Genomic DNA, 95,000 nt, shown 5'->3' with positions numbered 1-95,000 from the left:
TGAACGACCCCGGCCGGACTGTCCGTTCGCGGGGGGACCCTACCCTGGGTGCCCACCGCTCAGTCTGTTCCTAGTGCGGCACTAGACGAGGCCGAGCGCGGGTTCGAAGGCCAGTTCGGCCGCGCCGATCAGCTTGACGTCCGCGCCCATCGTGGAGGCCAGGATGCGGGTGCCGCCGATGGCCCGGCTGACCAGGCTGCGCCTGCTGACCTCGGCGCCGACCCTGGCCACCAGCGGCGCGGGCAGCACGGTGAACAGGTCGCCCAGCACCACCAGTTCCGGGCTGAACGCGTTCACGATGTTGACCAGCCCCAGGATGAGCCACTCGGTGAATTCGCCGAGGCGGTCCGCCACCCGCTCGGGTCGCGCCGACAACGCGCGCAGCTCGGCGACCACGGCACCGCGCGGGGACCCCTCGGGCAGGTCCAGCGCCCGGCACAGCGCGACCTCGCCGACCTCGGTCTCCCAGCAGCCGCGGCTGCCGCAGTAGCAGGCCCGGCCCGCCGGGTTGATCACCATGTGGCCGAGTTCGCCCACATAGCCCGCGGTGCCGCGCAGGGCGGCCCCGTCGGAGATGACGCCGCCGCCGACGCCGATGTCGGCCGAGACGTACACGGCGTCGAGCGAGCCGCGGGCGGCGCCGCGCAGGTGTTCGGCGAGGGCGGCGATCTCGGCGTCGTTGCCGACCCGGATCGGCACGCCGAGGACGCCGCCGAGCCGGTCGCCCAGCGGGATGTCGCGCCATTGCAGGTTGGGTGCCTCGTGCACGAAGCCGTCCGAGCGGCGCACGACGCCGGGCACCGAGATGCCCGCGCCGACCATCCGCACGTCCAACTCCTCGGCGAGGACCCGGGTGGACTCGATGACGTGGGTGATCACCTCGTCGGGCTGGCGGGCCTTGCCGCGCAGGTTCCAACTGTTGCGGCCGAGCATCTCCCCGCCGAGGCCGACGAGCGCGATCGCGACCTGCTCGACCCGGATGTCGACGGCCAGCACCACCGCGGCGTGCGGCTGGGGCAGCACCAGCAGCGACGGCCGACCGGCGCCGGTCCGCATCCGCGGCACCCGCTCCTCCACGACGCCGGACTCGGCCAGGCCGTCGACCAGGGCCTTGATGGTGCTGCGGTTGAGCCCGAGCTCGGTGGCCAGCGACGCCCGCGTACACGGGCCGTCGACGTGCAGTCTGCGCAGCAGGGCGGTGCGGTTGTGCCTGCGCACCTCGTCGGGGCGCGCGCCCGCCGTCGGTGTGCTGGTCACTGGCTCGCCTCTCCGATCGACCCCGGCCTAGTGCGCCACCGCCGCGCGCCTGCGGGAGAGGGCGTCCACGGTCGCCGCGAGCAACAGTACGAGTCCGGTGACGATGTTGACCACCGCGGCGGGCTGCTTGAGCAGGCCCAACCCGTTCTCGACGACGGCGAGCACGAGCCCGCCGACCACCGCGTGGAACACCTTGCCGCGGCCCCCGAACAGGGAGGTGCCGCCGATGACGGCCGCGCCCACGGCGAACAGCAGGGTATTGAGCCCACCCGCCTGCGGGTCGACCGATCCCACCTTCGAGGAGTACACGATGGCGCCCAGCGCGGCCACCGACGAGCAGACCACGAAGACGCTGGCCCGGATCTTGCTCACGTTGATGCCCGCGCGCCGGGCCGCCTCCGCGTTGCCGCCGACGGCGTAGATGTGGCGGCCGTAGCGGGTGCGGTTGAGCACGTAGGTGCCGACGACCAGCAGCACCAGCACGATCGGCACCACGTAGGGCACGCCCTGGATGACGACGAAGTCGTTGGGCGAGCGGTTGAGCGTGAGCGCGAAGGTCGCGAGCGCGGCGAGCACCGCGACTGCGACGACCTTGGCCAGCACGATCGGCGTCGGCGCGGTGACCAGGCCGCGGCCGAGCCGGGTGAAGTGCTCGCCGAGCACCACAGCCGCGTAGCCGCCCGCGCCCACCGCGAACAGCACCCAGCTTCCCGCGACCGACAGGTTGCCGTTGGCGACGGAGAACAGCACCGGCTGGGTGCCGATGCCGAAGACGCCGCCCTGGCCGATGAACTGCAGGATGACGCCCTGCCAGGTGATGAACAGCGCCAGCGTCACCACGAACGACGGCATGCCGATCTTGGACACCAGGAATCCGGTGATCACGCCGATGGCGGTGCCGACGCACAGCGCGAGCAGCATCTCCACCCACGGGTTGGGCGCCGCGCCGGACATCGCGATCGCCACGGCGACCAGCGAGAGCGCCGCGCCCGCCCAGATCCGCATCAGCAGCGCGAGCACGGCAGCGACCACCAGGCCGCCGACGAAGACAGAGAACACCGTCGAGCCCATGCCGCCGAGCAGGTTGCCCGAGCGGACGTAGTGCATGGCCATCACCGCGGCGCAGACGCCGGACGCGGTACCCGCGGACAGGTCGATCTCGCCGAGCAGCAGGACGAACACCAGGCCCATCGCGATGATCATCTTGCCTGCGCCCTGGGCGACCAGGTTGGCGGTGTTGTCCAGGGTCAGGAAGCTGTCCGACAGCGCCCAGAACACCAGGACGAGCGCGGTGAGCCCGAGCACGGCGGGCAGCGAGCCGAGGTCGCCGCCGCGCAGCCGCCCGACGTAGCCGCGGACGGCCTCGCCGGTGGACTGGGTGGTGGTGTCGATGCCGAAGTCGGAGATGGCGCCGCCGGTGTCGCTCCTGGGCGGGGCGGGCGCCGGAATGTCAGTCATGGATTCCTCGATCAGACGGTGGCGGTCTCGGGACGGGCGAGACCGAGGTCTCCAGAACGGCCCGCGGTGATCAGCTCGACGACCTGGCCGTGCGTGACGTCGCGGGTGGCGACCTCGGCGACCATCCGGCCGAGGTAGAGCGTGGCGATGCGATCGGCTACCTCGAACACGTCGGCCATGTTGTGGCTGATCAGCACCACCCCAAGGCCCTGCTCGGCGAGCCTGCGGACCAGGTCGAGCACCTGGCGGGTCTGCGCGACGCCGAGGGCGGCTGTCGGCTCGTCCAAGAGCACGACCTTGCTCTCCCACAGCACCGCCTTGGCGATGGCCACGGTCTGGCGCTGGCCGCCGGACAGCGACGACACGGGGGTGCGCACCGACCGGACCGTGCGCACCGACAGCGAGGCGAGCGTGTCGCGGGCGGCCTTCTCCATGCCCGCCTCGTCCAGCAGCCACTGGCTGCCGCGCTCGCGGCCGAGGAACATGTTCTGCACGATGTCGAGGTTGTCGGCCAGCGCGAGGTCCTGGTAGACGACCTCGATGCCGAGCTGGGCGGCGTCTCGGGGCCCGCTGACAGACACCGGGCGGCCGTCGAAGCGCACCTGGCCGGAGTCGGTCGGGTGGATGCCCGCGACACACTTGACCAGGGTGGACTTGCCCGCGCCGTTGTCGCCGACGAGCGCGGTGACCTCGCCAGCGCGGACGGTGAAGTCCACGTCGTGCAGCACGTGCACCGGTCCGAAGCTCTTGTTGAGCCCGGTGATCTCCAGAATGGGGTCGCTCATGACGCCCCCTCGCGGACGCACTGTGACATTGATTCGCTCGCAAGCTCGCTCATGGGGCGCGGTCTCCTCGCCGGGAGGAAGCCGTCCCCGGTGCGGCGCGACACCGGGGACGGACAGGGGTGGGACGGATCAGCCGATGCCGAGTTGCGCGCACACGGCGGCCAGCTCCCCGCCGCAGATCTCGGTCGCCTTGACGTAACCCTCGGCCACGACCGTCTTGACCTCGTTCTTCGTGGTCAGCTTCGGCTCCAGCAGCAGCGACTTGACCTTGCGGTTGCCCTTGGGGTCGTCGCTGGACTGCCCGGCGATCTTGTCGGCGGCGGCCGTGTCGCCCTTGGCCAGCGCGGCTGCCAGCTTGGCGGCGCCCTCGGCCTCGGCCTTGATCGGCTTGAACACGGTCATGTACTGGTCGCCGCGCAGCACGGCCATCAGGCCGTCCGGGGTGGCGTCCTGGCCGGTCACCGGAACCTTGCCGTTGAGGCCGTTCTTGCGCAGCACGGTGATGACCGCGCCCGCGAGGCCGTCGTTGGCGGCCACGACGCCGTCGACCTTGCCGCCGTTGCCGGTCAGGATCTGCTCGAAGGTGACGCCGCCCTTCTGGTTGTCCCAGCCGTCGATCGGCTGGCTCTGCACCAGCTTGAGCGCGCCGGAGGCGTAGAGCGGCTTGAGGACGTTCTGCTGGCCGTTGTAGAAGAGCGTCGCGTTGTTGTCCGTCGGCGCGCCCTCGATCTCGATCACCTGCGCGCCCTGCTTGCCCTTGAGCGCGTCGGCCAGTCCCTGGCCCTGCAGCTCGCCGACCTTCACGTTGTCGAAGGACACGTAGTACTCGGAGCTGCCGCCGAGGTTGAGCCGGTCGTAGTCGATGGTGGGGATGCCGCGGGCCTTGGCCTTCGCCGCGACCGCGCTGCCGACCTCGCTGTTGATCGCGGCGATGACCAGTACCTTGACGCCCTGGCTGATCATGCCGTCGGCGAGGGTGCTGAACTTCTGCACGTCGCCCTGCGCGTTCTGGATGTCCGCGTCGAGGCCCTCGGCCCGCATGGCGGCTTCGAGCATGGGTTTGTCGAAGCCCTCCCAGCGCGCGGAGGTGGCGGTCTCCGGGAGGATGACGCCGACCTTGACCCCGCCCGCGCTGGGTGCCTGGCTCTGCCCCGAGCCGCCTGCCGCCGGTGTCTCCTGGTTGGCCCCGCAGGCCGTCAGGGCGAGGGAGAACCCCACACCCGCGGCGAGGATGGCCAGAGTCTTGCTGCGCATCAGTCGTCCCTTTCGATGCTGCGGGGACGCCGCCTGGGCCCGGGCGACGACCGGTGGGGAAATGTTGTGGTGCACAACATATGCCTCGACAGGGGGTGACGCAAACCATACTGATTCGATTCAGTGGGCCGAGCCGGACACGGTTTGGCAACGGCGGCGACATCTGAGGGCAATCAGGATGCGGTCGACGGTCACTTGCCCACGACTCCACGGGGACGTACGCTATTCTGTACGTAAGGAGGTGTCGGGTGAAGACGATGAGCTACTCCGAGTCTCGCGCCAAGTACGCCGAGACCCTGGACTCCGTGGTCAACGACCGAGAAGAAGTGGTGATCACCCGCGCCGGGCACGAACCGGTCGTCATGGTGTCGCTGGACGACTACCAGTCGCTCAAGGAGACCGCCTACCTGTTGCGCAGCCCGGAGAACGCGCGCCGCCTGATCACCTCGATCGAGCGCCTGGAGTCCGGCGGCGGCACCCAGCACGACCTCGCCGAGTGAAGCTGGTCTGGGACGAGTTCGCCTGGGATGACTACGTCTGGTGGCAGACCGAGGACCGGAAGATCCTCAAGCGCGTCAACGACCTGATCAAGGACATCGGGCGCAACGGAAACGCGGGCATCGGCAAGCCAGAGCCGCTCAAGCACGGCTTCCAGGGCTACTGGTCCCGCCGCATCACCGACGAACACCGGTTGGTCTACAAGGTCGCCGGAGACGAGATCCGCATCGCCGCCTGTCGCTACCACTACGGGAAGTAGTCGGCGGCACGCCACTCACCAGGAGCGGAGGGTGGCAGGGTCTCCTGACGTCGGCGAAACGGCCGGTACCGGTCAGGCGCGTCGCGCCGTCCACATCCGCAGAACCGCGGCGATCTTCTCGATGTCGTCCTCATCGCCCGCGGCGACCGAAAGCACGAACTCGGTGGCTTGCTCCACATCCGGGGCGAAATCAGCGCCGTTGAGCGCGAGGAACGTGCGGCAGGCGACCCGCCAGCCGGTCGAGGATCTCCGCGTCCCTGGCCACCACGTCGCGGGCGATGGCCATGACCGACTTGTGCCGCATAGCCGCCAGGCGTTCCTGAACGGCCTCGACCACGAAGCCGTTGATGGACGCCCCTTCGGCCGCCGCACGCAGCTCAGCGTCGAACTCGTCCGGGAACCGCAAGGTCATCGTCGCCACAGCACCATGCTACCGCCCAATGGTGGCATCGCGCGGTTGCACGTAGCCGCGCCTACCAGGAGCGGAGGGTGGCTATCCGCTCTTCCAACTGCTCCACCGTCGCCATCGCGGTCGGTGGCCCGCCGCAGGTCTTGCGGAGTTCGCCGTGAATCAGGCCGTGCGGCTTACCCGTGCGGTGGTGAGCCATCCCGACCAGCGCGTTCAGCTCCTTACGCAAGGTCGCCAGGCGTTCCTGGACACTCTGGGGGCGGCTCGCCTTGGGCTCGTCCGGCTTGCGGTCGGCCGCCCGGCGCGACCGCTCGTCGAGTTGGGATTCCTGCCGTTGGCGAAGCAGTGCGCGGACCTGGTCGGGCTCCAGCAGACCCGGCAGGCCGAGGTACTCCTGCTCCTCCGCCGACCCGGCGAACGCCGCCGTGCCGAACGACGAACCGTCGAAGATCACCTGATCGAGTTCGGCGGAGGCGCTCAGTGAGGTGAACGCCTTCTCCTCGTCGCCGAGTTCGTCCTTGGTCCGGTTGGCGTCGGCCAGGAGGTCGTCCTCCCAGCCCTCCTTCTCCCGGTGCGGCTTGCCGAGCACGTGGTCGCGTTCGGCTTCGAGCTGGCTGGCGAGGTCGAGCAGCACCGGCACCGACGGCAAGAACACGCTCGCGGTCTCCCCCGGCCGCCGGGCACGCACATAGCGGCCGATGGCCTGGGCGAAGAACAGCGGCGTCGACGCGCTGGTGGCGTAGACGCCGACGGCGAGCCGCGGGACATCGACGCCCTCGCTGACCATGCGGACCGCGACCAGCCACCGGGAGTCCGACTCGGCGAACTCGGCGATCCGGCTGGACGCCTTCGGGTCGTCGGAGAGCACCAGCGCGGGCGGCTCGCCGGTGATGGTGTGCAGGATCGTGGCGTACGCCTTCGCCGAGACGTGGTCCGACGCGATGACCAGGCCGCCCGCGTCCGGGACACCGTCGCGGACCTGGGTCAGCCGCACGTCGGCGGCACCCAGCACCGACGGCACCCACTCCCCCGTCGGGTCCAGTGCGGTGCGCCAGGCGCGGGCTGTCTGCTCGGCGGTGAGCGGCTCGCCGAGGCGGGCGGTGAACTCCTCGCCCGCGCTCGTGCGCCAGCTCGCCTCGCCCGAGTAGGCCAGGAAGATCACCGGCCGGACGACGCCGTCGCGCAGGGCGTCGGCGTAGCCGTAGGTGTGGTCGGCCTTGCTGCGCAGGTAGCCCGCGCCGTCCGGCTCGTAGTCGATGAACGGGATGGGCGAGTCGTCGCTGCGGAAGGGGGTGCCGGTGAGGCCGAGGCGGCGGGTGGCCGGGGTGAACGCCTCGCGGACGGCCTCGCCCCAGCTCTTGGCGTCGCCGCCGTGGTGGATCTCGTCGAGCACGACCAGGGTCTTGCGCTGCTCGGTGCGCACCCGGTGCAGCGTCGGGTGTGCGGCGACCTGCGCGTAGGTGACCGCGACGCCGACATAGTCGCGGGAGGTGGCGCCCATCGAGTTGGTGAAGTTCGGGTCGATCGGGATGCCCGCCGCGTTCGCGGACGCGGCCCACTGGTATTTGAGATGCTCGGTCGGGGCGACGATCGTCAGCCGCTCGACCGTGCGGTCGGCCAGCAGTTCGGCCGCGACCCGCAGGCCGAACACCGTCTTGCCCGCGCCCGGGGTGGCGACGGCGAGGAAGTCCTTCGGCCGCCGGGTGAGGTACTTGGTCAGCGCCCGGCGCTGCCAGTCGCGCAGGGGTCGCGCCGCCGGGGTGCCGCGCGCCTGCGAGTCCGGTTCCACCTCGGCCCGGGTCACGGGATGCCCCAGCTCCTTCCACGCACGTCGACAGGTCCTGGACAGACGAACGCCCTCAGCGGCACCCGGCGGGCGGTCGGTGTCCGCCGGTCGTGCCCCGGTGAGGGCGTCGTTGAGAATACCCGCCGCGCGGACAAGACCGCCGTGTGACGCGGCACTCGGGCAGCGCCTGGTCACGCGACACGCGGGTAACGATCAGCGAGCGGTCGCGCCGAACAGGCCCGGATGGACCATGCTTGTCACCGCGATGACCGCGCAGCCTGGACCCCAGCCCGCCGAGGTCGCCCCTCCCGCAGCGCACGACCAGCGCCGGGGGCCGTGGCGGCTTGTCAAGCGCACCCTGTCCAAGGCGTGGGAGGGCAACCTGTTCTCCGAGGCGGCCGAGGCGGCGTTCTGGCAGGTGCTCTCGCTGCCGCCGCTGCTGCTGGGCCTGCTGGGCAGCCTGGGCTTCGTGGCCGAGTGGTTCGGCAAGGACGTCATCGACGCGGTGCAGGCCGACCTGATCGACATCTCCCGCACGGCGTTCAGCGAGAACGTGGTGACGCAGATCATCCAGCCCACGGTGTCCGACATCCTCACCGTGGGGCGCGGCGAGATCGTGTCCGTCGGCTTCCTGATCTCGCTGTGGGCGGGGTCCTCGGCGATGTCGTCGTTCGTCGACGCGATCACGGTGGCGCACGACCAGTACGGCGTGCGCAACGAGGTGTGGCAGCGGATCTTCGCCCTGCTGCTCTACGTGGCGAGCCTGGTGCTGCTGGTTGTCGGCCTACCGGTGTTGGCGCTGGGCCCGGACCTGCTGCCGAACCTGTTCCCGGTGTCCTGGCGGGCGACGGTCACCTCCTGGGTGGACGTCACCTACTACCCGATCATCGGCCTGCTGATCGTGCTGGCGCTGGCGACGCTCTACAAGCTCGCCCTGCCGCGCAAGCTGCCGTGGCACCGCGGGCTGCCGGGTGCGATCCTGGCGATGGCGTTCTTCCTGCTCTCCAGCATCGCCCTCCGGCTCTACATCGGGTGGATAACCACCACCGGCTACACCTACGGCGCGCTGGCCACGCCGATCGCGTTCCTGCTGTTCGCCTTCTTCATCGGCCTGGCCGTGGTCATCGGCGCCTACTTCAACGCCGCCATCCAGGACATGTGGCCTGCCAGGATGACCAGTCGCGAGCGCAGGCGGTGGCGGCGGCTGGAGATGGAGCGGGCCGCGGAGAAGATCCGCTCGGGCGAGCGCGAGCGCGCCTGGGACGCGGAGCGACCCGCGGTGTCCGAGGACGCGGTGCCCGAGACGCCTGAATTGCGTGAATCATCCTCACGGATGACCCGGTTTCGGCCCGGGGGCTGAGTCCGGCGGTGGCGCGCTGTGTCAGGCTGATCACCGCTCGCTCACCGGTGTAGGTGTCGCCCCGGCGACCGTTCTTCGAGGGGAATCCCATGTCTGTGCTGGCTCGGCTGAGCCTGGCCAACCGTGGCCTGATCGGGCTGCTCAGCCTGCTGATCATCGGCTTCGGCGCGTTCACGCTGCCATCGCTCAAGCAACAACTCTTCCCCTCGATCCAGGTGCCCGCGGCCGTGGTGATCGCGCCGTACCCGGGTGCCTCGCCCGAGGCCGTGGACAGCCAGGTGGCCGCGCCGATCGAGTCGAGTCTGCGGGGGATCGCGGGCGTCGAGACGATCACCACGAGGTCCGCGGAGAGTTCGGCGACCATCCAGGTCCAGTTCGCCTTCGGGACCGACATCGACGCCGCGGTCGGCCAGATGCAGCAGGCGGTCAACCGGCTGCGCCCGCAGTTGCCCCAAGGTGTCGACCCCACGGTCGTGCAGGGCAGCACCGACGACATCCCGGTCGTGCTGCTGGCCGCGGCGGCGGGCGGCGACGAGGCGGCCGCGGCCGCTCGGCTGCGCACCGAGGCGGTGCCCGGCCTGGAGGAGATCCCCGGTGTGCGCGCGGCGACGGTCACCGGCACGCGCGCGGAGACCGTCATCGTGACCGTCGACTACGCCAAGCTGGCCGCCGCCCGGGTCGACCCGGCGGCGTTGACCGGCGCGCTGACGGCGGCGGGCAGGCCGGTGCCCGCGGGTGGGGTGAGCGAGGGCGACCAGGCGCTCACCGTCCAGGTCGGCGGCCCGCTGGGCTCGATGGACGACCTGCGGAACCTGGTGCTGCCCGCGGCGGGCGCGGTGGTGCGACTGGCCGACGTGGCCACGGTCGAGCCCGGTCTCGCCGCGCCGACCGCCATCACCCGCACCAACGGCGAGCCGACGCTGGGCATCTCGGTGACCATGACCACCGACGGCAACGCGGTGGATATCTCCAAGGCGGTCCGGGGCAAGCTCGACGAGCTGAGCCGGGCCGCCGACAGCAAGCTGACCGTGGTCTACGACCAGGGCCCCGAGGTGGAGCGCGCGATCGGCGGGCTGACCACCGAGGGCCTGCTCGGCCTCGCGTTCGCCGTCGCGGTGATCCTGCTGTTCCTGCTGTCGGTGCGCTCGACGCTGGTCACCGCGGTGTCCATTCCGCTGTCGGTGCTGGTGGCGCTGATCGCGCTGTGGTCGGGCGACCTGTCGCTGAACCTGCTCACCCTGGGCGGGCTGACCATCGCCGTCGGCCGGGTCGTCGACGACGCGATCGTGGTGCTGGAGAACATCAAGCGACATCTCGGCTACGGCGAGGAGAAACAGCGCGCGGTGCTCGACGGCACCCGCGAGGTGGCGGGCGCGGTGACGGCGTCGACGCTGACCACGGTGGCGGTGTTCCTGCCGATCGCGTTCGTCGGCGGCATCGCGGGCGAGCTGTTCGGGCCGTTCTCGATCACGGTGACCGTGGCGCTGCTGGCCTCGCTGCTGGTGTCGCTGACGATCGTGCCGGTGCTCGCGTTCTGGCTGCTCAAGCCGCCGGTCGTGCCGACCGACCCGGCCGAGGCCGAGGCGGCGCGGCTGGCGGTGCTGGAGAAGGAGCGGCGCAGCCCGCTGCAGCGGGCCTACGTGCCGGTGCTGGGGTTCGCCACGCGCAGGCGCTGGGTCACCGTGCTCATCGCGCTGCTGATCTTCGGCGGCACCATCGGCCTGGCGAGCAGGCTGGAGACCAACTTCCTCGACGACTCCGGTGGCACCACCCTGCAACTGAGCCAGGAATTGGCGCCGGGCGCCAGCCTGGAGACGCGCGACGAGGCGGCGGCGAAGCTGGAGGCCGTGCTGGCCGACACCCGCGAGATCACGATCTACCAGGTCACCGTCGGCAACGACGACACCTTCGCCGGACTGGGCCGGTCCACCAACGGCGTCACCTCGATCAACGCTTCCGTGCTGGTGGGCACCGACCTGAAGGCGCTGGAGACGAGACTGGCCGAGCGGATCGCGGCGATCCCGGGCACGGGCGTGGTGAAGTTCGGCGCCGAGGCCGCCGGGTTCGCCTCCGACACCGTCGAGGTCGTCGTCACCGCGCCGGACGCCGACGCCCTGCGCGTCGCCGCCGACACCGTGCGGCAGGCCGTGGCGGGCACGCCGGGGCTCACCGAGGTCACCAACGACCTGGCCGAGAGCTCGCCCCGGGTGCAGGTGTCGGTCGACCAGCAGGCGGCCGCCGCCCGCGGGCTGAGCACGCAGACCGTGGGCCAGCTCGCCACCCAGGCGCTGCGCGGCCTCACCGTCGCCACCCTGCCGATCGACGGCACCCAGCGCGAGATCGTGCTGCGCACCGGGACCGCGCCGCGGGATGTGGCGGCGCTGCGGGCACTGCCGCTGCCGAGTCCGGCGGGCCCGGTCACCCTCGGCGAGGTCGCCCAGGTGTCCACTGTGGACGGCCCGGTGCAGGTGCGGCGCACCTCGGGCGACCGCAGCGCCACCGTCTCGGCCAAGGCCACCGGGTCCGACCTGGGCAAGGTGACCGCGGATCTCACCCAGCGGCTCGACGGGGTGCGGCTCGCGGGCGGCTCGGACTACGAGATCGGCGGCGTGAGCGCCGACCAGGCCGAGACCTTCGGCGACCTCGGGCTGGCCATGCTGGCGGCCATCGCGATCGTGTTCCTGATCATGGTGGGCGCGTTCCGCAGCCTGATCCAGCCGCTGATCCTGCTGGTGTCCATCCCGTTCGCGGCGACCGGCGCGATCGGGCTGCTGCTGGTCACCGGGACGCCGCTGGGCCTGCCCGCGCTGATCGGCATGCTGATGCTCGTCGGCATCGTGGTCACCAACGCCATCGTGCTCATCGACCTGGTCAACCAGTACCGGGCGAGCGGGATGAGCGTGCGGGACGCGGTGATCGAGGGCGGCCGCAGGCGGCTGCGGCCGATCCTGATGACCGCCGCGGCGACGATCTTCGCGCTGCTGCCGATGGCGCTCGGGCTGACCGGCGAGGGCGGGTTCATCGGCCAGCCGCTGGCGCTGGTGGTCATCGGCGGGCTGGTGAGCTCCACCCTGCTGACGCTGGTCCTGGTGCCCACGCTCTACACGATGGTGGAGAACCGCAAGGAGAAACGCCGCGCCAAGCGGGCGGCCAAGCACGCCCCGGCGGACCCGGTCCGGGAGCCCGAACCCAGCAACGCCTGAGGTGTGGCGGTGGCCACCTCCCGTCCGGCAGGTGGCCACCGGCTCAGTCGTTCATGGACTCGAAGACCTTCTTGCAGTCGGGACAGACCGGCGAGCCGGGCTTGGGCGACTTGGTCACCGGGAACACCTCGCCGCACAGGGCGACGACCATGTTGCCCATGACCGCGCTCTCGGCGATCTTGTTCTTGCGGACGTAGTGGAACATCTTGGGTGTGTCGTCGGTCGTGGTGTCTGCGCCCTCGGGCCTGGTGTCGACCTCGGGCAGCGTCTGGGTCGGTGCGCTCACCACACCATGATGCAACATCGGGCGGAAATCATGTCGCGGAGCCGTCCCGGCCGGCAGGATGCCCGCATGTTCCAGAAGGTGTTGGCAAGCCTCGGCTCGGGCGGCGCGAAGGTCGACGCCCGGCTCCTCGACCGCACGATCCGTCCGGGCGGCACATTGCACGGCGAGGTCCTGCTCACCGGCGGCCAGGTCGACCAGGAGGTCGAGTCGCTCGGGGTGCGGCTGCTCGCCCGCGTCCAGTCCGACGGCGACCGGCCGGAGACCGCGGACCTGCCGTTCCAGAGCGTGCACCTGGCCGGGCGGGAGCTGGTCCGCGCGGGCGCGCAGATCACGGTGCCGTTCGAGGTGCAGATGCCGTGGGAGACCCCGATCACCTCGGTGCTCGGCAAGTACCTCACCGGCATGGCCGTGGGCCTGCAGACGACGCTGAGCCTCGCGGGCACGGTGGTCGACCCGCAGGACGTGGACGCGGTGGCGATCGAGCCGACGCCCGCGCAGCACCGCATCCTCGACGCGATGAGCAGGCTCGGCTTCCAGTTCCGCGCGGCGGCCCTGGAGCGCAACCGGCTCGACGGCGTCGACCAGCAGCTCCCGTTCTTCCAGGAGATCACCTTCACCACGGCGCCCGCGTTCGCGCGCGCGTTCAGCGAGGTCTCGGTGACCTTCCTGGCCCGGCCGCACGACGTCCAGGTGGTGCTCGACGTGGTCAAGAAGGTCCGCGTCGCCAAGGGCGGCGGGCTCGGCGGGCGCGGCCAGTCGATGCTCGGCTCGTTCGTGGTGGAGTACGCCGCGATGGGCCGGACGAACTGGGAGCAGCAGATCGAGGGCTGGCTGCGCCAGGTGGCGGGCCCACGCGGCATCTTCGACTGATCCGGGCCCGGTGGGAGTTCGCGCCTTGATCGCGCGGATACTGCCCTGTCGTGACTGGAAACCCCACTGACCACCTGGTTCTGGCCGACGAGGTCGCCGAGGCGCTGGCGGCGGGCCGCGGCGTGGTCGCCCTGGAGAGCACGCTGCTCGCGCACGGACTGCCCGCGGGCCGCAACCACGAGGTCGGACTGCGGCTGGAGCGGATCGTCCGCGCGGCGGGCGCGGTGCCCGCGACGATCGCGGTGCTCGGCGGGAAGGCCCGGATCGGGCTGACCGCGGCCGAACTGGAGCAGGTGTGCGCGGTGGGCACCGATCTGCTCAAGCTGTCCCGCCGCGACCTCGGCCCGGCGCTGGCCCTGCGGCGCGACGGCGCGACCACCGTGGCGAGCACCGCCGCGCTCGCCCACCAGGCGGGCATCGGCGTGTTCGCGACCGGCGGCCTCGGCGGGGTGCACCTGACCCTGCCGCGCGGCGCCGCGGCCTGGGACGTGTCGGCGGACCTCGACGTGCTGTCGCACACCCCGGTCACCGTGGTGTGCTCCGGGGTGAAGTCGGTGCTCGACATCGCCGCGACCGTCGAGGTGCTGGAGACCCGGTCGGTGCCCGTCCTGGGCTACCGCACCGACTCGTTCCCCTCGTTCTACCTGCGGGTGTCGGCGTTCCCCGTGCCGTGGCGGGTGGACACGCCCGCAGAGGCCGCGGCCGTCATCGCCGCGCACCGGGCGCACGTGCCGGGCGGGGCGGGCGTGCTGCTGGCCAACCCGATCCCGGCCGAGCACGAACTCGACCGCGAGCTGCACGACCGGCTGCTGCTGGAGGGCATGGACCTGTTGCGGGAGCGGAACATCCGCGGCAAGGACGTCACCCCGGCGCTGCTGGAGCACTTCCACGCCGGCAGCGACGGCGCGAGTCTCACCGCCAACACCGAACTGGTGGCCGACAACGCGCGCGTCGCCGCGGAGGTGGCCGTGGAGCTGGCTCAGGCGTCGCGGCGGTAGAGCCGGGCGACGACGTCCTCGATCTCGGGCTCCTGCACGGACAGGTCGCGCAGCGGCACCGCGCGGGCGAGCGCGGCGACGACCTCCCCCGCGGCCGCGCCGTGCAGGGCGAGGGTGACCCGGCGGCCGTCCGCCTCGACGGCGGTGACGGCCGCGCCCGGCAGCACCAGGCCGTCGGGCCAGGGCGCGTCCAGGTCGGCGACGACCGAGCGGCGCGAACCGTAGCGGGCGTGCAGTTCGTCCAGCGTGCCGTCGTGCACGACGCGGCCGTGGTCGATCACCACGAGCCTGCGGCAGAGCTTCTCGATGTCGGCCAGGTCGTGCGTGGTGAGCACGACCGTGGTGTCGCCGCGGGTGTCGAGTTCGACCAGGAACGACCGCACAGCCTGCTTGCTGAGCACGTCGAGGCCGATCGTCGGCTCGTCCAGGAACAGCACCTCCGGTCCGTGCAGCAGCGCGGCGGTCAGCTCGCCGCGCATGCGCTGGCCCAGCGAGAGTTGCCGGACCGGCGTGTCGCGGAACTCGTCCAGGCCGAGCAGGTGGGTGCAGCGGGCGAGCCGGGCGGCGTGGTCGGCGGCGGGCACCCGGTAGATGTGGCGCAGCAGCTCGAAGGACTCTGCCAGCGGCAGATCCCACCAGAGCTGCGAGCGCTGCCCGAACACGACGCCGATGCGCAGCGCGAGCGCCGTGCGCCGGGCCACCGGCTCCAGCCCGCACACCCGCACCTCGCCGCCGCTGGGCGTGAGCACGCCGGTCAGCATCTTGAGCGTGGTGGACTTCCCGGCGCCGTTCGGCCCGATGTAGCCGAGCAGTTCGCCGCGCTCGACGGTGAGGTCCACACCGTCCACAGCGGACACCACGTGCCGCTCCCTGCGGAGCCTGCCGACCTTGCGGCTGACCGTGAAGTCCTTGCGCAGCCCCGATGCTGAGATGATCATGACCCCGTGCTCCGGTAGTGGCGGACTCCGGTCCGCCAGAACAGCGCGGCGATCCCGGCGGCGATCAGGGCGGTGAGCGGCGAGCACCAGCGCAGCCAGTCCGGCACGCCCAGCGGGTCGGACCGGCCCAGCAGCGCGAGCGCCGGAAGGTAGGCCACGAAACCGAAGCCGAGCGCGAGGGCGAACAGGTCGCGGAACCAGTCGCCGTACATCGTGACCGGGTAGGACGTGAAATCGCGTCCGCCGTAGGTGAAGGCGTTGGACACCTCGCCCGACTCGACCCACCAGAACGCGACCGTGCCGCCCGCGACGAACAGGCTGCCGAAGAACACCGCGCCCGCGACCGGAGCGAGCACGGCGAGCACGACTCTCGCGATGTCCCAGTCGATGTCGGCGACCGCCAACGCCACCACGTAGAGCGCGATCCCCTGCACCGCCCGACCGATCCGGCGCGGCGCGAAGTTCACCGCGAGGAGCTGGCCCAGCGCCGAGAGCGGACGCAGCAGCAGCGAGTCGAACAGGCCGCTGCGCACGTACTCGCGCAGCCGGTCGGCGTTGCCGACGGCCAGATCGCCCAGCGCGAACGCGGCGGCCGACAGCGCGGCGATCAGCAGCACCTCGGTGCCGCCGAACCCGCCGAGGCCGCCGGTGACCGAGAACAGCACGAACACCGTGGCGATGTCGAGCGCGGTGGTCAGCGAACTCCCCAGCAGGTCGATGGCGAACGACATCCGGTACTGGGTCTGGCTGCGCACCTGGGCACGCACCACGGCGCGGTAGATCGCCGCTTTACCCACCCTGCACCACCAGTTTCCGCACCGCGCGCGTCTGCACGCGCCTGCACACGAACAGCAGCACGACCGTCCACGCCGCCTGGCTCGCGAGCAGCAGCAGGCCGTGGCCGGTGCCACCGCGCTCGACCACGATGTCCAGCGGCGCCTGCAGCAGCGCCGGGAACGGGGTGGCGACCCAGAGCGCCGTGCTCAGCCAGTCGGGCAGGATCGCGAGCGGGAAGTAGAGCCCGCTGCACGCGCCGGAGGCGAACACCCAGACGATCGTCACGCCGCGGATGTCGAGCAGCCAGAACGCGCTGAGCCCGATCAGGTAGCGGCAGGCGAACCCGACGAGGACGGCCAGCACGATCGACAGCGCGAACAGCGGATAGGTCACCAGGTGCTTCGGCACGTAGAGGCCGAACGCGAGCGCGCCGACCACCAGCGGCACGACAAATCTGGTGAGCAGAGCGAACCCGGCGCGGCCGACGTCGGTCCACAGGTAGGTCCACAGTGGATCGATCGGGCGCAGCAGGTCGGCCACCACATCGCCGGAGCGCACCCGCTCGGCGAGGTCGAGCATGGTCCAGCTATTGACCACGGCGAGCATTCCCTGGCCCAGCCAGACATAGCTGACCAACTGCGCCACGTCGTACCCGGCGACCGTGCTGCCCGCCGCGGCGGCCACGGCCAGCAGGATGTAGCAGCGCAGGAAGCCGAACACGACGTTGGTGAACGCGCCCGCGACGGTGGCCTGCCGGTAGGTGGCGTAGCGCCGGAAGCCCGCGACGGTCAGGGCCCACAGGGCGCGCGGCACGGCGGGCCTCCTCGGCTGCGGTGGGAAGCGGCCGCGGACACGGCGGCCGGACACGGTTTCTACCCTATGCGCGGCGGGTGCGCGACCCGTTTCGCGGCGAGAGGAGCCCGATGACGACTCGGCCGACCGTGGTGGTCGTCGGCGACGCCGGGCTCGACATCGTCGCCCGGCATGTCGGCCCGATCGCGCACGGCAGCGACTCCCGGGCGAAGGTCACGCTGAGCGTGGGCGGCGCGGGCGCGAACACCGCGGCCTGGCTCGCCAACCGGGGCGTGGACGCGGTGCTGGTCGCCCGAGTCGGCGACGACGCGGCCGGGGCGCAGGTGCGCGCCGAGTTGACCGCGGCCGGGGTGCGCTGTGCGTTCACCGTCGACCCAGGCGCGGCTACCTGTTGCGTGGTGGTGCTGGTGGACGAAACGGGGCAGCGCAGCATGTTGCCCGACCGGGGCGCCAACGCCCACCTGCGCGGCACCGACGCCGACCCCGGCCTGCTGGCAGGCGCGCGGCACCTGCACCTGTCCGGCTACGTGTTGCTCGACGAGTCGTCGCGGCAGGCCGGGATCGACGTGCTGGCCGCAGCGCGCGCCGCCGGGCTCACCACGTCGGTCGACCCGCAGGCGGCGGCGCTGATCCGCGACCCGGCCGCGTTCCTCGACGCCGTGCGCGGGGTGGACCTGCTGCTGCCCAACGCCGACGAACTGCGCGCGCTGACCGGGAACGCGCGCGACCTGCTGGACGTGGTGGGTGCGGTGGCCGTCACCGACGGGCCCGGCGAGGCGTCCTGGGTGGATCGGGACGGGACGGTGTCGGTGGCCGCGCCGAGGGCCGACTGCGCCGACTCGACCGGCGCCGGGGACGCGTTCGACGCGGGCCTGCTCACCGCATGGCTCTCCGGCGCGACACCGCGCGAGGCGCTGCTCGCCGGGGTGGCCACCGGGACCGAGGCCGTGCGCCGGGTCGGCGCCCAGCCGCCGCGTCAGCCGTCGATCACCTGACGGTCGGTCGGCTCGATCGCCTTGGCGTCCGGCCGGAACCGGTTGACCTTCTCCGCCTTGCGCGGCGCCCGGTCGTTGGCGATGAGCACCGCCATCCACGGCAGCGGGACCGACAGCGCGACGAACCCGAGCGCCAGCCACCACGTCTCGTGGAACAGGCCCGCGAGGAGCAGGCACGGCAGCCGCAAGCCCATCATGATCATGTACTTGCGCTTGCGCGCGGCGAACTGCACTTCGTACGACGGCTCGGCCTCGGTGATCAGTACCGGGGTGTCGTCCCGCTCGGCGCCCTTCACGACACCACCTCCTCGACCATCCTCCCCCGCCGGGACGCAATTGCGCCATCCGGGTGGAGGTTGGTTTCGAATCCGGCGGCCGGCGGTAGAAAGGGAGTTATGACGGTCGACTGGGTCGGGGCCTGCCGGGACTGGCGAGGCAGCCACGCGTCGACCGAGGCCACCCTGGTGCGCCATCTCGACACCCCCCGCCGCATCCTCGACGCGGCGGGCGGCACCGGCCGCGAAGCCGTGCGGCTCGCCCTGCGCGGGCACGAGGTCACCGTGCTCGACCCAGCAGGCGCGATGCTGACCACCGCCATGGACCACGCCGACGCCGCCGGGGTGGCCGACCGGGTACACGTCGTGCAGGCGATGGCCGAGGATGCCCCGGACCTGTTCGGCACCCACGACTTCGACGTCGTGCTCTGCCACAACCTGTTGCAGTACGCGCAAGACCGGGTCGCCATGCTGCGCGCCCTGGTGGCACCGCTGCGGCCGGGCGGCCTGCTGTCGGTCCTGAGCCCCACCCCGGCCTCGGGCGACCCGTTCGCGTGCGCGGCGGACGAGGTGGTCGCCGACCTGGCCGCCGTGGGCGCGAACGTCCTGGCCCGCTACGACCTGCCCCGCGAGAGCGACCAGCCAGCCGCCCTGGTCCACCTCATCGCCCGCCACTGACACAGCCTGTGGACAGCCGTTTGCTGCCCTGACCGAACCCGCGACCCTTCACGAACATACGAAGGGGGACGGCGTGCCGCTCAAGGTGCGACAGATCATCAAACTCATCGAAGCGGATGGTTGGCGACACACTTCGACCTGTGGAAGCCATCGACAATTCACGCATTCGACCAAGCCTGGACGAGTCACCGTGGCAGGTGCTCCGAGCAAGGACTTGCCGATCGGAATCGAGCGCAGCATCCTGAGGCAAGCGGGTATCACCAGGAGGACTCCGTGAGCAGCTACGTGATCATCATCGAGCGCGCAGAAGACGGTGGCTTCGGGGCCTGGTGTCCGGATCTTCCTGGATGCGTCGCCCTGGCGGACAGCTACGACGAGACAGTGGTCGAGATGCAGAAGGCCATCGCATTCCACCTCCGCGGGATGCGAGCCAACGGGGAGCCCGTCCCGCCGCCGTCGGCCATCGGTGCGACCACGGTCGACGCGGCCTGAGCAACCGCTTCCAGTTGATCTTGGTGAGCTGATCCGACCCACCGCCGCGGCGCGTGCGAGCATTCCCGGGTGCCGCCCCGCCTCAGCGCCGACTTCTGCGACCGCCTCCGCGACTCCCTGCACGCCGCCGAGTACGACGCCGACGCGGTGGTGGCCCTCCTGGGCGAGCAGGCGCACGCCGCCCTCGGGCGGGGGGAACCCGAGCCCGCGCGCCGGGCGACGCGGGCGGGTGCGCCGCTGGACACGCTGGTGCGCCTGTTCCTCGTCGGCGACGCGCAGCCGCGGGCCAAGGTGGCCCAGACGCTCGGCGACGTCGACGCGGCCGTGGCGGCGGGGCTGCTGCGCGCCGACGGCGACCAGGTTCGCGCGGGTCTCGACCTGCGCCCCTACAGCGACGGCCAGGGCTGCTGGTGGGTGTTCGCCGACCTCGACGCGGAGCAGCTCGGTGGGCCGGTCGGGGCCGATCACGTGCTCGGCATCGGACCCGCGTCGCTGAGTCTGACTCGGGCGACGACGCGCAGGCCGGTCGGGTCGCTGCTCGACCTCGGCACCGGCTGCGGCGTGCAGGCCCTGCACGCGAGCAGGCACGCCGAGCGGGTCACCGCGACCGACCTGTCCGCCCGCGCCCTCGCGCTGGCGACCGCGACGTTCCGGCTCAACGGGCTCACCGTCGAGACCGCGCGCGGGCCGTGGTTCGAGCCGGTCGCGGGACGGCGGTTCGACCAGGTGGTGTGCAATCCGCCGTTCGTGGTGGGGCCGCCGCGGGTCGACTACGTCTACCGCGACTCGGGTCTCGCGGGCGACGGCGCCAGCGCGCACGTCGTGCGCGGGCTGCCCGGCGTGCTCGCCGAGGGCGGCGTCGGCCACCTGCTCGCGTCGTGGCTGCACCGCCGCGGCGAGGACTGGGCCGACCGGGTGACCCAGTGGCTGCCCGACGAGGGCGTCGACGCGTGGTTCGTCCAGCGCGACGTCGCCGAGCCCGCGCTCTACGTCGGCACCTGGCTGCGCGACGCGGGTATCGACCCGCGCTCGGCCGAGGGCGCCGCGAAGACGTCCGCCTGGCTCGACTGGTTCGCCGACAACGACGTCGTGGGCATCGGGTTCGGGTTCGTCACCCTGCGCGCCACCGACTGCGACACCGAGGTCGCCTGCGAAGACCTCCGGCACGCCTACGACGACCCGCTGGGCCCCGAGGCGGGCGCCTGGCTCGACCGGGTCGCCTGGCTGCGCGCCAACTCCGACCCGAAGCGGCTGCTGTCGGCGACCCTGGTCGTGCCGCCGAGCGTGGTGCTGGAGCAGGTGTCCGAACCGGGCGCGGAGGGCTGGTCCGAGCTGGTCCGCAGGCTGCACCGGACCGACGGCCCTGGCTGGCAGCAGGAGACCGACGAGCTGGTCACCGCGCTGCTCGGCGGCTGCCGCGGCCACGTGTCGCTGGCCGGACTGCTCACCCTGCTCGGCATCGCGACCGACCTGTCCGCCGAGGAGTTGGTCACTGCCGCGCTGCCTGTGGTGGTCGACCTGATCCAGCACGGGATGCTGCTGCCGGTGGAGCTGGCGTGAGGGCGGTCGTGGCGCGGGTCACCAGCGCCTCGGTGACCGTCGATGGCGAGATCGTCGGCCGGATCGATGAGCCGGGTCTGCTGGTACTGCTCGGCGTGCACATCGACGACACACCGGACAAAGCCGCCACGATGGCCCGCAAACTGCACGAACTCCGCATCCTGCGCGACGAGCAGTCGTGCGCAGGCACAGATGCGCCACTGTTGATAGTGAGTCAATTCACACTGTACGGCGAGACCCGCAAGGGCAGGCGCCCGTCCTGGACCACGGCCGCGCGGCCCGAGGACGCCGAACCGCTCATCGACGCCACCGTGGCCGAACTCCGCGCCCGCGGCGCCCGGGTGGAAACCGGCCGCTTCCGCGCGATGATGGCCGTCGAGAGCGTCAACGACGGCCCGTTCACCGTGCTTGTCGAGATCTGACCGGTTCAGGCCAGCACACCGTCTCCCGTGGACGGTCCCCACCCTCGAAAGTATGACCCGGCCGCCCCCCTCCGGGCTGATGCGCCGCGACCGCGCGCGGTGCGAACGTTGGCGTCGCGACACCGCCGACTTCTCAGGGAAACCTCAGGTAAACCTGAACAACCAGTCGTTCGGCAACGACGTCATCTAGATGGGAAGCCGGGAACGAATCCGGTCCCGATCGCGTTTTGCAGAGCAGAACCACCGCGACAGGGGGAGGGAGCACCATGACGGTCCCGCAACAGCGCGAGCCCGAGGTGACCTACGAAGCCGACCTCGACGCCCAAGGCCCCGCGGCCGATCTGGTCCGCGTGTACCTCAACGGGATCGGACGCACGGCATTGCTGACCGCGGCGCAGGAGGTGGAGCTGGCCAAGCGCATCGAGGCGGGGGTCTTCGCGCAGCACATGCTCGACACCGCGCCCGACCTGTCGCACGCCCGCCGCGCCGAACTGCGCGCGCTGGTCGCCGACGGCCACGTCGCCAAGAACCACCTGCTGGAGGCGAACCTGCGCCTCGTCGTGTCGCTCGCCAAGCGCTACACCGGGCGCGGCATGCCGCTGCTGGACCTGATCCAGGAGGGCAACCTCGGTCTCATCCGCGCGGTGGAGAAGTTCGACTACACCAAGGGTTTCAAGTTCTCGACGTACGCGACGTGGTGGATCCGGCAGGCCATCACCCGTGGCATGGCCGACCAGGGCCGCACCATCCGGCTGCCCGTCCACCTGGTGGAACAGGTGAACAAGCTCGCCCGGATCAAGCGGGACCTGCACCAGCAGCTCGGCCGCGAGGCCACCAAGGACGAGCTGGCCAGGGAAGCCGGGCTCACCACCGCCAAGGTCTCCGACCTGCTGGACCACGCCCGTGACCCGGTAAGCCTCGACATGCCCGTCGGCTCGGACGAGGACGCCCCCCTCGGTGACTTCATTCAGGACGGCGAAGCCACCGACGCCGAGAGCGCCGTGATCTCCGGCCTCCTCCAAGACGACATGCGTCGCGTCCTCGCCACCCTGGACGACCGTGAGCAGTTGGTCATCCGCCTCCGCTACGGCCTCGACGACGGCCAGCCACGCACCCTCGACCAGATCGGCAAGCGCTTCGGCCTGTCCCGCGAACGCGTCCGCCAGATCGAACGCGAGGTCATGTCCAAGCTCCGCCAAGGCGAACGCGCCGAAAAGCTCCGCGCCTACGCAAGCTAACCCCCTGGACGACGGCGGGGAAAGAAAGTGACCACAGCGAGCAACCTCACCGCGCCCACTCACGTCACCTAGATAGCAGCGTTGACATGTGACCGCAGTCACGGCACCGTCAACCTCACAATCTACGCGGCCCGGAACCCAGCTCCCTTGACGTTCCGAGTCGCCCGCGACGGGAGGCCGGGACGGCCGGGGGCCGCCCCGGCCTTCCGGCATAGCCCCGCATGTTCGCGGAGGGCGCTCACCCGGTTGCCTCCAGGGTTTCACCCTGGGGGCCCGAGCCCGAGGTGTTGCGAGAGGCTCGCTGTCAAGGGTCGGCGGAACGCCGATCGCGCAGCGACGGCCGCCCTTTACAGCGAGACGCGACACCATAAAATCCGCCCCGCCCCCACCGATCCACGCGCGCCACCTCCCACGCCACCGATCGATGCGCGCCACCACACACACCACCGGTCTTTGACGCCCCAGCACGGCCAGCCGATCATGTGCGTAACCCCACACGCCGCCCCGCCCCACCGATGGGTGAGCGCAACCGGAGTACGTTTCCCGGAAAGACGCGTGCAAGGGAGCCTCGCCAATCGTGACCGCCACCACGAATTTCACCTACACCGATGTCCTGCCGCTAGCCCCAGACCACACCACCGAATACCGGCTCGTGAGCCCAGCAGGCGTGCGCGTCATCGAGGCCGCCGGTCGAAAGTTCCTCCAGGTCGACCCGGCAGCCCTGACCCTCCTGGCCAAAGAAGCAATCCAGGACATCCAGCACCTCCTGCGCCCCTCCCACCTCGCCCAGCTCCGCGCGATCGTCGACGACCCCGAGGCCAGCGCCAACGACCGGTTCGTCGCCATGGACCTGCTCCGCAACGCGTGCATCTCGGCGGGCGGCGTGCTGCCGATGTGCCAGGACACCGGCACCGCGATCGTGATGGGTAAGCGCAGCGAGAACGTGCTCACCGGCGGCACCGACGAGCAGGCGCTTGCGCGGGGCATCTACGAGGCGTACCAGGAGCTGAACCTGCGTTATTCGCAGATGGCGCCGGTGACGTTCTGGGACGAGCAGAACACCGGCACCAACCTGCCCGCGCAGATCGACATCCACACCAAGCCGGGCACGGACCCGAGCTACGAGTTCCTGTTCATGGCCAAGGGCGGCGGCTCGGCCAACAAGACTTTCCTATACCAGGAGACCAAAGCCGTGTTGAACCCGACGCGGCTGGCGAAGTTCCTCGACGAGAAGCTGCGCAGTCTTGGCACGGCCGCGTGTCCGCCGTACCACCTGGCGATCGTCGTCGGCGGGCTGTCCGCGGAGCAGAACCTCAAGGTGGCCAAGCTCGCGTCCGCGCGCTACCTGGACACCCTGCCGACCGAGGGTTCCGCGCTGGGCAACGCTTTCCGCGATGTCGACCTGGAGCTGCAGGTGCTGGACATGACCCGGCAGTTCGGCATCGGCGCGCAGTTCGGCGGCAAGTACTTCTGCCACGACGTCCGCGTCATCCGGCTTCCCCGGCACGGCGCGTCCTGCCCGGTGGGGCTCGCCGTGTCGTGTTCGGCCGACCGGCAGGCCAAGGCGAAGATCACCCCGGACGGCGTGTTCATCGAGCAGTTGGAGCGCGACCCGGCGCACTTTCTGCCCGACGTGCGCGGCGACGAACTGTCCGACGAGGTCGTGCGGATCGATCTCACCCGCCCGATGGCCGAGATCCGCGCCACGCTGTCCGCGCTGCCGGTGAAGACGCGGCTCTCACTGACCGGCCCGCTGGTGGTGGCGCGCGACATCGCGCACGCCAAGATCAAGGAACTGCTCGACGCGGGCGAGCCGATGCCGGACTACCTCAAGGATCACCCGGTGTACTACGCGGGCCCGGCGAAGACCCCCGAGGGCTACGCGTCCGGCTCGTTCGGCCCGACCACGGCGGGCCGGATGGACTCCTACGTCGAGCAGTTCCAGGCCGCAGGCGGCTCGATGGTCATGCTGGCCAAGGGAAACCGCTCCCGACAGGTCACCGACGCGTGCCAGGCGCACGGCGGGTTCTACCTCGGCTCGATCGGCGGCCCGGCTGCCCGGCTCGCGCAGGACTGCATCAAGCGGGTCGACGTCCTGGAGTACGCGGAACTCGGGATGGAGGCGGTGTGGAAGATCGAGGTCGAGGACTTCCCCGCGTTCATCGTGGTGGACGACAAGGGAAACGACTTCTTCGCGGGCACCTCGCAGCCGACGCTGCAGATCTCGTTCCGCCGCTGAGTCCATAATGGACAGACCCGTGTCTTGACGGCGCGGGGTGCTGTCGTGTTCCATCGGTGGCGTCGCGTGTCGCGGGCGACTCGCCCGAGCATGGAGGCACTGGAACCACCGGGATTTCCCATGACAGTCCGACTTGACCACACCGCCGTGTTCGCCGAAGACCGGCACACCGCGGCACAATTCCTCACCGAACTGTTCGACCTGCCCGCGCCCGTCCCCGCAGGCCCGTTCCTGGCCGTGCCGCTCGGCAACGGCGTGACGCTGGACTACATCCAGGCGGACGGCCCGGTTTCCTCGCAGCACTACGCGTTTCTGGTCACCGAGGCCGAGTTCGACGCGATCATGGCCCGGATCGAGCGGCTCCGGCTGGACTACTGGGCCGACCCGCACCAGCGGCAGCCCGGCGAGATCAACACCAATTTCGGCGGCCGCGGCGTCTACTTCGCCGATCCCAGCGGGCATTGGCTCGAAGTGATCACCCGCACCTACGGCTGACCCGGCGGCGGGCGGCGTCCCCATGGGAGCCGCCCGCGCGCGTCAGGGGCCTTCGACAATCACCACAGTGCGCTTGCCCAGTGGTTCGCCCAGCGGCACCGAGATCGGCCGCGGCGTCAGCACCGTGGCGCAGATCTGGCCCTCGGGCCCGCCCTGCGTCTGCGCCATCGGACTCAGCGCGACGCGCACAGCCGACGCGGTGGCCTCGACAACGCGGCCCTCGACGCCCGCACAGCTATCCATGGCGACGGCGATCAACTCCAGCACGGTGCCGTCCGCCGACACCCACACCCGGCGATCGGTGTAGGTCGCGGGCAGCCCCTTGGCGTCGACCTGGGTGGGCGGCAGTTCGCGCAGCCCGGGCGGCACGGCCACCCCGGTCGGGTCGACGCTCACCTGCGGCGGGGCGGGAACGGGCCCGCTCACCTCGGGCGGGGGTGCGGAGGAGGTGGAGATCACCACCGTGGTGGTCTCGGGGGCGGCGCCCACGCCCACCTGGTCGGCACGCTGGCCGCACGCCGTCAGGACGAGCAGGGCCAGGACCGCACCGGCGGTCAACAACGAGATCCTCATGGTCGAAGGACGGTACTCGGCACCGCCTCGGTTGCACGACGCCAGCGGTGCCCCGGCCGGGGGGCAGCCGACCGGGGCACCAGGGAGGAGGCTCTACTCGGTGCGCTGCTCCCCTTGCAGCACGACCTTGCGCTCGCCGAGTGGCTGGGCGAGTTCGACGGTCAGCTTGGGGTAGCGCAGATCCATCGTGCACATCTGCGACTTCGCCGGTGTCGTCTCGACGATCTTCACCACGATCTGGGCGCCGGACTGGTCGGCGACCTCGGCGCTCGCCTTGCCGCAGCCGCCTTCCTGGGCGACCACGCCGACGGCCTTGCCGGTGTCCTCGGTCCACACCATGACCGGATAGTTCTGCGGCAGCGCGGAGACGTCGACCTGCGCGGCGGGAACGGCCGTGCCGCCCGAGGGCGGCGTGCGCGCGGGCTGGCGGTCCGGTTCGTCGGACTGCTCCGGCGCCTGCGGCTCGGCCGCGGGCGGCGGCTGCTGCCCGGGCTGGATCGGGTCTTCCTGCGGGGTGGCGCAGGCGGTCAGCACCGCGAGCAGAACGCCTGCGCCGGCAATGGTTCCTAGGCGTTTCATGTGCGGAGGACGGACCCGGGCGGCGCGCGGGTTGCACGGGCGGCGTAAAATTTCGGGCCGCCCGCCGACCTGGTCGGTCAGGACAGCCCCACGGCGGTCGCCGGATCGTCGGCGTCGCGCCAGCCCGGCAGGGCGCCGCCCGGGGCCCAGGTGCTGTGCGTGCCGCTGGAGACCCGCTCTGGCAACCGAATCCGGGCGACGGGGCCGTCGGCGACGCACGCGGTGTCGAAGACCAGGCACTCCGAGCGGTCGGTGTTCATGTCGGTGGTGATGGTGACGAGGTAGCCGTCGTCCTCGCCCCGCGAGCCCACGCGCGGCGCGACAGCGGTCTCGCTGCCGAACACGCCCGCGCCGTACCGGAAGCGCTCCTCGCGGCCGGTGTCCAGGTCGTGTTTGACCAGGCCGTCGAACAGGAACCAGCCCGGTTCGCCGGTGGCGGCGTAGGTGTAGCGGTACGGGCGGCCCGCGTACCCGGAGTTGATCATGCCGAACTCGGTGATCGAGTCCGACAGCCGTTCCTCCTTGGTCTGGCCGGTGGCGAGGTTCAGCCGCCAGCGGTGCAGCCGGGTCTGCATGCCGTCGAGGGAGAGCATCCGGTACATCCGGGCGTAGCGCTGGTCGCCGGGGAAGACGCCGCCGCGGCCCTCCGGGTCGGACTGGAAGAACCCGTCGAGCACGATCTCGTCGCCGTCCTCATAGGCGTTGACGAAGTGCAGCACGAAGGTGGACTCGGCCTCGAACCAGCGCACCTCGTCGCCGCCGCCGCGGCGGGGGAGCACGCCAAGACGCAGCGGCAGGTCGGGGTGGAACCGGGCGACGTGCGCGCCCTGCGCGAGCAGTTCGGGCCGCCAGAACAGCGGGCAGTCGTTGAGGATGGCGTAGTTCTCGGTGAACGCCATGTCGTGTGGCAGCCGCGGGCCGGGCAGCGGCACGTCGACGTAGTGCGCGAGGCGGTTGTCCGCGTCGACCACGCCGTAGTGCAGAAACGGCTCGTCTTTGCCGTAGTTGAAGAACAGCAGCTCACCGGTCGCGTCGTCGACCTTGGGGTGCGCGGAGACACCCGCCGCCGGAAACTGACCGTCCCAAGTGGACTTGCCGAGCGGGTCGAGGGTCAGCGGGTCGAGCCGGTACAGCTCGCCGCACTGGTAGAAGCTGGTGAGCGCCACGCCCGCGTGTACGACGACGTCGGTACTGGAGGCGTCCTTCATCCGGCCGCGCGCGCCCCAGCCGTCCGCGCGCACGGCGCTCTCCGGCGACTCGGCCAGCCCGGCCCACAGCGAACGGCAGGCCTCCTGCTCGGCCAGGTAGCCATCGGTCTGGACGAACCTGTTGCGGTAGAACGCTTTCCCGTCCCGGAAGCCGACGACGTGCACCATCCCGTCGCCGTCGAACGGGTGATAGGTGGTGATCGCCGGATGGACCGGGTTCTCGGTGTTGCGCAGGTAGACGCCGTCGAGGTCGGCGGGGATCTCGCCGATGACCTCCAGGTCGTCGGCGGCGCGCTCCACCGTCTGCGGGCGCCACGGCCCGCTGCGGTAGGGGTGGTCGTCGTCGGCGGGCAGGGTGCTCAGTGCCCGACCCAGGATCTCCACGTCCATTTAGGACTCCTCCGTACCGAGCACGAACGTGACCGTGGTGGCGGTGCTGCCGCCGATGTTGAGCGTGCCGAACCGGCGCGCACCGTCCACCTGGTACTCCCCGGCGGCGCCGGTCACCTGCTTGTGCGCGTCGAGCACCATGCGCACCCCGGTGGCGCCGACCGGGTGGCCGCCGCCGATGAGTCCGCCGCTCGGGTTGACCGGAATGCGCCCGCCGCGCTCCAGCTCGCCGTTCTCGATCGCCTTGAAGCTCTCGCCCGGCTCGGTGATGCCGAAGTGGTCGATCGCGGCGTACTCGGCCATCGCGAAGCAGTCGTGCGTCTCGATGCCGTCGAGGTCGTCCACCCCGCCGATGCCCGCGCGGCCGAAGGCGTCGAGCACGGCCTGCCGGACGTGCGGCAAGGTGTAGCGCTCCCCCGCGCTGCGGGCCAGTTTGCGGTCGAGCGACAGGCCGACCGTGCGGTGGCCCCAGCCCAGCACCCGCGACGCGCGGGCCGTCGGATGGTCGCGCAGCCGGCGGTCGGAGGCCAGCACCACCCCGGCGGCGCCGTCGGTCACCTGGCTGCAGTGCTGCCTGCGCACCCGGCCCTCGACCACCGGGTTGGCCTCGTCGTCGGCGGTGAAACTGGCCTCGGTGTACGCCCACGAGCGGGTCTGCGCGTTCGGGTTCGCCTTGGCATTGCGCAGGTTCAACTCGGCGATGGCGCCCAGGTGCGCGTCATCGATGCCGTAGCGGCGGTCGTACTCCTCGGCGAGGCGGCCGAACATGTACGGCCAGATGAACTTCGCCTGTTCGCCCTCGTGCCCCACCCACGCCGCCGCGCCGAGGTGGCGGGCGGCGTCGTCGCCGGACACCGCCCGCTCGATCTCGACGCCGAGCACGAGCGCCACGTCGTAGCGGCCGGACTCCAGGTCGGCCATGGCGGCGAGCAGCGCGACCCCGCCGGACGCGCACGCCGCCTCGTGCCGCGTCGCGGGCACGCCCCACAGGTCCTCCACGACGGTGGCGGGCATGGCGCCGAGGTGGCCCTGGCCGGTGAACAACTGGCCGAACGCGTTGCCGACATGGATCACCCCGACCTCGCCAGGGCCGATTCCCGCCGCGTCGAGCGTGCCGTGCACGGCGTCGGCGACCAGGTCGCCGATGTCGCGGCCCTCGCGGGTGAGGTTCCGCGCGAAATCGGTCTGATAGCCGCCCACCACGCCGACCTGGCCCGCGCCCATGCGTCCGCCTCCTTGCCACTGCCGGGAATTCGAGACTACAACTACGGGGTGGGGATGAACCAGGCGTACGTGTTGGACTACGTCCGCACCGCCCGGGGGCGCGGCTCGGCTCGCGGTGGTCTGCACCACCTGACGCCCCTCGACCTCGTCACCGGCTTGCAGCGCGCGCTCGTGGAGCGCAATCGCGGCCTGGATCCCGCCACGGTGGAGGACGTGGTGCTGGGCTGCGCGTCGCAGGGCGGTGAGCAGGGCGGAAACCTGGCGCGCACGGCGAACCTGCTCGCGGGCTGGGGCGACCGGGTGCCGGGGGTGACGGTCAACCGGTTCTGCGCCTCGGGGATCGACGCGGTCGCCCAGACGTCCGCCCGGGTGCGCGGCGGAGAGCTGAGCCTGGCCGTCGCGGGCGGCGTGGAGAGCGTGTCCCGAGTCCCCATGTTCAGCGATGGCGCTCCACTGTGGACAGGTGCGGAAGTGGTGCGGCGCACCGGAGGTCTCACGGCCGACGAGTTGGTCCGACCCGACACCAGCCGCGCCGCGCTGGCCGCGCTGCCGCCCGCGTTCGCCGCCCTCGGCGCCGACGGCCAGGACGACCTCGCCCTGTCGAGCCGGGCATGGCCTGACCGGATCGAGCACCACCACACCATCGGCACCTCCCCCGCCCTGGCGGACGGCGCCGCCCTACTCCTCATCGGCGATGCTCGGGCCGCCCACCGACTGGGCATCGCTCCGCGCGCCCGAATCGTCACCTCGGCCGCCCACGACCCGGTAACCATGCTGACCGCAGGCCAGGACGCCATGACCGAAGCGATGCGCCGCGCGGCCGTACTGCCCGCCGAAGTCGCCGTATTCGAGTTCGCGGAGGCGTTCGCCGCCCTGTGCCTACGCCTACGCCGCGATTTCGACGCGGGCCCCGACCGCCTCAACCCCTCCGGCGGCACCATCGCCATGGGTCACTGCTTCGGCGCCACCGGCGCCATCATGGTCGGCGGCTGCCTGGAAGAACTGGAACGCCACGCGGGACGACTCGGCGTAGCAGGCGTCAGCGCCGCCGCCGGCCTAGGCGTCGCCCTGGTACTGGACCGCTCCGGCTAACCCACCGACAGGCGCGGCAAGATCGTCAGACCGGCACATCCACCGGAACAGGTCGCAGCCTGCGCGGCCCGCTGTCATGCCGCGACGGCGGCGCACCAACCGTGATCCGCCCGCCCGTCACGAACGCCCCCGCCGCCGAAGCCAGGATCGGCTCGATCACCAGAGCGCGGACCTCGGGCACGTCCTCACCCAGCGCCGCCACCCGCAACACCAGTTCCTCCAGCGCGCTGAGGTCCGCCGGCTCGTCGCCGCCGTAGCCCGCGAGCAGCGGCGCGGCCTTGGGCGCACGCACGAGCGCCGCCGCGTCGACATCGGTCAGCGGCACCGCCCGGTAAGCGCGGTCCCCCAGCAGATTGCTGATCACGCCGGCCAGCCCGAAGGACACCAGCGTGCCGAACGACGGGTCGTCCTGCAGCCCGATCGTGCACGAGTTTCCCTTGGGCGCCATGCGCTGCACGTACACCGAGTCCACACCGGACACTTCGCGCAGGTCGGTGTGGGCGTTGCGGATGCCGTCGGCGGTGGTGAGGTCCAACCGCACGCCGACGAGGTCGCTGCGGTGCCGGAACTGCCTGCTCGCCGACTTCATCACTACCGGCAGCCCGAGGTCGGCGCCCGCCTCGACCGCACCATCCGCTGTGGACACGACACGGAAGGGCATCACGTCGATCCCGTAGCAGGAAAGCACTTCCAGCACCTGACCGTCGGTCAGCTCGACCTCACGACTGTCGCTTTCGGACAGCGCGGCCGCGACGACCTCGGCGGCGCGCACCGGGTCGGTCCCGTCGGGCCGGGTGTACTCGCCGAGCGGGGCCGAGCGCCAGCGCGCGTACCGGGTGGCCCTGGCCAGCGCGAGGGCGGCGCGCTCCGGGCTCGGGTAGGACGGGATGGAGCCGCGGCCGGGCGCGCCGTCCGGGTCGGGCACCGCGAGTTCGGCCGGAATCCCTTCCGCGGCAAGGAAAGTCGACACGATCGGCTTGCTGCCGGTCTCGGTGAGGTCCGCCGCGGCCTCGCGCAGCGCCCGGGCGTACGCGGTGCCGGGGATCGCCAGCGGCGGCACGAACACCACGATCAGCGAGTCGACGTCGTCGCGGCGCAGGGCGTCGGCCACCGCGGCGGCGAACTCCTCCGGCCCGGCCTGGGCGCCGACGTCGATCGGGTCGCCCGCGAGGTCGAGCCCCTGGGCCAGCGCCGCGTCCGCCGCCAGCACGCCGATGGCCGACGAGTTGCCGACCACCGCCACCCGCTCCCCCGGCGGCAGCGGCTGGTGGGCCAGCAGCAGCGCGGTGTCGAAGAGCTGCGCGATCGACTCGACCCGGATCACCCCGGCCTGCTCGAACAGCGCCTGCACGCTCGACTCGTCCACCGCGACCCCGGTCGCCGCGAGCGCGGGCAGCACGGCGTTGCGGCCCGACTTCACCGCGACCACCGGCTTGCCGCGGCCGAGCCTGCGCGCGAGCCGGGCGAACTTGCGCGGGTTGCCGAAGGACTCCAGGTAGAGCAGCACGACGTCGGTGGCCGGGTCGGTCTGCCAGTACTGCAGCAAGTCGTTGCCGGACACGTCGGCCCGGTTGCCCGCCGAGACGAACGTCGACAGGCCGAGCCCGCGCGCCGCCGCATCGGCCAGGATCGCCGTGCCCAGGGCGCCGGACTGGCAGAAGAACCCGGTGCGCCCGCGGCCGGGCAGCGTCGGCGCGAGGGTGGCGTTGAGCCGGACGTCCGGGTCCAGGTTCACCACGCCCAACGCGTTCGGCCCGACCACCCGCATGCCGTGCGCGCGGGCCTCGTCGACGAGCCTGCGCTCGATGCCCCGGCCGTCCGGCCCGGTCTCGCCGAAGCCGGAGGTCACCACCACGAGCGTCTTGACGCCCTTGGCCAGGCAGGCGTCCATCACCTCGTCCACCCCGGCGGCCGGAACCGCCACGACGGCGAGATCGACCGGGTCCGGGATGTCGAGCACGGTCGGGTAGGCCCGCACTCCGCGCACCGACACGTGCTCGGGGTTGACCGGGAACACCGGGCCGGTGAAGTCGGCGGCCAGCAGGTTGCCCAGCACCGCGTACCCGATCTTGGTGCGGTCGGTGGACGCGCCGATCACCGCGACCGAGCGCGGGTGCAGCAGGTTGTGCACGCTGCGCGCCTCGGCCGCCTCCTCGCGGGCGCGGGCCACCTCCACCGACGCCTCGGTCGGGTCGATCGCGAACTCCAGGTGCAGCACGCCCCCGTCGATCTCGCGGCTCACCTGGTAGCCGGCGTCGCGGAACACGCGGACCATCTGGGAGTTCTCGGCGAGCACCTCGGCGACGAACCTGCCCAGCCCGCGCTCGCGCGCGGCGGCGGCCAGGTGCTCCAGCAGGATCGAGCCGACGCCGCGGCCCTGGTGGGTGTCCTCGACCACGAAGGCGACCTCGGCGGAGTCGCCTTCCGGGAGCCGCTCGTAGCGTCCGACGGCGATGACGTCGTCGCCGAGCAGCGTGACGAAGGCCACCCGGTCGTGGTGGTCGACGGTGCTGAACCGCTTGAGGTCGCGCGCCGAGATGTGCGGGTACGGCCCGAAGTAGCGAAAGTAGCGGGTGCGCTCGGAAAGCCTGCTGTGGAAGGCGAGCAGCGCGTCGCCGTCGCTGGGCAGGATCGGTCGCAAGTGGACGGTGCCGCCGTCGGACAGCACGACGTCGGCCTCCCAGCGCCGCGGGTAGTCGTACGGGTCGCGGGTCGGCTCGGCCTGCGGATCGGCCACGTCAGTCCCTCGGGTCGTCGGGATCGAGGCCGTGCAGCGGGAAGATCGCCCGCCGCACGTCGCGGATCACGGCGTCGACGGCGTCGCTGCCGTCGCCGCCCCACGGCTCGAACGCGGTGTCCCGGCCGTCGCTCATGGTCAGCGGCAGCTCGGCGCGGGGGGCGACGCCGCGCACGGTGTCGGTCCACTCGGCGGGCAGCGGGGTGTCCGGCGCCACGTCGCGGTCGAGCACCGTGGCGAGCAGGTGGGTCCACGAGCGCGGGACCACGCGCAGCACCTGGTAGCCACCGCCGCCGGTGGCCAGCCATTTGCCGCCCGCGTACCTGGTGGCCAACTCGCGCAGCGTCCGGTAGATCTCGCGGTGGCCGTCGACCGACAGCGACAGGTCGGCGAGCGGGTCCTCCTCGTGGGTGTCCACACCGCACTGGGTGACCAGCACCTGCGGCCGGAACGCGCTGAGCAGCGAGGGAACCACGGCGTGAAAGGCGCGCAGCCACGCGCCGTCGCGGGTGTGCGGGGGCAGTGGCAGGTTGACCGAGGTGCCCTGCGCGGCGCGGCTGCCGAGTTCGGTGACGAATCCCGTGCCCGGCCACAGCGTCGCCGGGTGCTGGTGCAGCGAGACGGTCAGCACGCGCGGGTCGTCGTAGAACGCGACCTGCACGCCGTCGCCGTGGTGGACGTCGACGTCGAGGTAGGCGATCCGGTCGAAGCCGTTGTCGAGCAGCCACGAGATGGCCACCGCGCAGTCGTTGTAGACGCAGAACCCGGCGGCGTGGTCGCGCATCGCGTGGTGCAGTCCGCCTGCGATGCTCACCGCGCGGTCGGCCTCGCCGCTCGCGATGCGCCGGGCGGCCAGCAGCGACCCGCCGACCACCAGCGCCGACGCGGCGTGCATCTGATCGAACACCGGGTTGTCCGGGGTGCCCAGACCGTGCCCGACGTCCCAGCTCGCCATCGGCGCCTCTTGCACCGCGCGCAGGTAGCCGACCTCGTGCACGCGCTCCAGGTCGGCCTCCTCGGCCGGCTCCGGCGCGTGCAGCTCCACGCCGTCGAGCACGCCCAGCGCCCGAGCCAGCCGGATGGTCAGTTCGAGCCGGATCGGGTTGAACGGGTGGTCGCCGCCGAGGTCGTAGCCGAGCAGCGCGGAGTCCCAGACGACGGTCGCTCGATCACCCATACCGGAAACCCTAGTGCTCGTCACCCGTCGCCACCGGGCGCGCGGGATCCACGCACCAGTGCGACCACGAGCCCGCGTACAGGGCCGCGGGCTCCCGCGCCGACGTGAGCCCGGACGCCTCCAGCGCGAGCACGACGGAGGCCGCGGTGACCCCGGAACCGCAGTACGCGCCCACGGGCTCCCCGTCACGCACACCCAGCCCCGCGAACCGCTCGGCGAGCGCGGACCCGGCCAGCCAGCGCCCGTCCGCCCCGATGTGGCCCGCGAACGGCGCGTTGACCGCGCCCGGGATGTGCCCGGCGCGCGGGTCGATCGGCTCCACGTCGCCGCGGTACCGCTCCGGCGCCCGCGCGTCGAGCAGCACCCCCGACCGCGCCAGCCCGGCCGCGCTCTCCGCGTCGAGCACCGGCATGTTCCCGGCCCGGACCTCGACGTCGCCCGGCTCGGGTTGGGGCTGGTCAGTGCTCACCGGCCTGCGGTCCGCCACCCACGCCGCGTATCCGCCGTCGAGCACCGCGACCTCGGCGTGTCCCGCCCACCGCAGCAACCACCACGCCCGCGCCGCCACCGATCCGTTGTCGGCGTCGTAGGCGACCACCGGCCGGTCCGCGCGCACACCCGCGGCGCGCAGCACCCGCCGCAGGTCGTCGGGCTCGGGCAGAGGGTGCCTGCCGCCCGCGCCGGGCGCGCCCGCGAGGTCGGTGTCCAGGTCGACGAAGACGGCACCCGGCAGGTGGCCCACGGCATGGTCGGCCCGGCCCGGCGGACCGCCCAGACGCCAGCGGGCGTCGAGCAGGACCGGCGGCCGGGGACCGGCCAACAGGGACGCCAGCTCGGCGGCGGACACGAGGGGCCGGAGGTGTGCGGTCACCCGCACATCCTGCCCGACCGGCTCCGCCGTCACAGACCGCGACAGCCTCGCTGCACTGTCGGGACCAGCGACTAATATGGACGTGACGAAGGGGCACCGGCGTGAACGATCTCATCGACACCACAGAGATGTACCTCCGAACCATCTACGAACTCGAAGAGGAGGGCGTCGTCCCCCTGCGTGCCCGGATCGCCGAACGGCTGGGCCAGAGCGGCCCGACCGTGAGCCAGACCGTCGGCCGCATGGAGCGCGACGGACTGGTGGTGGTCGCCGGGGACCGGCACCTCGAACTGACCGACCACGGCCGTTCCCTCGCGATCGCCGTGATGCGCAAGCACCGGCTCGCCGAGCGCCTGCTGGTCGACGTGATCGGCCTGGAGTGGGAACACGTGCACAGCGAGGCGTGCCGCTGGGAACACGTGATGAGCGAGGCCGTGGAGCGCAAGCTGGTCAAACTGCTCGGATACCCCACGACCTCGCCGTACGGCAATCCGATCCCCGGCCTGGACAAACTCGGCGAGGGCGAGCCCGCGCCGCCGGTCGAGGCCGGTCTGGTCCGGGTCGACGAGGTTGCCCGGCGCGGCGGCGGCAAGGTCGAGGTCTGCCGCATCGCCGAACACGTGCAGCTCGACCCCGACCTGATGGGCGAGCTCAAGGCCGTCGGCGTCATCCCGGGCGGCGTGATCACCGTGGGACCGTCCAAGGGCGACGGCAACGACATCGAGATCACCGGCGCGGGCAACACCGCCGAGCTGGCCCCCACGGTGCTGCACGCGGTCCTCGCCCGCTCGCGGTGACCCCGGCGCGACGGGCCGCCGACAAGTTCCGGCGGCTCTACGGGCGCGCGCCCCGCGGGGTGTGGTCCGCCCCCGGCCGGGTGAACCTCATCGGCGAGCACACCGACTACAACGACGGCTACGTACTGCCGTTCGCGCTGCCGTTCCGAATCGCGGTCGCCGCGGCGCCCCGGGCCGACGGCCTGCTCGCGGCCACCACCGTCGGCGACGACGGGTTCCCCCAGCGGGCCGCCCCGGTTCGGGTGGCGGAGCTGACCCCGGGCCTGGTCGGCGGTTGGGCCGCGTACCCCAGCGGGGTGGCCTGGGTGCTGCGCGACCAGGGGTTCACCTCCGGCGCGAACCTGGTGATCACGGGCGACGTGCCCGCGGGGGCCGGGCTCTCGTCGTCGCACGCGCTGCAGTGCGCTGTCGCGCTGGCGCTGCTCGGCCTGGCCGGTGCGCGGCCCGGCAAGGCTGGGGCACCCACGCTCACCGAGGTCGCCGGGTGGGTGCAGCGCTCGGAGAACGACTTCGTCGGTGTCCCCACCGGCCTGCTCGACCAGACGGCGTCGCTGTGCTGCGTCGAGTCGCACGCACTGTTCCTCGACGTGCGCTCCGGGGTCCAGGAACAGGTGCCGTTCGACGCCGCCGCGCACGGGCTCGACGTGCTGGTGATCGACACGCGGGCCAAGCACTCGCTCGCGAACTCGGCCTACGGGGAGCGCCGACGCGACTGCGAGCGGGCCGCGAAGCTGCTCGGTGTCGCCGCACTGCGCGACGCCGACACGCTGACACGCTTGCCCGACGACCTGCTGCCGCTCGCCCGGCACGTCGTCACCGAGAACGAGCGGGTGCTGCGCACCGTGGCCATGCTGCGCGACGGCGCGCTCGCCGACATCGGCCCGACCCTGACCGCCTCGCACCGCAGCCTGCGCGACGACTACCGGGTGTCCTGCCCGGAGTTGGACCTGGCCGTAGACGCGGCGGTGGGCGCCGGGGCGCTGGGTGCCAGAATGACCGGGGGCGGGTTCGGCGGTTCCGCCATCGCCCTCGTGCCGGTCGACCGGCGCGCGCAGGTGTGCGATGCGGTGCTCTCGGCCTACGTCGAGCGGTCGCTGCCGTCGCCGCGACTGTTCCGGGCGGTGCCGTCGGCGGGCGCCGGCCGCGACCACTGAGGCCCGGACCCGGGCCGCCGCGAGGACGAGGAAGGCGAGGACCACGGTGAAGCTGCTCGTGACGGGCGGAGCGGGATATATCGGCAGCGTCTGCGCGGCGCGGCTGGTGGAGTCCGGGCACGAGGTGGTGGTCGTCGACGACCTGTCGACCGGGCACGAGGACGCGGTGCCCGACGGCGTGCGATTCGTGCGGGCCGACGTCGGCGAGGCCGCGCCCGCGCTGCTGGCGGAGGGCTTCGACGGCGTGCTGCACTTCGCGGCGAAGTCACTGGTGGGCGAGTCCATGCAGGACCCGGGCACATACTGGACCGGCAACGTGGTCACCTCCCTGCGGTTGCTGGACGCGATGCGCGAGGCGGGCACCCCGCGCCTGGTGTTCTCCTCCACCGCGGCGACCTACGGCGAGCCCGAGCGGGTACCGATCGTCGAGTCTGCCCCGACCCGGCCCACAAACCCTTATGGCGCAACGAAACTCGCCATCGATCACGCGATCACCTCCTATGCCGACGCGCACGGCCTGGCGGCCGTGAGCCTGCGGTACTTCAACGTCGCGGGCGCCTACTCCCGTTTCGGCGAACGGCACACCACCGAGACGCACCTGATCCCGATCGTGCTGCAGGTCGCCAGTGGCACCCGCCGATCCCTCTCCATCTACGGCGACGACTACCCCACCCCCGACGGCACCTGCGTCCGCGACTACATCCACGTCCTCGACCTGGCCGACGCACACCTGCTCGCCCTCGACCACGCGGCCGAAGGCAGCCACCAGATCTACAACCTCGGCACCGGCACCGGTTTCTCCAACCGTGCGGTCGTGCAGACCTGCCGCGAGGTCACCGGCCACCCCATTCCGGCCGAGTTCGCTCCCCGTCGAGCGGGCGACCCAGCGGTCCTGGTCGCCTCGGCCGACGCGGCGGCAGAACACCTGGGCTGGAAGCCCGAGCGCACCGACCTCCACACCATCATCACCGACGCCTGGGAATTCACCTGCCGCTGAACCGTCCTGTTAGGACAGTGCACTGGTCGGGCGTGGGCGGTCACGCCACTCACCGGCGTTCGGCGGAGCGAGCGGCCCGGCTGATGATGGCGCGGAGTTCGGTCGGTGCGATGGCGTGGTCGACGGTGGCGTTCAGGAGCGCGGCGAGGGTGTGCGCCGGATTGGCCGCCAGAGCCACCTCCAGCGCGATGCTCGCCAAGGTGCCCTCACCGCGCAGGTAGGCGCTGATGGCCACCAGGCAGGCGGGCTCCGCGCGTTCCGGGGCGGGCAGGGCGCGGGTCAACCGGATCCACAGCCGGTCCGCGGCGGCGGCACGGTCGGTGAGGATCAGCTTGAGGCATTCGCCGCGGATGTCGCTGTGGCTCAAGGCCATGGCGAGGGCGGCGAGCCGGTCGTCGTCGAGGTCTTGATCGGGTGGCCGCGCGCGACTCTGCGCCGCGGGTCTCGCGCGACCGGGCGTTGTCGGGAATTCGGTTGGCGGCGTGGGCATCCGCACCAGACTGTCGGTCGGCAGGTCGAAGTCTGGCAGAGCCACGTCGGCTATGGCGGCGTTGATGACGGCCAGGTCGCGCTGGAAGGCGTCGGGGTCGCAGGTACCCTCGTCGGCGGCGCGCAGTTCGTCCTCGACCCGGGCGTCGAGAAGGGCCGCTCGGCGGTCGAGGGCGGCGGGCGGATCGGACGCGAGGCTGTCGGCCATGGCCTTGCGGCTCGGGTACTTCACCGCGCCTGCGACCGCCATCGCGGCGGCGAGGGTGGTGGCGTCCGGGTCGGGGACGATGCCCGTGCAGTCGGGATTGAAGTAGCACCACCAGGTTTCGCCCGCTTGCGCGGCCCGCGCCCACAAGGCGTGGTCGACGGTGACGTCGGCGGCGGCGAGCGCGCGGGTCAGCTCGTCGACGAGTTCGCGGTGGGGCATCGAGTCCGGCCCGCGGGCCGTGCCGCCGCCGGTGACCAGGACCAGGGCCTTGGCCGCGCCGTGGTCGACCACAGTGGTGCTCAACTGGCGGGCCACCGCCGCCCGGTGGCGCGCGGCGGGCAGGTCGACCCGCATGACGGGGCCGACCCGGATGCCCTCCTCGTGCCCTGGACTACCTGGGCTTTCATCGGGGACGAGGGAGATGACGACCAGGGAGTCGTCCGGGTGGAAGCCGAGCAGGTGCGGAGCGGCCGCGACCAGGTCGCCGCCGTTCGCGAGGGTGAGGGTGGTGTGCAGTGGAGTTCGCATGCGTCCACTGTGGGCCGATTCCGGGATCGGGGAAATGGGGGTGGCGAAACTGTGGATGGGTGTGGCCATTGTGGATAACCGGCCTGACGAAGCCGTTGTGGGACGCGGTTTCGTCAGGCCGGTGCGTTATCCTCTTCGGCCGCTCAGCCGCAGTGTTCGAACGGACTGGTGTAGCTCGACGACCCGACCGAGCCGCCCCACTTCACGCACTTGCCCGCCGCCGACTTCGCGACCGGCCCGGCGTAGTACCCGAAGGACCCGGAGTCCGTTGTCCGGGTGCCGCCCTGGACTTCGAGGAACGCCGACACCGACGACGGCGTGCCGATCGACACCGCCTTGATGGTGGTGACGCAGTTGTTCCCGTTGGCGGAGTTGTAAAGCAGGTAGGCCGTTCCCGAGCTGCCCAGCGCCGCGGAGTCGATCACGCTGTACGCGCTGCCGCACACTTCCTGCGGCGTGTACGGGTTGCTGCCGCCGGAGCACTTGTTGCGGCTGGTGTAGCTGCGAGTGCCCCAGTAGAAGATCTGCGCGCCGTTGAAGACGATCTTCTGCGCGGACCCGTTGAGGGTCTGCTCGAAGTGCAGGTGGGCGCCGCTCGACCCGCCGGTGTTGCCGACGTTGCCGATGAGCTGGCCCTGGGACACGTTCTGCCCGACCGACACGCGCTGCGCGGACAGATGGGCGTAGCGGGTGCGCCAGCCGGAGCCGTGGTCGATCTCGATCCACCGGCCGTAGCTGACGCTGCCTTCGTTGTCGACCCGCGATACGCGACCGCCCGCCGACGCGACGACCGGGTCGCCGTCGTCGCCCGACCGGTTGAAGTCGACCGCATTGGCCGGACTGTGACTGGTGCGGGTCTGGCCCTCCCACACCTGCCCGCAGGCGAACGGCATCTGGAAAGCGGGCGCCGCCGCCGCGACGCCCCCGCCGACCACGAGGAACGTCGCCGCGACCACAGTGGTGCCCGCCAGCGATAAGAGGGTTCGGAATCCGATCATCTGCCACCTCCGCGAACGTCAAGTGGTGGTGATCGGACCACGAACCGACCCGTTGGTGGAAGACTTCCGAAGAAACGTGATGGTGAGCAGATTCCCAACCACCCAGATGTCGTAAGGCCGCGCGACGTCCACTGTGGAGAACAGGGTTGACAAGCCGGACACCGTCACCTGGGTCCTGCGACACCGCCCCGAGGGCAGTGTCGAGACGTCGAACGTGCGGCGCGGTGTCCGGCCTGGCCGCCACCTGCTCATGAGCACTTCGGGCTAGGCCGATCCGAGCCGGCAGACCTGGCGCGCGCGGGCGTGCGGGCGGCGTACCGCGACGACACGCTCAAGGCCGAGCTGTTGGCCGAGATCAATCGCTCAGACAAGGCCCGCGAGCTTGTAGGCGACCAGCGAACCCGCCACGGCGACGTTGAGGCTGAGCCCGGTGCCGAGCATCGGGATCTCCACCGCGCGGTGCAGCAGCGCGGTGGCGTCGGCGGGAATGCCGTCGGACTCGTGGCCGAGCACGACCACGGTCCGGCGGCGCGCGGGTGCGAGGTCGGCGAGCCGCACCGCCTCGTCGGCCAGTTCGACGCCGAGCACGTCGCTGTCGGCGCGCTGGGTGTCGAGCCAGGTGAGCGGGTCGTTGACCCAGTGCACGCAGGTCGGCTTGCGCAGGGTGTTGCCGCGGTCGAGGGCCTCGGGCACCCACCGCAGCCGCGGGACGGCCAGACAGGCGCCGACCGCGTCGCAGGTGCGCAGCAGGGTGCCGAGGTTGACGCCGTGCTTGGGCCACAGCGGCGCCAGGATCAGGTGGTCCCAGCACGAGTGCGCGCGGCGGCGCCGGGAGCGGCGGAGTTCGGTGCGGCTGCGGACCCACAGCGGCGGCGCGGTCATCGCGCGGGCGAGGAGATCTCCCCGGGAGAAGTCATGCGGACGGGCGTTTCGCGGCACACCCGGAGCCATCGACGGCGAACTGGCGTGGCCCCATGCTACCGCGCGTGAGTAGCCTCGCGGCGTGAGCAGCAGAGTGGACGCCCCGATCGTCGCCGTGACCGTCTACCCGGGACAGGCCCGGATCACCCGGCGCGGCGCGGTCCGCCTCGACGCGGGCGAGCGGCGGGTGCTCGTCGGCGGTCTGCCGCCGCACCTGCACGCCGACTCCGTGCGGGTCAGCGGTCGCGGGCCCGCGACCGTGCTCGGTGTCGACGTGCTGCCCGAGCGCAACCCGCGCACCCCCGACGGCGCCGTCGCCGAGTTGGAGCAGCGGCGCGACGCGCTGACCGCGCGCCTCGACGCGCTGGCCGACCAGGACACCGTGTTGGCCGCCCGCGCCGAACTGGTCACCTCGCTGAACAGGCGGTCCAGCAGCGCGTTCGCGCAGACGCTGGCGAAGGACGAGACGGCTGCCGCCCGGGTGGCCGCGGTCGGCGACGCGCTGGCCGAGCAGCTCGCCGCGGTGCTGGCCGACCGGCGCGAACTGGCCGAGGCGCGGCGCGAGGTGCGGGCCGAGCACGACGAGGTGGTGCGCCGGATCGGTGACCGGGACGCCTACCGGGTGCCCGACCGGATGGCGATCGCCACCGACCTGGCCGTGGCCGAGGCGGGCGAGGTGGAGCTGGAGGTGTCCTACCTGGTCGACGCCGCGAGTTGGGAGTCGCGCTACGACCTGCGGCTCACCGCGAGCACGCTGTCGCTGACCTGGTACGGGCTCATCACCCAGCACACAGGCGAGGACTGGCCGGAGTGCGACCTGCGGCTGTCCACCGCGCAGCCCGCGAACAGCGTCACCGTGCCGGAGCTTTCCCCGTGGTACATGGACATCGTGCGCCCCGTGGCGGCCAAGGCGATGGCGCGTGGCAACTTCGGCGGGGTCCCGATGCCTGCGGCGGCGGCGCCCGGCGCGGCGATGATGGAGTCGGCGCCGATGCTGGACCAGGTGTTCGCCACCGTCGAGCACGGTGCCGCCGCGGCCACCTATCGGCCCGCCCGTCCCGTGGCCGTCGCGGCGGACGGTACGGCGCACCGGACCACGGTGGCCGAGATCGACCTGCCCGCCGAGATCGACCACGTGACGGTGCCGCTGCGCGGGCCCGAGGCGTACCTGCGGGCGACCGTCACCAACACCTCCGAACACACCCTGCGCCCGGGCCGCGCCTCGATCTTCCACGACGTCGAGTTCGTCGGGGTGACGGACCTGGAGCCGTGGGCGCCGGGCGAGGAGGTGGAGCTGGCGCTGGGCGTGGACGAGCGGGTCCGGGTGGAGCGCGAGCTGGTCCGCCGGTCCGCGGGCAAGGCGGTGCTCGGCGGCACGCGCAGGCAGGAGGCGAGCTACCGGATCAAGGTCGGCAACTACGGGCCGCGGGCCGCGCGGATCACCGTGGTGGACCAGATCCCGGTGTCGCGCAATGAATCCGTGGTGGTGCGCGAGGTGGTCCTGACCCCGGAGCCCGCCGAGCGCACCGACCTGGGCGAGGTGACCTGGCGGCTGGAGGTCGCGGCCGGGCAGACCGCCGAGCTCGGCCTGGGCTTCCGGGTGGACGTGGCCAAGGGCGTCGAACTGTCCGGCTGGCGGGAGTGACCCACCACTGTCCACATGGGTTGGATGACCTCAATTCGGGTTACCCCCCGGTCGAATCAGGATACCCTGCGCGGCATGGATCATGACCGCTATCTCTGCGTGGTCGACGTGGAGGCGACCTGCTGGACCGACGCTCCGCCGCCTGGCCAGACGAACGAGATCATCGAGATCGGCTTGACCGTCGTGGACACGGGCACCCACGAGCGGGTGTCGCGCCACGACATCCTGGTGCGGCCGGAGCGATCGACGGTCAGCGCGTTCTGCACCGAGCTGACCGGCCTCACCCAGTCCGAAGTGGACAGTGGGCTGACGTTCGCCGAAGCCTGCGCCACCCTGCGCCGAGAGCACCACACGGACTCGCGGGCCTGGGCGAGCTGGGGCGACTACGACCGCAAGCAGTTCGAGCGCCAGTGCGCGGCGACCACCGTGCGATACCCGTTCGGTTCGCGGCACACCAACGCCAAGAAGGTGTTCACCGAGGCCCACGGCCTGCGCAAGCGGCCTGGCATGGCGCAGGCACTCGATCACGCCGGGCTGGCGCTGGAGGGCCGCCACCACCGCGGCGAGGACGACGCCTGGAACATCGCCGCCCTGGTCACCACCCTGATGCGCGCCGACGCCTGGCGCTAAGGCGCGAACGCGGCCAAGGCGTCCTCCGCCCGCCGCATCGACTCGGCGGGGTCGGCGTCCGGGGAGCCGATCAGCGGGTCGAAGTTCAAGTCGACGAACAACTCGGTGATGCCCTGCTCGGCCAGGTCGGCGAAGTCGCCGCGGATCTGGTCGACGGTGCCGGTGAGCGGCCGCCGCTCGCCGCCCGCGGGGCGCACAAGCACCGAGCCCCGGCACACCATCCGCAGCGCGTCGGCGTCGCGGCCCGCCGCCTGGGCGGCCGCGCGGACGATCTCGACCGACTCGCCGATCGTGGCCAGGTCGGCGCGGCTGCTGCTCACCCAGCCGTCGCACAGCGTGCCCGCTCGACGCAGCGCGGGCTTGGCGCCGCCGCCGAGCAGGATCGGCGGCCCGCCCGGCTGGACCGGCTTGGGGTCCTGGCGCGCCGCGGGCACCCGGTAGAACTCGCCGTCGTGCTCGACCACGTCCTCGGTCCACAGCCGCCGCAGCAGCGGCAGGTATTCGTCGGCGCGCTTGCCGCGGTCGCTCAGGTCGGCGCCGACAGCCGTGAACTCCAGGTCGGACCAGCCGATGCCCAGGCCGGCGTCGAGCCTGCCCGCGGAGAGCAGGTCGAGGGTGGCGAGCTGCTTGGCCAGCAGCGGCGGCGCGAAGAACGGCACGTTGAGCACCGCGATGCCGAGCCGGATCCGGCTGGTGCGCGCGGCGAGGAACGCGGTGGCCGCGACCGGGTCGAGCACACTGCGGTACACCTCGCCCCACTGTCCGTCCGGCGGCGCGAGCAGGCGCTGGAACGTCCACAGCGAGTGGTAGCCCAACTCCTCGGCGCGGGTGGCGACCCGAGTCAGGTTGTCAGGGGTGGCCCAGGAGCCGGACACGGGCACGGCGAATCCGATCTGCACACCGGACACGCTACCCACCCGCGGCGCCGATGGCAGACTGCGAACCATGACCGACGCGAACCCCGAGGACCCCTACCTCTGGCTGGAGGACGTGCCCGGCGAGCAGGCGCTCGACTGGGTGCGCGCCCGCAATGCCGAAACCGTCGCGGACCTCACCGGCGGCGAGCGGTTCGAGGCCACCCGAGCCCGTGTGCGCGAGGTGCTCGACGCCGACGACCGCATCCCGTATCCGCGGCGGCGCGGCGAGTTCCTCTACAACTTCTGGCAGGACGCCGAGCACCCGCGCGGACTGTGGCGGCGCACGACGATGGACCGGTACCGGTCCGGGTCGCCCGAGTGGGACGTGCTGCTCGACGTCGACGCGCTGGGCGAGCGCGAGGGCGAGAGCTGGGTGTGGAACGGCGCGGCTGTCCGCAAGCCGGACTACCGGCTCGCGCTCGTCGAGCTGTCCCGGGGCGGGGCGGACGCCACCGTCGTCCGCGAGTTCGATCTGGACACCCGCGAGTTCGTCGCGGACGGCTTCACCCTGCCGGAGGCCAAGACCCGGGTCGGCTGGATCGATGCCGACACGATCTACGTCGGCACCGACTTCGGCGACGGCTCGCTGACCACGTCCGGCTATGCGCGGATCGTCAAGCGGTGGCGCCGGGGCACGCCGCTCGCGGAGGCCGAGGTGGTGTTCGAGGGCAAGCCGGAGGACGTCACGGTCTACGCGCACCACGACCCCACCCCGGGTTTCGAGCGTGACTTCGTCGGCCGCTACCCGGACTTCTTCACCTCCGAGGAGTTCCTGCGCACCCCCGCGGGCGACCTGGCGCGCATCGAGGTGCCGGACGACGCGAACACCGACGTGCACCGCGAATGGCTGCTGATCACCCCCCGGTCGGACTGGACGGTCGAGGGAACCACCTACCGCTCGGGCTCGCTGCTCGCGGCCGACTTCGACGCCTACCTCGCGGGCGGGCGCGACCTCGCGGTGCTGTTCGAGCCGGACGAGCACACGTCGCTGCGCGGATACTCCTGGACCGCCAACCACTTGATCCTCACCGAACTGTCCGATGTGGTCACTCGACTGGCCGTCCTGACACCGGGGTCGGACGGCTGGACGCGGGCGGAGCTGCCCGGCGCGCCCGACCTCGGCTCGGCCCAGGTGATCGACACCGACCCCGACCACAGCGACGAGTACCTGCTCGACGTCAGCGGCTACCTGCAGCCCTCGACCCTGCTGCGCGGCGAGGTCGGCGGCGAGGTGGAGACACTGCGGCAGGCGCCCGCGTTCTTCGACGCCGAGGGGCTGACCGTCGAGCAGCACTTCGCCACCTCCGACGACGGCACGCGCGTGCCGTACTTCGTCGTGGCCAAGCCGAACGTGGACGGCCCGACGCTGCTCTACGGCTACGGCGGGTTCGAGGTGTCGCTGACCCCCGGCTACAGCGGCGGCCTCGGCCGGGGCTGGCTGGCGCACGGCGGCACGTATGTGGTGGCCAACATCCGCGGCGGCGGCGAGTACGGCCCGGCGTGGCACCGGGCGGCGCTTCGGGAGAACCGCCCGCGCGCGTACGAGGATTTCGCCGCCGTGGCAAGGGATCTGGTGGCCCGCGGGGTCTCCACGCACGCACGGCTGGGCATGCAGGGCGGCAGCAACGGCGGCCTGCTCGCGGGCGTGATGCTGACCCGCTACCCCGAGCTGTTCGGCGCCGTGGTGTGCCAGGTGCCGCTGCTGGACCTGCGCCGCTACCACCTGCTGCTCGCGGGCGCGTCCTGGATGGCCGAGTGGGGCGACCCAGACGAGCCCGCGGACTGGGCCTACCTCAAGGAGTTCTCCCCGTACCACAATGTCCACAGTGGACGTGAGTACCCGCCGGTGTTCTTCGTGACGTCCACTCGCGACGACCGGGTGCATCCGGGCCACGCGCGCAAGATGGCGGCCCGGATGCGCGAACTCGGCCACACCCCGAGGTATTACGAGAACATCGAGGGCGGCCACGGCGCCGCCGCCGACAACGCGCAGCGCGCGTTCATGTCCGCCATCGTCTACGAGTTCCTGCTGAGCACACTGGGCTGACACCCGCAGGCCGCCACCGGTTGGCCAGGCGGCACCGCCTCGGCGGCGGCCCGCGCGATGTCGGCGAGCAGGCGGGTGCGCTCGGCAGGCCGGATCCACCGGCCGCGCGCCACCACGCCGTGGATGCGCGTGGTGTTGGCGATGTCGGCCAACGGGTCCGCGTCGAGCACGACGAGGTCCGCTGCCTTGCCGGGGGCCACCGTGCCGTGGCGGTGCTCCAGGCCGAGGCAGCGGGCCGCGTCCCGGGTCGCCGCGAGCAGTGCCGCCATCGGCGACAGGCCCGCCTCGACCAGCAGCGCCAACTCGTCGTGCAGGCCGAAACCCGGGAAGCAGAACGGGTTGTTCGCATCCGTGCCCGCGACCACGCCGACTCCCGCCCGGTGCATCGCGCCGACCAGCCGGAGTTCGGCGCGCAGGAAGTCGCGGTGCTCGGCGATCAACTCCGGCGTGCGCGGCGCGGTGGCCTCGATCTGCTGACGCCAGTACTGGGTGATGAACGACGGCAGGTACCGCAGCCGCGGGTCGGCCCAGTCGAACGCGTCGGCGGGCTGGGCGAATACGCGCAGCACCGTCAGCGTCGGCGACTGCCACGCGCCGAGCCTGCGCAGCCGGGCGAACAGCGCCGCCGCCTTGGCCCGATTGTGGCTCGCGACCGCCGACCGCTCGATCGCCCGCACGCGGCCGATCCAGCCGTACGGGTCGGCCGGGTCGAACGCCAGCGCCTCGATCTGCGCGCGCAGGCCCGCCTCGCGCCCCGACGTGGACAGGTACATTCCGAACAGGTGCTCGAACGTGCGCTGGCCGAGGGCAGCCGCCGGACCGGCGGAGATCCGCTCGGGCAGGTGGCCGGCGAACGGCAGGCCGAGGCGGGCGCACTCGTCGGCGATCGCGGCGTGCGTGTCGGGCCGCAGGAACGAGTACACCTTGACGAAGTCGGCGCCCTGCTCGGCGGCGCGGTGCACGACCGCGCGGGCCTCGGCCTCGGTCGTGACGACCTCCGCCCCGACCGGCCCGAACACCGAGCCGGGGCCGTCGACGATGGTGCTGCCGATGACCATGCGCGGCCCGATGACTCGGCCGGACTCGACGCGGTCGCGCAGGTCGGGCAGTGTCGGGTGGCTGTGGCCGAACATCTCGCGGATGCCGGTGACGCCGTTGGCCACGTACAGCGGCGGATAAACGCGGTCGAGCGCGATGCTGTGCACGTGCAGGTCCCACAGGCCCGGGATCAGGTACTTGCCGCGCAGGTCGAGCACCCGCGCGCCCGGCGGAACCGAGCGCGGGCAGACCGCGACGATCCGGTCGCCCGCGAGCACCACCGTGCTGTCCCGCCGCGGCACGCCACCCGTGCCGTCGATGAGCGTGGCGCCCGCGAGCACGGTCGGCCCGGTCTCGGCGGACGCGGTGCCGGACAGCGCCGGGACCACGCCGCCCGCCACGGCGAGGCCGCCGCCGAGCACGCCGAGGAAACGCCTGCGCGTTGTGTCCGATGTGGACATTGCTACCTCCTTCGCGCGGTATCGGCGTCCACTCTGCGACCTCACCCGACGTGAAGGTCAAGGCCGAATCCCGACTGGGTAGGGTCAGTGCCGTGTTGGCGCTGCACTGTCTGGGCACGGCCGCGGGCGAGGTGGCGCTCTGGGCCGAGGACTCCGAGCTGCCCACCCGCCACCCGGGCCGGTCCGTGCGCGGGCACCCATTCGCCGTCCCCGCCGACGTGCTCACCGAGCGGCTCGGCGTGTCGGGCACGACCCGCACGCTGCCGGTGCTGCTGCCCTCGCACCCGTCCACGCCGGTCGCCTCACCTGAACTCGTGCGCGACCCGCTGACCGCGCCCCCGGCGCCGCGCGGCGCGGTGCGGCTGCGGCCGTGGCTGGTCCCGGTGCTGGGCGGCGCCCCGGGAGACATCGCGGCCGCGCTGGTCGGGCTCGCCGACGACGTGCGCGCCGGGGCGAGCGTGCACTTTCTGGCGCGGGTGGCCGCGTTCGCCGACGACCTGGTGGCCCGCGGTCGCGTGCTGCCCGCCGTGGTCGCCGAACCCACCGGCCCGGCGGCGCGCTGGCGGCCCGCGCTGTCCGGCGTCGACTCGGCCCGGTTCGCCCGACTGCGCGACAGCCTGCCGCCCGCGCTGCGCGCCGAGCAGGTCGAACCGGACCTGCTCGACGGTCGCGCGGCCGACGAGGTGCTGCACCCGGTGCTCGACGCGCTGGTGGACGCCGCGGCCAGGGCCAGGCTCGCGGATACCCGGCTCGCCCCGCCCGGCCGGTTCCGGCCCGTCGAGGAGGCCGCGGGCGCGCTGCTGCACGCGTTGACCGGCGACCCGCGCCTCGACGTGGCTCCCGAGCTGGTGGCGAAGCTGGCCGACCAGCTCGACGCCTGGCGGGCGGGCGCGTCGCGCGAGGAGCCGGTGCGGGCGTGCTTCCGGCTCCGCTCCCCCGAGCAGACCCGGTCCGACGACTGGTCGCTGGAGTTCCTGCTGCAGGCCGCCGACGACCCGAGCGTGCTGGTGTCCGCCGAGCAGGTGTGGCGCGGCGACCGCGACGGCGTGCTGCACCGCTGGGTCACCCGACCGCAGGAGCTGCTGCTCGCCGACCTCGGCCGGGCGGGGCGGATCGTGCCCGATCTGGACACCGCCCTGCGCGAGCCGCACCCCGTCGGCCTGGCGCTGGACGCGGCGGGCGCGCACCGGTTCCTGACCCGCGCCGCCGCGCTCGACCAGGCGGGGTTCGGCGTGCTGCTGCCGTCGTGGTGGCGCGCGTCGTCCGGGGTGGGGCTGAAGCTGACGACCGCGAGCCGGGGCGTCGCGGGCACGGTGGCGCGCACCAGCGCGCTCGGCAAGGACGAACTGGTCGACTACCGCTGGGACCTCGCGCTCGGCGACCTGACGCTGACCGAGGCCGAGCTGGCCGAGCTGGCCGCCGCGAAGGTGCCGCTGGTGCGCGTGCGCGGCCAGTGGGTGCACATCGACCAGCGGCGGCTCGCCGCGGGCCTGGCGTTCCTGGAGCGTCAGGGCACCGGGCAGATGTCGGCGGGCGAGGTGTTGACACTGGCCGGGATGCCCGCCGACGACACGGTTTTCCCCGTGCCGGTGGTCGGGATCGGCGGCACGGGCTGGCTGGCCGACCTGCTCGGCGGCGGCGTCGAGGCGACCCTCGATCCGGTCGACACCCCGGCCGGGTTCACCGCCGAACTGCGGCCCTACCAGCGGCGCGGGCTCGCGTGGCTCGTCTTCCTCGACAAGCTCGGCCTCGGCGCGTGCCTGGCCGACGACATGGGTCTGGGCAAGACGGTGCAGTTGCTCGCCCTGGAGGTGCTCGCCCGGTCCACAGTGGACCGTCCGCCGACGCTGCTGGTGTGTCCGATGTCGGTGGTGGGCAACTGGCAGCGTGAGGCCGAGCGGTTCGCGCCCGGCCTGCGCGTGCACGTCCACCACGGCGCCGACCGACTGACCGGCGGCGAACTCGGCGCCACCGTGGCGGGCACCGATCTGGTGATCACGACCTACGCGCTGGCCGCCCGGGATGCCACGATGCTGGGCGAGTTGACGTGGGACCGGGTCGTGCTCGATGAGGCGCAGAACATCAAGAACAGCGCGGCCCGGCAGTCCCAGGCGGTGCGGGGACTGCCCGCGCGGCACCGGATCGCGCTCACCGGCACGCCCGTGGAGAACCGGCTCGCCGAGCTGTGGTCCATTATGGACTTCGCCAATCCCGGCCTGCTCGGCCCGCTGACCCGGTTCCGCGCGCGGTTCGCGGTGCCGGTGGAGCGCTACGGCGACGAGGACGCCGCCGCGCGACTGCGCCGGATCACCGGGCCGTTCGTGTTGCGCAGACTGAAGACCGACCCGACGATCATCGACGACCTGCCGGACAAGCTGGAGATGAAGCAGCTCTGCAACCTCACCGCCGAACAGGCGTCGCTCTACCGCGCGGTGGTCGACGACATGCTCGCCAAGATCGACGAAAGTGAAGGCGTGCAACGGAAGGGCTTGGTGCTCGCCACCATGACCAAGCTCAAGCAGGTCTGCAACCACCCGGCGCAGTTCCTCGGCGACGGCTCGCGGATCGCGGGCCGCTCCGGCAAGCTCGCCCGGCTGGAGGAGACGCTGGAGGAGGTGCTCGCCGAGGGCGACCGCGCGCTGTGCTTCACCCAATACGCGGGGTTCGGCAGCATGCTGGTGCCCTATCTCGCGACCCGGTTCGACACCGAAGTGCTGTTCCTGCACGGTGGCACACCGAAGAAGCAGCGCGACGCGATGGTGGAGCGGTTCCAGTCCGGCGCGGGGCCGTCGATCTTCCTGTTGTCGCTCAAGGCAGGCGGCACGGGGCTGACGCTGACCGCGGCCAACCACGTAATCCATCTCGACCGGTGGTGGAACCCGGCGGTGGAGGACCAGGCCACCGACCGCGCGTTTCGGATCGGGCAGCGCCGCGATGTGCAGGTGCGCAAGTTCCTCTGCATCGGCACCCTGGAGGAGCGCATCGACGAGCTGATCGAGCAGAAGAAGGCGTTGGCGCAGTTGGTGGTCGGCGCGGGTGAGAACTGGCTGACCGAACTGTCCACTTCGGAGCTGCGCGAGCTGGTCACACTGTCCGCGGAGGCCGTCGGTGAGTGACGAGTGGTGGCGCGACGAGCCGACGAAGACGATCCGGGTCGAGGGCGGGGTGCGGGCGCGCAGCCAGCGCGGCGAGATCGCGCGGACCTGGTGGTCGCGGCGCTTCATCGAGGTGCTGGAGTCACTCGGCATGGGCGGTCGGCTGGAGCGCGGCAAGCGCTACGCCCGCGCGGGCCAGGTGTTGAGCCTGTCGCTGTCGACGAGCATCGCGGTCGCCCAGGTGCAGGGATCGCGGCAGGAGCCCTACCGGGTTCGGATCAGCATCAAGGCTTTCACCCCCGCGCAGTGGATCGAGGTGGAGCGGGCGCTGGCCGGGCAGGCGCTGTTCCTGGCGAAGCTGCTGGCAGGCGAGATGCCCGCGGACATCGAGGAGGTGTTCGACAAGGTCGGGCTGCGACTGTTCCCGGACAACCTGCAAGAGCTGTCCATGGACTGCTCGTGCCCGGACTGGGAGGTGCCGTGCAAGCACCTCGCGGCGGCCTGCTACCTGCTCGCCGAATCGTTCGACGCGGACCCGTTCCAGATCCTCGCCTGGCGCGGGCGGGGCAGGCAGGAACTGCTCGACCACCTGCGCACGCTGCGCGACCGGTCGCCCGCGCAGGCGCGGAAAGACACCGGCGAGCCGCTGTCGTCGGTGCTGGACTCGTTCTGGGGCAAGCACTCCACGCCGTCGGGCAGCCCGCCGGTGCCCGCCGCCCCGGACGCGCTGCTCGACCAACTCGACCCGCTGCCCGTGATCGTTCGCGGCCGCCCGCTGATCGAACTGCTGCGGCCCGCCTACCGGGCGATGGGCGAGTCCTCTTGAGACTCGACCGCCGGGTGTCCGCCGTTGCCGAGGAGCTGTTGCGGCGCAAGAAGTTCGTCGCTCCGGTGGACGTGCTCGTCGGGCTTGGCTGGCTGAGCGGGCGCGTGGTGCAGAGCTGGGAGCACGGCCTAGTCGAACGACTCGACCAACTCGCCGCCGTCCCCCCGGAACGGTTGGCCGAAGCTGTCGAGGTGCTGGCGTCCTGGGCGCGCGGCCAGGGTCTACTGCCGTCCGAAGTGGACTATGTGGCCGCCACCCGCGACCGCCGCGCCCTGCGCTTCACCGCGTCCGGCGACGATCGCGCGTACCGGACACAGTGGACAGACCCGGACCTGCCAGAGACCAGGCGGGCCAAGCTGCTCGAACGGCAGCACAAGGTGCCGGACCTGGTGGCGTTCACTGCCACGAAACCCTGGTACTGCGCACAATGCCGGGAGACCGGCGAGTTCCACCTGCTGGAGGACGACCTGCCGCTGTGTCTCGACTGCGCGGACATGGGCCACCTGGAGTTCCTGCCCGCGGGCGACGCGGCGCTGACCCGCCGCGCGCGCAAGGCCAGCGGGCTGGCCGCGGTGGTGGTGCTGTGGAACAAGTCGCGCAAACGCTTCGAGCGCCGCGGCATCCTGGTCGAGCGGTCCGCGCTGGAGACCGCCGAGACCCAGTGCTTCGCCGACGAGGAGCTTCGCGAGCGCCGCAAACAGCGCGACCGCGCCCGCCGCGCCGCCCAGGACGTCGAGTTCCAGACCGCCTTCGCCACCCGCATCGGCGAACTGTTCCCCGGCCTGCCCGGCCCCCGCGCCCAGGCGATCGCCGAACACGCGGGAACCCGCAGCAGCGGCCGCGTCGGCCGGTCCGCGGCGGGGCGAGCCCTGGACGAGCACGCCGTCACCCTCGCCGTCGTCGCCGCCATCCGCCACGAGGAAACCGACTACGACGCCATGCTCATGGCAGGCGTTCCCCGCGCCACCGCCCGCGAGAACATCCGCGACACCATCGACCTCGTCCTCGCCCGGTGGCGGTCGGCCGCGGAACCGCCATCAAGATCTGGGCAGTAGCCCGTACCTGCGGCAGTACTCGCCGAACTCAGGACCAGTACAGGGCAACCGCATCTTGGTGGCGCGAAGCGTCGTGACGAGATTCGAGGCGCCGAACTCATTGAGCAGAAGGTCTCGCAGCACATCGAGCCGATCCGACAGCGCGAAATGGGTGAGACATGCGCTGTCCAGGACGTAAACTGACGGAATAGGCCCGCGATCATCGGTCACGGCGTGGACTCCGCCTCGTCCCGCCAGGGGAGTTCGTCGGTCGAAATCTGTCCGTGCGTCATCTCGACAGCCCGCGTCGATTTGATAGTCCCGGTGCGCCAGGCACTCATCACGGCATGGGCGTAGCGCGGCGGAACTCGAATCGATTCCAGGTCAGGTTGCGGCGCCCATCCAAGGGCATCCATGAAGTCCGGCTTCGTGGGTGCCCCCCTATCCACCTGCGTGCCTTCGACGGATCGAGAACACCCGCGTGGACCCCCTGACGAACGGCCAGCCGCCACGACGTCCGGTACTGGGCGGCCAACTCGATCAGCTTGTCACGGCTGATGTTCGGGCCTGCATCGGCTACCACCCGCATCGGGAGCAGCAATTCGGCCGCGAAGACGTCAATGACCGATTCGCGCTTGTCCGGCATGGCAAAGCTCACGTCACTCGCGTAGTCGTCACCAATGACGAAGTGCCCGAGTTCGTGCGCCGCAGTGGCTCGCCGCCGACCCGGATCCAAAGCGCGGCTCACGACCGCGACCCCGACATCGCTGTCCACCATGACATACCTTCACCGGGCAGATCGGTGATCAGCACCATCTGTCCGGCGGACTCGCACACCGACATCAGCGTTTCGATTGGCAAGTCTGAAAGCGACAACTGGCTCCGCACCCACCGTGCCGCTGCACGCGCTTCGCCATCTCCGTCCACCGGGGCCGGGTATCTGAGCAAGGAGCACGGCTCCAGGAAGCCGCTATCAATCAATTGGCGAAGGCGCACCCGACTCGATCTTTGCGATCATGGTGCGATCCAGATCCACGGCACGGGCCAGGCCCTCCTGGGACAAGCCCATCGCAACGCGTGCATGACGAACGCGTTCACCGACTTCCACCCATTCCATGGCCTCCATGATCGTGCGAATTTCGCACGAGTCAAGAGGTGTGACCCAAACGTGGACGGATCGAGCCATTCAGGACGTAGCGGGCGGCGATGGCGGTGGCGATCTCGGCCATCCGGGTGCGCAGGTCCGCCGGTTCCAGGACCTCGATCTCCGCCCCCAACCGCAGGAACTGGCCGACCGCGTGGTCGACGGTCTCGATCGGCAGCACCACCCGACACCAGCCGTGCGGATCGGGATCGGACGCGGACTCGGCGGCGGCGCGGTCGAGCACCGGGCCGAGCACGTCCGACAGGACCCGGAAGCCCTCCGGCGACAAGCGGACCACCGCCTCCCCCCGGTACACCTCCGTCTCGTACCGGCGGGACGACTCGCGCCAGCAGGCGGCCAGGTCGAAGTCGGGCGGGCGGACGAACGGCTCGCCGACGGACTCGACCGCGCGGATGCTCGCCACCCGGTACGTCCGCGGCGAACCCCGCGCCCTGGCGACGACGTACCAGGTGCCCGCCTTCATCACCAACCCCAAAGGTTCCAGCGTGCGCCGCACCTCGGCGGGCGTGGGCGTCCAGCGGCGGTAGCGCACGTCGATCGCCCGGTGCTCCCACACGGCCCGCGCGACGGTGGCCAGGTGCGGGGTGTCCTCGGCGTCGGTGAACCAGCCGGGTATGTCGAGGTGGAACCGCTCGCGGATGCGGACGGCGCGCTCGCGCAGTTCGATCGGGAGCGCGGCCATCAGCTTGAGTTCGGCGGCGGCCAGGGTCGCGCCGAGGCCGAGTTCGGCGGCCGGGCCGGGCATGCCGGTGAGGAACAGGGACTCGGCCTCGCTCGCGGTGAGGCCGGTGAGCCGGGTGCGGTAGCCGTCGAGGATCTGGTAGCCGCCCGCGGGGCCGGTCTCGGCGTAGAGCGGGACGCCCGCAGCGGTCAGCGCGTCGACGTCGCGGTAGATGGTGCGCCTCGACACCTCCAGCCGCTCGGCCAGTTCGCGCGCGCTCATCCGGCCGCGGGTCTGCAGCAGCAGGAGGATCGACAGCAACCGGCTCGCGCGCACAGCGGGAAGATACGCCGAACCACTGACAGAAGATGTCAGCGATGCCCCACCACGATCCTCGCATGACCACCACGATCGCCACGATCACCGACTTCGACTTCCTCGTCGGCTCCTGGAAGGTCGCCAACCGGCGGCTGACCACCCTGCTCGCGGGCAGCGACGAGTGGGACGAGTTCCCCGCCACCTGCACCGGGCGCACGTTCTTCGACGGCGCGGGCAGTGCCGACGAGATCCACTTCCCGACCCGGGGCTTCTCGGGCACGTCCTTCCGCACCTACGACCGCGAACTCGACCAGTGGGTCATCTACTGGGTCAACAGCCGCGACGGCCGGATGCAGCCGTCCGTGGCGGGCCGCTTCACCAACGGCGTCTGCGAGTGCTTCGGCGACGACGAGCACGAGGGCGTCCCCATCCGCGTCCGCTACCGGTGGTCGCGGATCACGCCGCTGTCGGCACGCTGGGAGCAGGCGTTCTCCGCGGACGGCGAGCAGACCTGGGAGACCAACTGGGTCATGGACTTCACCCGAACCGCCCTCTGACGCCCGCGGGCGACGTCGAGTGCCCGCTACTCGACGTCGCCTGAGGATGCCGACCAGGTGTTGCACGAACCGGTGGACTTGCCCTCGAACCCGACCATCGCCCACTTGGCCTGGTTGCGGCTCTTGCCATGCGTGTCGGAACCGAGGGTGTCCTCGAAGCTGCGCGCCGACTCCGCGGCCAACTCACCGTCGACCGCGCCGCGGCCCGATGCGGCGGCCAGGAAAACCCCCGCGAAGCAGTTGGCCTGCAGCTCGGCCCGCCGCGACAGCTCCAGGAACTCGTCCTCGTCGGCGCGGCGTTCGCGTTCGTCGACGGCGCCGAGGATGCCCGCGAGCGCTTGCACGTGGTGGCCGTACTCGTGCGCGAGCACCGCGAGGTGAAACGCCGACTCGTCGCCCGCGTCGCGGATCAGCCGCTCGCGCGGCATGTAGATGACCTTGTCGCGCTCACAGTAGAACGCGGTGGCCTCGTCCTTGGCCGGGGCGAATCCGCACTTGCTGCGCGGCCGGTCGTCGATGTTGAGGCCAGGGCTGCCGAAGGGCAGGCCCGCGGCGGTCAGCACGGGTCGCCACGCCTGGTCGAGGCAGCCGATGCCGACGCGGTAGTAGGCGTCGAGTTCGGCGGCCTCGGTGCCGAGCGCGGGCAGTGCGCAGTCGACTGCCGCCAGCGGGGCGCCCGGGGTGAGCAGCGGGTTGGCCGCGATCTGCGAGAGCGTGCGCGGCTCGGCGCTCGACCGGCCCGGCCCGCCCTGCTCGCCGACCGCGAGCGGCGTGCCCTGCACTGTGGTGGTCAGGCCGCCGGAGGTCGCCTTGCCGACCAAGGCGATGGCCAGCACGCCGACCAGCACCATGCCGAGCACGGCGACCAGCACCAGGGGCGAGTTGCGCTGCTCCCGCTGCTCAACGGTGACGACCTCGACCCGCGAGAGGTAGAGCTGCCGGTAGTCGACCAGCGGCGGTTCCACACGCGGGAACTCCTCTGGACTGCTCATGCCCCCCACCTCGTGCTCAGCGCACCCCGTCTCGACGCCCCCCTGCGGACCGGCGGTCGCGCCCCGATCATAGTGCGGCTCAGTCGAGCATGAGCACGACTTTGCCGCGACCGTGCCCGATCTCCACCTCCCGGTGCGCGTCCGCGGCCGCCACCAGCGGAAACCGGCTCCGAATGGCGAACCGCAGCAGCCCGCGGTCGTACAGGCCTGCTACCGCGGCCAGCCGTTCGGCCGAACGCACCACCCTGATCCAGTGCACGCCCAACTCGGCCACCAGGTCGAAGGCGACGATGCTCCCGATCCGGTCACGGTCGGCCACGACCTCGACCGACGCGCGCAGAGCATCGGCTCCCGCACAGTCGAACGCCGCGTCGACCCCGCGCGGCGCCACCGCGCGAACCCGCTCGACCAGGCCGTCGCCGTATTCGACCGGGACGGCACCCAGCGCGCGCAGGTACTGGTGGTTGGCCACTCGCGCGGTCGCCACGACCGTTGCCCCGCGTAACCGGGCCAACTGCACCGCGACAGCACCGACAGCACCCGCCCCGCCGTGCACCAGCAGCGTCTCCCCCGCGCCGACCCGCAGGAACTCCACGGCGGCGCTCGCGGTCTGCGCGGCCGAGTTGAACCCGCCCGCGACATCCCACGGCATACCCGCGGGCTTGCGCACGACCTGGCCCGCCTGCGCGACCCGGTACTCGGCGTAGCTGCCGAGGCTCGCGAAGCCCAGCACCTCGTCGCCGACCCGGTGATCGTCGACGCCCACCCCCACGGCGTCGACCACCCCCGCGAACTCGTTGCCGAGGATCTGCGGGAACACCACCTCGCCGAGCGGCGGACGCCTGCCCGCGCGCACCGCCACGTCGAAGGGCTGCACCCCCGCTGCCTTCACCTGAACCCGGACCTCCCCCGCACCGGGTTCAGGGCGCGGCAGGACCGTCGGGCGCAGGACGTCGGCGGACCCGAACTCCGCGATGGTGACCGCGGTCATCTCGTCTGTCATGGACCGATAATGGAACCTCCAGATAACTCGAAGTCAAGGGGCTTGGTCGCGCCGAGTGCGACACAGCGAGCCGCACCCTCGGCGAGACCGTCGACCGAGAGGTCGAGGTGACACCGTTTAGGCGCCCCGTCATCTGGCCACTCCGGCGGCTGATAGCCGTCTGGTCAGCGTCAGCAGCACGACCGGGAACGCCACCGACAGCGCGAGCGCCGAGCTGAGCAGCACCGCCTGCGCGCGGGTGAAATCGTCCAGATGGGTGACGTGGAAGATCAGGTGCGGCACCGCGAACAACAGATACGCCGACAGCGCAATCCGCACGAGCCTGCGTTCGAGGTAGACCGCGGCCGCGGAGAGCACCAGCGCCAAGCCGAGAGACGCTCCGCCGAAATCGCGGAACAGATGCTCGTTGAACGGCGGGTCGAGTGCGACGGTCGGCACGGTGTCGTAGAACGAGCGGGGGAACGACACGGTCCATAGGCCCAGGACGAGTTCGACAGCGGCGAGCGCCGCCAGCCCGGCCCTCACGCGCCGGCCAGGAAGGTCTCGAAGTCGACCTGGCCATCGGCGTGCTCGGGGGCCAGGTGCTCCCCGCGGCGGTAGGCCGCGAACGTCGCGCCCGGCACCCGGAACGGCACGAGCAGCCGTCTGCGGCCTGTCGCGCGGAGGTAGGCGCGGGCCGAGTCGCGCGCGGTCAGCACGCGGGGTCCGCCCAGATCGGCCACGCGGCCCGCGGGCGGCCCGGCGGCGAGGGCGGCCAGCCTGGCGGCCACCGTGCCGGTGTCTACCGGCTGAAAGCTGACGCCCGACGGGTAGCACAGGACGGGCGAATACCGTTGCACGGACCACAGCCGCGCGATCAGATCGTGGAACTGGGTGGTGCGCAGGACCGTCCACGGCAGACCGGAGTCCTCGATCAGCCGCTCAGCGGCCAGTTTCGCCCGGTAGTACGGCAGTGGCACCCGGTCGATGCCCACGATCGAGATATACACCAGGTGCGTCACACCCGCGCGCTTCGCCGCCGCGATCAAGGTGGCGGTGGCCTCGACATCCTTGCGCCCGAGCGTGGTCGCGCAGTGCACCACAGTGTCCACTTCGGACAGCGCGGTGCCAACGCCCGCGCCGGTGAGCAGGTCACCGGGCGGTTCGCCCGTGCGGCTGAGCACGCGGACCGCACGGCAGGCGTCGGTCAGCGTGCGCGCCACCACGCGGCCGAGCGTGCCGGTGCCGCCGGTGACCAGGATCGGGTTGGACACGGAATCCTCCAGGGTCGTCGAGCTGTCGTCCTGGAGACCGGACAGATCCGGCTACCGTGACAACTGACCGGCCAGGAACGTCAGCTTGTCCGGGTTGGCCAGCAGCCGCAGCGCGACCACCCGCCCATCACTGATCTGCGGCGCGAGCAGGCCGGACAGCGTCCCGTCGACCCAGCCGAGCAGCGCGGTGTCGCCGTTGACCTCGGCGAACGTGACCTCAGTCGCCGCGCCGAACTTGTCGAGCGAGCCGATCAGGTAGCGGGCCACCCGGTTCGCCCCGAGCACCGGCCTGCGCGCCGCGCCGACCTTGCCGCCGCCGTCGGCCCACGACACGACGTCGTCGGCGAGCAGCCGCTCCAACCCGGCGACGTCCCCCTCCTGAGCGGCGGCGAGGAACCGCTCGAACAACGCGCCGTCGTCGGCGCGCGCGGTGGCGGGGCGGTGGTCGGCCAGCCGCAGCCGGGCGCGGCGGTGGAGCTGGCGGCAGTTCGACACGGTGAGGCCGAGGACGCCCGCGATCTCGGCGTGCCGGTAGGCGAATGCCTCGCGCAGCACGAACACCGCCCGCTCGGCCGGGGTGAGCCGCTCCAGCAAGACCAGCAGCGCCAAGGAAACCGAGTCGCGGCGCTCGGCGGTGTCCAGCGGCCCGAGTGCCCCGTCCGCGGTCGCCACCGGCTCCGGCAGCCACTGCCCGACATACCGTTCGCGGCGCGCCCGGGCCGACGTGAGCCGGTTCAGGCTGAGGTTCGTGACCACGGCGGCCAGCCACGCGGCGGGCTCCCGCACCCCGACTGCCTGACGCCAGCGCAGGTAGGCATCCTGCACCACGTCCTCCGCCTCGGCCGCCGAGCCGAGCATCCGGTAGGCGATGCCGAACAGCCGAGCCCGCTGCGCCTCGAAGACCGCTGTCGCATCCATGCTCCCGTCACCTTGGCCGCGACGGGCCGGCGGGCGCCCGGTGGCGCCGAGCCGACTCGACGCCACCGTTGACCTGCATGTTCATCCTAGACAGGGCACAGAACCAGGGCAGGACACTAGTGGTCACACCACTAGTGGTTGCGACCGCAACCACTAGCTGCAGCCGGACGTGGAGCCGCAGCCCTCGCACACGTAGCAGGAGCCCGCGGGCCGCATCTTGGTGCCGCAGGTCATGCACAGCGGTGCGTCGGCGGCCTTGCCGAGGTGCAGTTCGAGCAGTTCCGTGGAGCTGTGCACCGTCACCGGCTCGGACCGCGCGGCCTCGATCGTGGCCCGTGGCGACGCGTCGACCGAGGTTCGCAGACCTTCCAAGTCCAGATCGGACGGTCCGCTGTAGTCGGACGCGACCTGGGCGGACCGCTCGTCGGCGGTGAAGACGCCGAGCTGGGCGCGCTTCTCGTACGGCAGGTAGTCCAGCGCCAGCCTGCGGAACAGGTAGTCGAGCACGCTGGTCGCGATCCGCACGTCCGGGTCGTCGGTCATGCCCGCGGGCTCGAAGCGCAGGTTCTGGAACTTCGAGACGTAGAACTCCAGCGGGATGCCGTACTGCAGGCCTACCGAGATCGACATGGAGAACGCGTCCATCACGCCGGCCAGGGTCGAGCCCTGCTTGCCGAGCTTGACGAAGATTTCGCCGAGGCCGTCGTCCGGGTAGGACCCGGCGTGCAGGTAGCCCTCGGCGCCGCCGACAGTGAAGGACACCGTCTGGCTCGGGCGCTTCTTCGGCAGGCGCTTGCGGACCGGGCGGTACTCGACGATCCGCTCGGGCTCGGCCTTGGCCGTCGTCCCGTCGTTGGCGCCCTTGCCAGCCGACAGCGGCTGGCCGACCTTGCAGTTGTCGCGGTAGATCGCCAGCGCCTTGAGGCCGAGCTTCCAGCCCTGGAAGTAGATCTCCTCGACGTCCTCGACCGTCGCCGCCTCCGGCATGTTCACCGTCTTGGAGATCGCGCCGGAGATGAACGGCTGCACCGCCGCCATCATCCGCACGTGGCCCATCGGGGCGATGGACCGCTCACCCATGGCGCAGTCGAACACCTCGTAGTGCTCGTGGCGCAGGCCCGGCGCGTCGACCACATGGCCGTGCTCGGCGATGTACTCGACGATCGCCTCGACCTGCTCGTCCTGGTAGCCCAGGGACTTCAACGCGCGCGGCACGGTCTGGTTGACGATCTGCATGGAACCGCCGCCGACCAGCTTCTTGAACTTGACCAGCGCCAGGTCGGGCTCGATGCCGGTGGTGTCGCAGTCCATCATCAGACCGATGGTGCCCGTCGGCGCCAGCACGCTGGCCTGCGCGTTGCGCCAGCCGTCGCGGCCGCCGATCTCCAGCGCGGCCTGCCACTCGCGGGTCGCCACGCGCTGCACGGCGGCGTCGGTGGAGTGGTAGGTGCGGACGAGGTCGTTGGCCGCGGCGTGCTTGCGCATGACCCGCTGGTGGGCCTCGGCGTTGCGCGCGTAGCCGTCGAACGCGCCGACGACGCCCGCCAGCTCAGCGGACCGGCGGTACGCGGTCGCGTTCATCAGCGAGGTGATGGCCGCGGCGAGCGCCCGGCCGCCCTCGGAGTCGTACGCGTGGCCGGTGGCCATCAGCAGCGCACCGAGGTTGGCGTAGCCGATGCCGAGCTGGCGGTACCGGCGCGTGGTCTCGGCGATCGGCTTGGTCGGGAAGTCCGCGAAACAGATGGAGATGTCCATCGCGGTGATCACGATCTCGACGGCCTTGGCGAAGGTCTCCGCGTCGAACGTGCCGTCGGCGTTGAGGAACTTCATCAGGTTCAACGACGCCAGGTTGCAGCTTGAGTTGTCCAGGTGCATGTACTCGCTGCACGGGTTGGAGGCGGTGATCCGACCCGACTCCGGGCAGGTGTGCCAGGCGTTGATGGTGTCGTCGTACTGGATGCCCGGGTCGGCGCACTCCCACGCGGCCTTCGCGAGCTTGCGGAACAGGCCCTTCGCCTCGACCCGCTCGATGATCTCGCCGGTGGTGCGCGACCGCAGGCCGAACTGGCCCGCGGATTCGACAGCGTGCATGAACTCGTCGGACACGCGCACGGAGTTGTTGGCGTTCTGGTACTGCACCGAGGTGATGTCGGAACCGCCGAGGTCCATGTCGAAGCCCGCGTCGCGCAGAACGCGGATCTTCTCCTCCTCGCGGGCCTTGGTCTCGATGAACACCTCGACGTCGGGGTGGTCGACGTCGAGCACGACCATCTTCGCGGCGCGCCGGGTGGCGCCGCCGGACTTGATGGTGCCCGCGGACGCGTCGGCGCCGCGCATGAACGACACCGGCCCCGACGCGGTGCCGCCCGAGGACAGCAGCTCCTTCGACGAGCGGATGCGGGACAGGTTCAGGCCCGCGCCCGAGCCGCCCTTGAAGATCAGCCCCTCTTCCTTGTACCAGTTGAGGATCGAGTCCATCGTGTCGTCGACAGCGAGGATGAAGCACGCCGACACCTGCTGGGGCGAGGACGTGCCGACGTTGAACCAGACCGGCGAGTTGAAGCTGAACACCTGGTGCAGCAGCATCCAGGTCAGCTCGTGCTCGAAGACCTCGGCGTCCGGTGTGGACGCGAAGTAGCCGTGCTGGAGACCGGCGGCCACATAGGTCCTGACCACGCGGTCGATGAGCTGGCGCAGCGAATGCTCGCGCACCGGGGTGCCCACGGCGCCGCGGAAGTACTTGCTGGTGACGATGTTCGTGGCGTTCACCGACCAGAAGTCGGGGAACTCGACGCCGCGCTGCTCGAAGTTCACCGAGCCGTCGCGCCAGTTGGTCATCACCACGTCGCGGTGTTCCCAGGTCACCTCGTCGTACGGGTGCACGCCCTCGGTGGTGTGGACACGCCGCACGCGCAGCAGGCGCTCCGGCGCGCCGTTGCGCTCCGCGCGGCCGCCCGCCGCCGGGGTCCCGACGGTTTCGGTCATGACCGGTCCCTCTCCCTCGTCACTCGCCTGTCCTGGTGTGGCCACGTCCGGGCTCCCCGTCCGATGCGGCCTGAGCTGCTGGTGTTGCTGGTCCCCGCCCCGGGGTCGGGACGACGCGCCGCGTCGTCGCGATCGCCGATTACTGCTCATCCGCTGCCTCGTCCGCCATGGCGGCGCGCAGGTCGGCGATCTCCTTCTCGAAGTCCTCGACCGAGGAGAACGACCGGTACACACTCGCGAACCGCAGGTACGCGACACCGTCGAGTTCGCGGAGCGGGCCGAGGATGGCCAGGCCGACCTCGTGGCTCGGGATCTCCGCGCTCCCGGTGGCCCGGATGGTCTCCTCCACCTTCTGCGCCAACTGCTGGAACTGGTCCTCGTCCACCGGCCTGCCCTGACAGGCGCGCCGGACGCCGCGGACCACCTTGTCGCGGCTGAACGGCTCGGTGACCCCCGACCGCTTCACCACAGCGAGGACGGCCTCCTCGACCGTGGTGAACCTGCGGCTGCACTTCGAGCAGGACCGCCTGCGCCGGATCACCTGCCCGTCGTCGACCTCGCGGGAGTCGACGACCCTGGAGTCGGAGTGCCGACAGAACGGACACCGCATCGGACCTCACCCCACTCCTCGAACGGCTGTCGGACACCTGGCGTACCCCGATCGGCAGAGCGCACACCGCCACGCTTGGTGATCAATCTGTGGATAACACGTGGATGAGGGGTGGATAACTCACCCCAACCTGTGGACGAACTACAGGGGCGTAACTACTAGATGTTGGGGTCGACGGTATGCCTCAACGCCACATAGTGCAAGCCGACACGGCCCGGAAGGCACCGAACGTGAGCGATTCACGAGCGCGCGCACAGCCGGTGGCACCGACATCCAGGTGAACGTCACACATCACCCGTCTGGACTAACGCCGGTCTGGCCGACGCACTCACCGGACGTAGGCGGTGGACCACGAACCGCGCACGACAGCAGGCGTGATCCACACCACGCGTCCGGCACCGACACGGACGCCTTCGCGACACCGTCCCCACGAACGGCACGCGGCACTACGAGTGGTCGCCTCGCGGCGGCCGGGTCAGCGTAAGAACGGCACCGTCAGCGGCTGTCCGACCGCGACGTCGGAACCGGTGAGCGAGTTCAACTCGCGGATCTTGGCCACGACGGCCTCGATGTCGCTCCCGGGCGCCATCCGCCCGGCCAACTCCGACAGACTCTCCCCCGGCGCGACACGCACCACCGTGGTCGCCTCCGGGACGTCGGCACCGCCCGCCACCGAACCCGCGAACGCGCCGAGCCCGTAGACCGCCAGCGCCACCACCGCCGCGATCCCGACGAGGACGGCGATCGGCGCAGGCGCGCGGCGGGGCGCGCAATCCGGCCTGGCGACGACGTGCGGCGCGCCCGCCACCCGCGGCCGACCGGGTGGCCCGAGCCTGCCCCGCCCGGTCCGGCGAACCGGGCGCAGCGCGGGCCTCGGCGGCGCCACCACGTGCGAAGACCTGCCCGCGACCCGCTCGGCCGACCCGGATGTCAGCAGTGCCGTCATCGCAACCTCCTCGAACTACCGTTCGATCGAACGTCCGTGCGAATGTGTACCACCTGGCACCGACAAAATCGAGAGTTCCCCGGCGTGTCGCTCGAACAGGTGTTTGATCTCCCCAGGTCGGCGGGCTACCGTCGACCCCGGAGATGATCGACGTGGATCCATCACCGGGGCGCCAGTGGCCGCCCCGGGTTCGTACGGGAGGCAGCGCAGTGGCAGGCACGAGTGGTCGGAAGCCCGCAGGGGCACCGAAGAGGAAGCCCCTTGCGGGCGGCAACGTGCGCAGTTTCCCCGAGCTGGACCAGACCCCGGACGGCGCCGAGCTGCCGCTGCGGCAGCGGCAGGTGCTGGAGGTCATCCGGTCCTGGGTGCAGCGCTTCGGCTATCCGCCCAGCGTCCGGGAGATCGGCGAGGCGGTGGGCCTGACGTCCACCTCGTCGGTGGCCTACCAGCTCCGCGCCCTGGAGGAGAAGGGCTACCTGCGCCGCGATCCGAACCGGCCGCGCGCGATCGGCGTGCTCCCCGCCGACGCGACACCCGCGCAACTGCGCGGCGAGCGGATCACCCCGGTGATCATCGAGCAGGACGACCAGGGGCCCAAGCCGACCTACGTGCCGGTGCTCGGCCGGATCGCCGCCGGTGGCCCGATCCTGGCCGAACAGGCCATCGAGGACGTGTTCCCGCTGCCGAAGGAGATCGTCGGCGAGGGTTCGCTGTTCATGCTCAAGGTCGCGGGCGACTCGATGATCGACGCCGCCATCGCCAACGACGACTGGGTCGTGGTGCGCCAGCAGCCCACCGCCGACAACGGCGAGATCGTCGCCGCGATGATCGACGGCGAGGCCACGGTGAAGACGTTCAAGCGCCGCGACGGCCACGTCTGGCTGCTGCCGCACAACGAGGCGTACGAGCCGATCCCGGCCGACGACGCGACCATCCTTGGCAAGGTCGTGGCGGTGTTGCGCAGGCTCTGAGCGGTCTCAGGCGCGCTTGCGCGCGCGACGGTGCATGAGCCACAGCGTCCCGCCGACGGCTACGGCGGTGAACCCGATCGCGGGCAGGGTCGCGAGCCCGCCACCGTCAGCCGGGGCAGGCGCCGCCGCGCCGCCGGAGCGGTCCGCGGTGTCGGCCGGAGCGGGCTCGGACCTCGCCGGGGCCAGCGCCGTCGCGCCGGGCACCACCCGGATGGGCTCGCCGACGCCCTCGGATGCGGACACGAGCGTGCCGTCCGGTTCGAGCGCGATGGCCTCGCCCTGCTGCTCCCCCGGCAGCGGGACCCTGGCGGGCTCCCGCTTGAGCGCGGCCAGGACGTCGCCGTCCGGCGCGGCGTAGAGGTACGCGTCGGTGTAGGTGCGCAGCGCGACGACAGTGCCGTCCGGGCTCACCGCGCCGCCGGTAACCAACACCGAGCCGACGATCGGGGGAACGGGCCCGCCCTGGGTGTCGGTGCTGCTCAACTGCACTGAGCCGACGTTCTCCAACATCGTCGGCCCTGGGCTCACCAGGGCTGCGATAGGCCGGTAGATGTCCGCGCGGCCGAGCGGGTTCTTGGTGACCAGGTACGGCGTGCCGGTCCGGTCGAGCAGCAGCGCCTCGGTGTCGTGTGGACCGTCGGGATAGGTCAGTCGGTACAGCGTGGTCTTCCCGGCGGGCGTGAGCGCGATCAGCGCGACCGTGGTGCGCTTCTTGTCGTTGTCGCCGACGTCGGCCAGCCAGAACGTCCCGTCGGCCGCGCGGGCGAGGTCCTCGACGTCGAACGGGTCGGTCGGCCCGCTGATCACACGCTCGACCACGCACGCCTTGGTCAGCACGAACACGCTCGACTTGGTGCCGCCGTCGTTCACCGCGTACCACCGGTCCCCGTCGGCGACCAGGCCCGACAGCTCGCCGAGCCGCTTGTCCGCCGTGACGCACTTGTCCGACGGGGCCTGCGGCTGCGCCACCGCACCCGCGGCACCGAACCCCACCAACCCCGCGACGAGCGCGGCGGTCACCAACGCCCGCACTGCCACCTCCCACTCCAGCGACTCCCACCCACGGTAGCCGTCGGGAAGTCCACGCAATGCAGGACGTGTCCGACCGCGCCGGGTTCACCCGGACGTGCCGAAGACCCCGGCGAACCGGGGCCTTCGGCGCGGTCTACGCGGAGCTGCCGTTGGCGGTGAAGCCCGCCAGCACCCCCGCGAGGTCGACATTGACCCGAGCCCGGAGCTGGGTGCCCGCCTCGGTGTGCTCCTCGGTCAGCACCTCGCCCTCGCGGTACACCCTGGCCACCAGCTCGCCGCGCGCGTACGGGACGAGTACGTCGACCTCGTGGTCGGGGCGCGGCAGCAGTTCGGCCATCCGCTCACGCAGCTCGGGCATGCCCGCACCCGTGTGCGCGGAGACGAACACCGCGCCGGGCAACAGGTGGCGCAGCCGGGCCAGCGCGAACTCGCTGGTCGCGTCGACCTTGTTGACCACCACCAGCTCGGGCGGCATCCGCAGGTCGCGGCGCTCGCCGATGTCGTTGAGCACCTCGCGCACGGCCGTCACCTGCCACTCGGGCATCGGGTCGGCGCCGTCGACCACGTGCACGACCAGATCGGCGTCGGCGACCTCGTCCAATGTGGACCGGAACGCCTCGACGAGCTGGTGCGGCAGGTGGCGCACGAACCCGACCGTGTCGGTCAGCGTGTAGACGTGGCCTTCCGGCGTCTCGGTGCGCCGGGTCGTCGCGTCGAGGGTGGCGAACAGCGAGTCCTCGACGAGGACGCCCGCGCCGGTGAGCGCGTTGAGCAGGCTCGACTTGCCCGCGTTGGTGTAGCCGGCGATGGCCACGCTCGGGATCGAGTTGGCGACGCGCCTGCCGCGCTTGGTGTCGCGGACCGTGCCCATCGCCTTGATCTCCTTGCGCAGCTTGGAGATCTTCGCGCGGATGCGGCGCCGGTCGGTCTCCAGCTTGGTCTCACCGGGACCGCGCAGACCCACGCCGCCGTTGCCGCCGCCCGCCCGGCCACCCGCCTGGCGGGATAGCGTCTCGCCCCAGCCGCGCAGACGCGGCAGCAGGTACTGGAGCTGCGCCAGCTCGACCTGGGACTTGCCCTCCCGGGACCGCGCGTGCTGGGCGAAGATGTCCAGGATCAGCGCGGTGCGGTCGACAACCTTGACCTTGAGTCGCGCCTCCAACTGCTGGAGCTGGCTCGGCGAGAGCTCGCCGTCGCAGATCACGGTGTCGGCGCCGGTCGAGCGGACGATGTCGCCGAGCTCCTGCACCTTGCCGGAGCCGATGTAGGTCGCCGGGTCGGGCCGGTCGCGGCGCTGCACGAGGCCCTGGAGCACCTCGGAACCCGCGGTCTCGGCCAACCTGGCCAACTCGGCGAGCGACGCCTCGGACTCCAGCGCGGAACCGTCGGTCCACACCCCGACGAGCACCACCCGCTCCAGGCGGAGCTGCCGGTACTCGACCTCGGTGATGTCCTGCAGTTCGGTCGAGAGACCCGCTACGCGCCGTAGCGATGAGCGCTCTTCCAGTTCGAGTTCACCGAGGGAGACCTCAGCCGGATCGGTCATCGCGCCGTTGATCTCCTGCTGAGTGAATTCCTCTGTCACCTGGTGAACCCGTCCTTCGTGTAGTGGCGAAACAGTCGGTACCCGTTCGGTATCCGGCCTCTCCATGGTCGCACGTTGTAGCCGGCAATTCGACCCGGTTATTCACCGGGATAGAACGCGACGTAGATGGCGGTGCGGGCGGCGCCCTGCGCGAGTGGTCGCCGCGCGTACTCGTCGAGCAGGGCGCTGATCCGGTCCATCAGCTCCGCCCGGCCGGACTCGTCCACCTGAACGACCAGGCGGGTCTGGTCGACCTTGGCCAGGCCGGCGTCGGACACCTCGCCGAGGTACGCCTGCAGCATCGCCTCGGCCAAGTCGACCCGCCCGTCGTACCGGTAGCTCAGCCCCCAGGACAACCCGGTCGAGCGATACGGGATCTCCTTCGCCCCGCGGTTGCCCCGGCGTGCGGGCAGCGCTTCGAGGAATCCGGCGGCGACGAGTTTGCGCACGTGGTGCAGCGTGGTCGAGGGGTCCTTGTCGAGCCGCTCGGCGATCTCCTTGTTCGTCAGGGGTCGGTGGTAGGCAAGGCGGATGATCCGCAGCCGGACCGCCGACCCCAACGCCTCCAGTTCGACCGGCGTCGCGGCACGACGGTTCACGGGAAGTTCGCTCACCCCCCAACTCTAGGACCGCGGACCTGTGCCTGTGCACAAGTGATTGACACTTTCCAATCACTTTGCCACCATACCCACATGACCACACTCCGCACCCACCACGACTTCCGCAGACTCTGGGCAGGCGACACGATCGCCCAGTTCGGCACGGCGGTCGGCCACATCGTGCTGCCGCTGCTGGCGGTGGCCGTGCTGAACGCGACCCCGTTCGAGATGGGTGTGCTGACGGCCGCGGAGACAGCGGCGTTCCTGCTGATCGGACTGCCCGCCGGCGCCTGGGTCGACCGCGTGCGGCGAAAACCGCTCATGGTGCGCATGGACCTGGCCCGCGCCGCCCTGCTGCTCACCGTGCCCACCGCGTGGTGGCTGGGCATGCTGACGCTCACCCAACTCGTCGTCGTTGCCCTGCTGGTCGGCGCCTGCACCGTGTTCTTCGACGTCGGCTACCAGTCGTACCTGCCGTCACTCGTCGGGCGCGGGCACCTGATCGAGGGAAACGCGAAGCTGCAGGCCAGCCACTCCGTGGCCCAATTCAGCGGCCCGGCGTTAGGTGGCGTGCTGAGCCAGGCACTCGGCGCGGCCACCGCCTTGCTGACCACCGGCCTGGGCTACCTGGCGTCTGCGGCGTTCCTGTCCAGGATCAAGGCGGCCGAACCGGAGCCCGCTCGGCCCGTAGAACGCGACCTGCGCGCGGAGGTCGCCGAGGGGCTGCGGTTCGTCCTGCACAACTCCTACCTGCGGGCGATCGTCGGCTGCACGGCGACGTGGAACCTGTTCTTCGGCGTCGAGGGTGCGGTGTTCGTGTTGTTCCTGGCCCGTACGATCGGCCTGAACGCGACCGGGATCGGCCTGGTCATGGCGTTGGCCGGGGTGGGCGGCGTGCTGGGCGCGGTGGCGTCGTCCCGGGTGAACCGGGCCATCGGCCAGGCCCGCGCCATCTGGCTGGTGCCCCTGGCCAGCGCACCGTTCGGCCTGCTCATCCCACTGGCTCAACCCGGCTGGTCGGTGAGCCTCGTCGTAGTGGGCTTCCTGGTCGTCAGCTTCTCCGGCGTGGTCTACAACGTGGCCCAGGTCAGCTTCCGCCAGGCCATCTGCCCCGACCACCTGCTCGGCCGAATGAACGCCAGCGTCCGCTTCATCGTCTGGGGCACCCTCCCGCTGGGTGCGCTGATCGGCGGCACCCTCGGCACCTGGATCGGCGTCCGAGCCACTCTGTGGGTGGCTGTCACCGGTTGGCTCCTGGCCTCGCTGTGGGTAGTCCTGTCACCCCTGCGCTCCTTACGCGACATCCCCGAACCGGAGGAGGTGCCCACACCGACCCCACACGGCCCAACTGCCTAACCGGCAAGGGGACAACCCCGCAACGGTGACCCCAGCGCACCGTCTGTCAGGAGACGTGGGCGGCCCACCAGCCCGGGTCGAGTTCACCGCGCGCGACGAAGACGGCAGGACCGGTCAGGGTGCTGGTGGTTTCACCGATGGTCACGTGGACCGTGCCACCCGGAATGTGCACAGTGGACCGACCAACGGACTCACCGCGGGCATGCAGGGCGGCGGCGACCGCCGCGACGGTGCCGGTGCCGCACGACCGGGTCTCGCCGACACCGCGTTCATGGACGCGCATGCGGATCTCGCCGGGACCGGCGGGAACAACGAACTCGACGTTGACGCCGTAGGGGAAGAACATCGGGTTCACGCCGGGCTGCGTGGTCAGGTCGAGCAGGGCAAGGTCGACTCCGTCGAGCACACACGCGAGGTGCGGGTTCCCGACGTCCACGGCGAGACCCTCGAACGACGTGCCCGACACACTCGCGGACGAGCGGCCGAAGATCTGGACCGGTCCCATGTCGACGGTGACCGAGCCGTCGTCGTGCACGACTACCGGGCGCACGCCCGCGCGGCTGCCCACCGGGAACTCCGCGGTGTCCACGAGACCGGCGTCGCGGAGGTAGCGGGCGAAGACGCGGACGCCGTTGCCGCACATCTCGGCCACGGAACCATCGGCGTTGCGGTAGTCCATGAACCAGACGTCGCCGCCGAGGTCGGCGGGGGCGTCGGGGACGGCTTTGGCCCGCACGACGCGCAGCACGCCGTCGGCGCCGAGGCCGCGGCTGCGGTCGCAGAGCGCGCGGACCCGCGCATCGGTCAGCTCCAACTCGCCGTGGGGGTCGGGCAGCAGCACGAAGTCGTTCTCCGTGCCGTGCCCCTTGAGGAACGCGATCGCCACGGTGACCAGGCTACGGGCGCACCAGCGCGAGCGCGGCGTCGACCAGGTCGGCGCGGGCGGCGTCGAGCCAGGTGATCCGCTTGTCGCGGCGGAACCAGGAGCGTTGCCTGCGCACGAACCGCCGGGTGGCGCGCGCGGTCTCCTCGGCGGCGCCTGCCAAGTCGTGGTCACCGTCGATGGCGGCGAGCACCTGCTGGTACCCGAGCGCGCGGGAGGCGGTGCGTCCGTCGCGCAGGCCCTGATCCGCCAGGGCGCGCACCTCCTCGACGAGCCCGGCCGCGAACATTCGCTCGACCCGCAGGTCGACCCGCGCGTCCAACTCGGCGGGCGCCCGGTCGAGGCCGATCAGCACCATCCCGTAGCGCGCGGGCCCGGGGCGCGGCAGGCTCGCCGAGAACGGTCTGCCGGTCAGCTCGATGACCTCCAGCGCCCGCACGACGCGCCGCCCGTTGCTCGGCAGGATCGACGCCGCCGCGACCGGGTCGAGCCCGGTCAGCCGCTCGTGCAGCGGGGCGGCGCCGACCTCGCCCAACTCGGTCTCCAGACGCGCGCGCAGCCCGGCGTCGGTGCCCGGAAACTCCAGCTCGTCCACGACAGCCTGAACATAGAGGCCGGACCCGCCGACGAGCACCGGCACCCTGCCCGCGGCGAGCACACCTTCCACCGCGGCGCGCGCGTGGCGCTGGTAGGCCGCGACCGACGCCGTCTCCCCCACGTCGAGGACGTCGAGCAGGTGGTGCGGGACGGCGCGGCGCTCCGCGGCGGTGATCTTGGCGGTGCCGATGTCCATCCCGCGGTACAACTGCATGGCGTCGGCATTGACGACCTCCCCGCCGAGCCGTTCGGCGAGCGCCACCCCGAGGTCGGACTTGCCGGTGGCCGTCGGCCCCACCACGGCGACGGCGCGGGTCACGCGGCCACCGGCTCCCACTCGGCGAAGTGGTAGGCCACCCCGAACGGCACCGAGACGTTCGACCGGGCGCAGCGCCAGGCCCGTCCGTCGGCGTGGACGGCACCCGCGAGCACCTGCCAGGGACCGCGACCCGAGGCGCCCAGGTCGGCGGCCAGCGCGGGATCGAGGTCGAGCAGGGCAGCGGCGTCGGCCGCGGCGAACGCGGCGGCGGCCCGCGCGTCGAAGTCGCCCGCGCGGTCGTCCGGCCGCCCGACAGCGCGCTCGCCGTGCCGGTGCGAGCCGTCGCCCAGGACGAGGAGGCCGACCGGGGCATCGCCGGCAAGCTCATCGGTGATGCGCCTGCCCTCGGCCGCGCACTCGGCCGGGTCGAGATCGGCCGGGATCACCGCCGCGGTGACCTCGTCCGCGCCCACCTGTCCGCGCAGCCAGCCCGCCACCAGCACGGGCAGCGGCAGCGTCGGGTCGGCGAACGCCAGGTCCGCACGGGACCCGAGCGCGACCCGCACGTCGACGCCGAACCCGCGGAACGTGCCCGACGAGACCGGGCCGAACCGAGCGGCCGCGGCGCCCGAGCCGACCGCGAACCACCGGGGCGCGGTCCGCGCCAGCGCCCGCGCGATCCCCACGCACGCCACCCGCACGGCGTCCGCGTCGACATCGCGCCCGCCGACGAGTTCCGGCACGAGCAATGGCGGGTGCGGCAGCACGGCGACACGGGAGATCACCGGCCCGAGATTACTGTCCGTCGAACATTCTCGGTCTGCGCGGCCCACCCGCGGCCGACTTTTCCGGCACCATGATGACCATTGCGGCCCTCGGAGTACCCAGGCGGCGCTTGACCTGTTTGAATGCGCCCGGTATCGAAAGCCGCACGGCCCGAGGGTCGTACGCACAGTGCTGGGCCCCGCGCGAGCGGGGCGCCCGTGGTGAACGCGGGCACGCAGGCGGGAGGAGCCGGTCATGACGGAGAAGGACGAGAGCGCCGAGGCAGCGGCGGAGAAGTACGGCAACCACGTGGTCGACACGGCCGAAGAGGTCGAGCAGGCAGCCGTCTCCCCCGACGCGGCACCGGAAGAGTCCCCCACCGCGACCGATGACCGCACCGCCGCCCTGCCAACGCCGTCGCCCGCGGCACTCGCCCCGGTCCGGGCAATCCCCTCTCCCGCGAGCCTGGCTGGCGGCCCCGGCCAAGCCGAACAGGCACGCGCCGCCGCACCGTCCCCCGCCAAGCCTGCCGCGGACGAAGCGCCGCGCCCCGCTGACCCGGTCTCGGTCACCACCGTCGACACAGCACTGTCCTCAGTCGACACGGCCGCGACCGCCGACGTCGACACCACACCCTCTTCCACCGACCGGGCACCGTCCCCCGCCGACATGAGCGGGACCGCCGCCGCCGAGACAGCACCGCGCCCCATCGCGCCCGCCGAAACCGCACCCCGCCCCACGGCTCCGGTGCACGAACCGAGCCGAGTGCCCACAGCCGAGGCGGCGCCCGCGACCGAAGAGCCCAAGCCGACGGCGATGCCTGCCGTCGTCGCGGCCCCCGGCCCGGCCCATCCCGCCGTCTCGGCCCCGGGCGACGGCGCGGCACCCCAGGTGGCACACGCGTCGGCCGATCCGTCGAAGTGGGGTCGTGTCGACGCGGACGGCACTGTCTACGTGCGCACAGCCGACGGCGAGCGCGCGGTCGGTTCGTGGCAGGCCGGTGAGCCCGCGGAGGGCCTCGCGCACTTCGCCCGCCGGTTCGACGACATCCGCACCGAGGTGGAGTTGCTGGAGGCCCGGCTGGTGTCGGGGTCGGGCGACCCCAAGCACGCCGCGACCAACGCCAAGCACATCAAGGAGAGCCTCGCCGAGGCGCACGTCGTGGGCGACCTGGTCGGGTTGGCCGCGCGGATCGACTACGTGCTCGCGCACGCGGCGGTGGCCCTCGACAAGGCCAAGCACGCCCGGGACGAGGCGCGGGCAGGGTCGGTCGCGCGCAAGCAGCAGTTGGTCGAGGAGACGGAGAAGCTCGCCGAGGAGTCGACGCAGTGGAAGGTCGCGGGCGACCGGCTGCGCGCGATCCTCGACGAGTGGAAGACGATCAAGGGCGTCGACCGCAAGACCGACGAGCAGTTGTGGCGCCGCTTCTCCAAGGCCCGCGACACCTTCAACCGCAGGCGCGGCTCGCATTTCGCCGACCTGGACCGGCAGCGGGCGACGGCGAAGAGCCGCAAGCAGGAACTGGTCGAGGAAGCCGAACTCCTCGCTGAATCCGACGACTGGGGGCCGAGCGCGGGGCGCTACAAGGAGCTCATGCTGGAGTGGAAGGCGGCGGGCCGGGCCCCCAAGGACGCCGACGACACACTGTGGCAGCGGTTCCGTGCGGCGCAGGACAAGTTCTTCAGCCGCCGCTCCTCGGTGTTCGACGAGCGCGACGCCGAGTTCGCCGACAACGCGAAGAAGAAGGAAGAGCTGCTCACCGAGGCCGAAAAGATCAACCCGGCGAGCGGCGACCTGGAGGGTGTGCGCGCGCAACTGCACCGCATCCAGGAGCGCTGGGAAGAGGTCGGCAAGGTGCCGCGGGAACGCATCCGTGAGCTGGAGGGCAGGATGCGGGCGGTCGAGGAGAAGGTCCGCACCGCCGCCGACGCCCAGTGGCGCCGCACCGACCCCGAGGCCGAGGCCCGCGCCGCCCAGTTCCGCGAACGGGTCGAGCAGTTCGAGGCCCAAGCCGCCAAAGCCCGCGCCGCGGGAGACAAGCGCCGCGCCGAGCAGGCCGAGGCCCAAGCCGCCCAGTGGCGCGAATGGCTGGCCGCCGCCGAACAGGCCGTCGCCTCCCGCTGACCAGCTTGGAGGTACCCGCCGAGAACGCCGGCGGGTACCTCTCCGCCGCCAGACAGGCCGCTGGACGACAGTGGGGCTATCCGGTCGAGGGGCTCAGGTGCGGGACCAGGCGGTGCGGAACCAGAGGACGGCCAGCACCACCATCGCGATCTCGCTGATCACCAACCCGATGCCCGGCCCGGGTGAGGTGAGGCCCGCCGTCGACTGGCGGGTCCAGATGGCCAGCACGCCATCGACTGAGGCGAACCAGCCGCCGAGGGCGGCGATCCAGGCCATGCCCCAGCGGCGGGTGATCAGCGTGAGCGCCGACGCGGCGATGCCGAACAGGACGGACGTGGCGGCGAACAGGCGCGGGACCATGCCCGCCTTGCCCGCGGCGTCGCCTTGGCCGAGCAGGACTTCCCAGCCCGCGGCGGTTCCCATCCACGGCAGCAGGTGGCCGATGATCAGAACGAACACGGCGACCGACGCCACCACGGCGCGGCCACCCAGCTCGACCGTCCGCACGGCACGGTGTTCGACGGCATCGATCTCCGCGCGCAGGCTCGCCATGTCCGACTCGTCAGCGCTCACTGGACCCCGATCTCCGCGTGGCGCGCTCGCCACACCCGATTCGTCGGCGCTCATTGGGCCCCGCACCCGGACGCGGGGGCGGGGGCCGGGGCGCCGAAGGACGGCAGGCCGAGGCCGACACCGGAGGTCTTGGGGCGGATGCCCGCGGCGAAGTGGTCGCCCGCGCGGGTGCGGCGATGTGACACCAGCGCGCCGTCGGCCACCAGGTGGTGCGGGGCGGCGTAGGTGATAGCCACCTCGACCACGTCACCGGGGCGGATGGTGCCGGTCGGGACGAAGTGGACCAGGCGGTTGTCCCGGGCGCGGCCGCTCATCCGGTGGGTGTCGGCGTCCTTGCGGCCCTCGCCGGTGGACACCAGCACCTCGACGGTGCGACCGACCAGTTCCTTGTTCAGCTCCCAGGAAATGCTCTCCTGCAACCGAACCAGCCGGTCGTAGCGTTCCTGGACGACGGCCTTGGGCACCTGGTCGGGCAGGGTCGCCGCCGGTGTGCCGGGGCGCTTGGAGTACTGGAAGGTATACGCACCAGTGAACCTGGCCTCGCGCACCACGTCAAGGGTGGCCTGGAAGTCCACTTCGGACTCGCCGGGGAAGCCGACGATGACGTCGGTGGTGATGGCCGCGTCGGGCATGGCCGCGCGCACCTTCTCGATGATCGACAGGTACCGCGCCGACCGGTAGGACCGGCGCATCTCCTTGAGCACCTGGTCCGACCCGGACTGCAGCGGCATGTGCAACTGGTGGCACACGTTCGGCGTCTCGGCCATGGCCGCGATCACGTCGTCGGTGAAGTCCTTGGGGTGCGGCGAGGTGAACCGGACCCGCTCCAGGCCCGCGATGCCGCCGCACGCGCGCAGCAGCTTGCCGAAGGCGAGCCGGTCGCCGAACTCGACGCCGTAGGAGTTGACGTTCTGGCCGAGCAGGGTCACTTCGAGCACGCCCTCGGCGACCAGCGCCTCGACCTCGGCGAGCACGTCGCCCGGGCGGCGGTCGCGTTCGGTGCCGCGCAGCGCGGGCACGATGCAGAACGTGCAGGTGTTGTTGCACCCCACCGAGATCGACACCCAGCCCGCGTGCGCGGAGTCGCGCCGCGCGGGCAGCGTCGAGGGGAAGACCTCCAGCGACTCCAGGATCTCGACCTCGGCGCGCCGGTTGTGCCGGGCGCGCTCCAGCAGCGCGGGCAGCGAACCGATGTTGTGCGTGCCGAAGACGACGTCGACCCAGGGCGCGCGCTTGACGATCTCGCCGCGGTCCTTCTGCGCCAGGCAGCCGCCGACGGCGATCTGCATGTCCGGGTTCGCGGTCTTGGCGGGCGCGAGGTGGCCCAGGTTGCCGTAGAGCTTGTTGTCCGCGTTCTCCCGGACCGCGCAGGTGTTGAACACGACGACGTCGGCCGCCCGGCCGTCCGCCGCGACATAGCCCGCGTCCTCCAGCAGACCGGAAAGCCGCTCGGAGTCGTGGACGTTCATCTGGCACCCGTAGGTGCGGACTTCGTAGGTGCGCGCGCTCATCTCGCTGTCCGAGGGTACGCGGCCACCCGCCGCCGACATCGCCGGGAGTCGAAACCCGTGCGCCTCTTCTGGCACGATCACCGAATGGCGCGTACGCGACTGACGACCAGGCTCGGCGGGGTGCTGCTCACCCTCCTCAGCGTGGCAGGCCTGGCCGCGGGGTGCGACAGCCAGTTCGCCGGAACCAGGCTGCGCATCGCGGCGGGCGGACCATCTGGGGTCTACAACTCGCTGTCGCAGGGGTTGGCGAACACCTGGCAGTCCCAGTTGGGGATCGAACGGCCCGAGGTGCTGGAGACCAAGGGCTCGCCGGACAACCTGCGCAAGCTCGTCGGCGGCGAGGCCGACATCGCCTTCAGTGCGGCCGACGTCGCCGCGCAGCCGATGCCGGGGCCGCGCAGGCCGCGCGCGCTGGCCCGCATCTACGACGACTACCTGCACTTGGTGGTGCGCGAGGACGGGGCGATCACGAACCTGGCGGGGCTGCGGGGCATGCGGGTGGCCGTCGGCGCCGCGGACTCCGGTGTCGCGTTCATCTCCAAGCGGATACTCGACCTCATTGGCCTGTCCGAGCCGGGCGCGCTGACCATGCGCTACCTCGGACTCGACGACTCGATCAGGGCGTTCAAGGCCAAGCAGGTCGACGCGTTCTTCTGGTCCGGCGGCCTGCCGACCAAGGGGATCACCGACCTGGCCGCGGTAATCCCGGTGCGGCTGCTCGACCTGGCCGAGGACATGCCCGCGATACGCAACCAGTACCCGGTCTACAACTCCGCGTCGATCCCGGCCTCGACCTACGACCTGGCCGGGGGCGCGGTGAACACCCTCGCCGTGCCGAACTTCCTGCTGGTCACCGACGCGATGTCGGACGACTTGGCGACGGCGCTGGTCGGCGGGATGTTCGCGGCCCAGTCCGACCTGGCCAAGTCGAACCCGGCGGCGCTGGCGATCGACATCCACGCCGCGATCGAGACCGACCCGGTCGAGCTGCACCCGGGCGCGGCCCGCTTCTACCGCGACGAGAAAGCCTGATCAGGCCGGGTCCGCGGGTAGGTCGACCGCGACCCGCAGGCCGCCGCCCGCGGGCAGGTCGAGCCGCAGTTCGCCGCCCGCCTTGGCCACGATGCGGCTGACGATCGCCAGGCCGAGCCCCGAGCCGGGCACGTTCTGGTGGGCGTGGCTGCGCCAGAACCGGTCGGTGGCCCGCTCCAGTTCGTCTGCCCGCAGGCCAGGGCCGTGGTCACGGACCGCGAGCCGCACCCGCTCGGCGTCGGCCGCCAGGCTGATCTCCACCGCGCTGCCGGGCCCGGTGAACTTCAGGGCGTTGTCCAGCAGGGCGTCGAGGATGCCGTCGAGGCCGCGCGGGGGTGCGAGGGCGCGGATGTCGCCGACCTGCCCGACGGTGCCCAGCGCGACGTCGCGGGACGCGGCCACGACCTGCCAATCGGCGACGCGCTCGGCCACCACCTCGTCCACGTCGACCGGCACCAGTTCGCCGCTCGCGCTCTCCGCGCGGGCCATCGCCAGCAGCTCGTCGAGGATCCGGTTGAGCCGGTCGGCCTCCGCGGCCGCGGCGACCCGGTGGTCGTCGGCCTCGGCGTCGACGTGGCCTTCGAGGTTCACCAGGCGCAGTTTGAGCGCGGTGAGCGGGTTGCGGAGCTGGTGGGAGGCGTCGGCGACGAACGCGCGCTGCGCGGCCAGCGTGTCGCCGACGCTGGCGGCCATCCGGTCGAACGACCGGCCGAGTTTGCGCAGCTCGGGCGGGCCGCGGTCGCCGCCGACACGTTCGGCGTCGCGGCCGCTCACCACGGCGGCGACGAGCGAGCCGGTGGCCTCGTCGAGCCTGCGCACCGGCCGCAGGATCCACTGGATGACCGGCACGGCGAGCAGCAGCGCGAGCCCGAACGCGAGCACCCCGCCCGCGCCGATGAGCAGCCACCACCAGAGCATCCGGTCGCGACTGCGGTCAGTGGGCGAGACGGACACGACCGCGCCGCGCACCTCGCCGTCGACCAGCACCGGGCCTGCCAGCACCATCGTGCGGTCGTCCCACGGCAGCAGCAGCGGCCCGGCCTCGGCCCGCCGCCCGGCGAGCGCGGCGTTGAGCCGGTCGTGCACGTCGGGGTCGGTCAGGTTGATCGGCACCGGACCGTCCGCGCGGCCGGAGCTGACCGCGGGGTTGCCGTCCTGGTCGACGACCACCACGTCGATGCCGTAGAGCTGGCCGTAGCGCTGCAACTCCTCGCGCAGGGACTCCGGCCGATCGTCGGTGAGCGGACGCTGCGCCATCGACGCGAACCGGGTGGTGTCGGTCAGCCGGTCGAGGAACATCCGCTGCTGCTCGGCGCCCGCCACCGACAGCGCCAGCGGGATGCCGAGACCGAAGACGAGCAGCGCGACCAGGAACCACACCATGCTCAAGAGCCGTGTCCGCACGACGCCCCTCCCCCGGATCCTCAGTCGAGTGTGCCCGGTTGGCTGGCCAAGCGGTAGCCGACCCCGCGCACCGTCTCGATCAGCGCGGGCCTGCCGAGTTTGGTGCGCAGTGTGGCCACGTGCACGTCGAGCGACCGGTTCTCCGCCGACCCGGACCGACCCCACACCTCGGCGAGGATCTGCTCCCGGGTGCAGACCGCGCCGTGCGCGGCGACGATCAGCCCGAACACGTGGAACTCCTTGCGGGACAACGACACCGCCGCACCGTCCACAGTGACCTCGTGTCGGTCGAAGTCGACCTTCACGTCGGCGACCTGCGCCACCCCGGACTGCGCGGGCGCGCCGGGCGTGGGTGTCTTGCGCCTGCGCACCGCGTGCACGCGGGCCACCAGTTCGTCCACGTCATAGGGCTTGACCAGGTAGTCGTCCGCGCCCGCCCGCAATCCGAGGATGCGGTCGTCCACCTCGCCGCGCGCCGACACCACGATGACCGCGACGTCGCTCGCCGCGCGGATCTGTCGACAGAGGACGACACCGTCCACATCGGGCAGTCCGAGGTCGAGCAGCACCACGTCGACATCGCCGATGATGTCGAGCACGCCTGCGCCATGGGCCAGGCGTTTGATGGTCAATCCGCGCCGCACCAGGGCCGGGATCAGCGCGTCCGCGACCCGGTCGTCGTCTTCCACGAGCAGCACTCGCACGCGTGTCCTCCGCTTCGCCGGACGCCTGTGTGACAGAGTTGAGACCCTAAGTGTTGCTCAAGCGGCATGGACATCGGTGTGTCCCGGAGTAGGTTTCCGCCATCGCGTGCCCGCCGACGCCCCAAACCGTAGAGATCGCGCTCGTGGAGGAGAAGAATGACCGCCTCTGACACCGCTACTCCGATGATTCGGATGGAGGCGGTGGACAAGTTCTTCGGACCGTTGCATGTCCTCAAGGACATCACCCTCGAAGTTCCCAAAGGCCAGGTCGTGGTCGTCCTCGGCCCGTCCGGTTCGGGCAAGTCCACCCTGTGCCGGGCGATCAACCGGCTCGAACCCATCAACTCCGGCGTCATCGAGGTCGACGGCAAGCCGCTGCCCGCCGAGGGCAAGGAGCTAGCCCGGCTGCGGGCCGAGGTCGGCATGGTGTTCCAGTCGTTCAACCTGTTCGCGCACAAGACCATCGCCGAGAACGTGACCCTCGCGCCGGTCAAGGTCCGCAAGCAGCCGCTGGCGCAGGCGCGCAAGACCGCGATGGAACTGCTGGAGCGGGTCGGCATCACCAACCAGGCGGACAAATACCCCGCGCAGCTCTCCGGTGGTCAGCAGCAGCGGGCCGCGATCGCCCGGGCACTGGCCATGCGGCCCAAGGTGATGCTGTTCGACGAGCCCACCTCGGCACTGGACCCGGAGATGGTCCAGGAGGTGCTCGACGTGATGACCACCCTCGCCAGCGATGGCATGACGATGCTGGTGGTCACGCACGAGATGGGCTTCGCCCGCAAGGCGGCGAACCGGGTGATCTTCATGTCCGACGGCGAGGTCGTCGAGGACAGCACGCCCGACCTGTTCTTCACCGCGCCCAAGTCGGGCCGGGCGAAGGACTTCCTTGGCAAGATCCTGACGCACTGAGAACCAATTCCCGATCGGCTGGACCGCAGCCGACGACCAGAAGGAGCACACATGCGACTCCGGGGCCTCGTGGTTGGCGCCGTGACCGCCGCTCTCACCCTCTCGATGGCAGCGTGCGGTGAGTCCAGCGACTCCAGCGGGTCCAACCCGCCGGTGAACACGGAAGTGCAGTTCGAAGCGGGCACGAAGATGGCCGACCTCAAGCAGGCGGGCAAGGTCAAGATCGGCACCAAGTTCGACCAGCCGCTGTTCGGTCTCAAGGGCCTCGACGGCAAGCCGACTGGCTTCGACGTCGAGGTCGCGAAGCTCATCGCGGCCAAGATGGGCATCTCCGCGGACAAGATCGAGTGGGTGGAGACGCCCTCGAAGGTCCGCGAAGAGGTCATCGAGCAGGGCAAGGTCGACTTCGTCGTCGCCACCTACACCATCAACGAGAAGCGCAAAGAGCGCATCTCCTTCGCAGGCCCGTACTACGAGGCGGGCCAGGACCTGATGGTCAAGAAGGACGACTCGACGATCACCGGGCCGGACGCGCTCAAGGCTGCCAACGCCAAGGTCTGCTCGGTCACCGGCTCCACCCCGGCCGAGAAGATCAAGACCTACGTGGACGCCGCGAACATCGTGCTGTTCGACGTGTACTCCAAGTGCGCCGACGCGCTGCGCACCGGCCAGGTGCAGGCCGTGACCACGGACAACGTCATCCTGCTTGGCCTGGTCGACGCCAGCAAGGGCGAGTTCAAGTTGATCGGCAAGCCCTTCACCAAGGAGCCTTACGGCATCGGCGTGAAGAAGGGCGACACCAAGTTCTGCCAGTTCATCGTCGACACGCTGAAGTCGGCCGCCGGTGACGGCGCCTACGAGAAGGCGTGGAAGGACACCGCGGGCAAGGTTGCGCCCAACGTCCCGACGCTGCCCACCGCCGACGCCTGCAAGTAGATCGAGTGACCCGCGCTCGGGGCGCCCGCCACCACGGCAGGCGCCCCGAGCCGTAACTCGGGCTCGGAGAACACGTGAACGTCATTCTCGACAACTTCTCGCTGTATTGGGAGGGGTTCGTCAAGACCCTCCTGATCTGCGGCTACGCCTTCGTCGGCTCGCTCGCGCTCGGCCTGGTCATGGCCGCGTTCCGGGTGTCCCCGGTGCCGCCGCTGCGCTGGGTCGGCACCTCCTGGGTCAACGTCTTCAGGAACTGCCCGCTGACCGTGGTGCTGTTCTTCTGCGCGTTCGGCCTGCCGGAGCTCGGCATCAACGGCCAGTACTTCTGGTTCGGCGTCGCCGGTCTGGTGCTCTACACCTCGGCGTTCGTCTGCGAGGCGGTGCGCAGTGGCATCAACTCGGTGCCCGCGGGCCAGGCCGAGGCCGCCCGCGCGGTCGGCCTGACCTTCACCCAGTCGCTGTCGAACATCATCCTGCCGCAGGCGTTGCGCACGGTCGTGCCGCCGCTGGGCAGCGTGATCATCGCGATGGTCAAGAACTCGGCGATCGTCGGCGCGTTCGGCGTCGGCGGTGAGCTGTTCGCGGTGACCGACACGCTGACGGGCTCCCGCGGCGAGGCCGCGTTGCCGGTGCTCACCGGCGTGGTGATCGGCTATCTGGCGATCACGATTCCCGGCGGGCTGACGCTCGGCTGGCTGGAGCGGAAGGTGGCGATCGCCCGATGAGCTCGTCCGTGCTCTACGACGCCCCCGGACCCCGGTCCAAGCGCCGCGTCCTGATCGGCAGCATTATCGCCGTCGCCGCGCTGCTCGCCGTGGTCGCGCTCGTTGTCCGCCAGCTCGACAAGCAGGACCAGTTCGCCGAGGACAAGTGGGCGCCGCTGTTCAACCCGAGCGACGAGAACTTCGTCCTGGTGTGGCAGCGGATCGGCGAGGGGCTGTCCAACACGCTGATCGCCGCCGGACTCGCCATGGCGTTCTCGCTGGTCATCGGCACACTGCTGGCGGTCACCAGGGTCACAGCGGCCCGGTGGTACCGGTGGGCCGTGGTCGGCCTGATCGAGCTGCTGCGCGGTGTCCCGGTCGTCATCGCGATCTTCTTCGCCGCCCGGGTGCTGCCCGAGCTGGGCGTTGACCTGGAGCCGCTGTGGTTCCTGGTGATCGGCCTGACCGCGTACAACTCCGTGGTCATCGCCGAGATCGTGCGCGCGGGCATCAACTCGCTGCCCAGGGGCCAGGGCGAGGCCGCGGAGTCCCTCGGCATGCGCCGCTCGCAGGTGCTGGCGCTGGTGCTGCTTCCGCAGGCGTTCCGGGCCATGCTGCCCGCGCTGATCAGCCAGCTCGTCGTGGTGCTCAAGGACACCTCGCTCGGCTTCATCATCGGCTACGAAGAGGTGGTCCGGGTCTCCGGCCAGATCGTGCAGAACCTCTCCAACTCGATCCAGGTGTACCTGCTCATCGCGGTTATCTTCATCATCGTGAACTACGCGCTGAGCCGGTTCGCGATCTACGTCGAGCGCAGGTTGAGCCAGGGCAAGAAGACCGCCGTCGTCGACGGCGAGCCCGCGACGCTCTCGGCCACCGCGGTCGGCGGCGCGGGCGCGGCGGGCGGCGGCTGATCCGTCCACAGGCGACAAAATGGCCCGGTCCACTTCGGACCGGGCCATTTCGTGCACTCAGGACGTTCAGGTCTTCGAGCGCTTGAACAGCTTGTTGCCCAGCCACACCACCGGGTCGTACTTGCGGTCGGCGACGCGCTCCTTCATCGGGATCAGCGCGTTGTCGGTGATCGCGATGTGCTCGGGGCAGACCTCGCTGCAGCACTTGGTGATGTTGCAGTAGCCCAGGCCGTGTTCCTCCTGCGCCTCGCGCACCCGGTCGGCCGAGTCGAGCGGGTGCATCTCCAGCTCGGCGATGCGCATCAGATAGCGCGGGCCCGCGAACGCCTCTTTGTTCTCCTCGTGGTCACGCACCACGTGGCAGGTGTTCTGGCACAGGAAGCACTCGATGCACTTGCGGAACTCCTGCGAGCGCTCCACGTCGACCTGCTGCATGCGGTACTCGCCGGGGGCCACGCCGGGCGGCGGGGTGAACGACGGGATCTCGCGCGCCTTGGTGTAGTTGAACGACACGTCGGTCACCAGGTCGCGGATCACCGGGAAGGTGCGCATCGGGGTGACCGTGATGACCTCGTCCTCGGTGAACGTGGACATCCGGGTCATGCACAGCAGCTTCGGGCGGCCGTTGACCTCCGCCGAGCACGAGCCGCACTTGCCCGCCTTGCAGTTCCAGCGCACCGCCAGATCGGGCGCCTGGGTGGCCTGGAGGCGGTGGATGATGTCGAGCACGACCTCACCCTCGTTGACCTCGATGAGGTAGTCCTGCAGCTCACCGGAGTCGACGTCGCCGCGCCAGACCTTGAACTTCGCCTTGTAGGCCACGTCAGGCCGTCCTTCCCGGGTGCGTGGTCAGCTCGCCCGCGGTGTAGTACTTCTCCAGCTCCGGCAGCTCGAACAGCTCCAGCAGGTCCTCCCGCATCGAATCCTGTTCCTTCGGCGTGATCTCCACGCCGGGCACCACCGGGTCGTCGGTCTTCGCACTGCACACCAGCAAAGTGTTGCGCCACTGGGAGTCCATGCCCGGGTGGTCGTCGCGGGTGTGCCCGCCGCGGCTCTCGGTGCGCAGCAGCGCCGCGCGGGCGACGCACTCGCTGACGAGCAGCATGTTGCGCAGGTCGATCGCCAGGTGCCAGCCCGGGTTGAACTGCCGGTGCCCCTCGACGACCACGTTGCGGATGCGGCCGCGGATGGCCGACAGCGTGTCCAGTGCCTGCTCGATCTCCGCCGCCTTGCGGATGATGCCGACCAGGTCGTTCATCGACTGCTGCAGCTCGTTCTGCAGGGTGTAGGGGTTCTCCTCCACACCGTCGGACGGCGGGTCGAACGGGGCCAGCGCCATCGCCGCCGCGGTGTCCACATCGGACTGCGCGACCACCGGCCTGGACTCCAGCGACTCCACATAGGACGCCGCGCCCAGCCCGGCCCGCCTGCCGAAGACCAGCAGGTCCGACAGCGAGTTGCCGCCGAGGCGGTTGGACCCGTGCATGCCGCCGGAGCACTCGCCCGCGGCGAACAGGCCCGGCACGGTCGAGGACGCGGTGTCCGGGTCGACCTCGATGCCGCCCATCACGTAGTGGCAGGTCGGCCCGACCTCCATCGGCTCGGCCGTGATGTCCACATCGGCCAGTTCCTTGAACTGGTGGTACATCGAGGGCAGCCGCTTCTTGATCTCCTCGGCGGGCAGCCTGCTCGCGATGTCGAGGAACACCCCACCGTGCGGCGAGCCGCGGCCCGCCTTCACCTCGGAGTTGATGGCCCGGGCGACCTCGTCGCGGGGCAGCAGGTCCGGCGTGCGCCGGTTGCTCTCCTGGTCGGTGTACCAGCGGTCGGCCTCGTCCGGGCCGTCGGCGTACTGGCCCTTGAACACGTCCGGGATGTACTCGAACATGAACCGCTTGTCTTCGGAGTTCTTCAGCACGCCGCCGTCGCCGCGCACGCCCTCGGTGACCAGGATGCCCTTCACACTCGGCGGCCAGACCATGCCGGTCGGGTGGAACTGGACGAACTCCATGTTGATCAGCGTCGCGCCCGCGCGCAGCGCCAGCGCGTGCCCGTCGCCGGTGTACTCCCAGGAGTTCGAGGTCACCTTGAACGACTTGCCGATACCGCCCGTGGCCAGCACGACAGCCGGGGTCTCGAACAGCACGAACCGGCCCGACTCGCGCCAGTAGCCGAACGCGCCGGAGATCCGGTCGCCGTCCTTGACCAGCTCGGTGATGGTGCACTCGGCGAAGACCTTGATCCGGGCCTCGTAGTCACCGGTCTCGGCGAAGTCCTCCTGCTGCAGCGAGACGATCTTCTGCTGCATGGTGCGGATCAGTTCCAGGCCGGTCCGGTCGCCGACGTGGGCCAGCCGAGGATAAGTGTGGCCGCCGAAGTTGCGCTGGCTGATGCGGCCGTCCGCGGTGCGGTCGAACAGCGCGCCGTAGGTCTCCAGCTCCCAGACGCGGTCCGGCGCCTCCTTGGCGTGCAGCTCGGCCATGCGCCAGTTGTTGAGGAACTTGCCGCCGCGCATGGTGTCGCGGAAGTGCACCTGCCAGTTGTCGTTGGCGTTGGCGTTGCCCATGGACGCGGCGCAGCCGCCCTCGGCCATGACGGTGTGCGCCTTGCCGAACAGGGACTTGCACACCACGGCCACGCTCAGCCCGCGCTGGCGCGCCTCGATCACCGCGCGGAGCCCCGCGCCGCCCGCGCCGATCACGACGACGTCGTAGGAATGCCGCTCGACCTCGGTCATTGGGTCCTCTCACTCAAGGGGGTGGCGGTGTCAGAAGAACCGCAGGTCGGAGATGGCGCCGCTGGCGACGAGCATCACGTAGAGATCGGTCAGCAGCAACGTGGCGAGGGTCGTCCAGGCCAGCCCCATGTGCCGGACGTTGAGCTTGGAGATCAGTGTCCAGGCCCGGTAGCGCACGGGGTGCTTGGAGAAGTGCTTGAGCCTGCCGCCCGCGATGTGCCTGCACGAGTGGCAGGACAGCGTGTACGCCCAGAGCAGGACGACGTTCACCAGCAGGATGATGTTGCCCAGGCCGAGCCCGTAGGTGAGGGCCACGATCGCGTCGTAGGTGTTGACGACCGAGACCACCAGGGCCACGTAGAAGAAGTACCGGTGGGCGTTCTGCACGATCAGCGGCAGCTTGGTCTCACCCGAGTAGCTGCCATGCGGCTCGGCCACCGCGCACGCGGGCGGCGACTGCCAGACCGAGCGGTAGTACGCCTTACGGTAGTAGTAGCAGGTCAGCCGGAAGCCGAGCAGGAACGGCAGGGCCACGAAGCCCAGCGGGATCCAGCCCGGCAGTTCGGGCAGCGGGGTGCCGAAGTGGGCCGACCCCGGCAGACAGGAGTCGCTCAGGCACGGTGAGTAGAACGGCGTCAGATAGCCGAATTCCTCGACCCAGTACCACTTCCCCATGAACGACCGGGCCCCCGCGTAGACCACGAAGGTCAGCAGGCCGAGGTTCGTGAGCAGGGGCGGGAGCCACCACCGGTCGGTCCGCAGGGTGCGCGCGGAGATGCGCGCCCGATTGGGGGCGCCGACGCCTGAGGTCATCGTGTCCTCGTCTGTTCAGAGTCTTCGAGCAGTGGAGTGTGGTGCAGAGGCTAGCGCTGGTATCCGCCGACGCCTTCATCGTCCGCACCGTGCCACAGCGCCGGGTCGTAGGGCGTGTCGGGCACGACAACGACGTCGCCGCCTGCCGATGCGGGGTTTCTGGGCACCGGGGCCGTGGACGCGGCGGTGAACTCGCCCGCATCGATATCGATCCGCTCGATGTCGTTGGCGAGCCTGCGCACCGCGGGGATGTCCCCGTATCTGGCCCGCAGGGCGTCGACGCAGTGCCGCAGTTGGCCGATGGTCCGCTGCAGCTCGCTGAGCTCCGTGCTCGACATGTCACATCTCCGTACGCGCGTCCGGTCGCGACGCCGGTCCGTGACGCATGGTGGTGGACTCGGCGCCGCACGCCGCCCGCAGTGCCCTGCGGGCGGCAGAGGTGACAAGTACCACATGCACCCGTTTGGCGGGTTGCCGACCCTCGGCGGAGCGCGATATCGGCCTGTGATTTCTGGCACACGAGCAGCCCGCGCAGCCCTTGTGAACGGTCGAAAACCCTTGTGCCACAAGGGAAATCCGAGCCTCGACCGACTACGGGCGGCTGCCGCTCGCACGCTGTCGCCGCGGTCGACGTCCAAGACCCCGTGGGACCGGGCGCGTCAGTCCGGGATGGCGTCCAGCGTGGTCGCCGCCTCCCCATCGGCCCGTAACTCGTCGCGGACGACGCGGTACGCCATGCCCTCCGAGTAGCCCTTGCGGGCCAGCATCCCCACCAGTCTGCGGATCTTGACCTGTTCGTCGAGGCTCGCCATGGCGCCCAGCTTCTTGCGCACGAGCAGGCGCGCGCGCTCCTGCTCGGCGTCGCCGTCCACCGCGGCCACGGCCTCGGCGACCACCTCGTCGGCCACCCCCTTGCGACGCAGCTCCACGGCGAGCGCGCGCCTGCCGAGGCCCTGGTGGGCGTGCCGGGACCGCACCCACGTCTCGGCGAACGCCTCGTCGTCGATGAGGCCCGCCGCGTCGAACTTGCCGAGCACCGCGTGGGCGACGTCGTCCGGGATCTCCTTGCGCCGCAACGCCTGTTCGAGTTCCTGACGCGTGCGCGCACGGGCGGCCAGCAGCCGGTAGCAGATGTCCCTGGCCGTGGCCGCCGGGTCGTCCTGGTCGGTCTCGCGCGCCGACGATTTCCCGGGGGGCGAGTCGGTGTCCGGCCCCGACCCCCGGGTCCTGCGTGCGTATCTGCGGTCGACCACTAGAACTCGACGGGCGCCGGGGCGGTCTCGTCGGCGTCGAGCTTGGCGCCGATGCCGAGCTTGTCCTTGATCCGCTTCTCGATCTCGTCGGCGACGTCCGGGTTCTCCAGCAGGAACTTGCGGGCGTTCTCCTTGCCCTGGCCCAACTGGTCGCCCTCGTAGGTGTACCAGGCGCCGGACTTGCGCAGAATGCCCTGCTCGACGCCCATGTCGATCAGCGAGCCCTCGCGGCTGATGCCCTTGCCGTAGAGGATGTCGAACTCGGCCTGCTTGAACGGCGGGGCGACCTTGTTCTTGACCACCTTGACCCGGGTGCGGTTGCCGACGGCGTCGCCGCCGTCCTTGAGGGTCTCGATGCGCCGGACGTCGAGCCGGATCGAGGCGTAGAACTTCAGCGCCTTGCCGCCGGTCGTGGTCTCCGGGCTGTTGTGCACGACGATTCCGTCAGCCAAGTAGTTGTGCGAGCCTTCCACCTCGATGTCGAAGCGATTCATACTCGGATAATCGGACCTGGACTTGATCGACAGCACCCTGGCCGGGACGGGTCGCGTCTCGATATCGGCGAACTCGGGCTCCACCTTGAACTGCCCCCTGAACCGGGGCGACAACTTGTACTCCATCGACGGATGCACGTACGGCGCGATCAAGTGCTGGAAGCGCACTGTCGCGGCAGTGGTGAACTGAAGCACAGGAATCTGTCGTGTTCCCCGGATCGTCAGCTTGACATCGAGGTCGTAGTTGTCGCGCAAATACTCCACAAGCCGCTGCTGAGTGCCTTCGCTCATAGCCGCGACGCAGATCTCGATGCGACCACTGCCGCCCTCGGTACGCTGCTGCACGCCCTTGGACCGAAGCGTGAAACATCCGTCATCCATGTACCAAACTGCCAGCGAAAGCGGAGTAAGCGCCTTGAGGTAGTCCCAGGAAAGATGTTTCTTCCCGTCACCGAAGTAGATCGCCTGGCGAAGTTCGCCCAATTCAGCCAGCGGGGTGAAATCCGCGAATACCGCACCCTTGGCGTTGGTCGACCGACTATGCGGAACATTCGCAAGCAGCGACACCTTCCAGTCCAGGTAGTCCACCTGCCGCGCACCGTGCCCCATTCGGAAACGGGCGCTCGCGTCACTCTTTCGGATGGCGGGAGACAGACTCCCGTCGCCCATGACCGCCCCGAGAACTACCTGCCACTGCATATCGCCGAGATAATGCTGCTGCGCCAGCATGACTCGATCGCCGGGGATGATGTCCCCGGCCTCGGTCCAGCCACCAGGAGTCCGAATGAGATGATTGACAGTCATCGCCATTCGAGCACGACCTCGACCGGCACCTCCGCCCGCGCGTTCGACAGTGAACTCAAGGAATTCGGGAGTTGCGCCGTTGTTGAACCAGCCGACCACCTTCTTGGGAACGATTTTACCGAGCGCCAGATCGTAGGACAACACCTCGACCGGGAGCTTCTGATTCACGATCTTGCCAAGCTTTTCCTGGGTGCCATCCGCCAAGGTGACCCGGGTGTCATAGGAACCACATCCGAACATCACCCCGATCTTCTCCCGGAGCTGGTTGATGAAGATCGCGGTGGTGCCGGTGTTGCTCATCGCGCCGGTCATCTTGCGCAGCGCCTGGCTCATCAGCCGGGCCTGGAGGCCGACGTGGTTGTCGCCCATCTCGCCCTCGATCTCGGCGCGCGGCACGAGCGCCGCCACGGAGTCGATGACCAGGATGTCGAGCGCGCCGGAGCGGATCAGCATGTCCGCGATCTCCAGCGCCTGCTCGCCGGTGTCGGGCTGGGACACCAGCAGGGCGTCGGTGTCGACGCCGAGGTTCTTGGCGTACTCGGGGTCGAGCGCGTGCTCGGCGTCGATGAACGCGGCGATGCCGCCTGCGCGCTGGGCGTTGGCCACCGCGTGCAGGGCGACCGTGGTCTTGCCGGAGGACTCCGGGCCGTAGATCTCCACCACGCGACCGCGGGGCAACCCGCCGATGCCGAGCGCGACGTCCAGGGCGATGGCGCCGGTCGGGATGACGGCGATCGGGGCACGCCCCTCGTCCCCGAGGCGCATCACGGAGCCCTTGCCGAAATTCTTGTCGATCTGGGCAAGGGCGAGTTCTAGCGCCTTGTCCCGGTCGGGTGCTGCTGGTGCCATCTTCGATCCACCTCGGTTGACTCGAGTCTGTTTCGTACTCACGTCGCCGACGCTACGGGCAAGGGCCGACGTTTCTCGGCAGGCACCGCCGGTCTGTGGACAGACGGAGACCATGTGGACAACATCGTAGCGAACACCTGTTCGACATCCGGGCGCGACACGCCCGCTAGCGGCGCTCGGGCGGGATCTCGAAGCTCTCGCAGACGGCCTGCCAGATCTCCCTGACCGGCAGACCGGCGACCAGGGCCTGGTCGACCGTGCGGCCGCCGAGCACACCGAACACGTGGTCGCGGGCGATGGTGTCCGCGCGCTGGGCGCCGAACTCGTCGGCGAGGCGGGCGCGGAAGGCGGTGATGCGCATCGACGGGGAGTCTACGGGCCGGGCACAATCGGCGGTGTGCTCCTCTTCGCCATCGAATCCCCCTCGGCCACCGAGGAACTGTGGCTCAACATCGGCGTGATCGGGTCGCTGGTCGCCGCGGTCGTGGTCGGCCTGGTCGCCCTGCGGAATCGGCGGCGCTGAGGCTCAGGTACCCGGTTGGACGTTGCCCGCGAAGAAGTCGGCCATCGCGTCGGGGGTGAAGCTGTCGGCGTCACGGGTAGCCGTCTTCGACAGCCAGCCGAGCAGCGGCCGGTCCGCGACGGTGAACACCAGCACGCCGCTGCCCCCGCGCACGCCCGCGCGGAACCGGCCCGCCAGGCCGTTGCCGCGCCACTCGGCCACCACGTGGTCGCCCTCGGTCTGCTCGCCCAACTCGGACTCCATGATCCGCTTGGCCTCGTCGAGCGACGACACGTGCGCGTAGTCGACCCGGTAGGACTCGGACAGCGTGCAACGGACGTCGGCATAGGACTCGGCGTCGGCGGGCACGCAGCGGTTGCCGTCCGGCACGGCCCCCGCGAGCTGGCGCAGGCACTCGGAGAACCCCGTGCCGTCCTTGGCGCCCTCCGTCTGGCACGCCTGCGCTGTCGGCAGATCGGTGGGCGTCCTGAACAGGAAAATCCCGCCGACCACGGCCAACGCGACGACGACCAGCGCGGCCACCGCGAGCAGCACCCGGGAGCCTGCCCGCTGCCGAGGCGGCGTCGGGAAGTGGGAAGCCATCGGCTGGTAGGCAGGCGCCGGAAACCCGCCAGTGGCCGGGTAACCCCGGCTCGGGAACCCGCCGCTGGGGAAGCCGCCGGTCGGCGGGCCGATGTCGGCCGTGCGCATGCCGTCCCGCGGCACCTGGTGCGCGCCGAGCGCGACCGCGGTCTCCGGCTGGTCCAGGCTGGTCGGCACCACCCGAAGCTGCTCGGCGATCAGGGTCGCGACCAGCGGAATCCGGCTCGACCCGCCGACCAGGTAGATGCCGACCAGCCGGTCCGGCGACAGGCCGGTCGACCGCACGGTGCTCGCCAGCAGCTCGACGCTGCGCAGCAGGCTCGGCCGGATCAGCGCCGCCAACTCGGTGCGGGTGACCAGCACGTCGTCGAACGGTTCGGGCATCGGCACCTCGGTCTGCGGGTGTCGTGACAGGGCCTCCTTGGCCGCCTTCACGTCCTCCTGCAGCGCGCGGCGCGCGCGCCGGTCGCCGGTGGACTCCGGGCGCAGCAGCTTCTGCCAGCCCGCCGGGTCGCGGTGGGACACCTGGCGACCGACGTGCTCCAGCAGCGCCTGGTCGACGTCCAGGCCGCCGAGGTCGTGCAGGCCGTCCTCGGCAAGGACCGCGAACCCGCTCTGCGTGGCCGCGACGACGGCCACGTCGAACGTGCCTGCCCCCATGTCGTACACGGCGAGCGCCTGACCGGGCGCCAGGGTGCGGCCGAAGGAGGCGAAGTGCGCCGCCGCGGCGACGGGCTCGGGCACCAGGATCATCCTGGCGCCCAGCCCGGCCTGTCGGGCCGCGGACAGCAGCACGTTGCGGCGCACCGGCCCCCATTGCGCGGGATGGGTCAGCCGAACCTCGTCGAGCTGGGCGCCGCCGAGCTGGCGGGAGGTCTCTTCGGCTACCCGACGCAGGACAGCCGCGAACGCGTCGGTGACCGGGACGACGACGTCACCGAGCAGCAGCGTGCCGTCGTCCACCCGGCGCTTCGGGTTCGGCTCGAACCGCGACGGGTCCAGCCGCGCCCGCCGCTCGGCGTCGCGGCCGACGACCAGGGCGCGGTCGTCGTCGGCGAAGATCGCCGACGGCATCGTGGCGGCCCCGTCGACTTCGACAACCCGCGGCGGCAGACCGTGCGCCGACAGCACGGCGACAGTGTTCGACGTGCCAAGGTCGACGGACAGAACGCGCACCGTGCTCCCCTACTGCCGGGCTGATCCAGACCAGACTTCCACACCGGTCAGGACGCCGCGCCCGGCTTGACGTTGTCCTCGAAGTACTGGCCAGCGTCCAGGCTGTCGCCGCCGGCCACGCTGATCTTCAGCAGGAACCCGATCAGCGGCCGTTCGTCCACAGTGAACACGAGCATGCTGGTCCCGGTCAGGTCGATCATGTTGGTGTCCCCCGCGAGACCGCCGCTCTCCCAGCGGCCCTTCTCCGGGTCCTTGTTGGCGAACGACAGCATCGCGTCGACGTACTGCGGGACCTGGTCGGCGGCCGGGACCTGGTAGTACACCACCGTCCAGCCGTCCTTGGTGGTGCAGGTGGCCGCGGTAACCCCGGGCGTGGTCGGCGTGTCGATGTTCGCGATGCTGATGCCGGACTTGCACGAGCCGTCGGTGGCGACCGCGCCCGCGATGTCGCGCATGCACTGCGTCATCCCCTGGCTGTCGGCCTCCTGCCCGTCGCAGTCCGCGGCGAGGTCGCCGCCACTGCCGCCCGAGGTGGCGATGATGATGCTGACGATGCCGATAACCACGACGGCGACAGCGGCCGTGGCGAGGTACCACATCCGGTTCGAGTTCCCGGTGGGCGTCGGGCCGCCGCCGCCCGGCACCGCGTACCGCGGCACCGGGGGCCTGGTCTGCACGGGTGTCGGCGCGGACGGTGGACCTTGCGCGGGCGTCGGGCGCGACGGCGGCGGCGTGCGCTGCGGGTAGCCGCCCTGCTGGACCGGGATGCCGCCGGACTTCGGTCCCTGCGCGCCGAACCCGCTCGTGCGCGGCGGCGTGATCGTCCGGGTGCGCTGCACCGTCTCGATGGTGTTGCTCATGTCGCCCGTGCGCATCGTGATGCCCTCCTGGGGCACGTGGTGCGCGCCGAGGGCGACAGCGGTCTCGGGCTGGTCGAGGCTCGTCGGGACAACCCGGAGCTGCTCGGCTATCAGCGTCGCCACCAGCGGGATTCGACTCGACCCGCCGACCAGGTAGATGCCGACCAGCCGGTCCGGGGTCATGCCGGTCGAGCGGATGGTGGCGGCCAGCAGCTCCACGCTACGCAGCAGGCCCGGCCGAATCAGCGCCGCCAGCTCGACCCGGGTGACCAGCACGTCGTCGAACGGCTCGGGCAGCGGAACCTCGGTCTGTGGATGCCGCGACAGCGCTTCCTTGGACGCCTTGACGTCCTCGCGGAGCGCGCGCTGGGCGCGCCGGTCGCCGGTCGACTGCGGCCGCAGCAGCCGCTGCCAGCCCGCCGGGTCGCGGTGGGACACCTGGCGGCCGACGTGTTCGAGCAGGGCCTGGTCGACGTCGAGGCCGCCCAGGTCGGGCAGGCCCGCCTCGGCCAGCACGACGAAGCCGTTCTGGGTGGCGCCGACGATGGCCACGTCGAAGGTGCCCGCGCCCAGGTCGTACACGGCGAGCGCCTGACCGGAGGCCAGCGTCTGGCCGGGAAACGAGGCGAAGTGCGCGGCGGCGGCGACCGGTTCGGGCACCAGGACCAGGTTGGAACCCAGGCCGGCCTGTCGAGCGGCCGACAGCAGCACGTTGTGCCGGACGGGACCCCACTGCGCGGGGTGGGTAAGGCGGACCTCGTCGGGCTTGCGGTTGCCGAGCTGGCGGGAGGTCTCGTCGGCGACGCGCCGCAGCACGCCCGCGAGCGCGTCGGTGACGGGGACGACGGTGTCGCCGAGCAGCAGGGTGCCCTCGTCGACGCGGCGCTTGGGGTTGGGCTCGAACCGGGAGGGGTCCAGCCGCGCGCGGCGCTCGGCGTCACGGCCCACGACGAGCGTGCCGTCCTCGCCCGCGAACACCGCTGACGGCATCATGGACGCCCCGTCGACGTCGACCACCCGCGGCGGGCGGCCGTGCGAGGACAGCACGGCGACGGTGTTCGACGTGCCGAGATCCACCGACAGGACGTTCACTGCTCTCCCCTCATCGCAACCCGGTCCCCCATCTAGCCCCCCAGGGTTGTTGTCGCAGATATTCCCATGCCCGATACAGGCCATGGGCCCGGTCTCCCGGATCGCCACGGCCGAACGTCCACTGTGAACGTCGCCCGCGGCAGTTGTCCACAGCCCGCGCCGAGGGCCTGGCATTGTCGGTCCCCTCGGGTAAGCATTGACCCGTGACATCAGACGTGCTCGACCTGTTCACGCCGGCGACCAGACAGTGGTTCACCGGCGCGTTCGTCGCGCCCACCGCCGCCCAGACCGGGGCGTGGCGGGCCGCGGCGGCGGGCGAACACGCCTTGGTGGTCGCGCCGACGGGGTCGGGCAAGACGCTGGCCGCGTTCCTCTGGGCGCTCGACCGGCTGGCCGCCGAGGGCGTCCCGGGCGAGGTGACGCGGCGGTGCCGGGTGCTGTACGTGTCGCCGCTCAAGGCGCTCGCGGTCGACGTCCAGCGCAATCTGCGCGCCCCGCTGACGGGCATCCGGCAGGCCGCGCACCGGCTTGGCCTGCCCGAGCCGGACATCCGGGTCGGCATGCGTA

General features: G+C 71.3%; 89 protein-coding genes and 3 pseudogenes (1 of these 92 running past the window's edge). 36 read left to right on the top strand and 56 right to left on the bottom strand.

Features of this window, described 5'->3' with window-relative positions:
- Positions 1-81 precede the first annotated feature (81 nt).
- The 4 genes from ACT4N7_RS09335 to ACT4N7_RS09320 all read right to left on the bottom strand — a co-directional run bounded on the left by ACT4N7_RS09335 (position 82) and on the right by ACT4N7_RS09320 (position 4,754).
- A complete protein-coding gene (locus tag ACT4N7_RS09335; RefSeq protein ID WP_444828225.1) occupies positions 82-1,218 on the bottom strand; it encodes an ROK family protein in 1,137 nt (378 codons plus the stop codon).
- 66 nt (positions 1,219-1,284) lie between these two features.
- Positions 1,285-2,715 (bottom strand): sugar ABC transporter permease, encoded by a 1,431-nt coding sequence (locus ACT4N7_RS09330; protein ID WP_444828214.1) that lies wholly within the window; start codon positions 2,713-2,715, stop codon positions 1,285-1,287.
- Between the two features lie 11 nt (positions 2,716-2,726).
- On the bottom strand, positions 2,727-3,500 hold the full coding sequence (locus ACT4N7_RS09325; protein ID WP_444828213.1) for an ATP-binding cassette domain-containing protein: 774 nt from the start codon (positions 3,498-3,500) through the stop codon (positions 2,727-2,729).
- A 129-nt stretch (positions 3,501-3,629) separates the two neighbouring features.
- Positions 3,630-4,754, bottom strand: a complete 1,125-nt coding sequence (locus tag ACT4N7_RS09320; RefSeq protein ID WP_444828212.1) for a sugar ABC transporter substrate-binding protein — start codon at positions 4,752-4,754, stop codon at positions 3,630-3,632.
- Positions 4,755-5,011: 257 nt separating this feature from the next.
- On the opposite strand from ACT4N7_RS09320, the gene ACT4N7_RS09315 reads away from it, so the two are divergent.
- Positions 5,012-5,254, top strand: a complete 243-nt coding sequence (locus tag ACT4N7_RS09315; protein ID WP_444828224.1) for a type II toxin-antitoxin system Phd/YefM family antitoxin — start codon at positions 5,012-5,014, stop codon at positions 5,252-5,254.
- Complete coding sequence (locus ACT4N7_RS09310; protein WP_444828211.1) at positions 5,251-5,511, top strand: Txe/YoeB family addiction module toxin; 261 nt, start codon at positions 5,251-5,253, stop codon at positions 5,509-5,511. Before ACT4N7_RS09315 ends, ACT4N7_RS09310 begins: the two co-directional genes overlap by 4 nt.
- Before the next feature lie 190 nt (positions 5,512-5,701).
- On the opposite strand, the gene ACT4N7_RS09305 is transcribed toward ACT4N7_RS09310, so the two are convergent.
- Together ACT4N7_RS09305 and ACT4N7_RS09300 are read right to left on the bottom strand one after the other, a co-directional pair.
- A complete protein-coding gene (locus ACT4N7_RS09305) occupies positions 5,702-5,932 on the bottom strand; it encodes a hypothetical protein (RefSeq protein ID WP_444828210.1) in 231 nt (76 codons plus the stop codon).
- Between the two features lie 52 nt (positions 5,933-5,984).
- Positions 5,985-7,724 (bottom strand): DEAD/DEAH box helicase, encoded by a 1,740-nt coding sequence (locus tag ACT4N7_RS09300; protein ID WP_444828209.1) that lies wholly within the window; start codon positions 7,722-7,724, stop codon positions 5,985-5,987.
- A gap of 247 nt (positions 7,725-7,971) precedes the next feature.
- On the opposite strand from ACT4N7_RS09300, the gene ACT4N7_RS09295 reads away from it, so the two are divergent.
- Positions 7,972-9,066, top strand: a complete 1,095-nt coding sequence (locus tag ACT4N7_RS09295; protein WP_444828208.1) for a YihY/virulence factor BrkB family protein — start codon at positions 7,972-7,974, stop codon at positions 9,064-9,066.
- 89 nt (positions 9,067-9,155) lie between these two features.
- Complete coding sequence (locus ACT4N7_RS09290) at positions 9,156-12,269, top strand: efflux RND transporter permease subunit (protein WP_444828207.1); 3,114 nt, start codon at positions 9,156-9,158, stop codon at positions 12,267-12,269.
- Positions 12,270-12,312: 43 nt separating this feature from the next.
- Here ACT4N7_RS09290 and ACT4N7_RS09285 read toward each other — a convergent pair whose 3' ends face one another.
- Positions 12,313-12,555: a DUF3039 domain-containing protein gene (locus tag ACT4N7_RS09285; protein WP_444828206.1), complete on the bottom strand. Its 243-nt coding sequence runs from the start codon at positions 12,553-12,555 to the stop codon at positions 12,313-12,315.
- A gap of 66 nt (positions 12,556-12,621) precedes the next feature.
- Between ACT4N7_RS09285 and ACT4N7_RS09280 the strand changes: the two genes are divergently transcribed.
- Both ACT4N7_RS09280 and ACT4N7_RS09275 read left to right on the top strand, forming a co-directional pair.
- Positions 12,622-13,425, top strand: a complete 804-nt coding sequence (locus ACT4N7_RS09280; RefSeq protein WP_444828205.1) for a sporulation protein — start codon at positions 12,622-12,624, stop codon at positions 13,423-13,425.
- 50 nt (positions 13,426-13,475) lie between these two features.
- Complete coding sequence (locus ACT4N7_RS09275) at positions 13,476-14,423, top strand: pseudouridine-5'-phosphate glycosidase (protein ID WP_444828204.1); 948 nt, start codon at positions 13,476-13,478, stop codon at positions 14,421-14,423.
- Here ACT4N7_RS09275 and ACT4N7_RS09270 read toward each other — a convergent pair.
- The 3 genes from ACT4N7_RS09270 to ACT4N7_RS09260 are packed head-to-tail and all read right to left on the bottom strand — an operon-like array spanning position 14,405 to position 16,951.
- Positions 14,405-15,361 (bottom strand): ABC transporter ATP-binding protein, encoded by a 957-nt coding sequence (locus ACT4N7_RS09270; protein ID WP_444828203.1) that lies wholly within the window; start codon positions 15,359-15,361, stop codon positions 14,405-14,407. The genes ACT4N7_RS09275 and ACT4N7_RS09270 overlap by 19 nt on opposite strands.
- Positions 15,358-16,158 (bottom strand): ABC transporter permease, encoded by an 801-nt coding sequence (locus ACT4N7_RS09265; RefSeq protein ID WP_444828202.1) that lies wholly within the window; start codon positions 16,156-16,158, stop codon positions 15,358-15,360. Before ACT4N7_RS09265 ends, ACT4N7_RS09270 begins: the two co-directional genes overlap by 4 nt.
- Complete coding sequence (locus ACT4N7_RS09260; RefSeq protein WP_444828201.1) at positions 16,151-16,951, bottom strand: ABC transporter permease; 801 nt, start codon at positions 16,949-16,951, stop codon at positions 16,151-16,153. The genes ACT4N7_RS09265 and ACT4N7_RS09260 overlap by 8 nt, the downstream gene beginning before the upstream one ends.
- Before the next feature lie 110 nt (positions 16,952-17,061).
- Here ACT4N7_RS09260 and ACT4N7_RS09255 point away from each other — a divergent pair, with 110 nt between their 5' ends.
- On the top strand, positions 17,062-17,946 hold the full coding sequence (locus ACT4N7_RS09255) for a carbohydrate kinase family protein (RefSeq protein WP_444828200.1): 885 nt from the start codon (positions 17,062-17,064) through the stop codon (positions 17,944-17,946).
- On the opposite strand, the gene ACT4N7_RS09250 is transcribed toward ACT4N7_RS09255, so the two are convergent.
- Positions 17,928-18,242, bottom strand: coding sequence for a DUF3099 domain-containing protein (locus tag ACT4N7_RS09250; RefSeq protein ID WP_444828199.1), 315 nt, complete (start codon positions 18,240-18,242; stop codon positions 17,928-17,930). The genes ACT4N7_RS09255 and ACT4N7_RS09250 overlap by 19 nt on opposite strands.
- Before the next feature lie 99 nt (positions 18,243-18,341).
- Here ACT4N7_RS09250 and ACT4N7_RS09245 point away from each other — a divergent pair, with 99 nt between their 5' ends.
- The 8 genes from ACT4N7_RS09245 to ACT4N7_RS09210 all read left to right on the top strand — a co-directional run bounded on the left by ACT4N7_RS09245 (position 18,342) and on the right by ACT4N7_RS09210 (position 25,345).
- Positions 18,342-18,899 carry a class I SAM-dependent methyltransferase gene (locus ACT4N7_RS09245; RefSeq protein WP_444828198.1) on the top strand — a complete coding sequence of 186 codons (558 nt, stop codon included), beginning with the start codon at positions 18,342-18,344 and terminating at the stop codon, positions 18,897-18,899.
- Between the two features lie 73 nt (positions 18,900-18,972).
- Positions 18,973-19,176 (top strand): type II toxin-antitoxin system HicA family toxin, encoded by a 204-nt coding sequence (locus ACT4N7_RS09240; protein WP_444828197.1) that lies wholly within the window; start codon positions 18,973-18,975, stop codon positions 19,174-19,176.
- Complete coding sequence (locus ACT4N7_RS09235) at positions 19,173-19,391, top strand: type II toxin-antitoxin system HicB family antitoxin (RefSeq protein WP_444828196.1); 219 nt, start codon at positions 19,173-19,175, stop codon at positions 19,389-19,391. The genes ACT4N7_RS09240 and ACT4N7_RS09235 overlap by 4 nt, the downstream gene beginning before the upstream one ends.
- A 69-nt stretch (positions 19,392-19,460) precedes the next feature.
- Positions 19,461-20,951: a DUF7782 domain-containing protein gene (locus ACT4N7_RS09230; protein WP_444828195.1), complete on the top strand. Its 1,491-nt coding sequence runs from the start codon at positions 19,461-19,463 to the stop codon at positions 20,949-20,951.
- Complete coding sequence (gene dtd / locus ACT4N7_RS09225; protein ID WP_444828194.1) at positions 20,948-21,373, top strand: D-aminoacyl-tRNA deacylase; 426 nt, start codon at positions 20,948-20,950, stop codon at positions 21,371-21,373. The genes ACT4N7_RS09230 and dtd overlap by 4 nt, the downstream gene beginning before the upstream one ends.
- A 266-nt stretch (positions 21,374-21,639) precedes the next feature.
- The gene (locus tag ACT4N7_RS09220) at positions 21,640-22,611 is read left to right on the top strand and encodes a sigma-70 family RNA polymerase sigma factor (protein ID WP_444828193.1); all 972 of its coding nucleotides are present in this window, start codon (positions 21,640-21,642) and stop codon (positions 22,609-22,611) included.
- A 577-nt stretch (positions 22,612-23,188) separates the two neighbouring features.
- The gene (locus ACT4N7_RS09215; RefSeq protein WP_444828192.1) at positions 23,189-24,850 is read left to right on the top strand and encodes a fumarate hydratase; all 1,662 of its coding nucleotides are present in this window, start codon (positions 23,189-23,191) and stop codon (positions 24,848-24,850) included.
- Positions 24,851-24,970: 120 nt separating this feature from the next.
- Positions 24,971-25,345: a VOC family protein gene (locus ACT4N7_RS09210; RefSeq protein WP_444828191.1), complete on the top strand. Its 375-nt coding sequence runs from the start codon at positions 24,971-24,973 to the stop codon at positions 25,343-25,345.
- 42 nt (positions 25,346-25,387) lie between these two features.
- Here ACT4N7_RS09210 and ACT4N7_RS09205 read toward each other — a convergent pair whose 3' ends face one another.
- The 4 genes from ACT4N7_RS09205 to ACT4N7_RS09190 form a co-directional block, all read right to left on the bottom strand.
- Complete coding sequence (locus tag ACT4N7_RS09205) at positions 25,388-25,918, bottom strand: hypothetical protein (protein ID WP_444828190.1); 531 nt, start codon at positions 25,916-25,918, stop codon at positions 25,388-25,390.
- A gap of 93 nt (positions 25,919-26,011) precedes the next feature.
- Entirely contained in the window at positions 26,012-26,497 is a 486-nt protein-coding gene (locus ACT4N7_RS09200; protein ID WP_444828189.1) for a hypothetical protein, read from the bottom strand.
- A gap of 77 nt (positions 26,498-26,574) precedes the next feature.
- On the bottom strand, positions 26,575-28,095 hold the full coding sequence (locus tag ACT4N7_RS09195) for a carotenoid oxygenase family protein (RefSeq protein ID WP_444828188.1): 1,521 nt from the start codon (positions 28,093-28,095) through the stop codon (positions 26,575-26,577).
- Entirely contained in the window at positions 28,096-29,319 is a 1,224-nt protein-coding gene (locus tag ACT4N7_RS09190; protein ID WP_444828187.1) for an acetyl-CoA acetyltransferase, read from the bottom strand. It abuts the gene before it with no gap.
- A 54-nt stretch (positions 29,320-29,373) separates the two neighbouring features.
- On the opposite strand from ACT4N7_RS09190, the gene ACT4N7_RS09185 reads away from it, so the two are divergent.
- Complete coding sequence (locus ACT4N7_RS09185; RefSeq protein WP_444828186.1) at positions 29,374-30,411, top strand: acetyl-CoA C-acyltransferase; 1,038 nt, start codon at positions 29,374-29,376, stop codon at positions 30,409-30,411.
- A 25-nt stretch (positions 30,412-30,436) separates the two neighbouring features.
- On the opposite strand, the gene ACT4N7_RS09180 is transcribed toward ACT4N7_RS09185, so the two are convergent.
- From ACT4N7_RS09180 to ACT4N7_RS09170, 3 genes are read right to left on the bottom strand one after another with little or no spacing between them, the layout of a single operon-like run.
- Positions 30,437-33,148, bottom strand: a complete 2,712-nt coding sequence (locus tag ACT4N7_RS09180) for a bifunctional acetate--CoA ligase family protein/GNAT family N-acetyltransferase (protein WP_444828185.1) — start codon at positions 33,146-33,148, stop codon at positions 30,437-30,439.
- Position 33,149: 1 nt separating this feature from the next.
- Entirely contained in the window at positions 33,150-34,325 is a 1,176-nt protein-coding gene (locus ACT4N7_RS09175) for an acetoin utilization protein AcuC (protein WP_444828184.1), read from the bottom strand.
- Positions 34,326-34,335: 10 nt separating this feature from the next.
- Complete coding sequence (locus tag ACT4N7_RS09170) at positions 34,336-35,196, bottom strand: sulfurtransferase (protein WP_444828183.1); 861 nt, start codon at positions 35,194-35,196, stop codon at positions 34,336-34,338.
- Between the two features lie 101 nt (positions 35,197-35,297).
- Between ACT4N7_RS09170 and ACT4N7_RS09165 the strand changes: the two genes are divergently transcribed.
- Genes ACT4N7_RS09165 through galE form a run of 3 tightly spaced genes read left to right on the top strand, consistent with a single transcriptional unit; the run spans position 35,298 to position 38,144 of the window.
- Entirely contained in the window at positions 35,298-35,993 is a 696-nt protein-coding gene (locus ACT4N7_RS09165) for a metal-dependent transcriptional regulator (protein WP_444828182.1), read from the top strand.
- Complete coding sequence (gene galK / locus ACT4N7_RS09160) at positions 35,990-37,147, top strand: galactokinase (RefSeq protein WP_444828181.1); 1,158 nt, start codon at positions 35,990-35,992, stop codon at positions 37,145-37,147. The genes ACT4N7_RS09165 and galK overlap by 4 nt, the downstream gene beginning before the upstream one ends.
- 46 nt (positions 37,148-37,193) lie before the next feature.
- Positions 37,194-38,144, top strand: a complete 951-nt coding sequence (galE, locus tag ACT4N7_RS09155) for a UDP-glucose 4-epimerase GalE (RefSeq protein ID WP_444828180.1) — start codon at positions 37,194-37,196, stop codon at positions 38,142-38,144.
- Between the two features lie 49 nt (positions 38,145-38,193).
- Here galE and ACT4N7_RS09150 read toward each other — a convergent pair whose 3' ends face one another.
- From ACT4N7_RS09150 to ACT4N7_RS09140, 3 genes are all read right to left on the bottom strand, one after another.
- The gene (locus ACT4N7_RS09150) at positions 38,194-39,369 is read right to left on the bottom strand and encodes a DUF4192 domain-containing protein (protein ID WP_444828179.1); all 1,176 of its coding nucleotides are present in this window, start codon (positions 39,367-39,369) and stop codon (positions 38,194-38,196) included.
- A gap of 143 nt (positions 39,370-39,512) precedes the next feature.
- The gene (locus ACT4N7_RS09145; RefSeq protein WP_444828178.1) at positions 39,513-40,367 is read right to left on the bottom strand and encodes a M23 family metallopeptidase; all 855 of its coding nucleotides are present in this window, start codon (positions 40,365-40,367) and stop codon (positions 39,513-39,515) included.
- A gap of 363 nt (positions 40,368-40,730) precedes the next feature.
- Entirely contained in the window at positions 40,731-41,249 is a 519-nt protein-coding gene (locus ACT4N7_RS09140; RefSeq protein ID WP_444828177.1) for a TrmH family RNA methyltransferase, read from the bottom strand.
- 121 nt (positions 41,250-41,370) lie between these two features.
- On the opposite strand from ACT4N7_RS09140, the gene ACT4N7_RS09135 reads away from it, so the two are divergent.
- Together ACT4N7_RS09135 and ACT4N7_RS09130 are read left to right on the top strand one after the other, a co-directional pair.
- Positions 41,371-42,933 (top strand): mucoidy inhibitor MuiA family protein, encoded by a 1,563-nt coding sequence (locus tag ACT4N7_RS09135; RefSeq protein ID WP_444828176.1) that lies wholly within the window; start codon positions 41,371-41,373, stop codon positions 42,931-42,933.
- Between the two features lie 75 nt (positions 42,934-43,008).
- Positions 43,009-43,563: an exonuclease domain-containing protein gene (locus ACT4N7_RS09130; protein WP_444828175.1), complete on the top strand. Its 555-nt coding sequence runs from the start codon at positions 43,009-43,011 to the stop codon at positions 43,561-43,563.
- Here the strand turns inward: ACT4N7_RS09130 and ACT4N7_RS09125 are convergent.
- Positions 43,560-44,462 (bottom strand): TIGR03619 family F420-dependent LLM class oxidoreductase, encoded by a 903-nt coding sequence (locus ACT4N7_RS09125; RefSeq protein WP_444828174.1) that lies wholly within the window; start codon positions 44,460-44,462, stop codon positions 43,560-43,562. The genes ACT4N7_RS09130 and ACT4N7_RS09125 overlap by 4 nt on opposite strands.
- A gap of 37 nt (positions 44,463-44,499) precedes the next feature.
- Between ACT4N7_RS09125 and ACT4N7_RS09120 the strand changes: the two genes are divergently transcribed.
- On the top strand, positions 44,500-46,527 hold the full coding sequence (locus ACT4N7_RS09120; protein ID WP_444828223.1) for a prolyl oligopeptidase family serine peptidase: 2,028 nt from the start codon (positions 44,500-44,502) through the stop codon (positions 46,525-46,527).
- On the opposite strand, the gene ACT4N7_RS09115 is transcribed toward ACT4N7_RS09120, so the two are convergent.
- A complete protein-coding gene (locus tag ACT4N7_RS09115) occupies positions 46,497-48,026 on the bottom strand; it encodes an amidohydrolase family protein (protein WP_444828173.1) in 1,530 nt (509 codons plus the stop codon). The genes ACT4N7_RS09120 and ACT4N7_RS09115 overlap by 31 nt on opposite strands.
- A 92-nt stretch (positions 48,027-48,118) precedes the next feature.
- On the opposite strand from ACT4N7_RS09115, the gene ACT4N7_RS09110 reads away from it, so the two are divergent.
- From ACT4N7_RS09110 to ACT4N7_RS09100, 3 genes are read left to right on the top strand one after another with little or no spacing between them, the layout of a single operon-like run.
- The gene (locus tag ACT4N7_RS09110; protein WP_444828172.1) at positions 48,119-51,142 is read left to right on the top strand and encodes a DEAD/DEAH box helicase; all 3,024 of its coding nucleotides are present in this window, start codon (positions 48,119-48,121) and stop codon (positions 51,140-51,142) included.
- Positions 51,135-51,947, top strand: coding sequence for an SWIM zinc finger family protein (locus ACT4N7_RS09105; protein WP_444828171.1), 813 nt, complete (start codon positions 51,135-51,137; stop codon positions 51,945-51,947). The genes ACT4N7_RS09110 and ACT4N7_RS09105 overlap by 8 nt, the downstream gene beginning before the upstream one ends.
- Positions 51,944-53,002, top strand: a complete 1,059-nt coding sequence (locus ACT4N7_RS09100; protein ID WP_444828170.1) for a DUF2293 domain-containing protein — start codon at positions 51,944-51,946, stop codon at positions 53,000-53,002. Before ACT4N7_RS09105 ends, ACT4N7_RS09100 begins: the two co-directional genes overlap by 4 nt.
- A gap of 319 nt (positions 53,003-53,321) precedes the next feature.
- Here the strand turns inward: ACT4N7_RS09100 and ACT4N7_RS09095 are convergent, their stop codons facing one another.
- The 3 genes from ACT4N7_RS09095 to ACT4N7_RS09085 all read right to left on the bottom strand — a co-directional run bounded on the left by ACT4N7_RS09095 (position 53,322) and on the right by ACT4N7_RS09085 (position 55,143).
- Entirely contained in the window at positions 53,322-53,756 is a 435-nt protein-coding gene (locus ACT4N7_RS09095; protein ID WP_444828169.1) for an ImmA/IrrE family metallo-endopeptidase, read from the bottom strand.
- Positions 53,757-53,954: 198 nt separating this feature from the next.
- Positions 53,955-54,098, bottom strand: a complete 144-nt coding sequence (locus ACT4N7_RS09090; RefSeq protein WP_444828168.1) for a helix-turn-helix domain-containing protein — start codon at positions 54,096-54,098, stop codon at positions 53,955-53,957.
- Positions 54,099-54,129: 31 nt separating this feature from the next.
- The gene (locus ACT4N7_RS09085; protein WP_444828167.1) at positions 54,130-55,143 is read right to left on the bottom strand and encodes a helix-turn-helix transcriptional regulator; all 1,014 of its coding nucleotides are present in this window, start codon (positions 55,141-55,143) and stop codon (positions 54,130-54,132) included.
- Between the two features lie 62 nt (positions 55,144-55,205).
- Here ACT4N7_RS09085 and ACT4N7_RS09080 point away from each other — a divergent pair, with 62 nt between their 5' ends.
- Positions 55,206-55,682: a hypothetical protein gene (locus ACT4N7_RS09080; RefSeq protein WP_444828166.1), complete on the top strand. Its 477-nt coding sequence runs from the start codon at positions 55,206-55,208 to the stop codon at positions 55,680-55,682.
- A 26-nt stretch (positions 55,683-55,708) separates the two neighbouring features.
- Here ACT4N7_RS09080 and ACT4N7_RS09075 read toward each other — a convergent pair whose 3' ends face one another.
- From ACT4N7_RS09075 to ACT4N7_RS09035, 9 genes and pseudogenes are all read right to left on the bottom strand, one after another.
- The gene (locus ACT4N7_RS09075; RefSeq protein ID WP_444828165.1) at positions 55,709-56,674 is read right to left on the bottom strand and encodes a neutral zinc metallopeptidase; all 966 of its coding nucleotides are present in this window, start codon (positions 56,672-56,674) and stop codon (positions 55,709-55,711) included.
- Positions 56,675-56,753: 79 nt separating this feature from the next.
- Positions 56,754-57,677, bottom strand: a complete 924-nt coding sequence (locus ACT4N7_RS09070) for an NADP-dependent oxidoreductase (RefSeq protein ID WP_444828164.1) — start codon at positions 57,675-57,677, stop codon at positions 56,754-56,756.
- A pseudogene (locus ACT4N7_RS09065) lies at positions 57,674-57,790 on the bottom strand (hypothetical protein); the annotation flags it as partial. The gene ACT4N7_RS09070 and the pseudogene ACT4N7_RS09065, both read right to left, overlap by 4 nt.
- A 16-nt stretch (positions 57,791-57,806) precedes the next feature.
- The gene (locus ACT4N7_RS09060) at positions 57,807-58,202 is read right to left on the bottom strand and encodes a hypothetical protein (RefSeq protein ID WP_444828163.1); all 396 of its coding nucleotides are present in this window, start codon (positions 58,200-58,202) and stop codon (positions 57,807-57,809) included.
- On the bottom strand, positions 58,199-58,930 hold the full coding sequence (locus ACT4N7_RS09055; protein ID WP_444828162.1) for an SDR family oxidoreductase: 732 nt from the start codon (positions 58,928-58,930) through the stop codon (positions 58,199-58,201). The genes ACT4N7_RS09060 and ACT4N7_RS09055 overlap by 4 nt, the downstream gene beginning before the upstream one ends.
- Positions 58,931-58,981: 51 nt before the next feature.
- Positions 58,982-59,848 carry an RNA polymerase sigma-70 factor gene (locus tag ACT4N7_RS09050; protein ID WP_444828161.1) on the bottom strand — a complete coding sequence of 289 codons (867 nt, stop codon included), beginning with the start codon at positions 59,846-59,848 and terminating at the stop codon, positions 58,982-58,984.
- Between the two features lie 153 nt (positions 59,849-60,001).
- Complete coding sequence (locus tag ACT4N7_RS09045) at positions 60,002-62,833, bottom strand: vitamin B12-dependent ribonucleotide reductase (RefSeq protein WP_444828160.1); 2,832 nt, start codon at positions 62,831-62,833, stop codon at positions 60,002-60,004.
- Positions 62,834-62,972: 139 nt separating this feature from the next.
- Positions 62,973-63,443 carry a transcriptional regulator NrdR gene (gene nrdR, locus ACT4N7_RS09040; RefSeq protein WP_444828159.1) on the bottom strand — a complete coding sequence of 157 codons (471 nt, stop codon included), beginning with the start codon at positions 63,441-63,443 and terminating at the stop codon, positions 62,973-62,975.
- A gap of 475 nt (positions 63,444-63,918) precedes the next feature.
- Positions 63,919-64,389 (bottom strand): LysM peptidoglycan-binding domain-containing protein, encoded by a 471-nt coding sequence (locus ACT4N7_RS09035; RefSeq protein WP_444828158.1) that lies wholly within the window; start codon positions 64,387-64,389, stop codon positions 63,919-63,921.
- Between the two features lie 275 nt (positions 64,390-64,664).
- On the opposite strand from ACT4N7_RS09035, the gene lexA reads away from it, so the two are divergent.
- On the top strand, positions 64,665-65,360 hold the full coding sequence (lexA, locus tag ACT4N7_RS09030; RefSeq protein WP_444828157.1) for a transcriptional repressor LexA: 696 nt from the start codon (positions 64,665-64,667) through the stop codon (positions 65,358-65,360).
- Positions 65,361-65,366: 6 nt separating this feature from the next.
- Here the strand turns inward: lexA and ACT4N7_RS09025 are convergent, their stop codons facing one another.
- From ACT4N7_RS09025 to ACT4N7_RS09015, 3 genes are all read right to left on the bottom strand, one after another.
- Entirely contained in the window at positions 65,367-66,392 is a 1,026-nt protein-coding gene (locus tag ACT4N7_RS09025; protein WP_444828156.1) for a hypothetical protein, read from the bottom strand.
- A gap of 133 nt (positions 66,393-66,525) precedes the next feature.
- A complete protein-coding gene (hflX, locus tag ACT4N7_RS09020; protein WP_444828222.1) occupies positions 66,526-67,938 on the bottom strand; it encodes a GTPase HflX in 1,413 nt (470 codons plus the stop codon).
- A 137-nt stretch (positions 67,939-68,075) separates the two neighbouring features.
- Positions 68,076-68,591, bottom strand: a complete 516-nt coding sequence (locus ACT4N7_RS09015; RefSeq protein ID WP_444828155.1) for an ArsR/SmtB family transcription factor — start codon at positions 68,589-68,591, stop codon at positions 68,076-68,078.
- Positions 68,592-68,669: 78 nt separating this feature from the next.
- Here ACT4N7_RS09015 and ACT4N7_RS09010 point away from each other — a divergent pair, with 78 nt between their 5' ends.
- Positions 68,670-69,932, top strand: a complete 1,263-nt coding sequence (locus tag ACT4N7_RS09010) for an MFS transporter (protein ID WP_444828154.1) — start codon at positions 68,670-68,672, stop codon at positions 69,930-69,932.
- Positions 69,933-69,978: 46 nt separating this feature from the next.
- On the opposite strand, the gene dapF is transcribed toward ACT4N7_RS09010, so the two are convergent.
- The 3 genes from dapF to ACT4N7_RS08995 are packed head-to-tail and all read right to left on the bottom strand — an operon-like array spanning position 69,979 to position 72,456.
- Positions 69,979-70,818, bottom strand: coding sequence for a diaminopimelate epimerase (dapF, locus tag ACT4N7_RS09005; RefSeq protein ID WP_444828153.1), 840 nt, complete (start codon positions 70,816-70,818; stop codon positions 69,979-69,981).
- 10 nt (positions 70,819-70,828) lie between these two features.
- On the bottom strand, positions 70,829-71,731 hold the full coding sequence (gene miaA, locus ACT4N7_RS09000; protein WP_444828152.1) for a tRNA (adenosine(37)-N6)-dimethylallyltransferase MiaA: 903 nt from the start codon (positions 71,729-71,731) through the stop codon (positions 70,829-70,831).
- Positions 71,728-72,456, bottom strand: coding sequence for a hypothetical protein (locus ACT4N7_RS08995; protein ID WP_444828151.1), 729 nt, complete (start codon positions 72,454-72,456; stop codon positions 71,728-71,730). The genes miaA and ACT4N7_RS08995 overlap by 4 nt, the downstream gene beginning before the upstream one ends.
- Before the next feature lie 796 nt (positions 72,457-73,252).
- Between ACT4N7_RS08995 and ACT4N7_RS08990 the strand changes: the two genes are divergently transcribed.
- Positions 73,253-74,560 carry a DUF349 domain-containing protein gene (locus ACT4N7_RS08990; protein ID WP_444828221.1) on the top strand — a complete coding sequence of 436 codons (1,308 nt, stop codon included), beginning with the start codon at positions 73,253-73,255 and terminating at the stop codon, positions 74,558-74,560.
- Positions 74,561-74,653: 93 nt separating this feature from the next.
- On the opposite strand, the gene ACT4N7_RS08985 is transcribed toward ACT4N7_RS08990, so the two are convergent.
- Both ACT4N7_RS08985 and miaB read right to left on the bottom strand, forming a co-directional pair.
- Positions 74,654-75,112 (bottom strand): Rv2732c family membrane protein, encoded by a 459-nt coding sequence (locus ACT4N7_RS08985; protein WP_444828220.1) that lies wholly within the window; start codon positions 75,110-75,112, stop codon positions 74,654-74,656.
- 71 nt (positions 75,113-75,183) lie between these two features.
- A complete protein-coding gene (gene miaB, locus ACT4N7_RS08980) occupies positions 75,184-76,644 on the bottom strand; it encodes a tRNA (N6-isopentenyl adenosine(37)-C2)-methylthiotransferase MiaB (protein WP_444828219.1) in 1,461 nt (486 codons plus the stop codon).
- Between the two features lie 84 nt (positions 76,645-76,728).
- Here miaB and ACT4N7_RS08975 point away from each other — a divergent pair, with 84 nt between their 5' ends.
- Positions 76,729-77,676, top strand: a complete 948-nt coding sequence (locus ACT4N7_RS08975; RefSeq protein WP_444828150.1) for a TAXI family TRAP transporter solute-binding subunit — start codon at positions 76,729-76,731, stop codon at positions 77,674-77,676.
- On the opposite strand, the gene ACT4N7_RS08970 is transcribed toward ACT4N7_RS08975, so the two are convergent.
- Both ACT4N7_RS08970 and ACT4N7_RS08965 read right to left on the bottom strand, forming a co-directional pair.
- Positions 77,677-79,080, bottom strand: a complete 1,404-nt coding sequence (locus ACT4N7_RS08970; protein ID WP_444828149.1) for a sensor histidine kinase — start codon at positions 79,078-79,080, stop codon at positions 77,677-77,679. It abuts the gene before it with no gap.
- A gap of 20 nt (positions 79,081-79,100) precedes the next feature.
- Positions 79,101-79,784, bottom strand: coding sequence for a response regulator transcription factor (locus ACT4N7_RS08965; protein ID WP_444828148.1), 684 nt, complete (start codon positions 79,782-79,784; stop codon positions 79,101-79,103).
- Positions 79,785-79,967: 183 nt separating this feature from the next.
- Here ACT4N7_RS08965 and ACT4N7_RS08960 point away from each other — a divergent pair, with 183 nt between their 5' ends.
- From ACT4N7_RS08960 to ACT4N7_RS08945, 4 genes are all read left to right on the top strand, one after another.
- Positions 79,968-80,696 (top strand): amino acid ABC transporter ATP-binding protein, encoded by a 729-nt coding sequence (locus tag ACT4N7_RS08960; protein ID WP_444828218.1) that lies wholly within the window; start codon positions 79,968-79,970, stop codon positions 80,694-80,696.
- A 51-nt stretch (positions 80,697-80,747) separates the two neighbouring features.
- Complete coding sequence (locus ACT4N7_RS08955; RefSeq protein ID WP_444828147.1) at positions 80,748-81,632, top strand: glutamate ABC transporter substrate-binding protein; 885 nt, start codon at positions 80,748-80,750, stop codon at positions 81,630-81,632.
- Positions 81,633-81,706: 74 nt separating this feature from the next.
- Positions 81,707-82,357: an amino acid ABC transporter permease gene (locus ACT4N7_RS08950; protein WP_444828146.1), complete on the top strand. Its 651-nt coding sequence runs from the start codon at positions 81,707-81,709 to the stop codon at positions 82,355-82,357.
- Positions 82,354-83,250, top strand: a complete 897-nt coding sequence (locus tag ACT4N7_RS08945) for an amino acid ABC transporter permease (RefSeq protein ID WP_444828145.1) — start codon at positions 82,354-82,356, stop codon at positions 83,248-83,250. The genes ACT4N7_RS08950 and ACT4N7_RS08945 overlap by 4 nt, the downstream gene beginning before the upstream one ends.
- A 66-nt stretch (positions 83,251-83,316) precedes the next feature.
- Here ACT4N7_RS08945 and ACT4N7_RS08940 read toward each other — a convergent pair whose 3' ends face one another.
- The 9 genes and pseudogenes from ACT4N7_RS08940 to ACT4N7_RS08900 form a co-directional block, all read right to left on the bottom strand.
- Positions 83,317-84,072 carry a succinate dehydrogenase/fumarate reductase iron-sulfur subunit gene (locus ACT4N7_RS08940; RefSeq protein ID WP_444828144.1) on the bottom strand — a complete coding sequence of 252 codons (756 nt, stop codon included), beginning with the start codon at positions 84,070-84,072 and terminating at the stop codon, positions 83,317-83,319.
- 1 nt (position 84,073) lies between these two features.
- On the bottom strand, positions 84,074-85,987 hold the full coding sequence (locus ACT4N7_RS08935; protein ID WP_444828143.1) for a fumarate reductase/succinate dehydrogenase flavoprotein subunit: 1,914 nt from the start codon (positions 85,985-85,987) through the stop codon (positions 84,074-84,076).
- 30 nt (positions 85,988-86,017) lie between these two features.
- Positions 86,018-86,800: a hypothetical protein gene (locus ACT4N7_RS08930; protein ID WP_444828142.1), complete on the bottom strand. Its 783-nt coding sequence runs from the start codon at positions 86,798-86,800 to the stop codon at positions 86,018-86,020.
- A gap of 50 nt (positions 86,801-86,850) precedes the next feature.
- Positions 86,851-87,138, bottom strand: coding sequence for a hypothetical protein (locus ACT4N7_RS08925; RefSeq protein WP_444828141.1), 288 nt, complete (start codon positions 87,136-87,138; stop codon positions 86,851-86,853).
- Between the two features lie 321 nt (positions 87,139-87,459).
- A complete protein-coding gene (locus tag ACT4N7_RS08920) occupies positions 87,460-88,053 on the bottom strand; it encodes a regulatory protein RecX (protein ID WP_444828140.1) in 594 nt (197 codons plus the stop codon).
- A complete protein-coding gene (locus ACT4N7_RS08915; RefSeq protein WP_444828217.1) occupies positions 88,053-88,547 on the bottom strand; it encodes a hypothetical protein in 495 nt (164 codons plus the stop codon). The genes ACT4N7_RS08920 and ACT4N7_RS08915 overlap by 1 nt, the downstream gene beginning before the upstream one ends.
- Positions 88,548-88,718: 171 nt before the next feature.
- Positions 88,719-89,591: pseudogene (locus ACT4N7_RS08910) on the bottom strand (intein-containing recombinase RecA); the annotation flags it as partial.
- A pseudogene (gene recA / locus ACT4N7_RS08905) lies at positions 89,583-90,200 on the bottom strand (recombinase RecA); the annotation flags it as partial. The pseudogenes recA and ACT4N7_RS08910, both read right to left, overlap by 9 nt.
- Positions 90,201-90,366: 166 nt before the next feature.
- Positions 90,367-90,561, bottom strand: a complete 195-nt coding sequence (locus tag ACT4N7_RS08900; RefSeq protein WP_444828139.1) for a DUF3046 domain-containing protein — start codon at positions 90,559-90,561, stop codon at positions 90,367-90,369.
- A 36-nt stretch (positions 90,562-90,597) separates the two neighbouring features.
- Here ACT4N7_RS08900 and ACT4N7_RS08895 point away from each other — a divergent pair, with 36 nt between their 5' ends.
- Complete coding sequence (locus ACT4N7_RS08895; RefSeq protein ID WP_444828138.1) at positions 90,598-90,723, top strand: hypothetical protein; 126 nt, start codon at positions 90,598-90,600, stop codon at positions 90,721-90,723.
- A 3-nt stretch (positions 90,724-90,726) separates the two neighbouring features.
- Here the strand turns inward: ACT4N7_RS08895 and ACT4N7_RS08890 are convergent, their stop codons facing one another.
- Both ACT4N7_RS08890 and ACT4N7_RS08885 read right to left on the bottom strand, forming a co-directional pair.
- Complete coding sequence (locus ACT4N7_RS08890) at positions 90,727-92,481, bottom strand: Hsp70 family protein (protein ID WP_444828137.1); 1,755 nt, start codon at positions 92,479-92,481, stop codon at positions 90,727-90,729.
- Positions 92,482-92,528: 47 nt separating this feature from the next.
- On the bottom strand, positions 92,529-94,433 hold the full coding sequence (locus tag ACT4N7_RS08885; protein WP_444828136.1) for an Hsp70 family protein: 1,905 nt from the start codon (positions 94,431-94,433) through the stop codon (positions 92,529-92,531).
- Positions 94,434-94,636: 203 nt separating this feature from the next.
- Between ACT4N7_RS08885 and ACT4N7_RS08880 the strand changes: the two genes are divergently transcribed.
- Positions 94,637-95,000 carry the start of an ATP-dependent helicase gene (locus ACT4N7_RS08880; protein ID WP_444828135.1) on the top strand. Its footprint extends 4,208 nt past the window's final position, so 364 of the gene's 4,572 nt are visible here — the first part of the coding sequence; it begins with the start codon at positions 94,637-94,639; its stop codon lies off the right edge, out of view.

Source organism: Actinokineospora sp., assembly GCF_052390155.1.
GTDB lineage: Bacteria > Actinomycetota > Actinomycetes > Mycobacteriales > Pseudonocardiaceae > Actinokineospora.
Note: the sequence above shows the minus strand (reverse complement) of the source record. Positions and strands in the feature narration are given on the sequence as shown.

Excerpts from the sequence above, each read along its gene's own strand:
- ACT4N7_RS09115 (WP_444828173.1), bottom strand. The coding sequence starts at position 48,026 with ATGTCCACATCGGACACAACGCGCAGGCGTTTCCTCGGCGTGCTCGGC.
- ACT4N7_RS08925 (WP_444828141.1), bottom strand. The coding sequence starts at position 87,138 with ATGTCGAGCACGGAGCTCAGCGAGCTGCAGCGGACCATCGGCCAACTG.
- ACT4N7_RS08930 (WP_444828142.1), bottom strand. The coding sequence starts at position 86,800 with ATGACCTCAGGCGTCGGCGCCCCCAATCGGGCGCGCATCTCCGCGCGC.
- ACT4N7_RS09080 (WP_444828166.1), top strand. The coding sequence starts at position 55,206 with ATGACCACCACGATCGCCACGATCACCGACTTCGACTTCCTCGTCGGC.
- ACT4N7_RS09270 (WP_444828203.1), bottom strand. The coding sequence starts at position 15,361 with ATGATCATCTCAGCATCGGGGCTGCGCAAGGACTTCACGGTCAGCCGC.
- ACT4N7_RS09150 (WP_444828179.1), bottom strand. The coding sequence starts at position 39,369 with ATGCGAACTCCACTGCACACCACCCTCACCCTCGCGAACGGCGGCGAC.
- ACT4N7_RS08945 (WP_444828145.1), top strand. The coding sequence starts at position 82,354 with ATGAGCTCGTCCGTGCTCTACGACGCCCCCGGACCCCGGTCCAAGCGC.
- ACT4N7_RS09280 (WP_444828205.1), top strand. The coding sequence starts at position 12,622 with ATGTTCCAGAAGGTGTTGGCAAGCCTCGGCTCGGGCGGCGCGAAGGTC.
- ACT4N7_RS09130 (WP_444828175.1), top strand. The coding sequence starts at position 43,009 with ATGGATCATGACCGCTATCTCTGCGTGGTCGACGTGGAGGCGACCTGC.
- ACT4N7_RS09050 (WP_444828161.1), bottom strand. The coding sequence starts at position 59,848 with ATGGATGCGACAGCGGTCTTCGAGGCGCAGCGGGCTCGGCTGTTCGGC.
- ACT4N7_RS09145 (WP_444828178.1), bottom strand. The coding sequence starts at position 40,367 with ATGATCGGATTCCGAACCCTCTTATCGCTGGCGGGCACCACTGTGGTC.
- ACT4N7_RS09220 (WP_444828193.1), top strand. The coding sequence starts at position 21,640 with ATGACGGTCCCGCAACAGCGCGAGCCCGAGGTGACCTACGAAGCCGAC.
- ACT4N7_RS09075 (WP_444828165.1), bottom strand. The coding sequence starts at position 56,674 with ATGAGCAGTCCAGAGGAGTTCCCGCGTGTGGAACCGCCGCTGGTCGAC.
- ACT4N7_RS09035 (WP_444828158.1), bottom strand. The coding sequence starts at position 64,389 with ATGACGGCACTGCTGACATCCGGGTCGGCCGAGCGGGTCGCGGGCAGG.
- ACT4N7_RS09010 (WP_444828154.1), top strand. The coding sequence starts at position 68,670 with ATGACCACACTCCGCACCCACCACGACTTCCGCAGACTCTGGGCAGGC.
- ACT4N7_RS09205 (WP_444828190.1), bottom strand. The coding sequence starts at position 25,918 with ATGAGGATCTCGTTGTTGACCGCCGGTGCGGTCCTGGCCCTGCTCGTC.
- ACT4N7_RS08955 (WP_444828147.1), top strand. The coding sequence starts at position 80,748 with ATGCGACTCCGGGGCCTCGTGGTTGGCGCCGTGACCGCCGCTCTCACC.
- ACT4N7_RS09325 (WP_444828213.1), bottom strand. The coding sequence starts at position 3,500 with ATGAGCGACCCCATTCTGGAGATCACCGGGCTCAACAAGAGCTTCGGA.
- ACT4N7_RS09185 (WP_444828186.1), top strand. The coding sequence starts at position 29,374 with ATGAACCAGGCGTACGTGTTGGACTACGTCCGCACCGCCCGGGGGCGC.
- miaB (WP_444828219.1), bottom strand. The coding sequence starts at position 76,644 with ATGAGCGCGCGCACCTACGAAGTCCGCACCTACGGGTGCCAGATGAAC.
- ACT4N7_RS09140 (WP_444828177.1), bottom strand. The coding sequence starts at position 41,249 with ATGACCGCGCCGCCGCTGTGGGTCCGCAGCCGCACCGAACTCCGCCGC.
- ACT4N7_RS08935 (WP_444828143.1), bottom strand. The coding sequence starts at position 85,987 with ATGACCGAGGTCGAGCGGCATTCCTACGACGTCGTCGTGATCGGCGCG.
- ACT4N7_RS08975 (WP_444828150.1), top strand. The coding sequence starts at position 76,729 with ATGGCGCGTACGCGACTGACGACCAGGCTCGGCGGGGTGCTGCTCACC.
- ACT4N7_RS08900 (WP_444828139.1), bottom strand. The coding sequence starts at position 90,561 with ATGCGCATCACCGCCTTCCGCGCCCGCCTCGCCGACGAGTTCGGCGCC.
- ACT4N7_RS09255 (WP_444828200.1), top strand. The coding sequence starts at position 17,062 with ATGACGACTCGGCCGACCGTGGTGGTCGTCGGCGACGCCGGGCTCGAC.
- ACT4N7_RS09090 (WP_444828168.1), bottom strand. The coding sequence starts at position 54,098 with ATGGAATGGGTGGAAGTCGGTGAACGCGTTCGTCATGCACGCGTTGCG.
- hflX (WP_444828222.1), bottom strand. The coding sequence starts at position 67,938 with ATGACCGATCCGGCTGAGGTCTCCCTCGGTGAACTCGAACTGGAAGAG.
- ACT4N7_RS09200 (WP_444828189.1), bottom strand. The coding sequence starts at position 26,497 with ATGAAACGCCTAGGAACCATTGCCGGCGCAGGCGTTCTGCTCGCGGTG.
- ACT4N7_RS09045 (WP_444828160.1), bottom strand. The coding sequence starts at position 62,833 with ATGACCGAAACCGTCGGGACCCCGGCGGCGGGCGGCCGCGCGGAGCGC.
- ACT4N7_RS09290 (WP_444828207.1), top strand. The coding sequence starts at position 9,156 with ATGTCTGTGCTGGCTCGGCTGAGCCTGGCCAACCGTGGCCTGATCGGG.
- ACT4N7_RS09175 (WP_444828184.1), bottom strand. The coding sequence starts at position 34,325 with ATGGGTGATCGAGCGACCGTCGTCTGGGACTCCGCGCTGCTCGGCTAC.
- ACT4N7_RS09070 (WP_444828164.1), bottom strand. The coding sequence starts at position 57,677 with ATGACAGACGAGATGACCGCGGTCACCATCGCGGAGTTCGGGTCCGCC.
- ACT4N7_RS08960 (WP_444828218.1), top strand. The coding sequence starts at position 79,968 with ATGATTCGGATGGAGGCGGTGGACAAGTTCTTCGGACCGTTGCATGTC.
- ACT4N7_RS09190 (WP_444828187.1), bottom strand. The coding sequence starts at position 29,319 with ATGGGCGCGGGCCAGGTCGGCGTGGTGGGCGGCTATCAGACCGATTTC.
- ACT4N7_RS08915 (WP_444828217.1), bottom strand. The coding sequence starts at position 88,547 with ATGAATCGCTTCGACATCGAGGTGGAAGGCTCGCACAACTACTTGGCT.
- ACT4N7_RS09210 (WP_444828191.1), top strand. The coding sequence starts at position 24,971 with ATGACAGTCCGACTTGACCACACCGCCGTGTTCGCCGAAGACCGGCAC.
- ACT4N7_RS09295 (WP_444828208.1), top strand. The coding sequence starts at position 7,972 with ATGACCGCGCAGCCTGGACCCCAGCCCGCCGAGGTCGCCCCTCCCGCA.
- ACT4N7_RS08990 (WP_444828221.1), top strand. The coding sequence starts at position 73,253 with ATGCCTGCCGTCGTCGCGGCCCCCGGCCCGGCCCATCCCGCCGTCTCG.
- ACT4N7_RS09315 (WP_444828224.1), top strand. The coding sequence starts at position 5,012 with ATGAGCTACTCCGAGTCTCGCGCCAAGTACGCCGAGACCCTGGACTCC.
- ACT4N7_RS08985 (WP_444828220.1), bottom strand. The coding sequence starts at position 75,112 with ATGGCGAGCCTGCGCGCGGAGATCGATGCCGTCGAACACCGTGCCGTG.
- ACT4N7_RS09320 (WP_444828212.1), bottom strand. The coding sequence starts at position 4,754 with ATGCGCAGCAAGACTCTGGCCATCCTCGCCGCGGGTGTGGGGTTCTCC.
- ACT4N7_RS09330 (WP_444828214.1), bottom strand. The coding sequence starts at position 2,715 with ATGACTGACATTCCGGCGCCCGCCCCGCCCAGGAGCGACACCGGCGGC.
- ACT4N7_RS09195 (WP_444828188.1), bottom strand. The coding sequence starts at position 28,095 with ATGGACGTGGAGATCCTGGGTCGGGCACTGAGCACCCTGCCCGCCGAC.
- nrdR (WP_444828159.1), bottom strand. The coding sequence starts at position 63,443 with ATGCGGTGTCCGTTCTGTCGGCACTCCGACTCCAGGGTCGTCGACTCC.
- ACT4N7_RS09245 (WP_444828198.1), top strand. The coding sequence starts at position 18,342 with ATGACGGTCGACTGGGTCGGGGCCTGCCGGGACTGGCGAGGCAGCCAC.